Annotated in this window: 110 protein-coding genes and 4 tRNA genes (1 of these 114 cut by a window edge); 72 read left to right on the forward strand and 42 right to left on the reverse strand. The window is 53.0% G+C overall.

The genetic code is table 11. The features are described from left to right. From pmrB to melR, 7 genes are all read right to left on the reverse strand, one after another. Positions 1 to 782 carry the 5' portion of a two-component system sensor histidine kinase PmrB gene (gene pmrB, locus I6L53_RS01850; RefSeq protein ID WP_042321223.1) on the reverse strand. Its footprint begins 301 nt before the window's first position, so the window shows 782 of its 1,083 coding nt (coding positions 1-782); the start codon lies at positions 780 to 782; its stop codon lies beyond the left edge, outside the window. Further along, positions 783 to 1,457, reverse strand: coding sequence for a two-component system response regulator BasR (gene basR, locus I6L53_RS01855; protein ID WP_042321225.1), 675 nt, complete (start codon positions 1,455 to 1,457; stop codon positions 783 to 785). Further along, entirely contained in the window at positions 1,454 to 3,097 is a 1,644-nt protein-coding gene (eptA, locus tag I6L53_RS01860; RefSeq protein ID WP_042321227.1) for a phosphoethanolamine transferase EptA, read from the reverse strand. The genes basR and eptA overlap by 4 nt, the downstream gene beginning before the upstream one ends. 189 nt (positions 3,098 to 3,286) lie before the next feature. Next, complete coding sequence (gene adiC, locus I6L53_RS01865; protein ID WP_042321228.1) at positions 3,287 to 4,624, reverse strand: arginine/agmatine antiporter; 1,338 nt, start codon at positions 4,622 to 4,624, stop codon at positions 3,287 to 3,289. A 128-nt stretch (positions 4,625 to 4,752) separates the two neighbouring features. Beyond that, a complete protein-coding gene (locus I6L53_RS01870; protein ID WP_042321229.1) occupies positions 4,753 to 5,514 on the reverse strand; it encodes an AraC family transcriptional regulator in 762 nt (253 codons plus the stop codon). Between the two features lie 333 nt (positions 5,515 to 5,847). Further along, positions 5,848 to 8,115 (reverse strand): arginine decarboxylase, encoded by a 2,268-nt coding sequence (adiA, locus tag I6L53_RS01875; RefSeq protein ID WP_156970469.1) that lies wholly within the window; start codon positions 8,113 to 8,115, stop codon positions 5,848 to 5,850. Positions 8,116 to 8,314: 199 nt separating this feature from the next. Next, positions 8,315 to 9,247: a transcriptional regulator MelR gene (gene melR, locus I6L53_RS01880; protein ID WP_042321233.1), complete on the reverse strand. Its 933-nt coding sequence runs from the start codon at positions 9,245 to 9,247 to the stop codon at positions 8,315 to 8,317. Between the two features lie 268 nt (positions 9,248 to 9,515). On the opposite strand from melR, the gene melA reads away from it, so the two are divergent. From melA to I6L53_RS01895, 3 genes are all read left to right on the forward strand, one after another. After that, positions 9,516 to 10,871, forward strand: a complete 1,356-nt coding sequence (gene melA, locus I6L53_RS01885) for an alpha-glucosidase/alpha-galactosidase (protein ID WP_084196606.1) — start codon at positions 9,516 to 9,518, stop codon at positions 10,869 to 10,871. A gap of 84 nt (positions 10,872 to 10,955) precedes the next feature. Beyond that, entirely contained in the window at positions 10,956 to 12,386 is a 1,431-nt protein-coding gene (gene melB / locus I6L53_RS01890) for a melibiose:sodium transporter MelB (protein WP_042321237.1), read from the forward strand. Positions 12,387 to 12,388: 2 nt separating this feature from the next. Next, complete coding sequence (locus I6L53_RS01895; RefSeq protein WP_042321239.1) at positions 12,389 to 12,643, forward strand: SemiSWEET transporter; 255 nt, start codon at positions 12,389 to 12,391, stop codon at positions 12,641 to 12,643. Positions 12,644 to 12,669: 26 nt separating this feature from the next. Here the strand turns inward: I6L53_RS01895 and I6L53_RS01900 are convergent, their stop codons facing one another. The 6 genes from I6L53_RS01900 to I6L53_RS01925 all read right to left on the reverse strand — a co-directional run bounded on the left by I6L53_RS01900 (position 12,670) and on the right by I6L53_RS01925 (position 20,561). After that, positions 12,670 to 13,299: a DUF2238 domain-containing protein gene (locus tag I6L53_RS01900; protein WP_042321242.1), complete on the reverse strand. Its 630-nt coding sequence runs from the start codon at positions 13,297 to 13,299 to the stop codon at positions 12,670 to 12,672. A 144-nt stretch (positions 13,300 to 13,443) separates the two neighbouring features. After that, a complete protein-coding gene (gene fumA, locus I6L53_RS01905) occupies positions 13,444 to 15,090 on the reverse strand; it encodes a class I fumarate hydratase FumA (RefSeq protein ID WP_042321244.1) in 1,647 nt (548 codons plus the stop codon). Between the two features lie 76 nt (positions 15,091 to 15,166). Further along, a complete protein-coding gene (dcuB, locus tag I6L53_RS01910; protein WP_042321247.1) occupies positions 15,167 to 16,507 on the reverse strand; it encodes an anaerobic C4-dicarboxylate transporter DcuB in 1,341 nt (446 codons plus the stop codon). 636 nt (positions 16,508 to 17,143) lie between these two features. Further along, positions 17,144 to 17,863, reverse strand: coding sequence for a two-component system response regulator DcuR (dcuR, locus tag I6L53_RS01915; protein ID WP_042321248.1), 720 nt, complete (start codon positions 17,861 to 17,863; stop codon positions 17,144 to 17,146). Next, positions 17,860 to 19,491, reverse strand: coding sequence for a sensor histidine kinase (locus tag I6L53_RS01920; RefSeq protein ID WP_042321250.1), 1,632 nt, complete (start codon positions 19,489 to 19,491; stop codon positions 17,860 to 17,862). The genes dcuR and I6L53_RS01920 overlap by 4 nt, the downstream gene beginning before the upstream one ends. A gap of 119 nt (positions 19,492 to 19,610) precedes the next feature. Continuing rightward, a complete protein-coding gene (locus I6L53_RS01925; RefSeq protein ID WP_042321252.1) occupies positions 19,611 to 20,561 on the reverse strand; it encodes a nickel/cobalt transporter in 951 nt (316 codons plus the stop codon). A gap of 480 nt (positions 20,562 to 21,041) precedes the next feature. On the opposite strand from I6L53_RS01925, the gene I6L53_RS01930 reads away from it, so the two are divergent. From I6L53_RS01930 to I6L53_RS02045, 24 genes are all read left to right on the forward strand, one after another. Continuing rightward, positions 21,042 to 23,474 (forward strand): DMSO/selenate family reductase complex A subunit, encoded by a 2,433-nt coding sequence (locus I6L53_RS01930; protein ID WP_042321255.1) that lies wholly within the window; start codon positions 21,042 to 21,044, stop codon positions 23,472 to 23,474. A gap of 13 nt (positions 23,475 to 23,487) precedes the next feature. Next, on the forward strand, positions 23,488 to 24,114 hold the full coding sequence (locus I6L53_RS01935; RefSeq protein ID WP_042321258.1) for a DMSO/selenate family reductase complex B subunit: 627 nt from the start codon (positions 23,488 to 23,490) through the stop codon (positions 24,112 to 24,114). Continuing rightward, positions 24,107 to 24,880 carry a dimethyl sulfoxide reductase anchor subunit family protein gene (locus I6L53_RS01940; protein ID WP_042321260.1) on the forward strand — a complete coding sequence of 258 codons (774 nt, stop codon included), beginning with the start codon at positions 24,107 to 24,109 and terminating at the stop codon, positions 24,878 to 24,880. Before I6L53_RS01935 ends, I6L53_RS01940 begins: the two co-directional genes overlap by 8 nt. Positions 24,881 to 24,972: 92 nt before the next feature. Further along, positions 24,973 to 25,569, forward strand: a complete 597-nt coding sequence (locus tag I6L53_RS01945; protein ID WP_042321263.1) for a molecular chaperone TorD family protein — start codon at positions 24,973 to 24,975, stop codon at positions 25,567 to 25,569. Then, positions 25,566 to 26,099, forward strand: a complete 534-nt coding sequence (locus I6L53_RS01950) for a 4Fe-4S dicluster domain-containing protein (protein WP_042321266.1) — start codon at positions 25,566 to 25,568, stop codon at positions 26,097 to 26,099. Before I6L53_RS01945 ends, I6L53_RS01950 begins: the two co-directional genes overlap by 4 nt. Positions 26,100 to 26,592: 493 nt before the next feature. Beyond that, positions 26,593 to 27,123 (forward strand): fimbrial protein, encoded by a 531-nt coding sequence (locus I6L53_RS01955; RefSeq protein WP_042321269.1) that lies wholly within the window; start codon positions 26,593 to 26,595, stop codon positions 27,121 to 27,123. 72 nt (positions 27,124 to 27,195) lie between these two features. After that, positions 27,196 to 27,744 carry a fimbrial protein gene (locus tag I6L53_RS01960; protein ID WP_052425391.1) on the forward strand — a complete coding sequence of 183 codons (549 nt, stop codon included), beginning with the start codon at positions 27,196 to 27,198 and terminating at the stop codon, positions 27,742 to 27,744. A gap of 63 nt (positions 27,745 to 27,807) precedes the next feature. Next, positions 27,808 to 30,282, forward strand: coding sequence for a fimbria/pilus outer membrane usher protein (locus tag I6L53_RS01965; protein ID WP_042321485.1), 2,475 nt, complete (start codon positions 27,808 to 27,810; stop codon positions 30,280 to 30,282). A 42-nt stretch (positions 30,283 to 30,324) separates the two neighbouring features. Beyond that, positions 30,325 to 31,068 carry a fimbrial biogenesis chaperone gene (locus I6L53_RS01970; protein WP_042321271.1) on the forward strand — a complete coding sequence of 248 codons (744 nt, stop codon included), beginning with the start codon at positions 30,325 to 30,327 and terminating at the stop codon, positions 31,066 to 31,068. Positions 31,069 to 31,085: 17 nt separating this feature from the next. After that, positions 31,086 to 31,709 (forward strand): fimbrial protein, encoded by a 624-nt coding sequence (locus I6L53_RS01975; protein WP_052425393.1) that lies wholly within the window; start codon positions 31,086 to 31,088, stop codon positions 31,707 to 31,709. Continuing rightward, entirely contained in the window at positions 31,709 to 32,764 is a 1,056-nt protein-coding gene (locus I6L53_RS01980; protein WP_042321273.1) for a fimbrial protein, read from the forward strand. Before I6L53_RS01975 ends, I6L53_RS01980 begins: the two co-directional genes overlap by 1 nt. A gap of 9 nt (positions 32,765 to 32,773) precedes the next feature. Then, a complete protein-coding gene (locus I6L53_RS01985) occupies positions 32,774 to 33,322 on the forward strand; it encodes a fimbrial protein (RefSeq protein WP_217124960.1) in 549 nt (182 codons plus the stop codon). 83 nt (positions 33,323 to 33,405) lie between these two features. After that, on the forward strand, positions 33,406 to 34,005 hold the full coding sequence (locus tag I6L53_RS01990; protein WP_232231086.1) for a DNA-binding response regulator: 600 nt from the start codon (positions 33,406 to 33,408) through the stop codon (positions 34,003 to 34,005). An 89-nt stretch (positions 34,006 to 34,094) separates the two neighbouring features. Next, positions 34,095 to 34,292: a DUF4762 family protein gene (locus tag I6L53_RS01995; protein ID WP_042321282.1), complete on the forward strand. Its 198-nt coding sequence runs from the start codon at positions 34,095 to 34,097 to the stop codon at positions 34,290 to 34,292. 64 nt (positions 34,293 to 34,356) lie between these two features. Beyond that, the gene (locus I6L53_RS02000) at positions 34,357 to 35,028 is read left to right on the forward strand and encodes a DsbA family protein (RefSeq protein ID WP_042321285.1); all 672 of its coding nucleotides are present in this window, start codon (positions 34,357 to 34,359) and stop codon (positions 35,026 to 35,028) included. Between the two features lie 5 nt (positions 35,029 to 35,033). After that, positions 35,034 to 35,984 (forward strand): ABC transporter, encoded by a 951-nt coding sequence (locus tag I6L53_RS02005; protein WP_042321288.1) that lies wholly within the window; start codon positions 35,034 to 35,036, stop codon positions 35,982 to 35,984. A gap of 7 nt (positions 35,985 to 35,991) precedes the next feature. After that, a complete protein-coding gene (locus I6L53_RS02010; protein ID WP_042321290.1) occupies positions 35,992 to 38,100 on the forward strand; it encodes a peptidase domain-containing ABC transporter in 2,109 nt (702 codons plus the stop codon). Continuing rightward, positions 38,097 to 39,248 (forward strand): efflux RND transporter periplasmic adaptor subunit, encoded by a 1,152-nt coding sequence (locus tag I6L53_RS02015; RefSeq protein WP_042321293.1) that lies wholly within the window; start codon positions 38,097 to 38,099, stop codon positions 39,246 to 39,248. The genes I6L53_RS02010 and I6L53_RS02015 overlap by 4 nt, the downstream gene beginning before the upstream one ends. 3 nt (positions 39,249 to 39,251) lie before the next feature. Beyond that, complete coding sequence (locus I6L53_RS02020; protein WP_042321295.1) at positions 39,252 to 41,183, forward strand: MacB family efflux pump subunit; 1,932 nt, start codon at positions 39,252 to 39,254, stop codon at positions 41,181 to 41,183. Then, a complete protein-coding gene (locus I6L53_RS02025; RefSeq protein ID WP_042321297.1) occupies positions 41,180 to 42,559 on the forward strand; it encodes a TolC family protein in 1,380 nt (459 codons plus the stop codon). Before I6L53_RS02020 ends, I6L53_RS02025 begins: the two co-directional genes overlap by 4 nt. Further along, on the forward strand, positions 42,546 to 43,799 hold the full coding sequence (locus I6L53_RS02030) for a beta-ketoacyl-[acyl-carrier-protein] synthase family protein (RefSeq protein ID WP_042321299.1): 1,254 nt from the start codon (positions 42,546 to 42,548) through the stop codon (positions 43,797 to 43,799). Before I6L53_RS02025 ends, I6L53_RS02030 begins: the two co-directional genes overlap by 14 nt. Further along, positions 43,796 to 44,602, forward strand: coding sequence for a hotdog family protein (locus tag I6L53_RS02035; RefSeq protein WP_042321301.1), 807 nt, complete (start codon positions 43,796 to 43,798; stop codon positions 44,600 to 44,602). Before I6L53_RS02030 ends, I6L53_RS02035 begins: the two co-directional genes overlap by 4 nt. Then, positions 44,589 to 44,840 carry an acyl carrier protein gene (locus I6L53_RS02040; protein WP_042321304.1) on the forward strand — a complete coding sequence of 84 codons (252 nt, stop codon included), beginning with the start codon at positions 44,589 to 44,591 and terminating at the stop codon, positions 44,838 to 44,840. The genes I6L53_RS02035 and I6L53_RS02040 overlap by 14 nt, the downstream gene beginning before the upstream one ends. Position 44,841: 1 nt before the next feature. Continuing rightward, positions 44,842 to 45,579 (forward strand): SDR family NAD(P)-dependent oxidoreductase, encoded by a 738-nt coding sequence (locus tag I6L53_RS02045; RefSeq protein ID WP_042321305.1) that lies wholly within the window; start codon positions 44,842 to 44,844, stop codon positions 45,577 to 45,579. Between the two features lie 33 nt (positions 45,580 to 45,612). On the opposite strand, the gene I6L53_RS02050 is transcribed toward I6L53_RS02045, so the two are convergent. From I6L53_RS02050 to I6L53_RS02060, 3 genes are all read right to left on the reverse strand, one after another. Continuing rightward, complete coding sequence (locus I6L53_RS02050; protein WP_232231087.1) at positions 45,613 to 46,746, reverse strand: HD domain-containing protein; 1,134 nt, start codon at positions 46,744 to 46,746, stop codon at positions 45,613 to 45,615. A gap of 102 nt (positions 46,747 to 46,848) precedes the next feature. After that, positions 46,849 to 47,316, reverse strand: a complete 468-nt coding sequence (locus I6L53_RS02055; protein ID WP_042321311.1) for a FidL-like protein — start codon at positions 47,314 to 47,316, stop codon at positions 46,849 to 46,851. After that, positions 47,309 to 48,037: a winged helix-turn-helix domain-containing protein gene (locus I6L53_RS02060; RefSeq protein WP_042321314.1), complete on the reverse strand. Its 729-nt coding sequence runs from the start codon at positions 48,035 to 48,037 to the stop codon at positions 47,309 to 47,311. Before I6L53_RS02060 ends, I6L53_RS02055 begins: the two co-directional genes overlap by 8 nt. Positions 48,038 to 48,205: 168 nt before the next feature. On the opposite strand from I6L53_RS02060, the gene I6L53_RS02065 reads away from it, so the two are divergent. The 12 genes from I6L53_RS02065 (at position 48,206) to I6L53_RS02120 (ending at position 59,364) form a co-directional block, all read left to right on the forward strand. Then, positions 48,206 to 48,571 carry a FaeA/PapI family transcriptional regulator gene (locus I6L53_RS02065; RefSeq protein ID WP_042321317.1) on the forward strand — a complete coding sequence of 122 codons (366 nt, stop codon included), beginning with the start codon at positions 48,206 to 48,208 and terminating at the stop codon, positions 48,569 to 48,571. A gap of 492 nt (positions 48,572 to 49,063) precedes the next feature. Next, complete coding sequence (locus tag I6L53_RS02070; protein WP_139155875.1) at positions 49,064 to 49,270, forward strand: hypothetical protein; 207 nt, start codon at positions 49,064 to 49,066, stop codon at positions 49,268 to 49,270. A 643-nt stretch (positions 49,271 to 49,913) separates the two neighbouring features. After that, positions 49,914 to 50,435, forward strand: a complete 522-nt coding sequence (locus I6L53_RS02075) for a fimbrial protein (RefSeq protein ID WP_232231088.1) — start codon at positions 49,914 to 49,916, stop codon at positions 50,433 to 50,435. A gap of 161 nt (positions 50,436 to 50,596) precedes the next feature. Then, on the forward strand, positions 50,597 to 51,103 hold the full coding sequence (locus tag I6L53_RS02080; protein ID WP_052425394.1) for a fimbrial protein: 507 nt from the start codon (positions 50,597 to 50,599) through the stop codon (positions 51,101 to 51,103). A gap of 9 nt (positions 51,104 to 51,112) precedes the next feature. Further along, complete coding sequence (locus I6L53_RS02085; protein ID WP_084196611.1) at positions 51,113 to 53,635, forward strand: outer membrane usher protein; 2,523 nt, start codon at positions 51,113 to 51,115, stop codon at positions 53,633 to 53,635. Between the two features lie 83 nt (positions 53,636 to 53,718). Then, entirely contained in the window at positions 53,719 to 54,468 is a 750-nt protein-coding gene (locus tag I6L53_RS02090; RefSeq protein WP_042321493.1) for a fimbria/pilus periplasmic chaperone, read from the forward strand. 24 nt (positions 54,469 to 54,492) lie between these two features. Next, a complete protein-coding gene (locus I6L53_RS02095; RefSeq protein WP_052425395.1) occupies positions 54,493 to 55,065 on the forward strand; it encodes a fimbrial protein in 573 nt (190 codons plus the stop codon). Next, positions 55,058 to 55,642, forward strand: coding sequence for a fimbrial protein (locus I6L53_RS02100; RefSeq protein WP_042321326.1), 585 nt, complete (start codon positions 55,058 to 55,060; stop codon positions 55,640 to 55,642). The genes I6L53_RS02095 and I6L53_RS02100 overlap by 8 nt, the downstream gene beginning before the upstream one ends. A gap of 12 nt (positions 55,643 to 55,654) precedes the next feature. Beyond that, the gene (locus I6L53_RS02105) at positions 55,655 to 56,158 is read left to right on the forward strand and encodes a fimbrial protein (protein WP_042321328.1); all 504 of its coding nucleotides are present in this window, start codon (positions 55,655 to 55,657) and stop codon (positions 56,156 to 56,158) included. A 9-nt stretch (positions 56,159 to 56,167) separates the two neighbouring features. After that, positions 56,168 to 56,695 (forward strand): fimbrial protein, encoded by a 528-nt coding sequence (locus tag I6L53_RS02110; RefSeq protein ID WP_232231089.1) that lies wholly within the window; start codon positions 56,168 to 56,170, stop codon positions 56,693 to 56,695. 20 nt (positions 56,696 to 56,715) lie between these two features. Further along, positions 56,716 to 57,687, forward strand: coding sequence for a fimbrial protein (locus I6L53_RS02115; protein ID WP_084196608.1), 972 nt, complete (start codon positions 56,716 to 56,718; stop codon positions 57,685 to 57,687). Next, positions 57,688 to 59,364, forward strand: coding sequence for a PglL family O-oligosaccharyltransferase (locus I6L53_RS02120; protein ID WP_240527974.1), 1,677 nt, complete (start codon positions 57,688 to 57,690; stop codon positions 59,362 to 59,364). 191 nt (positions 59,365 to 59,555) lie between these two features. Here I6L53_RS02120 and I6L53_RS02125 read toward each other — a convergent pair whose 3' ends face one another. The 9 genes from I6L53_RS02125 to aspA all read right to left on the reverse strand — a co-directional run bounded on the left by I6L53_RS02125 (position 59,556) and on the right by aspA (position 67,629). Then, a complete protein-coding gene (locus I6L53_RS02125; RefSeq protein WP_042321331.1) occupies positions 59,556 to 60,023 on the reverse strand; it encodes a helix-turn-helix domain-containing protein in 468 nt (155 codons plus the stop codon). A gap of 351 nt (positions 60,024 to 60,374) precedes the next feature. Further along, positions 60,375 to 60,581, reverse strand: coding sequence for a bacteriocin immunity protein (locus I6L53_RS02130; RefSeq protein WP_042321333.1), 207 nt, complete (start codon positions 60,579 to 60,581; stop codon positions 60,375 to 60,377). A 408-nt stretch (positions 60,582 to 60,989) separates the two neighbouring features. Beyond that, positions 60,990 to 61,430 carry a hypothetical protein gene (locus I6L53_RS02135; protein ID WP_217437565.1) on the reverse strand — a complete coding sequence of 147 codons (441 nt, stop codon included), beginning with the start codon at positions 61,428 to 61,430 and terminating at the stop codon, positions 60,990 to 60,992. Between the two features lie 403 nt (positions 61,431 to 61,833). Continuing rightward, a tRNA-Phe gene (locus I6L53_RS02140) sits at positions 61,834 to 61,909 on the reverse strand. A gap of 107 nt (positions 61,910 to 62,016) precedes the next feature. After that, entirely contained in the window at positions 62,017 to 62,592 is a 576-nt protein-coding gene (locus I6L53_RS02145; protein WP_042321505.1) for a transcriptional regulator, read from the reverse strand. A gap of 35 nt (positions 62,593 to 62,627) precedes the next feature. After that, entirely contained in the window at positions 62,628 to 64,334 is a 1,707-nt protein-coding gene (locus I6L53_RS02150; protein WP_042321340.1) for a protein-disulfide reductase DsbD, read from the reverse strand. Beyond that, entirely contained in the window at positions 64,310 to 64,657 is a 348-nt protein-coding gene (gene cutA / locus I6L53_RS02155; protein WP_042321344.1) for a divalent cation tolerance protein CutA, read from the reverse strand. The genes I6L53_RS02150 and cutA overlap by 25 nt, the downstream gene beginning before the upstream one ends. A gap of 119 nt (positions 64,658 to 64,776) precedes the next feature. Further along, positions 64,777 to 66,078: an anaerobic C4-dicarboxylate transporter DcuA gene (dcuA, locus tag I6L53_RS02160; RefSeq protein WP_042321346.1), complete on the reverse strand. Its 1,302-nt coding sequence runs from the start codon at positions 66,076 to 66,078 to the stop codon at positions 64,777 to 64,779. A gap of 114 nt (positions 66,079 to 66,192) precedes the next feature. Then, positions 66,193 to 67,629: an aspartate ammonia-lyase gene (gene aspA / locus I6L53_RS02165; protein WP_042321348.1), complete on the reverse strand. Its 1,437-nt coding sequence runs from the start codon at positions 67,627 to 67,629 to the stop codon at positions 66,193 to 66,195. 341 nt (positions 67,630 to 67,970) lie between these two features. Between aspA and I6L53_RS02170 the strand changes: the two genes are divergently transcribed. Next, entirely contained in the window at positions 67,971 to 68,447 is a 477-nt protein-coding gene (locus tag I6L53_RS02170; RefSeq protein WP_042321350.1) for an FxsA family protein, read from the forward strand. Between the two features lie 47 nt (positions 68,448 to 68,494). Here the strand turns inward: I6L53_RS02170 and yjeH are convergent, their stop codons facing one another. Next, entirely contained in the window at positions 68,495 to 69,745 is a 1,251-nt protein-coding gene (gene yjeH, locus I6L53_RS02175) for an L-methionine/branched-chain amino acid transporter (RefSeq protein WP_042321353.1), read from the reverse strand. Positions 69,746 to 70,017: 272 nt separating this feature from the next. Between yjeH and I6L53_RS02180 the strand changes: the two genes are divergently transcribed. The 3 genes from I6L53_RS02180 (at position 70,018) to I6L53_RS02190 (ending at position 72,607) form a co-directional block, all read left to right on the forward strand. Further along, entirely contained in the window at positions 70,018 to 70,311 is a 294-nt protein-coding gene (locus I6L53_RS02180) for a co-chaperone GroES (protein WP_000027827.1), read from the forward strand. 43 nt (positions 70,312 to 70,354) lie between these two features. Beyond that, on the forward strand, positions 70,355 to 72,001 hold the full coding sequence (groL, locus tag I6L53_RS02185) for a chaperonin GroEL (RefSeq protein WP_003025464.1): 1,647 nt from the start codon (positions 70,355 to 70,357) through the stop codon (positions 71,999 to 72,001). Positions 72,002 to 72,253: 252 nt separating this feature from the next. Continuing rightward, positions 72,254 to 72,607: a DUF4156 domain-containing protein gene (locus tag I6L53_RS02190; protein ID WP_003025468.1), complete on the forward strand. Its 354-nt coding sequence runs from the start codon at positions 72,254 to 72,256 to the stop codon at positions 72,605 to 72,607. 77 nt (positions 72,608 to 72,684) lie between these two features. On the opposite strand, the gene yjeJ is transcribed toward I6L53_RS02190, so the two are convergent. Continuing rightward, positions 72,685 to 73,551, reverse strand: coding sequence for a YjeJ family protein (gene yjeJ / locus I6L53_RS02195; RefSeq protein ID WP_042321355.1), 867 nt, complete (start codon positions 73,549 to 73,551; stop codon positions 72,685 to 72,687). 161 nt (positions 73,552 to 73,712) lie between these two features. Next, on the reverse strand, positions 73,713 to 74,741 hold the full coding sequence (gene epmB / locus I6L53_RS02200) for an EF-P beta-lysylation protein EpmB (RefSeq protein ID WP_042321358.1): 1,029 nt from the start codon (positions 74,739 to 74,741) through the stop codon (positions 73,713 to 73,715). Between the two features lie 41 nt (positions 74,742 to 74,782). On the opposite strand from epmB, the gene efp reads away from it, so the two are divergent. From efp to ecnB, 3 genes are all read left to right on the forward strand, one after another. Then, positions 74,783 to 75,349: an elongation factor P gene (gene efp, locus I6L53_RS02205; RefSeq protein ID WP_042321361.1), complete on the forward strand. Its 567-nt coding sequence runs from the start codon at positions 74,783 to 74,785 to the stop codon at positions 75,347 to 75,349. 61 nt (positions 75,350 to 75,410) lie between these two features. Then, on the forward strand, positions 75,411 to 75,545 hold the full coding sequence (locus I6L53_RS02210) for an entericidin A/B family lipoprotein (RefSeq protein ID WP_042321364.1): 135 nt from the start codon (positions 75,411 to 75,413) through the stop codon (positions 75,543 to 75,545). Between the two features lie 108 nt (positions 75,546 to 75,653). Next, on the forward strand, positions 75,654 to 75,800 hold the full coding sequence (gene ecnB, locus I6L53_RS02215) for a lipoprotein toxin entericidin B (RefSeq protein WP_042321367.1): 147 nt from the start codon (positions 75,654 to 75,656) through the stop codon (positions 75,798 to 75,800). 33 nt (positions 75,801 to 75,833) lie between these two features. Here the strand turns inward: ecnB and I6L53_RS02220 are convergent, their stop codons facing one another. Then, positions 75,834 to 76,424 carry a helix-turn-helix transcriptional regulator gene (locus tag I6L53_RS02220; protein WP_042321370.1) on the reverse strand — a complete coding sequence of 197 codons (591 nt, stop codon included), beginning with the start codon at positions 76,422 to 76,424 and terminating at the stop codon, positions 75,834 to 75,836. A 255-nt stretch (positions 76,425 to 76,679) separates the two neighbouring features. On the opposite strand from I6L53_RS02220, the gene sugE reads away from it, so the two are divergent. Then, positions 76,680 to 76,997 carry a quaternary ammonium compound efflux SMR transporter SugE gene (gene sugE, locus I6L53_RS02225; RefSeq protein WP_042321373.1) on the forward strand — a complete coding sequence of 106 codons (318 nt, stop codon included), beginning with the start codon at positions 76,680 to 76,682 and terminating at the stop codon, positions 76,995 to 76,997. Here sugE and I6L53_RS02230 read toward each other — a convergent pair. The 5 genes from I6L53_RS02230 to frdA form a co-directional block, all read right to left on the reverse strand. Further along, the gene (locus tag I6L53_RS02230) at positions 76,994 to 77,527 is read right to left on the reverse strand and encodes a lipocalin family protein (protein WP_042321375.1); all 534 of its coding nucleotides are present in this window, start codon (positions 77,525 to 77,527) and stop codon (positions 76,994 to 76,996) included. The two genes, sugE and I6L53_RS02230, sit on opposite strands and share 4 nt — an antisense overlap. A 106-nt stretch (positions 77,528 to 77,633) precedes the next feature. Beyond that, on the reverse strand, positions 77,634 to 77,990 hold the full coding sequence (gene frdD, locus I6L53_RS02235) for a fumarate reductase subunit FrdD (RefSeq protein WP_003025535.1): 357 nt from the start codon (positions 77,988 to 77,990) through the stop codon (positions 77,634 to 77,636). A 10-nt stretch (positions 77,991 to 78,000) separates the two neighbouring features. Then, a complete protein-coding gene (gene frdC / locus I6L53_RS02240) occupies positions 78,001 to 78,396 on the reverse strand; it encodes a fumarate reductase subunit FrdC (RefSeq protein WP_042321376.1) in 396 nt (131 codons plus the stop codon). A 10-nt stretch (positions 78,397 to 78,406) separates the two neighbouring features. After that, entirely contained in the window at positions 78,407 to 79,141 is a 735-nt protein-coding gene (gene frdB / locus I6L53_RS02245; RefSeq protein WP_042321379.1) for a fumarate reductase iron-sulfur protein, read from the reverse strand. Then, the gene (frdA, locus tag I6L53_RS02250) at positions 79,141 to 80,925 is read right to left on the reverse strand and encodes a fumarate reductase (quinol) flavoprotein subunit (RefSeq protein WP_042321384.1); all 1,785 of its coding nucleotides are present in this window, start codon (positions 80,923 to 80,925) and stop codon (positions 79,141 to 79,143) included. The genes frdB and frdA overlap by 1 nt, the downstream gene beginning before the upstream one ends. Before the next feature lie 322 nt (positions 80,926 to 81,247). On the opposite strand from frdA, the gene epmA reads away from it, so the two are divergent. Further along, on the forward strand, positions 81,248 to 82,225 hold the full coding sequence (gene epmA, locus I6L53_RS02255; protein WP_042321386.1) for an elongation factor P--(R)-beta-lysine ligase: 978 nt from the start codon (positions 81,248 to 81,250) through the stop codon (positions 82,223 to 82,225). Between the two features lie 525 nt (positions 82,226 to 82,750). Beyond that, the gene (locus I6L53_RS02260; RefSeq protein WP_042321389.1) at positions 82,751 to 83,065 is read left to right on the forward strand and encodes a YjeO family protein; all 315 of its coding nucleotides are present in this window, start codon (positions 82,751 to 82,753) and stop codon (positions 83,063 to 83,065) included. 41 nt (positions 83,066 to 83,106) lie between these two features. Here I6L53_RS02260 and mscM read toward each other — a convergent pair whose 3' ends face one another. The 3 genes from mscM to rsgA all read right to left on the reverse strand — a co-directional run bounded on the left by mscM (position 83,107) and on the right by rsgA (position 88,617). Beyond that, positions 83,107 to 86,433: a miniconductance mechanosensitive channel MscM gene (mscM, locus tag I6L53_RS02265; RefSeq protein WP_042321392.1), complete on the reverse strand. Its 3,327-nt coding sequence runs from the start codon at positions 86,431 to 86,433 to the stop codon at positions 83,107 to 83,109. Positions 86,434 to 86,500: 67 nt separating this feature from the next. After that, positions 86,501 to 87,469 (reverse strand): archaetidylserine decarboxylase, encoded by a 969-nt coding sequence (gene asd / locus I6L53_RS02270; protein ID WP_042321395.1) that lies wholly within the window; start codon positions 87,467 to 87,469, stop codon positions 86,501 to 86,503. Positions 87,470 to 87,564: 95 nt separating this feature from the next. After that, entirely contained in the window at positions 87,565 to 88,617 is a 1,053-nt protein-coding gene (rsgA, locus tag I6L53_RS02275; RefSeq protein ID WP_174349126.1) for a small ribosomal subunit biogenesis GTPase RsgA, read from the reverse strand. Positions 88,618 to 88,723: 106 nt separating this feature from the next. On the opposite strand from rsgA, the gene orn reads away from it, so the two are divergent. The 4 genes from orn (at position 88,724) to I6L53_RS02295 (ending at position 90,011) form a co-directional block, all read left to right on the forward strand. Next, positions 88,724 to 89,269, forward strand: coding sequence for an oligoribonuclease (gene orn / locus I6L53_RS02280; RefSeq protein ID WP_042321402.1), 546 nt, complete (start codon positions 88,724 to 88,726; stop codon positions 89,267 to 89,269). Positions 89,270 to 89,455: 186 nt separating this feature from the next. Next, a tRNA-Gly gene (locus I6L53_RS02285) sits at positions 89,456 to 89,531 on the forward strand. Between the two features lie 164 nt (positions 89,532 to 89,695). Continuing rightward, positions 89,696 to 89,771: transfer RNA gene (locus I6L53_RS02290), tRNA-Gly, on the forward strand. A gap of 164 nt (positions 89,772 to 89,935) precedes the next feature. Further along, a tRNA-Gly gene (locus I6L53_RS02295) sits at positions 89,936 to 90,011 on the forward strand. 270 nt (positions 90,012 to 90,281) lie between these two features. Here I6L53_RS02295 and queG read toward each other — a convergent pair. Further along, the gene (queG, locus tag I6L53_RS02300; RefSeq protein ID WP_042321506.1) at positions 90,282 to 91,421 is read right to left on the reverse strand and encodes a tRNA epoxyqueuosine(34) reductase QueG; all 1,140 of its coding nucleotides are present in this window, start codon (positions 91,419 to 91,421) and stop codon (positions 90,282 to 90,284) included. Here queG and nnr point away from each other — a divergent pair. From nnr to I6L53_RS02375, 15 genes are all read left to right on the forward strand, one after another. Continuing rightward, a complete protein-coding gene (gene nnr, locus I6L53_RS02305; protein WP_072015725.1) occupies positions 91,420 to 92,967 on the forward strand; it encodes a bifunctional ADP-dependent NAD(P)H-hydrate dehydratase/NAD(P)H-hydrate epimerase in 1,548 nt (515 codons plus the stop codon). The two genes, queG and nnr, sit on opposite strands and share 2 nt — an antisense overlap. Further along, a complete protein-coding gene (gene tsaE, locus I6L53_RS02310; RefSeq protein WP_042321409.1) occupies positions 92,939 to 93,400 on the forward strand; it encodes a tRNA (adenosine(37)-N6)-threonylcarbamoyltransferase complex ATPase subunit type 1 TsaE in 462 nt (153 codons plus the stop codon). The genes nnr and tsaE overlap by 29 nt, the downstream gene beginning before the upstream one ends. Positions 93,401 to 93,416: 16 nt before the next feature. Continuing rightward, on the forward strand, positions 93,417 to 94,748 hold the full coding sequence (gene amiB / locus I6L53_RS02315) for an N-acetylmuramoyl-L-alanine amidase AmiB (RefSeq protein ID WP_042321413.1): 1,332 nt from the start codon (positions 93,417 to 93,419) through the stop codon (positions 94,746 to 94,748). A 9-nt stretch (positions 94,749 to 94,757) separates the two neighbouring features. Then, complete coding sequence (gene mutL / locus I6L53_RS02320; protein ID WP_042321416.1) at positions 94,758 to 96,620, forward strand: DNA mismatch repair endonuclease MutL; 1,863 nt, start codon at positions 94,758 to 94,760, stop codon at positions 96,618 to 96,620. After that, complete coding sequence (gene miaA, locus I6L53_RS02325) at positions 96,613 to 97,563, forward strand: tRNA (adenosine(37)-N6)-dimethylallyltransferase MiaA (RefSeq protein ID WP_042321421.1); 951 nt, start codon at positions 96,613 to 96,615, stop codon at positions 97,561 to 97,563. The genes mutL and miaA overlap by 8 nt, the downstream gene beginning before the upstream one ends. A gap of 83 nt (positions 97,564 to 97,646) precedes the next feature. Then, positions 97,647 to 97,955, forward strand: coding sequence for an RNA chaperone Hfq (hfq, locus tag I6L53_RS02330; RefSeq protein WP_042321423.1), 309 nt, complete (start codon positions 97,647 to 97,649; stop codon positions 97,953 to 97,955). A gap of 74 nt (positions 97,956 to 98,029) precedes the next feature. Continuing rightward, entirely contained in the window at positions 98,030 to 99,310 is a 1,281-nt protein-coding gene (gene hflX / locus I6L53_RS02335; protein WP_042321426.1) for a ribosome rescue GTPase HflX, read from the forward strand. Positions 99,311 to 99,499: 189 nt separating this feature from the next. Beyond that, on the forward strand, positions 99,500 to 100,756 hold the full coding sequence (gene hflK, locus I6L53_RS02340) for an FtsH protease activity modulator HflK (RefSeq protein WP_042321428.1): 1,257 nt from the start codon (positions 99,500 to 99,502) through the stop codon (positions 100,754 to 100,756). Positions 100,757 to 100,758: 2 nt separating this feature from the next. After that, on the forward strand, positions 100,759 to 101,763 hold the full coding sequence (hflC, locus tag I6L53_RS02345) for a protease modulator HflC (RefSeq protein ID WP_042321433.1): 1,005 nt from the start codon (positions 100,759 to 100,761) through the stop codon (positions 101,761 to 101,763). 85 nt (positions 101,764 to 101,848) lie between these two features. Next, a complete protein-coding gene (locus I6L53_RS02350) occupies positions 101,849 to 102,046 on the forward strand; it encodes a DUF2065 domain-containing protein (protein ID WP_042321436.1) in 198 nt (65 codons plus the stop codon). A 103-nt stretch (positions 102,047 to 102,149) separates the two neighbouring features. After that, entirely contained in the window at positions 102,150 to 103,448 is a 1,299-nt protein-coding gene (gene purA, locus I6L53_RS02355) for an adenylosuccinate synthase (RefSeq protein WP_042321439.1), read from the forward strand. Positions 103,449 to 103,668: 220 nt separating this feature from the next. Beyond that, positions 103,669 to 104,094, forward strand: a complete 426-nt coding sequence (gene nsrR / locus I6L53_RS02360) for a nitric oxide-sensing transcriptional repressor NsrR (protein WP_042321442.1) — start codon at positions 103,669 to 103,671, stop codon at positions 104,092 to 104,094. A gap of 38 nt (positions 104,095 to 104,132) precedes the next feature. Beyond that, the gene (gene rnr, locus I6L53_RS02365; protein ID WP_042321445.1) at positions 104,133 to 106,586 is read left to right on the forward strand and encodes a ribonuclease R; all 2,454 of its coding nucleotides are present in this window, start codon (positions 104,133 to 104,135) and stop codon (positions 106,584 to 106,586) included. Positions 106,587 to 106,652: 66 nt separating this feature from the next. Beyond that, on the forward strand, positions 106,653 to 107,384 hold the full coding sequence (gene rlmB, locus I6L53_RS02370) for a 23S rRNA (guanosine(2251)-2'-O)-methyltransferase RlmB (RefSeq protein ID WP_042321448.1): 732 nt from the start codon (positions 106,653 to 106,655) through the stop codon (positions 107,382 to 107,384). Positions 107,385 to 107,497: 113 nt separating this feature from the next. Further along, positions 107,498 to 109,120: an isovaleryl-CoA dehydrogenase gene (locus I6L53_RS02375; protein ID WP_042321450.1), complete on the forward strand. Its 1,623-nt coding sequence runs from the start codon at positions 107,498 to 107,500 to the stop codon at positions 109,118 to 109,120. Between the two features lie 37 nt (positions 109,121 to 109,157). Here the strand turns inward: I6L53_RS02375 and yjfN are convergent, their stop codons facing one another. Beyond that, positions 109,158 to 109,433 (reverse strand): DUF1471 family protease activator YjfN, encoded by a 276-nt coding sequence (gene yjfN, locus I6L53_RS02380; RefSeq protein ID WP_072140690.1) that lies wholly within the window; start codon positions 109,431 to 109,433, stop codon positions 109,158 to 109,160. 147 nt (positions 109,434 to 109,580) lie between these two features. Continuing rightward, the gene (bsmA, locus tag I6L53_RS02385) at positions 109,581 to 109,910 is read right to left on the reverse strand and encodes a biofilm peroxide resistance protein BsmA (protein WP_042321457.1); all 330 of its coding nucleotides are present in this window, start codon (positions 109,908 to 109,910) and stop codon (positions 109,581 to 109,583) included. A 183-nt stretch (positions 109,911 to 110,093) separates the two neighbouring features. Between bsmA and yjfP the strand changes: the two genes are divergently transcribed. After that, entirely contained in the window at positions 110,094 to 110,843 is a 750-nt protein-coding gene (gene yjfP, locus I6L53_RS02390; protein ID WP_042321460.1) for an esterase, read from the forward strand. Here the strand turns inward: yjfP and ulaR are convergent. Both ulaR and ulaG read right to left on the reverse strand, forming a co-directional pair. Then, on the reverse strand, positions 110,840 to 111,595 hold the full coding sequence (gene ulaR / locus I6L53_RS02395) for an HTH-type transcriptional regulator UlaR (RefSeq protein ID WP_042321464.1): 756 nt from the start codon (positions 111,593 to 111,595) through the stop codon (positions 110,840 to 110,842). The genes yjfP and ulaR overlap by 4 nt on opposite strands. 107 nt (positions 111,596 to 111,702) lie before the next feature. After that, positions 111,703 to 112,767: an L-ascorbate 6-phosphate lactonase gene (gene ulaG, locus I6L53_RS02400; protein ID WP_016151424.1), complete on the reverse strand. Its 1,065-nt coding sequence runs from the start codon at positions 112,765 to 112,767 to the stop codon at positions 111,703 to 111,705. 367 nt (positions 112,768 to 113,134) lie between these two features. Between ulaG and ulaA the strand changes: the two genes are divergently transcribed. Genes ulaA through ulaC form a run of 3 tightly spaced genes read left to right on the forward strand, consistent with a single transcriptional unit; the run spans position 113,135 to position 115,332 of the window. Next, positions 113,135 to 114,532 (forward strand): PTS ascorbate transporter subunit IIC, encoded by a 1,398-nt coding sequence (ulaA, locus tag I6L53_RS02405; protein WP_094465763.1) that lies wholly within the window; start codon positions 113,135 to 113,137, stop codon positions 114,530 to 114,532. 15 nt (positions 114,533 to 114,547) lie between these two features. After that, positions 114,548 to 114,853 (forward strand): PTS ascorbate transporter subunit IIB, encoded by a 306-nt coding sequence (gene ulaB, locus I6L53_RS02410; protein ID WP_006686329.1) that lies wholly within the window; start codon positions 114,548 to 114,550, stop codon positions 114,851 to 114,853. 11 nt (positions 114,854 to 114,864) lie between these two features. After that, the gene (ulaC, locus tag I6L53_RS02415) at positions 114,865 to 115,332 is read left to right on the forward strand and encodes a PTS ascorbate transporter subunit IIA (RefSeq protein WP_042321519.1); all 468 of its coding nucleotides are present in this window, start codon (positions 114,865 to 114,867) and stop codon (positions 115,330 to 115,332) included. The last annotated feature ends 11 nt before the right edge of the window (positions 115,333 to 115,343 follow it).

A 115,343-nucleotide genomic window follows, 5' to 3' on the forward strand; every position in this document is an offset into this window, starting at 1 on the left:
AGCATCCGCAGTAGCGTCGCATCGCCCTGCACGATGGCATCGTCCTGACGATCGGGCAGCAGCAACAGCGTCTGTTCGCGCTGTTCCAGCATTGTGCTCAGCTCATCGTAAGATGGCAGGATCACATCTTCCAGCAGCCTGACCTGCTGATAGTTTCCCGATGAAAAAGACTGGCCCACGCGGGCGAGTTGTAAAAGCTGCGAGACGCTGTCCATCATTTGATCAAGACGGCCAAGTAGCGGTGCGACATCCACGTTGTGCGCTTTTGACAGTAGCTCCAGATGCAGACGGACACCCGATAACGGCGTTCGCAGCTCGTGCGCGACGTCGGCGGTAAACAGGCGCTCGTTCTCGATGGTCGTGGTCAGTCGATTCACCAACTGGTTGAGTGCCGAAACAACCGCTTCAATTTCGACCGTTGAGCTGTGAATCTCGATGGGCGAGAGATTATCCGCCGTGCGGGTCTCTAACTCTTGTTGCAGATTGGCGAGTGGACGGGTGATGCGGCGAACGGCCTGATAGCAGATGAACAGCGTTAACCCCACCATAAACACGCTGGGGACGATCAGACTGGCGACCGCCTCGCGGATTTCATGCATGATATGGCGATCGTTATTGCGGTTATCCCGCAGTGCCTGCTCAAACAACTGGATCTGCTCGGTGCTTTCGTGCCAGAGCCAGAAGGTGCTGATAAGCTGGAAAACCAGCAAAATCATACCGATGGTGATCATCAGCCTCCGACGCAGGGTCATTGGCTGGCGCAGAAAACGCTTCAGATTCAATTAGCTTTCCTCAGTCGCGGCCGCCACCAACATGTAGCCAAAGCCGCGAACGGTACGAATACGTGATTTCCCAACTTTATCGCGCAGATTGTGGATATGCACTTCCAGGGTGTTAGTAGACGGTTCGTTATCCCAGTTATAGATGTCGTTATAGAGAATTTCCCGGTGCACCGGACTTCCCGATTTCAACATCAGGCGTGACAGCAGCGCGTACTCTTTGGGCGTGAGAATTAACTCTTCCCCCTCTTTCCACACCTGTCGACGACCCATATTCAGCGTCAGGTTGCCAACAACCAGTTCGCTCTCGCCCTGGTTATTGTGACGACGTAGCAGCGCGCGAATACGGGCGTGCAACTCTTCCAGCGCAAAAGGCTTCACCAGATAATCATCCGCCCCGACGTCCAGCCCGGAAATCTTATCGCCGAGCGTGTCACGTGCGGTAAGGATCAGCACCGGCAGGGTATATTTTTTCTGCCGGATGCGGGTAAGAAAGTGCAGGCCATCTTCGTCAGGCAGACCGAGGTCCAGCACCACCAGACTGTAATGACCGGTCTCCAGGCATTGCTCTGCCGCGCGGGCGGTCGAGACGCCATCGCAGGCGTATCCTTCGGTTTGCGCCGCCAGAATCAGGCCCTGCAAAAGCAGCGTATCGTCTTCAACAATCAGTATTTTCATTGAGTGGTTCTCCTGCAGGGCTGCAGAATATCATCTGCGGCCTGATATTGCGTGGTCTGTACGCCGGTCAGTCCCAGCATGGTCGAGAAAAGATTGTCCTGCGAGTAATCCTGAGCTCGCGCCTGTTTTTGCAGGCAGTTTGCATCAACCTGGTAGCGCTGCTGATAATCCTCTGACAGCCACAGCAGCATCGGCACATGCTTCTGCGCATCTGGCGCAATGGCATACGGCAGGCCGTGCAGATAAACGCCGTTTTCGCCCAGCGACTCGCCGTGGTCGGAAAGATAAACCAGACTGGTGGTGAATTTGTCCTGGTGCGTTTTCAGGAGATTAATTGTTTTATCAACAATATAGTCGACATACAGCACGGTATTATCGTACGTGTTCACTAATTGTTCCTGTGAGCAGGTCTGGATTTCATTGGTATCGCAGGTCGGGGTAAATTTCCTGAACTGCGGCGGGTAGCGGTTGTAATAGGTGGGGCCGTGGCTACCGATGGTATGCAGTACAATCACTCCATCACCCTCCAGGCGGTTGATGTACTCCTCCAGGCCGTGGAACAGCACGTCGTCATAGCATTCGCCGTCGATGCATTCACCTTTCAGGTTTAACGCCGTCATATTTTGATGCGGTACGCGGTCACAGGCGCCTTTACAGCCGCCGTCGTTGTCGTTCCACAGCACCTTAATGCCCGCGCGCTGGATAATATCGAGCATGCCTTCCTGATGCTGCGCCAGTTCTTCGTCGTAGTGCTTGCGCGGCATGTTGGAGAACATGCAGGGCACAGACACCGCCGTGGCGGTACCACACGAGGTGGTGCGTGGGAAGTAGACCACATTATCTTTTGCTAACAGTGGGTTGGTTTCGCGTGAGTATCCGCCGAGCGAGAAGTTTTCGCCACGTGAGGTTTCGCCGACGATCAGGATGGTCAGATTTTGGCGCTTCTCTTGCTGCAGCTGCGGATTACGATGTGCATCTTCGCCGATGCGGACCAGCGGCAGGTGCGCGAGGCGCTGATGGGAGTACCAGGACCAACTGGCGACAATGCCGTTTGACGGGCTAAGGGCTTTGACCAGTTCCTTATTGTTGCGAAACAGTGAGGCGTAATCTTTATAGAAAAAAGCCGCCACCAGTACGATCAATAACACCGACACCAGCACGTTGGCGGCGCGATATAGCACGTTACGTAGGGCTGGCGTGGTCGGTTTGATTTTGATCCAACAGGCGACGATCGCCGCCACAATGCCGCTAAGACCGAGTGTCAGCACCATCTGCGGCGTCATCAACGCGAACGTTTCGGCAGGCGTGGTATCCACCATATTGGCAATCATCGAGCGGTCGATGATGATGCCGTAAGTCATGATGAAGTACTGCGCCGATGCGGCCATCAGAATAAACAGGCAGGCCAGCAGGCGGTTAAGCCACAGGAAAGAAGCCAGCGTCAGGACAATATTGATGACGCTGAACGCCACCACCGGCATCGACAAGAAGACCAGTACATTACGCAGGGAATCCAGCGGCAGGGCCTGCACCACCTGCCTGTAGAAGGCGATGTTCAGGCAAACAGACAAATAGAATGAAACCAGCAGTAACCAGGCCAACAGGCTGAGAATGGGTCTTCTGATAATGCGCTTTAACATGGTGGAGCTTCCGTAGACTAATTGGCGCAGATCCTCGCAGAGTAACGTTAAGCCAACCTTAAGTTCTTAATGTTGACTGAAGGGGGGGCCGGACCGCGACATCAATGCCTTAACTGGCCTACAGACTGAGGGATTAACGTAAGCCCGATAAGCGTGTGCTTATCGGGCGCAATCACGAAGGGTTCGTGGTTAATTGCGGTTTACTGGCGCATCCAGTGGGAAGGGGTTTTTGTGGATCCGGTTGTAGTTCAGGGCGTACAGCGCAGTGATGATCATCAGGGTTACAAACGACCACATCACCTCTTTCGCACCGGAACCGACCACCGCCCAGATACAGTAGATAAAGGCCACAAAGGTCACCACCAGATAGAGTGGACGCGCTTTGCCGAAGTGTCCGTGGCCGAGCAAAAGCAGCGCAGCGCAGGTGTACAGATATGGCACCAGCGTGAAGATGACGGACACCGAGGAGACGAGACCAAACTCTTTCGCGGCGTTTGGCGACATGCTGCTGAACTGGAAGACCGTCATCAGGATCCCGACGATAATCAGCCCGGCAACCGGTGTCCCCGCTTTATTCACGCGGGCAAAAATGGGCGGGAAAAGACCGTCATCGGCAGCGGCTTTTGCAGTCTGTCCGGCCAGTAATGTCCAGCCACCCAGTGAACCTAAACAACCTGCTGCCGCGCAGAAGGAAACAATTGCGCCGGCGGTGTTACCGAGCGCCATGCGTGCCGCGTCACCGAACGGTGAAGCTGAGACGCGCAGCGCGGCGTTGGGGATCATCCCCATGATGGCGGTGGTGGAGAGCACATAGCACACGGCAGCAATCAGCACTCCGCCAATGGTGGCGATCGGCACATTGCGTTTTGGGTTTTTGACCACGCCTGCCGCTACCGAGGCGCTTTCTACCCCAATGAACGACCACAGCGTAACGTTAAGGGTGCTCTGAATCGCCCCGAAGGTGTTCATACCGCTCACGTTCCAGGCGGCCATATAGGTTTCGCCACGGAACCAGAACCAGCCAAACACGGCGATACCGACGATGGGGACCAGTGCCAGCACGGTGGCGACGGCCTGAACGCGGGTGATCATTTTTGGACCGACAATATTGAGCAGAACGAAGATCCACAGTACCACCACGCAGGTGAGCGTCAGCACCAGCGGATCTTTCAGAATCGGGAAGAAGTAGCTCAGGTAACCGACGCCGATAACGACCATCGCGATGTTACCGATCCAGCAGGCGAGCCAGTACAGCACGTTGGTCTGGTAACCGAGGAACGGCCCAAAGCAGCGGCGTGCATAAGCGTAAGAACCGCCGGGACTGGGATCTAAGGACGACATTTTCGCGTAGACCATCGACAGCGCCAGCGCGCCGATGATCGTGACCAGCCATCCGTAGATTGCAATCCCGCCGGTGGCGGCCAGGTTTGCAGGCAGCAGGAAAACCCCTGAACCCATTATATTCCCCGACACCATTAAGGTGACGGGGATTAAGCCCACTTTGTGAGCATCAGCATCCGAGGACATAAATAAACTCCTGAAAGGAACAATAAATGATGTCCCATAATACGCCTTCAGAAGTCGGTTGAATTATGTCCGACGCGGGTTATCGCTAATGCTGATATTATCGTGGCTCATTGTAAAGTGTTCAAAAATCACGCTGCTGCACGATCTTTAAACTGGCTGACATAATGCAATGGGGTCATGCCATAATACTCTTTGAAAACAGAGATAAAGTACGATGTACTGTTATAACCACACAGTTCGGAAACCTGGGATATATTCTTACCATCCATCAGGAGCTGATTAACGGCGTAGCGCATGCGGCAGGTAGTGACAATTTGACTGTAGCTGGTGTTCTCGCTTTTGAGTTTCTTCTTTAGCAAACTCGGGCTAAGGCAGAGACAACGGGCGACCTGGTTCAGATTCCAGGCTTTATGAATATCACTCTCAATAATATGGTAAACGCTGTCGCTAACGCGATTTCGCAGCATATACATGAGCAGAGGCATGAACTTCTTACTGTCGAGAAAACGTGATAACACGGTAAACAGCAGGGCACGCGTACGTTCTTCTTCACCAGGACTATCGGTATGCGCAATGCTGTGCTGCGCAGCTACCCGAAAGACATCGGGAGTCAGGCAATCGGCGGTTAATACCGGGGAGGCGCTCCGTTGCCAGAGGGGAATAGCCGTGAGATCTTTATTTAAGAAACGAAGGTAGTCTTTAATGATATCCCGGCTAATATGTGCAACCAGTGCGTTATTAATTGATGATATATCGACGATGTTATTTTCACAGGCGATGAGTGCCATATGATTCGCTTTTAAATTGATAGCTTCTTTACCATTTACTCGTAGCCAAACGTCTTTTTCGGTTAACACTACAATGCAAGGATTATTGCTGAAAATTCTCATACCCCACCTCCCGAAATATGAACATAAAATACCCGTTCTCGCCAAAGTGGAGAGATAAAGCAGATATTTTGATTTGTATGACGAATGAAGTCCACAATAAAATAATAGTTTTGATTGAAATTACAATAGGCGTCAGATAATTGCTATGTACAGAAATTTTTACGCGGTGGAAACCAGGCAAGTGGATAAAAAAAAGCGCGGGGGGACCCGCGCAAAAAGGTATGACAATGTTAGTTTTTTTCAGCAATACTCAGGAAACGCTCGTCATCACCTTGTGGCCAAAACCAGGCTGCATCAGGATGGCCATTTCATGACACAGTCGTCGGAATAGACTTACGCTTTTACGCACATCACGTGATAGATACCATCAATGATTTCAGTACCTTCGGTTTCATGCTCGAAGCCGGGGAAGTGATGATCCCAGGATTGCAGGGCGCGGAGATAAGCTACCTGCGGACTGTTTTCATCACCAAAGTTCTCGCCAGAGAGCAGCATTGGAATTCCCGGCGGATAAGGGATAACGGAGTTCGCCGCAATGCGTCCCGGTAGTTGCTCAATGGCGACCATTTCGATGTTGTCGTTTACGATGGCGTTATAAGCCTCACGCGGCGTAATCTCGGCAACTGGCAGGCCGGAATAAGCGGCGTTCAGTTGTGCGCCAGGGTTATTCTCACGCAGCCAGGCAAACATCTGGTCACCCAGATCGTGGATCCCCATATTGGCATAGGTTTGGGGATGTTCTTCCACCAGTTCCGGCATGACCTGCGCCAGCGGAGTGTTGGCATCGTAATGATGTTTGAAGGAGCACAGGGTGTTAATCAGCGTCCCCCATTTCCCACGGGTGATACCCATCGAGAACAGGAACATAATCTGAAAATCGGTGGTGCGGGTCGGCACAATACCATGACGCCCAAGCCAGGCGGTGACCAGCGCGGCAGGCACACCGGTCTCTTCCAGTTCACCATCGTCGCCCATACCCGGTGCGAGAATACTGACCTTAATCGGGTCGAGCATACTCCAGTTATCGGGTAAGTCCTTAAAGCCGTGCCAGGATTCGCCAGGACGCATTACCCAGCAGTTCTGGTCAGTGGCCAGCAGTTTCGCCGGAGCATCAGCAAAATCGAAGGTTTTACCGGTCTGTGGATCGGTGACCACCTCTTTGTTCCACGGCTTGAAGAACCAGTCGCCGTCGGCGCTGAACTCTTTATACAGACGTGCCATGGCCTGGCGGAAGTCGATGGCTTCGTCGATCACTTCCTGAGTCAGCGACAGGCCGCTGTTGCCGTCCATCATTGACACCGCCACGTCGTTGGATGCACAGATGGCATACAGCGGCGAGGTGGTGGCATGCATCATGTACGCCTGGTTGAAACGGGAGAAATTCACCGCGCCACGACCTTCCCGCACATGAATGTAAGAGGCCTGAGAAAGTGCGTTCAGCAGTTTGTGCGTGGAGTGGGTGGCAAAAACGGTAGGACCGCTGTGATCGCCCGGTTCGCCGCGCATCGCATAGTGATCGGCGTAAATCGGATTGAAGCGGGCATAACCGTACCAGGCTTCATCGAAGTGGATGCGATCGGTGGTTTGCGCCAGTAACGCCTGCGCGGATTTCGCGTTATAGCAGACACCGTCATAAGTGCAGTTGGTTACGACGCTGTAAGAAGGCTTTTGCCCCACTTTATCTTTGGTCAGTGGGCTTTCGCTGATTTTTTTCTCCAGGGTTTCCGGCTGCATTTCCTGCGGGTAGATAGGGCCGATGATGCCGTAGCGGTTACGACTCGGCACCATATACACCGGTTTCGCCCCGGTCAGGATCAACCCCTGTTCGATTGATTTATGGCAGTTACGGTCCAGTACCACCACATCGTTATCGGTCATGCAGGCCTGCATGATGGTGCGGTTAGAACCGGAGGTTCCGACCACCACGGACCAGGAACGGTCCGCGCCAAACACCCGTGCGGCGTACTTTTCACTTTCGCCAAAGGCACCGGTGTGATCGAGCAGTGAGCCCAGCGAAGCACGCTCAATCCCCATGTCGCTGCGGAACAGGTTTTCGCCGTAATAGTCATGATAGAAGCGACCCGCAGGCGTTTTGGTAAAACCGACGCCGCCCTGGTGGCCCGGCGCGGCCCAGGAGTACTCGTGAATATCGCTGTATTTCATCAGCGCATTGAACAGCGGCGGCAACAGTTGTTGACGATAACGGGTCATCGCCGCAATGGCGCGGCCTGCGATAAAGTCAGCGGTGTCTTCAAGGATCCAGGCGAACTCATCGACAAGCTCCAGCATATCGCGGTCCAGCGAGGCGGTGGCTTTCTCTCTGTCACCTAACAGAAAAACCGGCACATTTTGCTGGCGCTCATGAAGCTTACCGATCAGTTCTCTGACGTTTTGATGTTCATCAGGATGTTCCATTTGATAGCTGAACATCAGGCAATCAATGGCTTCGTTTGCCGACAGGATGGCGTAGCCGTCGTCGAAAGACGTGGACATAATGACGGTAATATTTTGCCGACTTAAGGCGTCTGCCAGACGTTCCACGGCCTTGCCGACCCAGGTGTCCTGATGCAGAAATTCACTTTCAACAATTAATACTTTCATCATCTTTTACCCGGTTGTGGAGGAATCTGTGATGCGGGCAAGTATTATCCTGACAAAAAAAGGTGTAAAGAGGGCGAGAAATAACGGTTTTTTGAAATTAATTGTTTTTAAACAATGGGTTAAATTGGTTTTTCTGGTGTTTTTGGCGGCAGTTTATCGACAGCTGAACTATTTTTTGAGCTGATAGTGATATCAGGCATTACCCCGCCATGAGTTGCCGACGCTGCTGGCTCAACTTACGGTATTGTTGCGGAGACATGCCGACATATTTGCTGAAGGTACTGTAAAAACGACTGCTGGAGCGGAAGCCTGCTGTCAGCGCTACGTCGAGAATGGTTTTATCCGTATCGCTGAGCAGGGCGCGAACGTGATTAATTCGCATGGCGGTGATGTATTGCTTCAGGGTCAGTTGCATCACGCGTTGAAATATCCCCATCGCATAGTTGGCATTGAGTTTCACATGGTCCGCGACGTCATTAATGGTGAGTGCCTGATCGTAATTATCAGCAATAAATCCCAACATCTGGCTGACATAAAACTGCGCGTGGCGTGAAACGCTATTCTTATGTGTGCGTGAGGTTTTGTTGAGCAAAATTGGCTGCCAGCCGGAAAGGCTAAAGCGCTTAAGCATCAGGCCGATTTCATCGATCGCCAGTTGACGAACTTGTTCGTTCGGACTGTTTGTCTCCTGCTGCCAGCGCAGAACTTCAAAGGTACTGAGTTGCTGGGTGGCAAGGGACTTTATCACCATACCGTGTGTGACATGATTGATAAGCTCCCGATCCAACGGCCAGGAGAGAAACAGGTGCATCGGCAAACTGAAGATCGCCATCTGGCGGCAGTTGCCGGGACGGGTAAGCTGATGCGGCGTACAGGCCCAGAACATTGTAATATGTCCTTGTTTTATCTGCACAACCTCATTGTTGATCAAATACTCCACGTCACCATCAAAGGGGACATTCACCTCGACCTGACCATGCCAGTGGCTGGCGGCCATCGCATGCGGCGCGCGTAGCTCAATATCCAGCCGTTGATATTCGGAATAGAGCGACAGCGGGCTGCGCGTCTGTTTTTCGTCACCATTGCACATATGTGGGTCGGGTGGGAGAAAGGGGATTGATTGCGTGCTCATCGTCACTCCGTTTCCTGAATTGTCAGAATCATGCCAGCTTTACGGGTTCAGAACCGGGAATTCGGACACAAAATCGACGGTCATGATTGATAGTAGACCTTATAACGGCCCGGATACTCTGCTTTTCCGTCTATTTTGTCCCAAAAACTCAGATCGCTGTGCGGCCAGCAGAGGATCTGAGTTTCCGGGAATGCTCATCGCGGAAGTCGGAGGTTTTCGCTCAGTTCGCGTGCCACCATGATTCTGTTCACTACTGTTCTGGAGAGTCATGATGACAGCCCCAAAAATTACCTTTATCGGCGCCGGTTCAACGATTTTCGTGAAAAATATCCTCGGTGATGTCTTTCACCGCGAGGCGCTGAAGTCGGCGCATATTGCCCTGATGGATATTGATGAGACGCGCCTTGAAGAGTCGCACGTCGTTGTGCGTAAGCTAATGGATTCTGCCGGTGCGTCCGGACACATTACCTGTCATACGGAGCAAAAAGCGGCGCTACAGGATGCCGATTTTGTCGTTGTCGCCTTTCAGATTGGCGGCTATGAACCCTGCACGGTGACCGATTTCGAGGTCTGTAAACGTCACGGTCTGGAGCAAACGATCGCCGATACGCTCGGCCCAGGCGGCATTATGCGCGCGCTGCGCACTATCCCGCACTTGTGGCAGATCTGTGAAGATATGACGCAGGTCTGCCCGGACGCCACCCTGCTGAATTACGTCAACCCGATGGCAATGAATACCTGGGCAATGTATGCCCGCTATCCCCACATTAAACAGGTGGGGCTTTGCCACTCCGTGCAGGGAACGGCGGAAGAACTGGCACGCGATCTGAACATTGATCCTGCTTCATTACGCTATCGCTGTGCCGGGATCAACCATATGGCGTTTTATCTCGAACTGGAACGTAAAACCGCCGATGGCACGTATGTGAATCTCTATCCGGAACTGCTGGCAGCCTATGACGCCGGGCTGGCGCCGAAACCCAACATTCACGGCAACGATCGCTGCCAGAATATTGTGCGTTATGAGATGTTCAAAAAACTGGGGTATTTCGTCACCGAATCCTCGGAACACTTTGCCGAATACACGCCGTGGTTTATTAAACCTGGCCGCGATGATCTGATCGAACGTTACAAGATCCCACTGGATGAGTACCCGAAACGCTGTGTGGAGCAACTGGCGAACTGGCATAAAGAGCTGGAGGAGTACAAAACCGCGGAGCGTATCGATATTCAACCGTCACGGGAATATGCCAGCACCATTATGAACGCCATCTGGACGGGTGAGCCGAGCGTGATTTATGGCAACGTGCGTAACGATGCGCTGATCGACAACCTGCCGCAGGGCAGCTGCGTGGAAGTGGCCTGTCTGGTGGATGCGAATGGTATTCAGCCAACCAAAGTGGGGGCGATACCGTCGCATCTGGCGGCGATGATGCAGACCAATATCAACGTACAGACGCTATTAACCGAAGCCATCCTGACGGAAAACCGCGATCGCGTTTACCACGCGGCTATGATGGACCCGCACACCGCCGCTGTGCTGGGTATTGAGGAAATCTATGCGCTGGTGGATGACCTGATCGCCTCTCATGGCGACTGGCTACCGGCCTGGCTACACCGTTGATAGTCAACGTCGCCGGGCGAAGACCCGGCGTTTACCCTCTCTAATAACAGAAGGCGGGCGCTGGTAACAGCGACCCGGTACCCTATGAGCATCTCTCTGACAACAAAATTAAGTTACGGATTCGGTGCGTTTGGTAAGGATTTCGCTATCGGCATCGTCTACATGTACCTGATGTATTACTACACCGATGTGGTGGGCTTATCGGTGGGTGTCGTTGGTACGCTGTTTCTGGTGGCAAAGATCTGGAATGCGTTCAACGATCCGGTAATGGGCTGGATTGTGAACGCCACCCGGTCGCGGTGGGGAAAATTTAAACCGTGGATCCTGCTCGGCACACTGGCGAATTCGCTGGTACTGTTTCTGCTGTTTAGCGCTCATCTGTTTGAAGGCACGGCACAGGTGGTTTTTGTCTGCGTGACCTACATTTTGTGGGGCATGACTTACACCATTATGGATATTCCCTTCTGGTCGCTGGTGCCGACCATCACGCTTGATAAACGTGAGCGCGAGCAGTTGGTACCGTTTCCGCGCTTCTTTGCCAGTCTGGCGGGATTTGTCACGGCCGGGGTGACGTTGCCGTTTGTGAGTTATGTTGGAGGTGAGGATCGCGGGTTCGGTTTCCAGATGTTCACGCTGGTACTGATTGCGTTCTTTATTGCCTCCACCATCGTGACCTTGCGCAATGTGCATGAAGTGTATTCATCAGACAGCGAGGCTACCGCGGACAGTACCCGGCTGACGTTGAAGTCGATTCTCGCGTTGATCTACAAAAACGATCAGCTCTCCTGTCTGCTGGGCATGGCGCTGGCTTACAATGTGGCCGCCAATATTATTACCGGTTTCGCGATTTATTATTTCACCTATGTGATTGGCGATGCAGACCTTTTCCCGTATTACCTGTCCTATGCCGGTGTGGCGAATTTATTGACGCTGATCTTCTTTCCTCGCCTGGCGAAGGCGCTTTCCCGGCGGATTCTATGGGCAGGCGCGTCGGTGATGCCGGTTCTCAGCGGCGGGGTATTGTTAATCATGGCGCTGGCGGGATACCACAATGTGTTCCTTATCTGCCTGGCCGGTGTCTTTCTGAACATAGGTACCGCGCTGTTCTGGGTACTCCAGGTGATCATGGTGGCGGATACCGTCGATTACGGTGAGTATAAGTTTAACGTGCGCTGCGAGAGCATTGCCTATGCTGTGCAAACGATGGTGGTAAAGGGCGGTTCCGCGTTTTCGGCTTTCTTTATCGCCGTGGTGTTGGGGATCATTGGCTATGTGCCCAATGCGGTTCAGTCTGCCGAAACTATTCTGGGCATGCAGTTCATCATGATTGCATTACCGACGCTGTTTTTTATCGTGACCCTGATCCTCTACTTCCGCTACTACCGTCTCAATGGCGATACATTGCGTAAGATCCAGATTCATTTGCTGGATAAGTATCGCAAAGCGCCGCAGCCTGCCTTGCAACGGGAGAAACCCGCGATACCGGTTAGCGCGTCTGACGAGGTGAAGGCGTAATCATGGAATGGATTTCGCTGATAGGCTATCTGGCGGCAAGCCTGACCACACTCTCTTTTCTGCCACAGGCGATAAAAGTCATCGCGACCCGTAATACGCAGGGGATTTCCGGCCTGATGTACGTCATGTTTGTCTGCGGGTTAGTGATGTGGTTGATCTACGGATTGCTCATTGAGGACACGGCGGTCAGCATGGCGAACTTTCTGACGCTGGTGTTCGCCTTGCCGATTCTGGTGATCAAATACCGCAGGGGGTAGCGCAAATTGCCGGAGGGTGTTGTGGCTTATCCGGCAACTAACCGATAGCGCTTCAACTGTCGGCAATGAATGCGCGCCAGCAAAATCACCGAGGTTAACGCGCCCAACAGCGCGCAGAACATGTCTGACTGGGTATCCCAGGGGTCACCCTGAGTACCAAGAAAATCATCCGCGCCTTGCCCCATCGCCAGTGCCGCCCACCATTCAATCAGCTCGTAAGTGGCGCTGATCGCCAGCGCCACGCAGCAAACCAGAAATGCCAGCATCTTATTTCCACGAACAATCTTGCCGCGTAGCAGAATTTCACGCGCGACCAGTGCTGGCACCAACCCCTGAAAGAAATGACCCAGTTTGTCGTATGGATTGCGGCTTAAGCCCAGCCAATCCTGCACGTCAAAACCGATGGGCACTTTGGCGTAGGTGTACATCCCGCCCACCATCAGGATGATGGCATGGAAGAAAATCAGCGTATAAAGCAGCGGCGTAAGCGGGTAGCGCTTTGCGGTTGCCAGCAGCAGCGGTACTACAACAATCACCGGCGTCACTTCCATAAGCCAGGTGATTTTCTCACCCGCCGAGAGGCCGGTGTAGATCAGGATAAGCGTCAGTATCAGGGCAGCAACAGTGAGCAGGCCAGGATGCAATGTGCGGATCATCGTGATTCTCTAAGTAAGGGAAAAGATGACTATTCACCGATGCCGATAAAAATTCAACGCTGCAGTGGGGGATAATAGGTGGCCCGGGGGGATCACCGGACTGCACTCAAACGTTGAGAACAGTCCGGTGCCGGGCCGAAGAGGTTATTTCGCGCAGTTAGCGCACTGCTTACTGACAATCTGCTGGAAGAAATCGTTGCCTTTGTCATCCACCAGGATGAACGCCGGGAAATCTTCCACTTCAATTTTCCAGATCGCTTCCATACCCAGTTCCGGATACTCCACGCATTCCAGATGCTTGATACTCTGCTGTGCCAGCACTGCTGCCGGGCCGCCAATACTGCCCAGATAGAAGCCGCCGTGTTTCTGGCAGGCATCGGTCACCTGCTGACTGCGGTTACCTTTCGCCAGCATGATCATACTGCCGCCGTGCGATTGCAGCAGATCGACGTAGGAATCCATACGGCCCGCGGTGGTCGGGCCTAATGAACCTGACGGATAACCCGCCGGTGTTTTCGCCGGTCCTGCGTAGTAGATCGGGTGATCTTTAATGTACTGCGGCAATCCTTCGCCAGATTCGATACGCTCTTTTAGCTTCGCATGCGCGATATCGCGACCCACGATAATGGTTCCGGTCAGCGACAGGCGGGTTGAAACCGGATACTGAGAAAGCTGAGCCAGAATCTCTTTCATCGGGCGATTGAGGTCAACTTTTACCACTTCGCCTTCACCGGCCTGACGCAGGGCTTCCGGGATGTACTGGCCTGGGTTGTGCTCCAGTTTTTCGATCCAGATCCCTTCGCGGTTGATTTTGGCCTTGATGTTACGGTCTGCCGAGCAGGAGACGCCCATACCGACCGGGCAGGAGGCGCCGTGGCGCGGCAGGCGGATCACGCGGATATCGTGGGCGAAATATTTGCCGCCAAACTGCGCGCCGAGACCGAGTTTTTGCGCCTCTTCCAGCAGTTCCTGTTCCAGCTGTGTGTCGCGGAACGCCTGACCGTGCTCGTTACCGGTGTCAGGCAGTGCGTCGTAGTAGTGCGTGCTGGCGAGCTTCACGGTTTTCAGTGTGCTTTCTGCAGACGTGCCACCAATCACAAAAGCGATATGGTACGGTGGGCAGGCTGCGGTACCGAGCGTACGCATTTTCTCAACGAGGAAATTTTTCAGCTTACCCGGAGTGAGCAGCGCTTTGGTTTCCTGATACAGATAGGTTTTGTTGGCAGAACCGCCGCCTTTTGCTACGCAGAGGAACTTATATTCATCGCCATCAACGGTGTAGAGATCGATCTGTGCCGGCAGGTTGGTACCGGTGTTGACCTCTTTGTACATATCCAGCGCGGCGTTCTGTGAATAGCGCAGATTGTCTTCGATATAGGTGTTGTACACCCCTTTTGACAGCGCCGCTTCATCACCTCCCCCTGTCCAGACACGCTGGCCTTTTTTCCCCATGATAATGGCCGTGCCGGTATCCTGACAGGTCGGCAGAATGCCTTTGGCGGCGATTTCGGAGTTTCTCAGGAATTGCAGCGCGACATATTTATCGTTTTCGCTGGCGTCGGGGTCATGAAGAATGGAGGCGACTTGTTGCTGATGTTCGGGGCGGAGCAAGAAGGAGGCATCGTGGAAAGCTTGTTGCGCCAGCAGCGTCAGGGCTTGCGGCTCAACTTTCAGTATGGACTCTCCTTCAAACTCACTCACGCTGACATAATCGGAAGTGAGCAGGTAGTACTCTGTTTCGTCTTTCCCCATCGGGAAAGGTGCCTGATAGAAGAACGCTTTATTTGACATGTGCTTCCAGCCTATTGATTTCTTTTAATATCATAAGTGACGTGCCACCCGGTGAAGGGCGGCACGCGGGAGACCTTTACAGGAATCCGTACATGGCAGCAAAGATCCAGCCAAAGACGCAGGAGACGCTCACACCAATCAAACCCGGCAGAATAAAGCTGTGGTTGATGACGAAGCGACCAATGCGGGTGGTACCAGAACGGTCAAACTGAATCGCAGCCAGATCGCTTGGGTAGGTCGGCAGAATGTAGTAGCCGTAACACGCCGGGGCAGATGCCACGATGTAGGCCGGGTCAACGCCGATCGCCAGTGCGACCGGAACGATAGCCGCCAGCGCCGCTGCCTGAGAGTTAACGAATTTAGAAACCAGCAGCAGAACAATCGCATAGGCCCACGGATACTCTTTCACCATGTTGCCCAGCACACCTTCGATTTCTGTCATGTGCGCGCCGAACATGGTTTCCGCCATCCAGGCGATACCATACACCGCCACAATGGCGATCATACCTGAACGGAAGACTTCGTTTTTAGAGATTGAAGCGGGATTGGTTTTGGTCAGGATAATAATCAGCGCGCCGGTCAGCAGCATGAACATCTGGATAACCAGCACCATGGACAGCGCTTTGCCACCGAATGAAGGGCGCAGTTCAGAGAAGGCACCCAGGATAGCGACGACAGCAATCGCGGCAAGGAAGATCCACATCGCCAGCCAGTTGCTTTTCGGCAGCTTTTTGTCCAGCAGCGTGGCGGTGTCGCCATACACGTAATGATGGTTTTCCGGTACGGAGATGAATTTCTGGAAGTCTTCGTCTTTATCCAGATCTTTACCGCGGAACCAGCTGAAAATACCGATTGCCAGGATACCCAACAGCGTGGACGGGATGGTGATCGCCAGCAGGTCGAGGAATTCCAGGTGCTTGCCTTCAAAGGTCACATTACCCAGCATCGCAACCAGAGAAACCACCGCGACCGATACCGGACTTGCGATAATCCCCATTTGCGCGCCGATGGAGCTGGCGGCCATTGGACGTTCCGGACGAATGTTGTTTTTAATCGCAACGTCGTAAATGATTGGCAGGATCGTGTAGACCACGTGGCCAGTACCGCAGAGGATGGTCAGAGTACAGGTCACGAACGGCGCAACGATTGAGACATATTTTGGGTTGCGGCGCAGCAGTTTCTCTGCAATCTGCAACATAACATCCAGACCCCCGGAGGCCTGTAGAGTTGCCGAGGCCGCGACCACGGCGATGATCACCAGCATGACGTCAACCGGTGGTTTACCCGGCTGGAGGTGGAAAACGAAGACCAGAATGACCAGGCCGATACCGCCTAACAAACCCAGCGCGATACCGCCCTTTCTGGCACCATAAAACAAACATATTAATATAATGAGAAGTTGTATACTAAATAGCATTGATTTACCCTCGCGATAAAACCAGTCAATTTTGATAAATGGATCACAGCCATGTTCTGTTTTTTGTGTTGTAGGCGCAGAGCCTGGCTAATATTCGTTTCGTCTGAAAGTGTGATTAGTTTCTAAACATTGAATAAAAGTTTTTCATAAGCAACATGGAAACTCTTATCGTTTTTTCAGGCTTTTTTCAGAGAGCAAGACTCTCCGGCGATGGGCAGTGTTGAAAAAGGAGAGCAGAAGCAGGCTCGGGATCTTTTTTGTATCTTTATGAAAAACATGAACATGTCATCTGCTCACAGAGTGTGCTTATCCCTAAGATGTAGCATGAACTCCGTTGCTACCGTTTATCGTTTTTGTTAATCCGTCTGGTTATTTCCAGACTACTCCTTTGTGATTAAAAATACACACTCTATGAGGTGGATAATACTTTATTAACTTTTGTTAGCGTTTTTGAAATTAAAAACAACGCTATGTCGGATAATAATAAAGCATTGATAAATGTGAGATGATGCAATTATATTTGATCTGGCACAATTTCTGAATTTTCAGGCAGTAACCTTAACCTTTTTATTTTTTCATTATTGTAATAATTGTTACCAATATATAACGAAATAACGCAAGGTTAAGATTGTTCTTCTACTGACAATATTGCTTAAGTAAAGAATAATGTTCTGCCTGAATACGGTAGCGGTAAACCGGTCTGCCCGTGACGCCATAATGAATGCTGGTGACCAGAATATGGCAGTTAACCAGCCAGATGAGGTATTTGCGGCAGGAGACGCGGGAGATATTCACCGCATTCGCCAGCTCATCGGTGGAAAACTCATAATCCTGATGCGCATCGATCCATTGACACAGCGTACGCAGCGTTTGCGGCGTTAATCCTTTCGGCAGGCGGCGGGTGTCCTGTTCATTGGACGCACTACCGTGAATCAGTTGGTCCAGCTCCGACTGCTCATAATACTGGTGCTTGTCCATGTCCCTTTTCTTTTGCAGCCAGCTGGTGAGGGCTTCCTCAAAACGTGAGGCCTGAAACGGCTTGATCAAGTAATCAACGACGCCGTAGTGCAGCGAGTCCTTAATCGTCATGGCATCAGCAGCCGAAGAGATGACAATGACATCGATTTTGCAGCCAGCGGCATGCAGAAGGGGAAGCAGATCCAGCCCGTTCTCTTTCTGCATGTAAATATCCAGCAAAATCAGGTCGATATGAACGTCGCTGTGAAAAATAACCTCTTTGGCTTTCTCCAGCGTTGAGGCGGTTCCGCAGCACTGAAAACCGGGGATCTGTGCGACATAGCGGCGGTTTAACTCCGCTACCATTGCGTCGTCATCGATAATAAAGACATTGATCATGTGCTGGCCCTCTGCCCATCCCAGGGTATTTGTACAAAAAATTGTGTGAAAACACCAGGTTCGGATTCCACAAAAATATTGCCGCCAAGACTTTCAACTTGTTGTTTAACAAGTGCTAAACCGACGCCGCGTTCAGTTCCTTTAGACGAGACGCCTTTCTCAAAGATAGCGTCAAGACGGTGCGGTTCGATGCCGGGACCATCGTCACTGACTTCACAATGCAACCAGCCATTGCGATAGTATAAGGAGACGTTGATTTCACCTCCTGACTGCTGTGCTAACGCGTCGATCGCATTTTCAATCAGATTTCCGAGCGCGGTGATCAATACCGCAATTTGATCTTCATTGCCGCTGTCCGGTAATTGGCTGTCATGGCTAATCACCAGTTTATGCCCTGAATCGGATGTGCGATTAATCTTACTGAGTAAAAAGCCCGCAATGACCGGCGATCTAATTTTACCTAGTAGTGAACCGATCTCTTCCTGATAGTTGTTAGCCGTCCTGATAATATAGTCTTCAAGTTGCTTATAACTCTTCAGATGTAACAATCCCAGAATCACATGTAATTTATTCATGAATTCGTGGGATCGTTCACGGAGTGAGTCGGCATAGTTCACCATACCATCAAGTCGCTGCATCAACTTGCGAACTTCCGTTTTGTCCCTGAAGGTGGAGATTGCGCCAATAATCTTGCCGTCGCTGCGGACCGGGACGGTATTGATAAGTAGCAGCCGATCTTTGATGTTGATCTCTTCATCGCGGTGCGGCGTACCGTCGCGCAAAACTTCGCTGAGATCCACCACTTGTGACCAGGCGTGGCTGAGTGTGGATAATTGGGGGTCGTCCTGGGACTTGCGGTAGTTCAGTAATTCCTGGGCGGCATCGTTGATCAACGTCACTTCGCCTTTTTCGTCAACGGCGATCACCCCTTCCTTGATCGACTGCAACATCGCCTGGCGCTGTTCAAACAGGGTGGAAATCTCATAGGGCTCCAGGCCAAACAGAATGCGCTTAAGCACTTTCACCAGCACCCAGGTGCCCAGCAGACCAACCAACACGCCAAAAAGTATGGACCAGATAATACTGCCACGACTGTTGTTAATCTGTTCGGTGACCCGACTCAGCTCCAGACCGATCGCCACCACCCCTATTTGATGGTGATTGTTGTCATAAATGGGGGTGAAAACGCGGAGCGCCTGGGCGAGAAAACCCCGGTTGATAGCGATATTCTCCTGGCCATCCAGCGCCAGCAATATGTCGTCGCCTTTAAACGGCTGCCCGATGCGCTGAGCTTCCGGGTGGGAATAACGCAGGCTTTTCATGTCGGTGACGACAATAAACAGCATATCGTTGCGCTTGCGCACCGCTTCGGCAATCGCCTGAATACCGCTATCCTCAGGTTTTTTCATCAACCCCTCACGGATCTCCGGCGAATCTGCCAGCGTTCGGGCAACGGCCAGCGCTTTGTTGGCCAGCGCATCACGCGTCATATGGCTGATTTGTGAGAAGTAGAACAGGTGGACTACCAGCAAGACAGAAAACAACACGGCGCTGACCATCAAAATCACCGTCGTACCGAGTTTCATCGGCCGTGTACGTAGCGTGCGGCAAGGCAGAGAGTATCTCATTGTGATCCCGGGTTCACTGTTTGTGCGGGTATTATCCCTATTGGGACGCGTAATTCAAAGGTGGCAGGGAAATTCACCTGAACAGGTGCGCCATTATCGGATAATTATTGCGCATACCGTTAGCAACCTGCGGCAATATAATCGCCATTGGCGCTAATCGGGATCACCGTTAAGAACAGGATCGTGGCAAAAAGAATCAGCACCACGCCACCGGCAATTCTGGCTGCAGGCGCAAGCCATTTCAGGGCCGGATGCCCTGCGCCAAACCATGAGAGCGTCTGATTTCGGGCATAGCGTACCGCCAGAGACAGTCCCATGATTGACAGCGCAGTACCAAAGGACATGGTCATCACCGCCGCAATGCCCCAGGTGACGATGCCGAGCGCGTTGGAAAATAACAGGATCATGATCGCCCCACTGCATGGTCGGGCGCCGATGGCGAGAATCACCCCCAGGCGGGTTTTCCAGTTGCCGTCCACCAGCGTCTGTCCGACGCCGTGATGCCCGCAGCCGCACTTCGCATCATGGTTATGCAGGGGAGTAAACCGGGTGAAGGTAACGGGACGCAGGGATTTTAAAGCATGGTAGATCATAAAAGCGCCAAATCCGGCGATCAGCACCGCGCTGATTTTCTCGACATACCACCGGCTGGTGCTCAAATCACCGGATGCCAGGTTAAAGCCAATCGCGAGGATAAACACAAATCCAATGGCGCTGACGCCTTGCATCAGGCTGCCAACAAAAGGCACAACCCGCGCAGCCAGCAGACTCTCTTTATTGGTGCTCAGATAAGTGGTCACGATGAACTTCCCATGCCCCGGCCCGATAGCATGCAATACGCCGTACAGAAAGGCTCCCGTCAATAACCAGAAACCGCCGCTGTACTGATGATTATTCAACTGCAGCAGGTACATCACCAGATAACGATGCAGGGTGATTTGCGTCGCCAGGCACCATTGAATAAACGCCCCCCAGTGCAGATGCAGGGTATAGCCGATCCCGAACAGTATCAGAGTCAGGAGTCCTGCCAGCGGCAGGCGCAGAGAGGGGGGGCGTCCGGATGCGATCATGATTCAGTCTGGCAATGGGTATGATGAAACAGTATAGCCTGATTAAGGAGAGAACCCAGTCCACTGTGCAGACTTCCCTTTGTTTCATCATTAATAATTATAATATTGATTGTATATCATGAAATATTTATATGATTCCACCCTCCAGGAATATTACTGTCGTCCAGGAATAATCTTTTTGCACACACCACGAGAATAAGAATTTTATTACACTTGTCCGACAGGATATTGATGCGTAATATATCGTAATGCATATCGAATATGCCGCTATTGTTCTATTTTTATCTCTTGTTTGTATCTTAAAATGTCATCTTCAGTTAAATCGTTGCTTTTTATGAGATAAAAAGTGATAAGAAGGTCATGGTTTTCCCACTTTATTTCTCCATAAAAATTCGTTTGATCATAATCAACCATCAGCGGTGTTTCGCCCTTTATGATGACTTATTAATAATAACTATGGATGAAATGTGAGAAATAAAGATGGAAATAAAAAAGTGGCTAAACACAACATTGTCCCGACGGGATGCGGTGACAGGCACCGCAAAAATAGGTGCCGCCGTTGCGCTCAGTAATGCGATTACATTGCCTTTTTCTGCCAGCGCGCAGGCCGAAAAAAACGCTGCGCCAACGCAGGGTGGCAATGGTGAAACCGTTCGCCACAGCGCCTGTCTGGTTAACTGCGGCAGCCGTTGCCCGCTGAAAGTGATCGTTAAAGATGACCGCATTGTGCGTATTGAAGCGGAAGACGCAAAAGACGATGCGATATTTGGCGAACACCAAATTCGTCCGTGTTTGCGCGGCCGCTCCAGTCGCTGGCGGGTATATAGTCCGGACCGGATTAAATATCCGATGAAACGCGTAGGTAAACGCGGCGAAGGGAAATTCAAACGTATTTCCTGGGATGAGGCGACAGCATTTATCGCGGCAGAATTAAAGCGCGTGACGGAAAAATATGGCCGTGAGGCTATTTATTATAATTATCAATCAGGCGCTTATTACCATACTCAGGGTACGCCGGCCTGGAAACGTCTGTTGAATCTCACGGGTGGCTATTTAAATTATCATAACACCTATTCCACAGCGCAAATTGCCACCGCAACGCCATATACCCACGGCGTGTATGTCGGGAGCCACTTTACCCAGGTTGCCCATTCCGATCTGGTCGTGCTGTTTGGCCTGAATTTGTCTGAAACGCGCATGTCCGGTGGTGGACAGGTGGAAGAGTTACGCCGCGCGCTGGAAGCCTCAAAGGCACGGGTGATTATTATCGATCCGCGTTATACCGACTCGGTGGTGACCGAGCATGCCGAGTGGCTGCCGATTCGTCCAACGACCGATGCCGCGCTGGTGGCCGGTATCGCGCACACGCTGATTACCGAACAGTTGATTAATGAAGCTGAGGTGAATAAGTACTGCGTGGGCTATGACAGCAGTACCCTGCCCGAAGGCGCTGCGCCGAATGCCAGCTATAAAGACTACGTGACCGGTAAAGGCGATGATGGCATCGCTAAAACGCCGGAGTGGGCGGCGGAGATCACCGGTATTCCGGCGACGCGCATTCGCCAACTGGCGCGTGAAATCGCGTCGGCCCGTGCCTGTTACATTTGTCAGGGGTGGGGACCACAGCGTCACGCCAACGGCGAGCAAACCGTGCGTGCCATTCAGACGCTACCTGCACTGACGGGCCACTTTGGCCTGCCGGGAACCAACAACGGAAACTGGCCTTATGGCACTCCATACGGTGTACCGTTGTTACCGATTTTGACCAACCCGATTAAAACCTCCATTCCGTGTTATCTCTGGACGGATGCGATTCAACGTCCGGAAATCATGACGGCTACTACTATGGGCGTGAAGGGGGCGGACAAACTGAAAACCGGCATCAAGCTGTTCTTCAACCAGGCCGGTAACACGCTGTTGAACCAGCACGGTGAAACCAACCGTACACGCAAAATTCTCGCCGACGAAAGTTTGTGCGAAACCATTATCGTCATTGAAAACCACATGACGCCGAGCGCGAAGTACGCCGATCTCCTGCTGCCGGAAACCAGCTATCTCGAAGCGGAAGATCTGGTGGACAGCTCCTATGCGGCGGGTTCTCACAACTACATGATCGCCCTGGAGAAAACGGTCACGCCGATGTGGGAAGTGCGTAGCACCTACGATATCTGTGCCGATATCGCTGGTCATCTCGGTTTGCGTGAGCAGTACACCGAAGGGCGGACGCAGGCGCAGTGGGCAGAAATGCACTATCAGCAGATCCGCGAAAAACGTCCGTACCTGCCGGAATGGCCGGTAGCGAAAGCGATGGGGGTTATCGACCAGCGTATCGCGACGGACAAACAGAGTCTGGCGTTTGCTGATTTTCGCGCCGATGCCGTGGCGAATCCATTGACTACGCCATCCGGCAAGATTGAGATTTACTCGCAGGCGCTGGCCGATCTCGCGAAAGCGTGGACGCTGCCGGAAGGCGATCGCATCCCGGCGGTGCCGGAGTTCTGCGAAGTGAAAGAATCACACCTGAACAAAGCATTAACCGTGAAGTATCCGCTGCAGTTGAGCGGTTTTCACACCAAAGGTCATACCCACTCAACCTATACCAACGTGCTGATGTTGCATGAAGCGGTACCGGATGAAGTGTGGATCAACCCGATAGATGCCAGTGCGCGTCAACTGAATTCAGGCGATCTGGTGCATGTGTTCAACGATCGCGGCGTGGTGGCGATCCCCTGTAAGGTGACCCAGCGTATTCTCCCGGGCGTGGTGGCGATGCCGCAGGGGGCGTGGACTCGTCTGGACAGCAACGGTGTGGACGTTGGCGGGTGTATTAACACCCTGACCAGCCATCTGCCGTCACCGCTGGCGAAAGGGAACCCACAGCATACCAACCTGGTTGAAATCAAACGCGCTTAAGGAGTGATCCGCAATGAAACAGTATGGCTTTTATGTTGACTCCTCGCGCTGCTCAGGCTGCAAAACCTGCCAGGTCAGCTGTAAGGATAATAAAGATCTGGATGTCGGGCCGAAATTCCGCCGGGTCTATGAATATGGCGGCGGAAGCTGGGTGAAAGAAGGGGAAAGCTGGCACAACGACACCTTTACCTACTATCTCTCCATCGCCTGTAACCACTGTGATGAACCGGTTTGTGTGTCCGGTTGTCCGACCGGGGCCATGCACAAACGTGAAGAGGACGGTCTGGTGCTGGTCGATGACAGTATCTGTGTCGGTTGCCGCTATTGCGAAATGCGCTGCCCGTATGGCGCGCCGCAGTTTGATGCTAAGGCCAAAGTCATGCGCAAATGCGACGGCTGCCTCGACCGACTGGAGCAGAATCTGCGTCCAATCTGTGTGGACTCCTGTCCGCAGCGGGCGCTGGATTTCGGTCCCATTGACGAGCTACGGGCAAAATACGGCACCGGGAACGAGATTGCGCCACTGCCTGCCGCGTCATTTACCCATCCTAACCTCATTATTAAGCCGCACCCGAAGGCCAAACCTACGGGCGACAAGGAAGGGGCCATTATGAACATGGGGGAGGTACGCCATGCTTGAGTTACCGCTGGTCTTTTTTACCGTCTTTACCCAAAGCGCGGTCGGCGCGTTTATTCTGCTGCTGATTGGCGGCACCCTGGGGCAGATTGACGCGCGACGGATGGCCATTGGCCTGTTCTCTGCCATGTGCCTGTTTGGTGTTGGGGTATTGCTGGGGATCATCCACGTCGGGCAACCGCTGCGCGCGTTGAACATGCTGCTGCGCGTGGGTCATTCGCCGATGAGCAACGAAATTGTGCTGTCGGCGGTGTTTGTCACGCTCGGCGGGCTGGGTTCACTCGGTCTGCTGCTCAATCGTGGGGCGACCGCACTGTGTAAAGTGCTGGTGTGGCTGGCGGCGGCGGTGGGCGTGGCCTTTATTCTGGCGATCCCGCAAATCTACCAGTTGCCGACAGTGGTGACCTGGCGCACCTCTTATACTACGGTGATGATGGTGCTGACGCCGCTGATTGGCGGTGGCATTCTGGCCGGACTGTTTGGGCTGCGACTGGGACTGTTGGTCAGCGTGTTGGCGATCCTGGCCAGTTTCTGTCTGCGTCCGGGGTATATGTCGACGCTGATGAGTGCGGACGGCGCATTAACGGCGGCGCAAACCAGCTGGTTTACCGCGCAGGCGGCGCTGCTGGCCGTGGGGATTGTTGGCGTGGTGACCTGGGCGCGACTGAAGTCCAGTGTCACCGTTCTGGCGATGACCGCACTGATTGTCATTGTGGCGGAGTTAGTGGGCAGGATTGCGTTCTACAATCTGTGGACGCTGCCGATGTAACCTGTGAGCGGCCTCGGCCGCTCTTTTTCCGTTGTCGTCGTAGGCCTGATAAGGCGTCAGCCGCCATCAGGCACGTTCAGGAGTATTTAGAGATGTCGTCTCTTGCCGTATTACCCCGTATCCTCGGTGCCCTGTTTTACTACTCTCCCGGGCGACCGGAAGTGAAAGCGCTGTTCGATTGTCTGCCTGCGTTGCCGGAGCTTTACCCATGGCGCGATCTCGCCCAGGTAACGCAATTGTGCGAATCATGGCCGTTGCCGGATGAAGAATCGCTCATCTGGCAATTTTCCGTGTTGTTTGAGGGGCAGGGGGATATGCCCGCGCCGCCCTGGGGTTCCGTCTGGCTGGAACGCGATAATCTGCTGATGGGTGATACCACCGCGGAGTACCGTGCGTTTTTACAGTCTCAGGGAATGGCGTTTGACGCGCGTCAGAGTGAGCCCGAAGATCAGTTTGGCCTGATGCTGTTAGCCAGCAGCGCGTTACTGGAGGCTGGCAAAGACGCGGCGGTTAATCAGCTATTCGAGGCGCATCTGCTGCCGTGGGGATATCGCTATCTGGAACGGTTGCAGGACTGCCCGGTAAGCCCGTTCTATGCCCGCCTTGCCGCCGTAACCACGTGTTATCTGCGGGATATGGAGCAGCAGCGGGCGCTGCAACCGGTAGTGAAACGGTTGTACTTCGGATGAACAGGTCAGAGAAATATTATCAGGCGCTGATGACGCATCGGCATGTCAGTCGACGTGGGTTGTTTCGTGCATTTGTCAGCGCGGCAAAACACACTGCGCCGGAGATGCCGGTGTCCCAACTGGCGCATCCGCTGCCGCCGGGCGCCGTACCTGATGCGCAGTTCATCGCGCAATGTACCCGCTGTAACCAGTGCATTAATGCCTGCCCGATGGGGATTCTGAGCCGGCATGAAGACGGCTACCCGCAGTTGGCGATTGAGTATGCCAGTTGCGATGGCTGTGGTTTGTGCATCGCCGCATGTCAGAGCGACGCGCTGTGCGTACAGGCTCGCTTTGATACCGGCCTGCGCCCGGCGTTCAGTGCTGCTTGCGTTAATCCGTTACGCCCGTGCAATCAGTGTATTGAGGCATGCCCTGAACGGGCCTGTACCATCGGCGCGACGGGGCTGCCTGTGCTGGACAGCGAGCGTTGTACTGGCTGTGGCGAATGCCGGGTGCAGTGTAACGCTGATGCCGTCAGCCTGAGATAATCCTCCAGCCCGGGCTTGCGAGGCGGCGTCTGTTTTAATGTTACGGGCAACGTTAAACGATGTGCGGGCAAATCTTTAAGCTTAACCATAGCGTTAAATATACAATTATTTCCTTAAGTATTATTTTATTTTCGCTATTATTGCGAATTATCCTAATCTCCTTTCTATTTTTATATCCTGTATCCACTAAAAATCCATCGCGTATTTAGGATTAATCACACAGCCTCGCGAGATATAAAACCATTTTTCTTTTCCCTGCGAGTTAACAATGCGTATCTATTCCACAGCAAATGTAGTGCTTTGTATGGAAATTTTGATTTGGTAGCATTTTCATCAGTTCAAAGGAGTGGTGATAATTAATATTATTGCACATTTAATTATTGCCGGAACATTTCCAGAACAAAACCAAGAGTTGATTACAGCAGAACGAAATAACGATTGCGACGTGATGACTCTTTATTTCTTAGGATATTGGTACAAACAGGATATTGTTATGAAAATGAATAAAGTTGCTATGGCTGTTGCTTTCACCGCTGCTCTGGGTTCCATGTCTGTTTTAGCTGACACGACGAACGGTGTGATTGAATTCCAGGGTGAACTGGTGAATACCGCCTGTGGTCTGGCGCCTGGTTCAAGCCCGGTGACCGTTGATTTTGGTCAGATTCCTGTTTCTGCGCTGGCTAACGGTGCGCGTGCCGGGAACGTACACCAGAATATCGAACTGCAGCATTGCGACATCACCGTGGCGCAAACGGCAGAAGTGACCTACTCCCCGACCAGCGTAAACCCAACGGATGCTTCTCTGGCCGCTTTCACCTCTGGTACCGCGTCTGGAGCGGGTATCGGCCTGCGTGACAGCGCCAGCCAGGATGTCACCTGGGGTACGGCAACAACGCCTGTACAACTGGTTAACGGTACCAACACCATTCCGTTTGTTGCCTATGTGAAAGCAGAAAGCGCAAGCGCAACCGTGACCGCGGGTTCTTTCCAGTCAACGGTTAACTTCGAGATTGCTTACCAGTAATCCACCCGACGTTCTGAGTGCGGGAGTTATCCCGCACTTTTCACATCAGGGATCGTACCAGGGAGGGACAAAATGAAAATAAGCAATATGTTCATATTATCGCTTTATTTGTGTGCTCTGATGGGGTCGGTTTCTGTTTTGGGATCCACCGTCACGCCGGGTAAATTAGCGATGAGCGGTGAACTGATTGAGGCGGGATGCAGTCTTGATCCGAACAGTCGGGATATTGAGGTTGAGTTTGGCGATGTTTCTGCCAGCCTGATTAATCGCAATGATGAGGGCAATATTACGCGCCCCGTACTGGTGCGTCTGACCGGTTGTTCCGTAGTGAAACGGGGCAACGATGGTTCACTTTATCCTTATGCCTCGGTCACCTTTATAGGTAATGCGGCAGCATCCGATCCCACCACGTTATTAGTCAGTGGTAAAGCCGATGGCTTTGGCATTCGCCTACGTGATAGTCAGGGTGAAATATTAACGCTGGGTCAACCCTCTCCGGGATATGAACTGAGCGAGACTGATAACGTTTTAAAATTTACCGCATCGCTGGTACCTGTTCAAAAATATATAAAAGCGGGCGAGTTTACTGCCGTTGCGCAGTTTTTTATGGATTACCACTAACAGCATAACAATAACGTCGCGGGACGCAGAACGTATTTAATGGATTTATTTGGGACGAATATCATGTCGGTAAAATTAAAAACCCATATAACGATGATTGCTCTTCTGGTGATGAATAGCTGCTATACGGCAACGGCCAGTGCCGAGGAGAGCGTTGAGTTTAATACCGATGTCCTGGATGCTGCGGATCGTACCCAGATTGATTTGTCGCGTTTTGCGACCGACAACTATGTCACCCCTGGCGATTATTTGCTGGATATCCGTATTAACGGTCAACCGGTCGGCCAGGAGAAAATTCGTTACATCGATGCTCCAGAAGGTAAGCGTACGCTGCCGTGCATCAGCGGCGACCTGCTGGACAAGCTGGCGCTGAAAGATGAGGCCCGCGCGCAGGTCACTCAACTCTATGAGAATTGCTACTCACTGCAAAGCCTGCCGGGGTCAAAATTAAGCAACTATGCCGGCGTGCTTGAAATTACCGTGCCGCAGGCGTGGATGAAGTACAACGATCCTGACTGGACGCCGCCTGAACGCTGGGATGAAGGGATCGCGGGCCTCCTGTTCGACTACAGCCTCAACGGGCAACTCACTCGCCAGTTCAACAATCAGGAAAACTACAGTGCGATTTCCGGCTATGGTCAGGCGGGCGCGAACATCGGCGGCTGGCGTCTGCGCGGTGAGTATCAGACCAGCTACTACAGCCAGAACCACCAATTCGATTTCGACTGGAACCAGATTTACGCTTACCGACCGCTGCCCATGATGGCGGCGAAACTGACGTTGGGCGAGATCTATCTGAACTCACAGGTTTTCGATACCGTGCGCTTTACCGGGATCAACCTCGCCAGCGATGAGCGGATGCTACCGCCGGCGTTACAGGGCTACGCCCCCGAAATTCACGGTATTGCCCGTACCAACGCCAAGGTGACCGTCAGCCAGAGCGGGCGCGTCATTTATGAAACCACCGTACCCGCCGGACCGTTCAACATTCAGGATTTGCGCAGTTCGGTACGCGGTACGCTCGATGTGCGCGTCGAAGAGCAGGATGGCTCGGTCTCCACCTTCCAGGTGAACACCGCCAACATTCCGTATCTCACGCGTCCGGGCTACGTTCGTTACAACATCTCTGGCGGTACGCCGTCTCGCTATAACCATAAACTGCAAGGGCCCACCTTTCTCTCCGGCGATTTCTCCTGGGGCGTCAGTAATGCGTGGTCGCTGTACGGCGGCTTACAGTCTTCGGGTGAAGAATATACTGCGGCCTCGCTGGGTATTGGTCGCGATCTCAACGCGCTGGGGGCCATTTCCGTTGATGCTACCGAATCCTGGAGCCGTAAGCCTGACGGTGAACGCCTGAAGGGGACGTCTTACAAGTTGAGTTACGCCAAAACCTTCGATGAATACAACAGTTCCATTACCTTCGCGGGATACCGTTTCTCGCAGGAAGATTTCCGCTCGATGGCGCAATACCTCGATGAGCGCTATCAGGGATATGACCATATCGGGCGCGAAAAAGAGCTCTACACCATCACCGGTAATAAAACGTTCTGGGCAGGCGAGGCGGGGAAAGCGACGACCGTCTTTCTCACCTGGACACACCAGAATTACTGGGATAAACGCAGTCAGGATCGCTACGGCATGTCGGTAGGGCGCTCTTTCCGCATCGGCGATATCAGCGGTATCACCGCCAATCTTTCCGCTTACCGTACCGATTATAAAGGGCGCAAAGACGACTCAATCTCCTTCTCGCTGTCGGTGCCGATTGGCGACAACAAATGGGCGGGGCTGGATATTCAGGCCAACAACGGCAAAACCAGTCCGATGGCGTCTTACACCGACAACAGCGATTACAACAATTTATGGCGTATTCGTGCCGGTGCCAGCCAGAGCGGTAACGCCAGCGTTGACGGCTATTACCAGCATCGTTCGCAACTGGCGGAAATCAATACCAACGCCAGCTACCAGCAGAATGAGTACATGGCGTTGAGCACCACTCTGCGCGGTGGCTTCACGGCAACCCGCCACGGCGCGGCGATGCATAACAGCGGCGCAACGATCAATACGGCGCGCGTCATGGTGGATACCAATGGCATTGGCGGCGTTCCGCTTAACGGCGAGAAGTCGCGGACTAACCGCTTCGGCATCGCCGTGGTGCCGGATGTGGTGAGCTACAACAGCTTCGATACTCGTGTAGATGTCGATGCGATGGACAGCGATATCGAGCCGTCAAAAGCTATCAGTACGACGACCCTGACGGAAGGCGCTATTGGCTATCAGGCCTTTGGCATGGCGAAGGGGATGAAGATGATGGGGACGTTGCGCCTCGCGGATGGCAGCGTACCGCCATTCGGCGCGGAAATTTACAACCCCGATGGGGTAAGTGTCGCGATGGTGCTGGAAGACGGGCAAGCCTGGCTTGCGGGGGTCAATGCGAACGAAACGTTGAACGTGATGTGGGGCGGTAAGCAGCAATGCCAGGTAACGATCCCGCCAGCTATAAACGACGGGCGGGCGAACGGACTTCTGCCGTGTCGTTAACCTCGACGCAACGAGTTATCTCACTGTAATAAAAGGCCAAAAATGAGCAAGAAAAGACATAACGGATATCTGATGGCGGCGTGGGCGCTGAGCATGATTGGCGGCTACGCGCAGGCAGGGGTCTCTCTGGATCGGACCCGCGTCATTATTACGGAGAAAGAGGCCTCGTCGAGTGCCAATCTGTCCAATACCAGCCCGGATATTCCCTTCCTCGCCCAGTCGTGGGTCGAGGATGAAAAAGGCAACAAGATAACGTCGCCGCTGATTGTGTTACCGCCGCTACAGCGGATTAACGGGGGACAGAAAGGGATCGCGCGCGTCACCAAAACCGCCGGGATCGAAAAACTGCCGCAGGACAGGGAGAGCCTGTTCTACCTCAACGTCCGGGAGATCCCGCCGAAACCGGATAAACCGAACACGCTGCAACTGGCCATGCAGTCGCGCATCAAGCTGTTTTACCGCCCGGCGGCGGTGATCCCGAAGACCCGGAGTGAGGTCTGGCAGGACCAGGTGGTGTTCCATAAAAACGGCGGCCAGATGACGGCACAGAACCCAACGCCTTACTACGTCACGATCCTTGGGTTGTCCAAAGGGGCCGGACAAAAGATCACCCAATTCCCGGGGATCATGATCGCGCCCAAATCGAGCCTGCAGTTTGCGGTGACGGACGGGAATGTCAGCCAGTTTTCCATGATGTACGTGAACGATTATGGCGGACACCCGGAGCTGAAGTTTCGTTGCGATGGCAACACCTGCAAAGCACTTCCACCCGCGCAGCAGGGCTAACCAGGAGGAACCTGACAATGCAAAATCCTTTATCCACTGTGGCCCTCCTCGCGATGGGCGTGGCGTTTCAGTGCGGGGCGGATGTACCGGCGCAGCCACAACATAACGCCCAGGAACATGTCAGCGAAGATAGCGGCATTGTCCGGTTTCACGGTTCTGTGTTTGCTTCCCCTTGCGTACTGATGACACAAGGGCGCATTCAGGACGTCGAGTTGGGTGAGATCAGCGCGCAGCATTTTCGTCAGGCGGGCGATCGCAGCGAGCCGGTGCGTTTCAAATTGCATCTGAAGGACTGCCTGAAAGGGGCGTCGCAGTCGCGAGGGAGTCTGGCTTCCAGGACCACCGGGAATGACTGGCGTGCTTACAGCACCGGGGAACAGGCGGTACAACTGACGTTTGTGGGAGAGTCCGATCTTAATAACGGGCAGCTATTACGCACCACGGGTACGACTCAGGGCGCGGGTGTGCGCCTGCTCGATAAAAGCGGGAATGCGCTGGATGTCGGCCAGACCCATGCTCCCTGGCTGGTCAATTCCGGTGACAGTGAGCTGAATTTTATGGCGGCGCTGGAATCCACCGGCTTACATGTGAGCGCCGGGGATTTTAGCAGCCTGGTTCGCCTGAAAATGGAGTACTTGTAATGAAACTGCCTGGCCTGTTCCGCCGCAAATTGCCGGTCTTACTGGCGCTCAGCACGCTTGGCTTGCCGGGGGCGGCGTGGTCCGTGGTGGACGGGGAAATTGAACCGGTAAACGGTACCTACGATTATCTGATTAATATTAATAATCATGACATTACCAACAACCAGGTGGGCGCGACCGTTACTGATGAATTCAACCTGGCCGGGATGTTTCAGGGGCGCGCTTACTGCTCACAGCCGATGAGTAATCAGCCGGTATTTTTCATGGCGCAAGCGACGTTAACGCAGTCCGGCATGACGGCGGGTTACCTCAAGCTCAATGACTATATGGACGTCAAAATTGAGATCTACATCGGCGGGGAGCTGCAACAGTATAAAACCGTACCGTTCGATAATGTCTCCAATGGTGCCGATCAGAACTTCTGCAACGTTCCCAGCACCATTCTGCAAAACCAATTCGCTTCCGGCGCGAAGGGGCGGGTGACCTTTATGATCACCAAACCGATTATCAACGGAGTGAACCTGCAAGGCTCTGAAATCGCCAAACTCTTTGGTCGCCTGGGGCCGGGCGCAATGGGGCAAACACCGCTGTCGCGCATCACCATCGCTTCCGGGGTCATTACCGTACCGGACAAATGTACCGTTAATCAGGGGACGCCGATCGTTGTCGACTTCGGCAACATCCCGGGGATCGGTAGCCGACTAAATGGTACCAACTACAGCCAGAACGTGCCGATTCATGTGAAGTGCGAGGGGGGCAGCTTTGCCCAGGGGGCACTGAATATCAAGCTGGGGATCCAGCAGGCCAATCCGGCATTTGATGACGGTAAATACCTGAGTACGCAGGGAACAACGGATCGTTCCGAGCTGGGTATTGCGCTGCGTGACCGTCAGGGTAATCCGGTGGCACCCAACACCTTCTATAACGTGCCGGGGTTTGCCAATAACGAAGGTGACTGGAACCTGACTGCTGCACCGGTGGCGAAATATGTCACCTCAGTCATTCCGGAAGGCGAGTTCCATGCTTCCGCAACGGTTGTGGCTGAATTCCAGTAAGGAGGGAATATGCATCGCATAACAACGATCTTTGCCTGTTTGTTGACAACGCTCGCTCCGGCTCCGGTGTGGGCGCTGGGGGAGTTGCTGGGCGGCGATCTCAGTTTCACCGGTGTGGTGATGGTTTATCCGTGCAGTATTGCGCCAGAGTCAGAGCGGGTGCCGGTCAACTTTGGGGAGGTATCGACAAAGTCATTGTATATAAATGGAAAAACGACGCCGATTCCGTTCACGATTAAGTTACAGGACTGTACCCCGAACGTTTTTAACACCGTAACGGTAACGTTTAGCGGCGATCCCAACGGCAATCTGGCGGACCGACTGGCGATCAGCGCCACGTCGCCGGGCAATGCGGGCGGCGTCGGGATTGGCCTGCTGGAGGAGGATGATACGCCCGTGCGCCTGAATGTCGCGACCCGGCCGGCCGCGATCGCCGACACCATTTTGCGGCTTAACTTCCAGGCGTTTGTTGAAGCCGAGCCGGATGCCTTAGCCAATGGCACCCTGAGCACTGGACCCTTTACCGCCACGGCAAATTACACATTGAACTATCAGTAACGTCATCAACAGGGAATTGGGGCATGGAGTATCAGTGTTTTCTTTACAATAAAGATCTCTTTTTTTCGCAAGGAATAAAAACGGTGATTGCCAGTTTGCTCGCGGAGCAGACGGACGTTTTATATTCCTTAACGGATGACTACGCGCAACTGATCGAGCAGTTGCAGACTCGCGTTAATGATGACTGTTGCCTGTGGATCCTCTGCGATCTGGACAGCCTGCCGCGGGAGCGGATTCGTGCGTTGCAGCTTATGAATGATTTCTATCAGCGAGAAAATAAGAACCTGATCATTTTATTAAGCGAACACAATATGCCGCTATTTTTCACGCTTTATTCGCTCTTGCCAAACGCCCACTGGTTATTGAAAAGCGAGAATCTCGCCAATACCACCCCTTTTTTTCAGGATTTATTGGATCAACAACGTCAGGGATGCTGCTTTAGCCATTCATTGGTGAATTACACGCGCAGAAAACTGCACCGTCGGGAAGTGAACTATACGATTTCCGGTAATGAATGGTGGCTGATGGAGGAGATATTCAAAGGAAAATCGCTGTCGCAGATTTCCTGCGAGGTAAATATCGACATCCGACGCCTGAGCTATATCAAGCGGCACTTAATGAAGCGACTGAATATCAGAAACAACATTGCGTTATTTACGGTGTTCAAGGGAATTATGCCGTGACCCGTGATAAGTCTTTTCGGCAGTAGCATTCGCCGAACTATCGGTGCAAATGATTGCACCAAATTAAACCCTAAGTAAGGAAAACAGAGATGAAAAAATTGACTGCAATTGACGTGGCTAACGTTGTGGGCGGAACGTGCAAAACCTGCGAAACAACGTATCAGAACGTTACCATTGGTGGTGTGACCTCCTGTAAGGAACTGACGACCTGCACGGATAAGCACGGTAGTACCACATCAATGAAAGATGCAAATGCCAGCAAGTGTGGTGGTATTCCGAACCGCTAATCATTGGCTATAGCCTGGAGGTACCCGCGCCTCCAGGTTTATTTTTTCCGCTGCGAGAATAACTATGGCGACTCAATTTAAACCCATCACCATTATTAGCTATTCACTGTTTCTGATCGTTATCTCTTCGCTGATAACGGTGCTTTGCTATCACATTTTTGTCTTTAATACGTTTGCCACAGATGACTCGCAAACGCAGGCTTTTCGTGAAGTCAGCGCGGCGCAAATTGCGGATAGTCCGATCAAAGAAGCGCGCAGTATTATTGAAGTGATGTCTTACGGTTGCCATTATTGTGCGGCAAACGAAGAGAATCTGGCGGAATTTTCCCGCACGCTGCCGCCGGGGAGTTCGTTTACCTCGATTCATATTACCAGTGAGAACAGCGGCCTTGCCGCTTACGCGCCGATTTTTGCCACGCTGGAAGAGATGGGAATTGAAAAGAAGGTTCGTGACAGCGCCTATAACGCCGTTATTACGCGCAATGTCGATCTCGCCGATGAGAAGGCACTGAATGCCTGGCTGGGGAAAAATAATATTGATGCGGATAAATTTAAAACCCTGCGCCAGAGTGACGCGGTAAAAAACCGTCTCAGCACGATGGCGGCGATTACCGCACACTATGACATTAACGCGACGCCGATGTTTATTATCAATAAACGCTATGTGGTGGCCCAGGACAGCGAATTTCCTCAATTTGCGCAGCGCATGCTGCAATTGCTGAAAGAGGATAAATAACCCCGGTGGTCAGATTTTTTATTCTCTGGAGCGTGTTTAGTTTTAAAAACAGCACGGGATGGCTGTATGACGCGAGACGTCATTTTTCTCAGGAAAGGCTACTTCTCCTGCGAAAAATGGTGCGTTATCTGCCGCTGCCTGTGTTGCTGACCGTGGCGAAAGGACTCTGTGCGCTGCGGTTGGTGGGGCGCTCATTCCGTTTACGTGATGCCGTGGCAAACGAAAACACCCGCTGCCTGACCGGGCAAAAAGGCCGGGTGAACGCGGCCTGGCTCGCAGTGCGTCGCCGCCTGCTGGAAGAAGCCGCGACCTGGGGACAAAACCCGAAGCTGTTACAGCAGATCCGCGCCTGCGCGGATGAACTCGATGCGGTTGTCGCGCCACTGCATCAGCAGAAGACACCGTACATTCTGGCACCGTTACATACGGTGTCGGACGTACTGGCGGCGATGGTCGGTGCCTGCGTTACGCCAGGCAAAGCCAGCGTGGTGGTCTCTTCCAGCGCTGAACTCTATAACGCGCAGACCCGCGCACTTGGCGGTATCGACCTTTCCTACTGTTCCATCCATCAGCAGAATAAAACGCTGGCTGGCAGCCTGATGGGGCTCATTACCGATGTCGCCGCCGGGCAGCAGAACATGATTATTTTTCCCGATATTTCGCCGGACTACACCTTGCAGGCCGAAGGGGCGCTGGCAGCGAAATTGCCGTGTCGTTTATTCGGTCGTAGCGCGAAGTTACACAATGGCGTGGTCCGCCTCTCCGGGGTGATTGCGGCGCAGGTGGTGTTTTATCACCTCAGTTATGACAACGGCCTGCGCATCCACATTCATCCACCGGTGAGCTGTCAGAACGTCGCCCATGCGCTACCTGACGTTATTGAATCCACTCTGCGTGAACATCCGCAGGAGTGGCTCCTTTGGCACAGCCACTCTCTCTTCTTTATTAATCATTAATGAAAAAATGACAACTACGATCCCGAATCTGATCTTTCAGGAAGAGACCAACGAGTGCGGACTGGCGTGTGTGGCGATGCTGGCACAGACGCAGGGGCAGCCCGTTTCGCTGGCAACATTGCGCGAGTGGTTTCCGGCTTCCGATCACGGTACTTCGCTGGATACGCTGATGAGCATCCTGGCGCGACTGGGCATTGCGACGACGCCGGTGCTGTTTGAGCATGATGAGTTGAGCTCCCTGCCGCTGCCCGCCATTTTGCATTACGGCGCGAGCCACTATGTCCTGCTGGCCTGGCGCAAGGGCAATCACGTATGCGTGATGAACCCGGCGATTGGCGAGCAGTGGCTGCCGTTTGCCGCGCTTAAGCAGGAGATCAGCGGCTACGCCCTGATTGTCGAACCTGAGCAGGCATCAGCCGCCGACCCTGATTTACCGTTGCCGACAACAGCGCAGAGTGTTCCGCGGGCGATGAGTATGCAGGAAACCGCAGCGGTGCCGGGGATCTATCGGCTGATGCTGTTGACCTTTCTGGTCTCATTAACGTTATTTCTGATGCCGACGATGGTGAGCAACGCCATCAACCAGGCCTTTTCCAGCGTGGAGAGCAGCAACTTCCCCTACGGCTGGTTTATCCTGGCGTTTGTCGCCTCTTCACTGATGGCGCTGGGTGTGCGGGTGGTTAGCGAACGCTTTATCAAACGCTTTGTGCTGATCCACAGCGGCGTGGGATTTTCCCGTCTGCTCCGTAACCCGCTGCGTTTTTTCGAAAAACGGGCGCCGGGAGAGATCTTCAGCCGCTTTACGGCCTGGCAGATTGGCCTGCTGCAAAAAATTGAACTGGACAACGGCCTGCGCTCCGACTGGGTGATCTGCACGATCGCGCTGGCTGTCATGTTCTGGATTGCGCCCGTGCTGGCGGCGATCTCTGCCGTCGGTGTCACGGTGATGGGGATCATTAGCGTCTGGGCGGTGATCCGCGATCGCTGGTTCACCCAGCAACTGCAGTTGAAAAGCGCCACCCTGAACGATTTTTTTATGGAAACCATTCAGGGCATTTTGACCGTCAAAACCGCCGGACTGGAAGGTCAGCGCCAGGGGCAGTTTGCCAACTTCAGTCGCGATCTGTTTTCGTGTCTGCAACGCCAGAAGATCTACCAGCAGGTGAAAGAGGGGTTGTATCAGCTCACCGGAAGCCTGGAGATGGTGGTGTTTATGCTGGTGGTTCTGCCAATGGTGCACAGCAAACTGATCTCACTGGGCGATTTTTTTGCCTATAGCTTCCTGCGGCAAATATTCACTTCCTACGTTACGCGGATTTTCTACGCCATTATTCAGAAATCCCAATTGAATGTGATCGACACCCGCGCCCATGCGCTGTTTGCGCCACGGGACGAGGAGGCGACCGCATCGCTGGCGGCACAACCTCCCGCCGATACCGTGCCGGACCTGACGTTTGAGTCGCTGTGTTACGGCTACGATCCCGCAAGGCCGGTGCTGTCATCGGTTTCGCTGTCGCTGCGCGCGGGTGAACAGATTGCAATTGTCGGTGAATCCGGCGCGGGTAAGAGCACCTTACTGCGGTTGATTGCCGGACTGTTTTCTCCTCAGGCGGGGGGCTGTTATGTCGCCGACACGGCGCTCCCGGCACAACAACTGGCACAGTTTGTCTGCCTGCAAAGTCAGGAGGACATTCTGTTTAATGCCTCGGTTCGTGAAAATATCACCCTGTTCGATGCGCACTACCGTGAGCGCGACCGTGGGCGGATAGAGGCGCTGCTGGAATCTCTTGCGCTGGGCGGGGTGGTGCGTGGATTGCCGGGCGGTATTGACGCTCTGATCCGTGAAAGCCATGCGGCGCTTTCGCTCGGCCAGCGTCAACGGTTATTGCTGGCGCGGGCGCTGTACAGTTCGCGTCCGGTGTTGTTGCTCGACGAACCGACCGCCAATCTTGATGACGACACGGCGGCCATTGTGATGGAGACGATTCACGCCCATTGCCAGAAAGCCGGAAAGTCACTGATTGTGGTTACCCACAGTGACGCGATTTTGTCGCGGTTCCAGCGGGTGTATCAACTCACCGAAGGTAAGCTCAGTCCGCTGGAGGTCAACGTATGACGCTGAAATCACGTTGGTTGCCGATCGGCTGTGGTCTGGCGCTGGTTGTCGCGGTCGCCGGTACGTGGGTATCGATGGCCTCGACCCCGACGCAGGAGAATTTACCGCTGGAGACCATTGGCACTGGCGATATCGAAAAGGTGGTGCTGGTAACGGGGGTTCTGAAACCGGCTGTGCAGGTTAACGTCGGCGCGCAGGTCAACGGACAACTGCGCAAGCTGTACGTGCGCCAGGGCGAGAAGGTACAGAAAGGACAACTGCTGGCGGAAATTGACCCCACGTTGCAGGAGTCAGATCTCAACAACACGCGCGCACAACTGGCCAGCGCCAAAGCGCAAAAGCTGTCGGCACAGGCGACGCTGTTACGTTATCGCCAGGAGTTGAACCGCCAGAGCATGATGCTGCGCGATGGTTCCGGCGTGCGCAGTGAATATGAGCAGGCCAGGGCGCAATACGATGCGCAGGTGCAGCAGATTGATGTCAGCGACGCGCAGATCGTGCAGGCGGAGATGGCGGTAAAAACGGCGCAGGCCAACCTCAGCTATACCCGCATTGTGGCGCCTATCGATGGCGAAGTGCTGGGCATTGTTACCCGTGAAGGGCAAACCATCGTCTCCTCGCAAACGGCACCGACTATTCTGGTGCTGGCGGATCTCGATACCATGCAGGTACAGACGCGCATCTCTGAAGCTGACGTGCAAAAAATCCGTCCCGGTCAGCCGCTGCGTTTCTACGTCATCGCCAACCCGGATAAACGCTACACCAGTACGATGGGCTTCGTGCAGCCTGCGCCACAGGAAGCGCTGGAAGCGCCCGGCGACGGCAGAATGGGCGGTAATCAACAGGCGATGGCGGTGTACTACACCGGCACCTTTGAAGTGCCTAACGCCGGGCGCGAGCTCAAAACGTCGATGACGGCACAGGTATTTATTCAAATCGCCGAAGCAAAAAACGTATTGCGCGTGCCGGTCGCGGCGCTCGGGCAGGCGCTGGACACTGAGCGATACACCATCACCACCGTTGAAGACGGGCAAACGCGCACCCGCACGATCCGCATCGGGATCAACGACCGACAGTACGCCGAAGTGCTGGAGGGATTGCAGGCCGGCGATCGCGTGGTGCTGGCACAGGACACGGTGCGAGGGTAGCGGATGGAGCCGATTATCGTCTTACGCCAGGTTTGCCGGACATTCAGCGCGGGGAGCGAAACGCTTGCGGTGCTGAGCGATATTTCACTGACCATCCACAGCGGTGAGATGGTGGCGATTGTGGGTGCCTCGGGGTCGGGGAAGTCCACGTTGATGAACATCATCGGCTGTCTGGACAAGCCTACTTCCGGCGAGGTGTTGATCAACGGTACGCCGGTACATGACGCTGACAGTCTGCACCTGGCCGATCTGCGCAGCCGCTATCTGGGGTTTATCTTCCAGCGCTATCATCTGATGCCGTATCTGACGGCGGAAGAGAACATCGCCATTCCCGCGCTGTACACCGCGATGTCGGAAGCCGAGCGGAAAGCGCGCACCCAGCGGCTTGCGTGCCAGCTTGGCCTGGAAAACCGGCTTCAGCATCGCCCCGCCCAGCTTTCGGGCGGGCAACAGCAGCGCGTGAGCATCTGTCGGGCGCTGATCAACGGTGCGCATATCATTCTGGCGGATGAACCCACCGGCGCGCTCGACAGCGTCAGCGGCAAAGCGCTGATGGACGTGCTGCACCAGCTACATGCGGCGGGGCACACGGTCATCATCGTCACCCACGATCGCGACGTCGCCCGACAGGCGCAGCGGATTATTGAGATCAGCGACGGACGGATGATTAGCGATGTTCAGCGCGCCGCTGTCCGCCAACCGATTGCCCTGCCAGAGCAGGACAACGGACGCGCCTCGCTGGGTCGCCGTCTTCGTGAGTCAGTTCGCATGGCCTGGCGTTCGCTGCTCGGACACCGGATGCGCGCGTTTCTCTCCATGCTGGGGATCATCATTGGCATTGCGTCGGTGGTGTCGTCGATGGCGGTAGGCGAAGGCGCACGACAGGCGATCATGAGCGAGATTGGCAAACTGGGAAGTACCACGCTGGAGATCCATCCCGGAACGGGGTGGGGCAGCAAGCGCCCGGATATGGAGCGCGCGCTGTCGATGGACGATGTGCGCAGTTTGCAGGCGCTGCCGTGGATCATGGGGGTCTCGCCGGTGGTCAGCAGCACAACGCTCGCGGTACGCAAGGGCCTCGACTCCTCCATGATGCTCTCTGGCGTTTCTCAGGACTTTTTTGCCCTGCAAGGACTGCGTTTTGTGCAGGGAAATGGCTTCACCGCGCGCGACGTCGCCGAAGGCGAACCGGTGTTGATCCTCGATGAAACCGGGCGCGATACGCTGTTCCCCGGTGGTGAAAATCCGCTTGATGAGATCGTCCAGATCGGCGGCGCGCCGTGGCGGGTGATCGGCATAGCAACGCGACCCGGCCCGAAAGTGGTGGGCGGATTTATGACTGCCTGGGTCCCGCATACGTCATTACAGCAGCGGCTCACCGGCGAAAAGCCGCTGGAATCGGTGATTCTGCGTTTTCAACCGCCGCTGGAACCGCATGAGGCGGCGCAACGGGCGGAGCGTCATCTGCTGCGGGAACATGGCCGGAAAGATTTCTTTATCCAGACCGACGATCAGCTGGCGAACGCGCTGCAAAAAACCTCTGACTCAATGTCGCTGTTGATCACCGCTATTGCGGCAATCTCCCTGCTGGTAGGCGGCGTCGGGGTGATGAACATCATGCTGGTGTCGGTGACCGAACGGACCCATGAAATTGGCATCCGCTTATCCGTTGGTGCCCGTCCCTCGGACATCATGAACCAGTTTCTGATTGAGGCGGTGATGATCTGCGCCCTCGGCGGCCTGCTGGGCGTGTTCGGATCGTGGGTCGCAGGGCATCTGTTCGCCCTGGCGACCGATGCGTTCTCAATGGTATTCACTGCGTTCCCGGTGCTGATGGCCTGTGGGTTTTCTGCCCTGATCGGTCTGACGTTTGGCTATTTTCCGGCGCGCAGAGCGGCTCGCCTCAATCCTACCGAGGCGCTGGCTCGCGAATGAAAAGATTCCTTTTGTTACCCGTACTGTTACTGCTGGCAGGTTGTAGCTCGCTGACCCGCAGCGACTACCAGCGTCCGCTGTTGTCATTGCCCACCCAATGGCAACCGGCTACCGACACGGTGTCGGAGTACGGCTGGCAGCGTTTTGGCGATCCCCGCCTCGCGCGGGTGATTGAACAGGTGCTGGAAAGCAATAACGATCTCGCGGCGGCGGCCATCACCGTGCAACAGGCTCGTGTGGCGGCGGGGTTAACGGACACCAATATGACCCCCGACGTGGCGGTTAGCGGTTCCGTCAGTAACAGCAAAAACGTGCGTCGGGGAACATCGTCGCAGGAAAGCTACAGCAGCGGTATCACTATTGCCTGGGAACTGGATCTGTGGGGAAAACTGGCGCGAGCCCGTGAGCAAAGCGCATGGGAGGCGGTGGCGAGCGAGCAGGATTACCACGCGACGGTACTCACCACGATGGGCACCACCGCCCAACTCTACTGGCGTATCGCATTGTATAACCAGCAGATCCGCAATCAGCGTGACGGTCTGGCGATCTCGCGCCAGACCGTGCAGCAGGTGCAATCATGGTTTAACGCCGGGAAGGTTGGTCAGCTTGATGTGTTGCAGTCGCAGCAGGCCCTGCTGGAACGAGAGAATCAGTGGCGAACGCTGATTCAGCAGCGTCAGAACACGCGGAACGCGCTGGCACTGTTGCTCAACAGACCGGCGGAGCAGCATGCCGATGAAGCGCCCGCGCTGGATGTCAATCAGCAGGTGCCGATCGCGCAAAAAACGCCGCTGCGGGTGATCGCTAAGCGGCCAGATATTCAGGCCGCTGAGTCGCGTCTGCGTGCGGCCCTTGCGGGTTACGATGCCTCGCGGCTGCAGTTTTATCCTGCGCTTTCTCTTGATGCCTCGCTGAATGCCGGTAGCCAGATTTTCAGTCAATGGTTCAGCGATCCGATCCGCTCGATCGGCGGCGCGCTGACGCTGCCGTTTATCCAGTGGAATACCCAACAGCTCACCGTGAAGCAGGCGGATCTCGCGGTAAAACAGGCGGCGATAACCTTTCGCTCGACGGCCTATGACGCGCTCGCGGAAGTGGATGAGGCGATGGAAAACCGCCTGAGCGCTGATGAACAGCGTGCCCGACTTCACCAGTCGCTGGCCCTCAGCCAGCGGCGTTTAACCCTGACGGAAAGCCGCTATCGCGCGGGCGCCGTGGATTTTCAAACGTTGTTGGACGCGCAGGACGATCTGTTGACGTTGGAGAACTCCCTCGCACAAACCCAATACGACTACCTCTACGCCACGTTGCAGCTCTGGCTGGCGCAAGGGGGTGGCGAAACGCAATACAGGATGATGCAACATGAAGCGGAATAATGAATTTAAGCGGGTCGTCGTTACCGGGTATGGCGCCGTGACCCCACTTGGCGCGACGGCTGATGAAAGCTGGCAGGCGATAATGGATAACCGTCTGGGGTATCGCTATGTCGATAAAACGGCGCTGAATATCAAAACCCATTTTCTTGGGCTGGTGGATAACGAACCGAGCCTGGCGGGTATTCCTGCGGTTATTCGTCGTCGGCTGCCGCGCTTTGCCCGGCTGACCGTCGGCGCGGCGCGTCAGGCGATGACGATGGCTTTTGGCGTCAGGCCGCCGCAGGAGTACTACAGCACGCTCGACTGCGGCGTGATCATGGGGACCGGCTGGGCGGGGCTGGATGAAAGTTACGATGCGCAAAGTGAGTTTGCGACGACGGGCGTCGCCTCGCCGTTTAACTGCTTCTATTCGATGCCCAGCGTCACCACCGCGGCCTGCAGCCAGTTCTGGGGACTCAATGGCTATCAGAACACGGTGATCGCCGCCTGTGCGACGGGGACGATCGCCATTGGCGATGCTTACGAGGTGATCCGTAGCGGCAGGGCGAAGATGATGCTGGCCGGTGCCGGAGAGTCTCTCACCAGCCACTGCGCGGTGTGGAACATTGACGTGCTGGGCGCACTGAGTAAGGAAGCGTCGGATCCGCAGCGCGCCAGCTGTCCGTTTAGTGCGCATCGAAGCGGCTTCGTGTTGTCGGAAGGCGCGGCGGTGTTGTGCCTGGAAGAGCGCGAAGGGGCGCTGGCACGCGGGGCGACGATCCTCGGCGAGATTACGGGCTACGCCAATTTCTCTGACGCCTGGGATTTCACTTCGCCGGCGGAAGACTGTCTTGCCCGCGTGCAAACCATTACCCATGCGCTGCAACAGGCGGAGCTGGAGCCAGAGCAACTCGACTACATCAACGCCCACGGCACCTCGACGCCGCTGAACGATATCAATGAAACGCAGTCGCTGAAAATGGCGTTGGGGGACGCCGTGTGGTCCATTCCGGTCTCCAGTACGAAATCATACTCCGGACACTTAATATCCGCGGCGGGCACGTTCGAGAGCATCGTCTGCCTGCAGGCTATCGCCAACGGCATCATCCCCGCGACGGCCAATTTCCAGCAGGCGGATGAATGTTGCGATCTGGACTATGTCGTCGAAGGCCATCGTGCAGGCAATATCCGCCGCACGCTGAACCTGAGCTTCGGTTTTGGTGGCGCGAATGCGGCGTTGATTCTGGAGAAGCACGTATGATGCCCCTTCACTATGGCCAACAGGATGCCCGACGCTGGGCCGCGTTTTCGGGCGATTACAATCCGGTACATTTTGACGAGGCGTGGGTGAAAGCGCGGGGCGGAAGTGGGCTCAGCGTGCATGGTATGCGCGCCTTGCTGGACGTAAAGCGGTTTATCAGCCCACCGGTTGACGACGCCCCGTTTCTGAAATGTACCGTGCGTCTGCGCCGACCGTTGTGGCGGGATACCGCCTATCGCCTGACGCGCGATGCGAATAAGCGTGTTGCGGCATCGGTGCGTGAGTTTTCTGCCGAAGAGGCCTGCCTTTCCTGCCAGCTTACCCCGGAAAAGCACCTGCCGTTAGCCGATGGCGAAAGCCAGCGGGTGCTGGAGTCAACGGCGTTGGCCGCGCTGCATCAGTCGTTCAAATCGCTGCTTCCCGACGCTCAACAGTGGCATTTCCTCGATGCCCTGCTGTTTCGTCATCTTCTTCAGGATACCGCGCTGTTACGCCAGCAGGCCATTGCCGCCATGCTGCCGACGTGTCAGACGCTGGATGAATTGTTTTCTCAGTTTCCCGTTGTACAGACCCATCAGGAAGTCGTTTTCGACAGCCATCTGCTGGCCCCCTGGCAAGCCGAGTCGCTGCCGGAAAACCTTGAGATTGAAACGTTGCCCGCCCTGGTGGTTGGCGATCTTGCGAGCGGCGCGGTGGTGGTGAGAATCGCCGCGCGAACCTGTTATCAACATCACTACATTAGCAATGCCGTGACGCTTAAAGTCGGCGCGCTGACAAAAGGAAAATCGAATGAGCCAGCATGAAATGATCTACAACAAAATTAGTGAAATGATCTGCGACGCAAAAGACCTCGCGCCGGAGGCGCTGACGCCGGAAACGACGCTGCCTGAGCTGGAACTGGACAGTCTCGACTACGTTGAGCTGATGGTGCTGGCGAAGCGTGAATTTAACGTCACGATCAACCCCGAAATGTTTATGAAAAATCCAACTATGACGCTTCGCGAACTCAGCCAGCGCATTGCGCAGGAAATGGCAGGTTGATATGGCAAAGAAATGGATGCTCATCACCGGCGGCAGTCGGGGAATTGGTCAGGCACTGGTGAGTCACCTGTTGCCCGAGTGGAACATTGTCTTTACCGGTCGCAACGAGGTCGGTATCGCCCGCACGCTGGACATCGCGCAAAGCCAGAGTACATCGACCTGGGTAAAAGGATTTTGCTGTGATGGCAGCGATGAAGCCAGCGTTGAGCAGTTAGCCACGTCGCTGGTAGAAGCGTATGGCGCACCCGCCGCCATTATTCATAACGCCGGCATGACTAATGATGCGCTGCACATCCACCAGAACGCGCGCGACTGGCAGGAGGTACTGGGAAACAATCTGGTCGCGGTGGTGAACTGGAATCGTATCCTGCTGCCCGCCATGATGACCCAGGGCTCGGGGTCGATTGTGTTTATGTCGTCCGTGACGGCTGTTAAAGGCAATAGCGGACAGACGGCCTATGCGGCCAGCAAGGCGGCGATGATTGGTTTGACGCATTCTCTGGCGCGAGAAGTGGGGCGTTTTGGCATTCGGGTAAACTGTCTGGCACCGGGATTGATTGAAGGCGAAATGGTTCAGGCTATACCGGAAGCCCGATTGAAAGCGATGCGGCAGAATATTCCTCTGCGCCGTCTCGGGCGCACGCAGGATGTCGCCCACGCGGTCGCATTTCTGGCCGGGGAAGGGAGTCGCTATCTCACGGGGCAAACGCTGGTGCTGGACGGCGGTTTGTCTGCCTGATAAGAAGAAACCGCGAGAACGATGTCTCGCGGTTCAGGACAGGCTGAGTTGGTTTATTCTCTGGACCAGGGCGAGCCGTTCTTTGACGGACTCCTGAAAGATCTGCAATAACGCGCCACTATTTTGCCGCACAATGTCCGCCAGTTCGGGGGCGATTTCCGCTGTTTCCCCAACGCGAGCTTTAAATTCTGATGACAGCGTGACGCCCTGCAACAGTGATGCCAGCCAGATGCTGGCTTTCAGAATCCTCACTTCCGGAGGATGCACGGCTTTTACCATCATCGTTTTTTGAATCTGCTTTTGAATCTGGCACCAGCAGGCAATATCCCGAATCGCTTCAATAGGATAGAGCTCATCCCAGACGGCATTTACTTCCCCGGTATGTGCTGGCGCAGCGCACAGCGCCAGCGACGTCAGGTTATGCAGTAAGCCGCCAATTTCGATTTTCAGGCACTGGATCGGGGTGAGCCCCAATTCTCTGGCCAGAAATCCGGATATACGGCCGACGACCAGGGAGTGCTGGACGCCGTTCTGGCTGAATCCATCAATAATAAACGCCAGCATGGTGGCGATATCGCGAAAGTTATGCAAAGAGATGGAGTCGTTATGGATGCGGGGGATGTCCTGGATGTAATCATCGAATTCTGTGGATTTAATTTTTAGCCAGAAGTGTTCGCATTTTGCTATTTTTCTGAATGCGTTGATAAACTCGGGGTTATACAGGATATGTTCGCCGTCGACAATTATATTAATAATCTCATCTTTTACCGATATTATATCGCTGGAGCGATAATGGGCGATTAAAACATCCAGGCGATCCGCCAGATAAACGACATGGCTCTCTTTGGGCACTTTTTCACCGTTAACGCGGTCACCTTTCCCATTATCCCAGTGGGTGTGGTGATAGCGAACAATGGGACTTAATGGGTTCAGTAAAGGAACGCTAGCCAGTAATTCTGCGCCGACAGCGGCGTGATTATTGAGTTCATTGTCGTAATAGCTGAGGGGTTGAAGGCGCGACTCTTCGTTCAACCCTCCAATATCGTGAAGCAGAGCGGCCAGCAGGGTTTTCCTGCATTGTGCAGGCGTGAACCGGGATTCCCGGGCCAGGTGCCAGGCGATAAATGCCGTTCTGACATGATGCAGGTTAAGCCTGGGGTTAATCATGTCTATTATTTTTGAGATGCAAGCAAGTGATTCTATTAATTTTATATTCATATAATGAGAAACTTAACTTTCGCTGTGCTTCATGAAAGAAAACCACGCTAATTAATTTCGTTTGCAACCATATTGCGGGAATGCGTGGTTACCAAATAGTATGACATTCTTATTGATTTTTTTTAGGAAAATTATTTTATCGTTCGGACCTTTGCCAAACAACAAACTATTAGCAATCTCATCATCAACATTGTCAGTGTTATCATGTATCGTTTTGACACTCATTATCTTATAAAGATGCGCATCAGCATTGTATGTTTCATATTTCATTTTAAGCGTCCGCGAGATTAAGTACTTTTTTTCATTATGTGTGAGAAGACCATCAATATTGACAAAAAGTTGTTCGTCTGTCATGTGGACAAAAATTAATCCCTCGGCCCGAATGTTGTCGCTATTGATACTCTGGATGACAGAAAACTGCGACTCGCAAGAGAAAACCGGAGGGCGGGTTAAACAGTAAATTGCACCGGACAATAAGAGACCAACACAGATCAAACGCAAAATGGTTTGCTTAGGCATTATTTTTTTCTCTGTAATAAAAGCTCATGCAACTGTTTTTATCACATTTCATCAGGAGCACTTGCACAGTATCACCCAGGGCACCTTTTACCTGCTGCTTGTAAACGTATAACTCATTTTTCTGTGAGCAATCGAACGGTTGCGGGACAAAATCAAAACTTCTTGTCACCTCCTGAAGCGAAAGCGAGGAGGGGATAAAAATGACGCACTGTCCCTTAACCATTTTTTGTATATCGGTGTCGGCCCTGAATGACTCGGGATTTATTATGAGAAGGAGAAAGGCTGTCGCCAGAGCAATAATGCGAGTAAACCGATTAATACAAGGTTTCTGCGGTTCAGCGGGGGGGAGCTCCGGCTCCTTTTCTTCGAGGAATGGCGTTCGATACTCACGATCGTTATTGATAATGGCATCTTCCGCTATTTTGAAACCAATACGGGGAACCGTGACAATGATTTCTTTTTCTACGCCCAGATCGCACAGGTTTCTGCGCAATGTTGAGATATATTGATTTAGATTACTATTTGACGCTCTGGCACCATATTTATCAAAAACGGCCTGAAAGATTTCATTTCTGGAAAGGATATCGCCGCGATGGTTGAGCAATTCAGCTAACAGGCGCGTTGAGGTTTGGGATAATTCAACACAATCCCCGGTCAACAGGTTAACGAGAGACGCATCCTCCGTATCAAAAGTGATAAATCCCTCAATGTCGAACCTCATGTTCTTCTCCACCCTAACCCTTGCCTTTCTCTAACATACAGTTTTCTTTTAATAAAAAGGTGTGAATATTAGATAAAAATCCTGTTTTTACATTCATTTCAAGCTAATGTTGCTGGCCGAATCCAGAGAACGCATACTGCTAACACCTTCAAAATCCAGGAGTCTGCAATGAAACTCTCGCTGTGTTCATATAACCCGGGTACAGTACATCCAGGCTACAACGTACCCCATGACAATCTGCAGATGTTAGCGGCGGAAATGGGAATAAGTGACCTGGCGATGATCAGGGGTCCGGAACAAGTTTTTATTCTCAATCTTTTAAAAGATCACAGTACTCAAGGTCTCTCGACCAGAGAGCTTGCCGATCTGTGTGGCGTTTCAATTTATAAAGTTAGACACTTACTTCTTCCGCTGGAGAAATATGGTCAGGTTATAAGAGATAAAATGCAAAAACACCATCAGTGGTTTTTGTCAAAGGACCCTGCAGATATTGATTGGCATTCTAACAAGGGGTATTTTTATTTGCAACAATGACCGGGAAGTCAATTAGATAACGCTGGAGATATGAAAAATACTGCTTATTATCTCGCGAGATTCTAGGAAAAATCTCAATAAAATTTTAATATTCTCGCGTTAACACTATTGCCTTGTGTCCATTTTGATTATGCATTGCGCATAGGGCGCGTGTGATCCCTATTTTACCGGTAAGAACCAGAGTAACGCTTAACACTTTTTAACGGTGTATTACATTCCTGGATGGTTCGCTTATCAGATGCCCGTGGAACATAGTTTCAACGGGCAATTACTTTTTCATTAATTTTCTTTATATCCAGACGGCGGTTTTTTCATCTGTTTGACATACGCCATGTGACGGCGCTGATATCCTGGCTTCGTGCTGGCGAGTTTATACGCCACTGCGAGGTAAAAAAAGACGATGACAAGCATAACAGGGTAGGAAGCTGTCCGAACAGGATGTCTGAAACCATGTACCAATTCCTGCGAACAAAAAGCCCCGCGGTTTTTGCTATGACGAGCCCGGCGACAAAGCCCTGTCATGAAGACGCTATCAGCACCATGCCGAAACCAGACTCCCTGGCGGCAGCGGTGGATCTGGTACAGGCACCCCGCCATTACCATGAGTATCACCTCTATAGCGTGCAGGGATATCGCTCTCCACAGGCGTTTATACTCAGGACGTTATCGCAATCGCAACAGAGGACAATGTCTGGATAAATAGACTGGCACAGTCTAAAGGTTCAGCGGTCAATGGCGATAAGTAAAGGTAGCTGCAATTGAATAAGATATCGAGAATCTGCAACCAATAATATCCTTCCCTGTTTAAGCGTCTTAAATCCCATTTCGCGTTAATACAGTTCGTATTAGCTTATAGATAATTAAAAAATTAAATTTTAACTTCACAATAATTAACAATTAAAAAACAAAAATACAATAGTATTATTATATTCATCATGAATGACATGTGTGTAAGAAACTCAGCACTGATTTGGTTTTTATATTAAAAACAAAGTTAAATCAATGTGTTATCTGTTTTTGCATGTATGTACAGATGTATCAATGAAGGGATGCGATTCATAAAACTGATATGAATGATGTGCGGATAGATAATAATAATTTGAAAGTCCAAAACTGGATCGTGTTTTTTTGACTCAATTTAATATTTTCATTAATCTCCCGTTCAAGCCATTTAATATTAATTAATGTTAAATGTCTGCGAATATACCAGGTCAGGGAATACCACTGATAGACTGGCTAGTGAAAGCTGTTCATCAATTATTAAGCTATTGATTAGATTTCAGATATCTAATCAGAAGAATTGATCACAGCATCTATCTATTATTAAGAAATGGGCGTAATCATGAATAAATTGTTTTTAGTTGTCGCGATGGCTTCCGGGTTAGCGTTAGGTACTGCCAATGCCGCAGATAGCGGACACGGCACCATTACCTTTACGGGTTCCATCATCGATGCTCCGTGCTCTATTACTTCCGAAACCGCGAATCAAACCGTGGATCTGAATGAAGTTTCCAATGTTGCGTTAAAAAATGGCGGAACCTCTAACCCTAAGTCGTTCGTTATCAAACTGGAACAGTGTGACATCACCACCCTGAAAACGGTTAAAACCACCTTCTCTGGCGCAGCCTCTGCGGGTAACCCAGATTTGTTAGGGATTACCGGCACAGCAAAAGGCGCATCCATCGCGATTACTGATGGTTCAGGTACGGTGATTAAATTAGGACAAGCTTCTAAAGCTCAGACGCTTATGGAAGGTAACAACACCCTGTCGTTTTCTGCTTACCTGCAGGGTGACGGCGGTTCAGCTGCCATCGTCCCGGGGTCATTCCAGTCTGTTGCTGACTTCCGTCTGGATTATCAGTAATCCATTCGTGACGAATACCAGCAGGTATTTGTCAGCGTAAATTAGCGCCTGCTGCTGCGGTGGTAACCCATGCAGCAACAGGCACTTATCTCCAGTGAATATTTATAATGGGTTCGGATATGTCACAAATCTGCCGTTTCAGGGCCGGAATGCTGCCCTGCATGCTGATGTTATGTACCGGGAGTCTGCTGGCTGGCGTTGCTTCGGCAAATCAGCCTGACCCGTTATATGGTCACGTCAACATGCAGGGCAGTATTATCGATACCCCTTGCGCCATCGAGACGACCGATCTTGAGCAGACCGTTGATATGGTCATCACCACGACGGGCGAGATAGTTGATGATGGCAAGGGAAAGCCACAGCCTTTTTCACTGACACTCATCAATTGCATATTTAACACCTCAAAAACAGACGGCCAGCGTTTTATGACGACATTTGATGGCCCGACTGATAATGGTCTTTTCAGTATTCATGGTGCAGAAGGTGTTGGTCTGCAAATAGCTGACATTGAAGGTAACATCGCCATCCCCGGCAAGGCATTACCGGCGGGCTCGCTGGCATCGGGCACTCAGCGTCTGGATTACACACTGCGTTTAGTCAGAAACCATACCCTTCTGAAACCGGGCGTATATCAGGCATCACTGCGTTTTAAAGTTGATTATTTCTGAGATATGAAAATGGACAGTATTATCTCATTTACTGGTGGTCGAATTCCGCTAAAAATATTCCAGGGAGCATTGCGCCCGGTAGCCGCAGGTATACTGATTGCCATTATCGCTATGCACGGCGCGCAGGCTGAAGATATTGTTGAATTCAACACCGATGTTCTGGATGTAAAAGAACGCGGTAATATTGATTTAGGGCGTTTTTCCCAGGTTGGCTATTTGATGCCCGGAAAATATCAGTTTGTTGTCATTATCAATAAAGCTGAGCTTCCGGAGCAACCTGTAGAATATCTGGTACCTGCTGATGACCCCAAAGCGAGTAAAGCCTGTCTGACCGCAGAGTTGGTTAAACAATTTGGCCTCAAAGAAGCAACACTCAAAAAAGTATCCTGGTGGCACAACGGGCAATGCCTCGATATCGCTTCACTGGAGGGAATGACGGTCACCCCCAACAGTGGAAACGGGACGTTATCCATCAGCATCCCACAGGCTTATCTGGAATATACCGCAGACAACTGGGATCCTTCCTCACGCTGGGATGAGGGTATCCCAGGTTTGCTGTTTGATTATAACGTCAATGCGATGAGCTCCCACGCGCATTCCAGCGGAGACGATAACAGCATCAGCGGCAATGGCGTGACTGGCGCAAATTTCGGCCCGTGGCGTCTGCGTGCAGACTGGCAGTCCCGGTATGAGCGCGCTGACGATCAGGGTACCCAAAAAAGCTGGGACTGGAGTCGTTACTACCTTTACCGGGCAATTACGTCGTTGCGGGCCAAAATGGTGCTCGGCGAAAACTCACTGGACTCTTCCATATTTGACAGTTTCCGCTTCAGCGGCGTCAGTCTGATAACAGATGATAATCAGTTGCCGCCAAACCTGCGCGGCTACGCGCCGGAAGTAGCCGGTGTGGCAAAAACAAACGCCAAAGTCACCATCAGCCAGCAGGGGCGCGTGATTTATGAAACCACCGTCGCCGCGGGGCCATTTCGTATTCAGGATATTAACTCTGCGGTTTCCGGTAAGCTGGATGTCAAAGTGGAGGAACAGGATGGTTCCACCCGAATCTTTCAGGTTGATACCGCCAGTATTCCTTACCTGACCCGTCCTGGTCTCGTGCGTTACAAGTTTTCCGCCGGGAAACCTTCCGATAGCAATCACCATATGCAGGGGCCGGAGTTCGGCACGGGCGAATTTTCCTGGGGCATAAATAACGGCTGGTCGCTGTACGGTGGTGCCTTGCTTGCGGGTGACTACAACGCGCTGTCACTCGGTATTGGTCGCGATCTCCTGGCGTTCGGGGCTGTCTCGGCAGATATCACCACGACGCGGGCGAAGTTACCCGGTGAAGGGACAACAAGTGGCAATTCCTACCGTCTTAGCTATTCAAAGCGCTTCGATGAATACGATTCTCAGGTGACATTTGCCGGTTATCGCTTTTCAGAGCGCAACTTTATGAATATGTCTGAGTATCTGGATCGGCGCTATGGCGAAAATGATAGCAGTGGAAGCGATAAAGAACTTTATACCATCACGCTCAATAAACAGTTTCCGTCAGTCAACCTCAGCGCCTATCTGAATTTCAGCCATCAGACTTACTGGGATCAGAGATCCAGCGATAGCTGGAACTTATCCCTCTCACAGTTTTTTGACATCGGGCGCTTCAAAAATGTCAGCGTCAGCCTGACGGCATATCGCACAAAATACGATGACTCCAGTGACGACGGGATCTACGTGGGTGTGACGCTACCCTGGGGCGACAGCGGCACGCTGAATTATAACGGGCAGTTTAGTGACCAGAACAGCAACATGGTGGGTTACTACGACCGTATTAATAGCAATACCGACTATCGCATCAATGCCGGCAGCGCCTCTGGCGATCACGCCACCGGAAACGGCTATATCACCCATGACGGTGATATAGCCACTATGACCGCAAACGCCAGTTATACCGATGGTGAATACAACGCCGTGGGCATGTCGCTGCAGGGCGGGATGACGATGACCGGGAAAGGGACCGCCTTACATCGTACCAACATTCCGGGTGGGACCCGAATGCTGGTAGACACGGAAGGCGTAGGGGGCGTTCCCATTCAGGGCGGCAGTGGCGTGGTTCATACCAATGCCTTTGGCAAAGCCATTGTCAGCGACATCAGCAGCTATTACCGCAGCAGTATAAATGTCGATCTTAACGCGCTGCCGGAAAATGTCGATGCCACACGCTCCGTGGTGCAGGGCACGCTGACAGAAGGCGCGATTGGCTATCGCCGGTTTGGCATCCTCGCCGGTGAGAAAGCCATGGCCGTGGTGAAACTGACCGATGGAACATCCCCGCCGTTTGGTGCAGAAGTTCGCAACCAGGAAGGTACCCAGACAGGGATTATCGGTGATGGTGGTCAGGTCTGGCTGGCAGGAATTCAGCCTGGAGAACAAATGAATGTGATTTGGGATGACGGCGTGCAGTGCAGAATCCTCCTGCCATCAGCACCGCCGTCGCCGGGTAAAGGACTATTGCTGCCCTGTAATAAGGCATAACGCTTTCCGCAACACGCTTGCTTCAGTATTCAGCCTGCGCGGAATCCTTAATTATCAACTTCTTATTTAGTGAACGACACATGATGACTTTACACTCCACGCTAAAAACGGCCCTCGGTGCCCTGGCGCTTATCCTGCTGGCGCAACAGGCGCAGGCCGCGATCGCACTCGATCGTACCCGGGTGGTCTTTAACGGCAGCCAGCGTTCAACAACGCTCACCATAAGCAATCAGAACACTACGCTCCCTTATCTTGCTCAGGCATGGATTGAAGATGCGAAGGGGACAAAAGTGGAGTCGCCACTGAGCACGCTTCCGCCGGTGCAGCGTGTTGAACCCGGTGCTAAAGGGCAGATTAAAGTTCAGCCAACGGGCAACCTGTCTTCGCTGCCGCAGGATCGCGAAACCCTCTTTTATTTCAACGTTCGTGAAATTCCGCCCAAAAGCGACAAACCTAACACGCTGCAACTGGCTCTCCAGACGCGGATAAAAATGTTTTACCGTCCGCAGGCCATTGAGCTGCACAGAGGCGAAGAAAGCGAGGCGCAGAAAAAAATAACGCTGACCCGCCAGGGCGACGGTTATCAGCTGAATAACCCGACACCGTATTACGTGACGATTGTCACCGCCGCCGCATCGCAAAAAGGCGCAGAGATCGCCAGTTTCAAACCCGTAATGGTTGAACCCAAAGGCAGCATATCACTGGGTATCAGCGCATCCGCACTGGGGAGCCAGCCCGTTCTGGCCTTTATCAACGATTTTGGTGGCCGCCCGAAACTCGTTTTTAGCTGCAGCAACAGCACCTGCTCGGTAAGTAGCGTGATCGCAGGCTGATAAAACAGCGCCTGGGGGACTGTGATGAACAAATCGAAATATCCTGCTCAAACGGCAATAAAAAACGCTGTTCTGCTGGCGGGGATCCTGCTGAGCTTCGGCAGCTATGCCGCCAGTGACGAAAGTGCGGGTGGAATGCAGGGCACGCTCAACGTCAACGGTTTTCTGCTCGAATCTCCCTGTGGGCTGGATATGCGTTCGGAATTTCAGGTCATCGAAATAAAAGACCCGGGTATCACCACGCTGAGTAAACCCGGCGATACCGGCACGCCTCTGGAGCTCATTTTCCGCCTGCCCGGTTGCAGAGCCGCCCATATGAAGAGCACCACTGGCAGCATTAAGTCCATGGTGAGATTCATGTCGCAGGCGGATCCGGATGAACCTTCGCTGTTCCGGCTGAACGGCGCGACAGGCGTCGCACTGAGAATAATGGACAGCCGCGGACGACAGGTGCTGCCGGGAGAGAGAAAAAATCCCGCCTTTAAGAACTCTGCGGGCAATCTCCTGGTTTATACCGTTATCCCCGTGCGAACGAAGGCGAAGTTAACCACCGGGAATTTCGAAGCCACCATTGATTTTGGGATGCTCTATGAATGATAACCCCTGCGGTAAGAAAACCGGGTTACAGCGTTTATTACCTGCGTTTTTCCGGATTGTCGGTGTACTGGCATTTTTATGCCTAACGGAGAATGCGGCAGGCAATACAGGCAACCAGTATACGCTGAATATTAATATCGACGGCACCATCGTTGCCAACGGCTCCTGCTCATTTAACCAGGGTAGCTCAGTGACGGTCGATTTCGGTGAGGTAAAACTCAAAAGCACCGGAAGCAATACGGTAGCGCTTGATGGTGATTATCAGCGCCCGCTCGCCAGCACATTTACCTGCACGGGCGATACGGCAGGCCTGCTGCAAATGAAGTTCACCTCCTCATCCGGGAGCTATGTGACTTATAACGGCACTCAGGTTCTGGGAACCGATAAAGGCATTGTTGGTATTGAACTGTTAGTCAACGGTACTCCGCAAAATATGGGGGTATGGTTTAACGTCGCTCCCGATGCCCAGCCAACCCTGCAGGCGCAACTGGTCCAGGTGAGCACCACGAACAGCAGCAATGTCGTAAGCGGCGATACCTTTACCGCCTCCGGCACGCTGATGCTGGCTTTTAACTGAGGTTATCCGGCTATGAACGTAAAGAACATCGCCTTTGTTGTCGCCCTGCTCGTGAGTTTCCCCACGATAACGCAGGCAACACAAAGCGGAGATACCATGGACGTTACTTTTCAGGGCCATTTTCTGCTCTCTGCCCCATGTACGATCAGCTCGGATGATGTTATTGAAATCAAGTTCGGCAATGTTGATGTCAATAAAGTGGATGGCGTTAATTATGTGCAACCCATTCGCTGGACGATTGACTGTCACGGCGCGCCAGCCGACGCCGCCCTGAAGCTGAAAATCAGCGGTACAGTGACTCCGTTTGAAAACACCGCGCTTACCACGTCGGTGACGGGTTTAGGGATCCAGATTCTGGCAAACGGGCAGGGGATGAAGATCAACGAGCCGCTGGAGACAACCCTGTCAGAAGCACAATCCATCGCGCTGACTGCGGTACCGGTAAAAGATCCCCTCACAACGCTGACCACACAGGCATTCAGTGCCGTGGCCACCCTGACGGCGGAGTATCAGTAAGTGAATCCGATGATGAAACGATATCTCCCCATCGCAGGCCTTCTTTTTAGCGTATTGCTGCCCGTGCAGTGCGCGAAGGCGACAGAGAACAACTTACAATTCAGCGGCAACCTGGTGAGCGAACCCTGCAAACCAGACCCACTGACTAATGACCTCACGGTGTATTTTGGTTCAGTAATAGAGAAATCTCTGTATCTGGATACGCGTACGAGTGACGAAACGTTCACCATAAATCTGACGGAATGCGATACGTCAATCAGTCGTTCTGTCGTCATGACTTTTAAAGGGTTAGAAAGCGATGCGCTGCCGGGTGACCTGGCGGTGACCGGCGTCACCGGTATCGCCATTGGTCTGAAAAACCCTGACGGCACACCCTTACCGATCAATCAGCCTGCGCCGCAGTTAGCCCTGTCAGACGGTGCTAACAGTTTTACGTTCAAAGCGTACGTGACGGGTGAACCGACGGCTATTCAGGAACAATCAATTACGCCTGGAGATTTCACCGCAACGGCAACCTTTGAAATGGCCTATCCATAAGGCAACAGGATACCTATTCTATGAGTACCACTTTTATTCAGTATGGTAAGAGAATTAACCGCAGGGGGATATTATTCACTCTGATGCTATTATCGCTTATCTGGTCATGCCTGCCCGTTTCTGCATTAGCGGATGCGGTGATACACCACGGAAATGGCTATGCGCGCAATGCGGATTTCGTTAACTACCCCAACTGTCCATCCGGTGGCGACTGGGAACCGGCAGCCCCTGGGGCGGCAATTGTAGGTAATAGTTGTAATGTTCTGTTTGGCGATGTTTATGTGCCAAAAGCTGGAATGTACTTTATCCGGTTTTATGTGGGGTTACAGGATAACCACTCGGTCCGTGACTATGCGGATAGTACAAAATTCTATCTTGATACAACGAAACCGATATCCTCTCAAGCAGATAGCATATCAATAACAACATATACTAAAAAACTAGGCTCACAGTTTATTTACCAGGATGTCGCATTTTGTGATGTGCTGGTTGATGCGCAAGGGGAGGAATATGAGCTAATTCCGGGGGGGCCTTGCGCGTCTTCAACGCCACTCCCGCCCGATCCGCCGCCGCCAGAGACGTCCTGCAGCATCAATAGCGGCAGCGGCCTGAGCGTTCATTTTGATTCGATTGATCGTGCTGATTTATCCACCGAACCTGGCGTCGGCAATACGGCAATAAAAAGCCTTCAGATCCCGGTTAATTGCACGGGCGGCGTTGATGTATCCGTTAAGATGCAGCTGACGCAATATACCCCTCTTAAAATTAATAGCACGGAGGTTATAAAAACCACCACCAACGGGCTGGGCGTGGCTGCGCTTTATAACGGCCAGACGCTGACCACCGCAACCAGCATTCCCGTTACGCTAAAAAGCGGTTCGAATACGCTGAATCTGGATTTTCAGGCGGTGCGAAACCCAGCGGTTGCTGTAGGCGATGTTCCTCCCGGGTATTTTACCGCAAATGCTGTTCTGGTGATGACGCAACAATAAATGGAGATGACATTCGCAGTGAATTATCGCCAGAACAGACGTGCCGATGCGGGTGTGACGCTAATTTCAGGTATCTGGTTTTGCGGCCTTCTGAATTATATTTTGCCTAATCATGGCGGTGCCGGGCTGAATTTGCCGCAAAATCTGTTGGCATGGTCCGTTATGGCGCTCATTGGGCTGTGGTGCCTGTATCGCCTGCCAGAAAAGCGTGAAGTGGCGCTGCCTTCCGGTACTCTGCTGGTGATGGCAGGCATCCTGCTCTGGTCATTACCTCTGCTCTGGACGCCCAGAGCAGACTGGCGTCTTAATGCGCTGCCCAGGGTGCTGGCCCTGTGGGGTATGGCTGGTTTCTGGCTTCTGCTGTTATATGCAACGTCAGGCATACGGTTACGCGCCCGCTGGCTGCTTATTCTGGTCACCGCAGCCCTGATGCAGGCCGGCTGGGCGGTGTGGCAATTTTTTCAACCCGATGTATTAGCGGGCGGTCGTCCCTACGGCAGTTTTCAGCAGGTTAACGTTCTGGCGTCGTTTATTGCGACCGGGGTGGTTTGCGCGCTATGGCTCTTTTTACATAACCGGCGATACCGCTGGGTATCCGCCGTCGCCGTGCTTATTTTACCCGCCGTGCTGGTTATTTTACAAAGCCGCGCCGGTAGCCTGGGGGCTGCATCCGGCGTTATTCTTCTCTCTCTGTCGAAATGGCCGCAGCAAAAACGCAGAATAACGAATGCCTGTTTATTAATCACCGCAGGTATTGGTATCGGTCTGGCCGGACTGCATCTTATCAATGTCATTTACCCGGATTTTAGCGTTATTGTCGATAAAGAAAACTCAACGTCAGCACGAATATATATGTTAAAGCTGACCTGGCAGCTCATTCTGACGCACCCCATTATGGGATGCGGCTACGGCAGTTTTGAATCATTATTTGGCCAACTGGCACAAATAACCCCGCCCGGTCTTGAAGCAGACACCATGCAATATCCACATAATGAACTGCTTTATGCCTGGGTTGAAGGCGGGATTGTCGCGGTCATCGGTATTCTGTTAATCGTTGTCGGTATTCTTAAACGGTTATGGGGAAAAGGCGGGACGAAATATGCTGGCGTGGCATTATTATTGCCTCTTGCAATACACACCAATCTGGAATACCCCCTTTATCAATCGGCAACACACTGTCTGACACTCATTATGCTGCTGGTTATTTCTGGCCGTCAAATTGTGACGACACATGAAGACGAAATAAAACAGCCGTACCGGGTATGGCGTATTCCGGCAGGGATTCTCACCGTCGCAATTCTCCTGTTTATGATAACCGGGCTACAAACTCAGGCGCGGATCACAAAGATCGAGCAACAAGGATTAATGCCGTTAGCGGTAAATGAACAGGCCGAATTAAAAGCGTTGCTCAATCCTTATAGCCAGTATGAGCGGCTGGAGTTCGACAGACATGTAGCGATGCTATTAAAATTTAATTTAACCAGAGATCCCGCACTGCTGGAGCAATTTCGCCACTGGGCGGAAGCTTACCTGGAGTTACACAATGATCCGTCGGTGTATGCCAGTTTGTTGATGATCGCCCGGGCGTACCATCAACCCAATGCGGAAAACATTTGCCAGCAGGCAAAAGGACGCTGGTTATCCGATCCCCGATTTGTTTGCGCAGAGAAAAAATAGTTTGAAGGGGGGCGCGCTGCCGATGCTGAAAGTGCCCTTGCCAGGCTGGTGGACATGCGAAAGAAGACGTTAACGGGCTCCGTATTCAGCCGCCTCCTCGCGGCGATTCTCGAGTAATGACCCGCTGGCAGTGTTATAACTCTGCCAGCCTCCTCGCTTTTAACATAAGCGTTCTGTTGCAATAACAACGGTTACCGGCGCAGTATCTGCTGCAGCCGCTTCTGCTGCCAGCGGCTGATCAGCCCGCGAAAAACAAACGTCCTCATGCCACGAATAAACAGCAGTGCAAACCAGATCCCCGCTAACCACAATGACCATGCGCTGGTCGGGGCCGTAAAGTGGTTAAGAATAAGCAGCAGCGCACAGACAACGATAGCCGTAATAACTGACCGGTAAAAACGGCCTTCCTCAGCGAGGTAGCTCTTTGCCTCGGCAATTCTCTGGTCGAGCGCGTCATCGACAGGCGCGTCAGGGCCGGAAAGATCCGCCACACTCACCTCAAATACAGCTGCCAGGGCGCTCAATGTTTCCAGGCTGGGTTGATCGCCATTCTCAATGCGCTGCACCGTGCGCACACTCAGCCCGGACAGTTCGGCAAGCTGCTCTTGGGACCAGGCCCGCGCAAGACGCAGCGACCTGAATTTGTTGGTATTACTCATTTTATGTCTCCGAATGGAAGGTGGTCAGCACACAGTGTTGCCCGGACAATCCTGCACGACCACGATCATAACCCGACAGTAACGTGACAACGGTCTGACACGCGCTTTGAGGTTTTTGAAGTCCTGACTTCAGGAGCATAAACGGTCGGATTTAACATACAAGTTCTTATGCAACTTCTGCTTCTGGTACGCGGCGGAAAAATAATGGTCCGCTGTGAGCGAGGAGCGGAAGTTCTCATTTTTTATCATAACGAAGGAAAGCATGGCTAGCATACACAATGTATTAATGAACGGGTGCGGGTCGCGTTAATATTTAACTTAAGATGATTACGAACAAAAGTCATTGAGCAATTATTCAGGTTTAAAGCCTGGTCTGCCGTTAGCTGAACGCCAGTTTTTTATCTCATTGATAATTCCTTGTGTTGAATTATCTGCATTCGGTTCAGGATGATATATAAGATCCCAACCATCGGGATGCTCTGTCAATTGACTAAATTTATAAATGGCTTCGTCATGAGCTGATTCTGATAGGAAATCAGCCGTTCTGATTTTTGTAATGAAGTCATAGAACCCTTTCTCTGTATAACTGGATAATTTTTTTCAGCCATGTTACTTATCCTTGTGAATATCAATATGCCGTTTAGGTGTTATGACCTGCTCCTTGCAAACTAACATACCATGAAGAAAGTAACATCCGCTTCAGGCACGAAGCGGAGAAGTTAACTAAGCTGAAGGCCCGTAGTGAGCGAGGAGCGGAAGTTCGCAATCAAGTCGGCACGGGGATTATTAGCATTGGCGTGTATTAATCAAAGGGGAGCATGTCACAGATTTTGGAACTAAGGTCAGCCCCTGGCACACAGGAAACGGCAGGTTCAGCAGACGAGGAGACAGAACCAGCCTGATCTTGACGTGTCGTCAATAAAGTAAATGATGGATATTTGAAGAAAACGCATGTTACCGCATTTCTCAGATGAATTGTTTTTCGTACCTATTTAAATGATGTTTAAAAAATTTTTCATAATCTTCTGCGGCACTAACTAATATGGTGACTGTTATAGCAGGTTCACCTAGCTCTTGTGACAAATCTTCGATAGCGATAAAACCACAGATTATTTCTTCATCAGTTTCGCTAATGAATAGTTTACATCCCGTTGTATCGGCATTTGGAACGTAAAACTGAGTTGGTATTAAATCCCCATGAACGATTCCCATTGGGGGATCACCAAATTCTAATTCAGAGACACCAATAGTTTTGCCTTCTTTTCTAATCTCAAATATCACTTCATTCCCCTTGAGCCATTGATGTTTTTGGCGATAACCTCGTTGATAACTAATGTAACAATGCCTCGGAAAATGAGAAATTACTTTATCAGTAATGTCCGATTCTGGCACATAAGCGACCTTCATCGTTTTTTCAGTTCAGGAAATACGTCAATGCACTTTCAGAAGGGTTATCTGGGGCTTTCCAAATAAAGCTTAGGTCGATGCAGAACAAGAGTGGCCGAATGCCTTTATTACCCTTACCAGAAGGGAATCAATGAAACCTGATTCCTAAGTGCGGACAAAGACCAGATGCAGCCTGGTGGTAAAGAATCCACTCGCCATGACACATGATGGAAAGCGTGTTTATGGGCAATTTGAAGTGTGGCAGGCAACGTCACCGCGACCGGAAGAGTAGGGCACTGCTCGAGAGAAATACTCAGGCTGGATGGCAGAACACAGGAATGATATCAGCAGTCAAGTTGCCCCGATCTCTGGCGGAATCCCCAAAAGCAAAAAACCAGCCCGTAGGCTGGTTTCTTTAAATTAGTGGTGCCCGGACTCGGAATCGAACCAAGGACACGGGGATTTTCAATCCCCTGCTCTACCGACTGAGCTATCCGGGCAACGGGGCGCATTAAACCGTAATCACGCACGTCAGTCAACCTAATTTCCGGAAAAGCTGTTCAACTGCTTAACTTTGCGGCAATTCCGCATAAGCAAGCCGGTTCTGTCAGGTTAGCGCGCCACCCTGACGGCACTGGGCAAAGCGCAGAATATCTTCTGCCAGGCGATGCGCCGTCTCTACATCCGCATGGCTGCGATTGACCAGCATACGGCTCAGACAGCCCTCCAGCACCAGTTCCATCTGTTTAGCCACCATTGACGGATCGTCAATCTCCAGCGTGGTTAACAGCTCGTGGGTAAAATCGTGCGCCGCGCTTTTTTGCTGATCCGCCAGTTGATGAATGGGGTGCGATGGATCGGGATAAAACGTACAGGCGGCGATAAACAGGCAGCCCGGGTAGCGATTATTACTCACGCATTCTGCCAGCGCGCTGTAGCGGGCCAGCAGCTTTTGTTCAGCACTCAGCGAGTCATCCAGCAACAGTTGGCGACGCCAGATATCCACCTGCTGGCTGAGATAGCGCAGCGCATCATACAGAATGGCCTCTTTGTCCGGCCAGAAACGCTGCATTTCGTCGAGCGGATAATCAACACGCTCAGCTACCATCTCCAGCGTAGTATTCGCAATCCCATGGATCTCGAGTAATTTTAGGGCTTCTCCCAGGACATCTTCACGTTGCACGGTCATTCCTCCGTCTTTACCTCTGAAAGTGTCGCTCACGGTTGGCGATCGCGCAAATGCGCACTAAACGTCGCCGCATCCATAAAGCCCGTTACCCGTGTTTGCGGGTGCTCCTGACCTTGTGCATCAAAGAACAGAATGGTTGGTAGTCCTAACACCTGTAAATGTTTCAGCAGCGCCACGTCCTGCGCGTTATTGGCGGTGACGTTTGCCTGCAACAGCACCGTCTCACCCAGCGCCTGCTTTACCTGTGGATGACTGAAGGTGTACTTTTCAAACTCTTTACAGGCTACACACCAGTCGGCGTACAGATCCAGCATAACCGGTTTGCCTTTTGCCTCGGCCAGCGCCTGATTGAGCTCCTCAACGCTTGCCACCGGTTTGAAGTCCAGATGCGCCTGCGCCTGAGTTACCGTCGTGCCAAACGCCCAGTCCTGAAGCGGACGCACACTGACCAGCGCAGCCGCCAACAGGATTATCTGTACGAGGCGCATCCAGCTACGTGTCGCTTGCAGACTGGTGATAAACGCCCAGCCAAAGAAGGCCACGCCCAGCAGTGACCACAGGCGTAAACCCCACGTATCGCCGACGATTCGCTCCAGCAAAAAGACCGGCAGTGCGAGGATAACAAAACCAAATGCCGTTTTGACCTGCGCCATCCACGGTCCGCTTTTCGGCAGCAGACGGTTGCCAAAGACGGTGACCAGCATCAGCGGCAGCCCCATCCCCAGCGCGTAAAGGTACAGCGTACCGCCGCCGAGCCACAGGTTCCCGCTCTGGGCGATGTACAGCAAGATGGCGCTCAGCGGCGCGGTTGTACACGGCGAACAAATCAGCCCGGCAATCGCGCCCATCACAAAAACGCCACCCGCAGAACCCCCCTGCTGACGATTACTCATCAGCGTGAGGCGCGTTTGCAGCGACGATGGCAGTTGCAGGGTGAACAGGCCGAACATCGACAGGGCAAGCAGGGTAAAGACCACCGCCAGGCCGATTAAAACATACGGATGCTGAAGGGCTGCCTGGAATTGCAATCCGGCGGCGGCCACCACCAGACCCAGTGCGGTATAGGTCAGCGCCATCCCTTGTACGTAGATGAATGTCAGCAGCAGCGCACGTCCAGTGGAAAGACGCTGTTTACCGCCAAGTACGATGCCGGAAATCAGCGGATACATCGGCAGTACGCAAGGGGTAAAGGCGATGCCAATGCCGATCAGCAGCGCCCACAGGGCAGAGAAGGGGAGCTGTGCAGGCGCGTGTTCCGGTTGTGGTGGTTGTGTGACTGCTGGCGTCGCCGGTTTTGGCTCCGCGCTGGCGACCACTTCGCTCAACGGCACGGTTTTGCTTTCCGGCGGATAGCAAAAACCCGCGTCGGCACAACCCTGATAGGTTACCGTCAGCGTTGCGCCTGACTGCGCCTGGTTGATGGTCACCGGGATCGTGAGCGTATTACGGTAGATTTCACTTTTACCGTAGAATTCATCTTCATGCCAGACGCCCGCCGGTAGCGTGACTCCCGCGATCTCTGCCTGAGCTGGGGTAATGCTGATCTGCTTGCGATACAGGTAATACCCGTCTTTCACCTGCCAGGTGAGATTCAGATCGTGTTGGTTTTGCTGAAAGTCAAAGGCAAAAGCCTGGTCCGCAGGGACAAAATTCGAGCGACCCGGCGCGTCGAAAAGTCCGGCAAAAGTCGATGTGCTGCAAAGAAGCAGGATCAGCGTAAAGATGCGTTGAGCCATGAGAGGTAATCACTGTCTCCATGAGTAACGGGTAAAACCAAAAGTTCGGGCGTCTGATAGGGGTGATGAGACTTCAGGCATTCGAGTAAGGCGTCCTGATATACCACCGACGTTTTTAAGATCATCTGAACTTCGTATTCCTGCTCCAGTTTTCCTTCCCAGTAATACAGCGAGGTCGCACCGGGAATAATCGTGGCACAGGCCGCCAGTTTTTCTGCCAGCACTTTGGCCGCCAGATCCTGGGCTGTGGCTTCATCCGGCGCGGTGCAGAGCACAACAACGGCATCGGGGAGGGAGATATCCTGACGACTAACATCATGCATAAACACCTCGAATGAACAGAATGACCCACAAAAGAGTGGTCACTATACAACGGACGAGGAAAGGATGTTAGACAAAGGGAAGGGAAATGCGGGGCGTGAACACGCCCCGCAGGTAACACTTACAGCATGAAACTGCCCAGCAGGAAGCCGAAGCAGACCGCCAGTAAGACACCCAGCGTACCTGGGATGAAGAACGGGTGGTTAAAGACGAATTTACCGATACGTGTTGTCCCGGTGTCATCCATCTGTACCGCTGCAACCAGCGTTGGGTAAGTTGGCAGAATGAACAGACCAGAAACCGCCGCGAAAGAGGCAACCGCAGTCAGTGGAGAAACGTTCAGCGCCAGCGCCATCGGCATCAGTGCTTTAGCGGTTGCTGCCTGAGAGTACAGCAGTGCAGAAGCAAAGAAGAAGATCACCGCCAGCAGCCACGGATGGCCCTGAATCACTTCACCTGCAGTGTCTTTGATCCAGTCAATGTTGTGAGAGACGAAAGTATCACCCAGCCATGCAACGCCCAGGATACAAATACAGGCGCTCATACCGGCTTTGAAGGTGCTGGAGTTGAGGATAGCGTCAGTTTCCACTTTACACAGAATAGTGGTCAGCGTCGCGACGCTCAGCATGATGATAAGGATAGCGTTAGTGGTGTTCATCAGCGGTTTCTCAACCAGACCGAGGCTCGGGCTGTTGACGATCGCATAAACAACAACGCACACCACGCCCAGCAGGAACAGCCAGACGGAGTTTTTCGCCATCGGTTTGATTTCGATCTGCTTCTCACCGCGCAGCTCGATCAAACCCTCTTCCAGACGCTTGCGGTACACCGGATCGTCAGAGAGTTTGGAGTTGAACAGCATGGTCACCAGGAAAGACATCACCAACACCGCCAGCAGCGTGGACGGAATGACCACGGACAGCAGGTGGATGTAGCTAATGCCATGACCTTCCATCACTGAAGACATGTAAACGACCGCTGCGGAGATTGGCGATGCGGTGATCGCAATCTGAGCGGATACCACGGCGGTGGAGAGCGGACGGCAAGGCTTGATGCCTTGTTCCTTCGCCACTTCTGCGATAACCGGCAGTGTCGCCAGGGAGATGTTCCCTGTACCTGCAAAGATAGTCAGGAAATAGGTCACGATCGGTGCAAGGATCGTGATGTATTTCGGGTTACGACGCAGCAGTTTTTCCGTCTGGTTAACCAGATAGTCCAGACCGCCCGCAACCTGCATCGCGGAGATAGCAGCGATAACTGCCATGATGATGGAAATCACATCGAACGGGATGTTACCCGGTTTCACGCCGATAGCGGCAAGAACCAGAACACCCAGTCCACCTGCAAATCCAATCCCGATGCCCCCAAGTCTGGCACCCAAAAAGATTGCCAGCAAAACAATGATAAGTTCGACAACTATCATATTAGCCTTCCTTGTTGTTTAACAAGTTGATATTAAATTGTTGTTATTTAGTAACTTCTTATAAGAAAAAAGGCACGTCGTCTGACGTGCCCTCCTTGGTACTACCCTGTACGATTACTGTTCGCTTTCATCAGTATAACGTTTTGCTTTGTAAGCCGGGTGCATCAGGTTCTGTGCGGAGAAAATATCGTCCAGCTCAGCTTCAGTCAACAGACCGCGCTCCAGCACCACTTCACGTACGCTCTTACCGGTTTCGGCGCAAATCTTACCAACGATGTCGCCGTTGTGGTGGCCGATGAACGGGTTGAGGTAGGTGACGATACCGATAGAGTTGTAGACATACCCTTCGCACACTTCTTTGTTAGCGGTGATACCGTTAACACATTTCTCCAGCAGGTTGTAGCAGGCGTTGCTGAGGATGTGAATGGATTCAAACATCGCCTGACCAATCACGGGCTCCATCACGTTCAACTGCAGCTGACCAGCTTCAGATGCCATGGTGACAGTGATGTCGTTACCGATGACTTTGAAGCATACCTGGTTGACGACTTCTGGTACGACCGGGTTAACTTTCGCTGGCATGATAGAAGAGCCCGCCTGCAGTTCCGGCAGGTTGATCTCGTTCAGACCGGCACGTGGGCCAGAGGAGAGCAAACGCAGGTCGTTACAGATTTTGGACATCTTCACAGCCAGACGCTTCAGGGCACCGTGTACCATAACGTAAGCGCCGCAGTCAGAGGTCGCTTCAATCAGGTCTTCAGCCGGAACGCAGGCAAAGCCGGTGACTTCCGCCAGTTTCTGTACTGCCAGCGGAGAGTACTCTTTTGGCGTATTCAGACCGGTACCGATAGCCGTTGCACCGAGGTTAACTTCCAGCAGCAGTTCAGCTGTACGTTCGATGTTTTTCACTTCTTCTTTCAGCAGTACGCTGAAAGCGCGGAATTCCTGACCCAGGGTCATCGGAACCGCATCCTGCAACTGGGTACGACCCATTTTCAGGATGTCCTGGAACTCGACAGCTTTACGCTCGAATCCTTCACGCAGTTGGTTGATAGCGTCGACCAGTTTAACGATAGAAGCGTAAACGGCGATGCGGAAACCGGTTGGGTAGGCGTCGTTAGTAGACTGACATTTGTTCACGTGGTCGTTCGGGTTCAGGTACTGATATTCACCTTTCTGGTGACCCATCAGTTCCAGCCCGATATTGGCCAGCACTTCGTTGGTATTCATGTTGACGGAGGTGCCTGCACCGCCCTGGTAAACGTCTACCGGGAACTGGTCCATGCATTTGCCGTTATTCAGGACTTCATCACATGCGGCAATGATAGCATTCGCTACACTCTTAGGGATGGTCTGCAGCTCTTTGTTCGCCAGCGCTGCTGCCTTCTTAACCATTACCATGCCGCGCACAAATTCAGGGATGTCACTGATTTTGTTATTGCTGATGTAGAAGTTTTCAATCGCTCTCAGAGTGTGAACACCATAGTAGGCTTCGGCTGGAACTTCCCTGGTACCCAACAGATCTTCTTCGATACGAATGTTGTTTAACATGTGAACCTTCTTTATTTAAAGCTGCCAATGAATGCACTAAACACACAGAATATATGTGGTTTCGATTGTTTCTTGACCGACGATTATCCCCTACATCGGTCTGGTCAACGAGATCATATTCTGCTCCAGAAATTGTGCCGTAATCTGGATCACTTTAAGTGTGGTAAATTACTCCTTAATTATTATTTTGTGAAATAGGTCACCGCTTTAGGATTAACTCTAAAAATATGTGTACAAACAGCTTGAAATTTTGCGAACTACCCCTATATCGCAACTAATGCGAATCGCAACTATTTTCGGGCCGACGTGCGCATCACGGCGGTCGTTTGAGGAGAAACCTTTTGCGCTGGATACCGTTACTTGCCGTCTTTCTCTATGTTTATATTGAGATTTCTATCTTCATCCAGGTCGCCCATGTGATGGGTGTACTGATGACGCTCATCCTGGTGATCTTTACCTCAGTCATCGGGATGTCGCTGGTACGTAATCAGGGATTTAAGAACTTTTTGTTGATGCAGCAGAAAATGGCGGCAGGAGAGAGCCCTGCTGAAGAGATGATTAAGAGTGTTTCGCTGATCATCGCGGGTCTGTTGCTGTTGCTGCCAGGCTTTTTCACCGACTTCCTCGGTCTGCTTCTTCTATTACCACCCGTGCAGAAGCACCTGACGATGAAGCTGCTGCCGCATTTGCGTTTTTCCCGGATGCCAGGCGGCGGCTTTAGCGCCGGAACGGGCGGGGGTGACACCTTTGACGGTGAGTTCCAGCGCAAAGACGACGAGCGTGACCGTATTGAACATAAAGACGATCGTCGCGACTGATTCCCGCAGGCCCGGTAAGCGTCACCGGGCATTTTCACCGAACCGGCCTACATGTGATTTTCAGCCCTCTTCCGTTTCGGTAAAAACAGCCACAGTATTGCCAGCATAATCAGCGCATACAGACTCTTCCAGCCGACCATCGCCAGTAAAAGAAGGCATAATAATCCGCCCACCATCGCCAGCGCGCGATACCGACCTTTCAATAAGCGACAACCTGCCAGCATGCACAACAGATAGATCATGATAAAAATGCCGTTCGCGTAGACGATGAGCGCATCGAGATTGATATCTAACGCATAGATGCACAGCGTACTGATCACGCAGCAGCCCAGTACGGCATTGAGCGCGTTGCGTGGAATATGACGAGAAGAGAGGCGGGCAAGGTAATGGTCCGGATTGTACTGCGCCTGTGACCACACCAGACGGGCAAAACTCTGTATATAAATGTTGAGACTGGCAAAGCAGGCCAGATAGCCGATCACACAGGCCACCCACAGTGCCTCAACACCAAACAGTTGCACCACAATTTTCGGCAGCGAGGCCGCCGCCGCCATTGTTTCGCTATAGGCGTCAAAATGCAGAACGACAACGGTGCAGGCCCAGTAAACCGAACCGGCCAGCAGCAGGCCAATCATCAGCGCACGCGGGAAATCCCGTTCCGGATCCTTGAATTCAGAGGCCAGATGAGCGAACGCTTCCAGGCCGACGAAACACCAGAACATCACCGACAGCGCGGAAAACAGCCCCGACATCTCAATATCGCCTGGCGCAGGGAAAGGAATTTCTGTCGGCTTGAGGTCGCCAGCCCACCAGATAGCGACAATCAGTGCCACAATCAGGCCCGCAATCACCGTTTGCAGGTTTGCACTGGAGCTGGCGCCGCGTGAACCGATGAACCACACCAGCGCCAGGGTGCCGAGTTCAGCCAGCAACAGCTGCCAGCCGTGCCAGCCGAACATCGCCTGACCAAACCCGGCAGCAATATGCAGCGCAGCAGGAAGTCCCACGGGGATGACAGACAGAAACAGCCAGCCGGTGACCCGTTCAAGATGCGGGCCAAATGCCATGCCGACGAAATGGGCGACGCCGCCTGCGCTGGGGTAATGGCGGCCTAGCAGGGCAAAAACAATCGCAACGGGAAACACCAGAACAATCAAAACGGGCCAGGCCCACAGGCTGTTATTACCTGCCACCAGCGCTGCCAGCGCCGGGACGGCAAATACGCCTGTTCCCAGTAATGATGTTGACAACAGGCCAATGCCTTGAGCCAGTCCAAGCTCTTGTTTCAGTCCACTCATGAGTTGTTATCCGTTTTCGCCTGGATTCCAGGCAACTGCGCAGGTTTTCGATGTTATCACAATCAGATTTGCTTATGACGTCAGCGATTAAATTGGCGAGAAATGTGAGGTAAGTAGTGTTTTTACAGGATTTTTCGCTGAAGAGAATTTTTTTTCGCATTGCCCCTTGAAGGGGCAAAACCCCATCCCCATCTCTCTGGACACTAGCCGGGAACCTTAGCGGACCGGCGTCACCCATGACTGATAAAGACTTTCTCAAAGGAGAGCTATCAATGAGTATTCGTCCGTTACATGATCGCGTGATCGTTAAACGTAAAGAAGTTGAGTCCAAATCTGCTGGCGGCATCGTTCTGACCGGTTCTGCAGCGGGTAAATCAACTCGTGGCGAAATCATCGCTGTCGGTAAGGGTCGCATCCTGGATAACGGTACCGTACAACCGCTGGACGTGAAAGTCGGCGACATCGTGATTTTCAACGATGGTTACGGTGTGAAATCTGAGAAGATCGACAATGAAGAAGTGTTGATCATGTCTGAAAGCGACATTCTGGCAATTGTTGAAGCGTAATCCGCGAACGACACTGAACATACGAATTTAAGGGAAAGAGAAAATGGCAGCTAAAGACGTAAAATTCGGTAACGACGCTCGTGTGAAAATGCTGCGCGGCGTAAACGTACTGGCAGACGCAGTGAAAGTCACCCTCGGTCCGAAAGGCCGCAACGTGGTTCTGGACAAATCCTTCGGCGCACCGACCATCACCAAAGATGGTGTTTCTGTTGCACGTGAAATCGAACTGGAAGACAAATTCGAAAACATGGGCGCGCAGATGGTGAAAGAAGTCGCCTCTAAAGCGAACGACGCTGCGGGCGACGGTACCACTACCGCGACCGTACTGGCTCAGTCCATCATCACTGAAGGTCTGAAAGCCGTGGCTGCGGGTATGAACCCGATGGATCTGAAACGTGGTATCGATAAAGCGGTTGCCGCTGCGGTAGAAGAACTGAAAGCGCTGTCCGTGCCGTGCTCCGACTCTAAAGCGATTGCTCAGGTGGGTACCATCTCCGCTAACTCCGACGAAACCGTAGGTAAACTGATCGCTGAAGCGATGGATAAAGTCGGTAAAGAAGGCGTGATCACCGTTGAAGACGGTACCGGTCTGCAGGACGAACTGGACGTGGTTGAAGGTATGCAGTTTGACCGTGGCTACCTGTCCCCGTACTTCATCAACAAGCCGGAAACTGGCGCAGTAGAACTGGAAAGCCCGTTCATCCTGCTGGCTGATAAGAAAATCTCCAACATCCGCGAAATGTTGCCCGTTCTGGAAGCCGTTGCGAAAGCAGGCAAACCTCTGCTGATCATTGCTGAAGATGTGGAAGGTGAAGCACTGGCGACCCTGGTGGTTAACACCATGCGCGGCATCGTGAAAGTGGCTGCGGTTAAAGCACCTGGCTTCGGCGATCGTCGTAAAGCGATGCTGCAGGATATCGCTACTCTGACCGGCGGTACCGTTATCTCTGAAGAGATCGGTATGGAGCTGGAAAAAGCGACTCTGGAAGATCTGGGCCAGGCAAAACGCGTTGTGATCAACAAAGACACCACCACCATCATCGATGGCGTGGGTGACGAAGCGGCAATCCAGGGTCGTGTGACTCAGATTCGTCAGCAGATCGAAGAAGCAACGTCCGACTACGACCGTGAAAAACTGCAGGAGCGCGTAGCGAAACTGGCAGGCGGCGTGGCAGTTATCAAAGTCGGTGCTGCTACCGAAGTTGAAATGAAAGAGAAGAAAGCCCGCGTTGAAGATGCCCTGCACGCGACCCGTGCTGCGGTAGAAGAAGGTGTGGTTGCTGGTGGTGGCGTAGCGCTGATTCGCGTAGCCTCCAAAATCGCTGGCCTGAAAGGTCAGAACGAAGATCAGAACGTCGGTATCAAAGTTGCGCTGCGCGCAATGGAATCCCCGCTGCGTCAGATCGTTCTGAACTGCGGTGAAGAACCGTCTGTTGTGGCTAACACCGTGAAAGCGGGTGACGGTAACTACGGTTACAACGCCGCGACCGAAGAATACGGCAACATGATCGACATGGGTATCCTGGATCCGACCAAAGTGACCCGTTCTGCTCTGCAGTACGCGGCATCTGTGGCTGGCCTGATGATCACCACCGAGTGCATGGTGACCGACCTGCCGAAAGGCGACGCGCCTGACTTAGGTGCTGCTGGTGGTATGGGTGGCATGGGTGGTATGGGCGGCATGATGTAATTTAATCTTCATACTTCAAGCCGCAGGTGCGTTGGCTGCGTTTATTCACCCCGGTCACTTACTCATGTAAGCTCCCGGGGAGTCATAAACTTGCCGCCTGCCTGCAACCTGAATTATTCGATTAAATCAGCATCTCGCGAAAAATGAGAAACCCCCGGGCAGAAATGTTCGGGGGTTTTTCTTTTGGTCATCTTTTTAGTATAAGATTCAGTGACGGACAAAACGTCCAGCGCATTGATTATGGGGAATAACATGCACGTGAAATATTTAGCAGGGATTGTCGGTGCCGCGCTACTGATGGCGGGTTGTAGCTCCAGCAACGAACTGAGTTCCGCAGGACAAAGCGTTCGCTTTGTTGAAGATAAGCCAGGTGCTGAATGTCAGTTGATTGGTACGGCGACCGGGAAGCAGAGCAACTGGCTTTCAGGTCAGCACGGTGAAGAAGGCGGTTCTATGCGTGGTGCGGCAAATGACCTGCGCAACCAGGCGGCAGCCATGGGCGGCAACGTGATTTATGGCGTCAGCAGCCCAAGCCAGGGCATGTTATCCAGCTTTGTCCCCACCGCCAGTGAGATGATTGGTCAGGTTTATAAGTGCCCTAACTAACAGGCTTTGTGGTTGCAGGATATTCCTCTTATCAGGCCGGTGCTCATGTACCTCCAGGCCTGATAAGCGTAGCGCCATCAGGCGTGTTGGGTTGCGGTATTAACGGACTGAACCCGTAAATGATGCAGCGCGCGTAGGCATTGTTCCTGGGTCAGCGTTTGTGTTTTATCCGCCGTCAGCGTTCTGACAAAGGCCTGACACGGTTTACCCGCCAGCTTTTTCAGCCTCGGGCTAAAATCGAGTAAACGCCGGGAAATGGCTTCCGCCTCTTTGCTGTCAGACGGGACGCGGGTTTTCACGACGGTGCCGCTGAAGTGCTCCTTTCCTGCGTCATCCGTAAAACGGTAAAGCACTGCAAGATAATGTGTGAAAAGCGAGTGCTTCCATTCTGGCTGTGTATAGGCGTCGTATTCCAGTCGTTCATGGTCCAGACAGTCCGCATCATACAGCGGCAAAAAGTCCAGCAGCGAAGAGATCCGCAGCGCCAGTTCCCGCATGCCAGCGTTCTCTATCGCCCGAAAAATGGCATACACCAGAACGTCAATTTGCAATTCGTTCACCCGCAGGATGTGGGTATTGCCATCGTGAAGCGTGAAGGTCAGTGTTAAGTGATCGCCACTTTCGTCGGTTAAGGCGACGGCGGTAACGCGACGATGAATATCGGCATGTCGAAGTTCGTCTTCCACCATCGCAGGTATGTTTTCCTGCATTTTCTTACTGATATTATCGCGCGTTTTTTCGTAGTGCTGACGTTCGGCGGCATTCAGTTGCTGCTTTTGATGCAGACGACTCTCCACGGCGATCAGCAGGTCGCGTAATTCCAGTGCTGACAGGAAAAACAGCGACTCCTTGTTCCTCGGCTCTTTAATTTTTAGCGCCAGGGCTATGAATTCGTTAGCTTTACGGATAACACCTGTATTAATCCCTTTGATACTGATAGCCATAAAGGTTCTCCCTCACCAATGATAAATTCAGCGATTAGTTGTGGCCTATAGATATGATTTTGAAATGTATAGTTCGCAAGGCGTCGCTAAAATAGCATACAGAAAGGAGGTGTCGGGAGATTTGGTAGCAGGTGTCCGAAAACGGACACCTGCTGGAGGGGTTACTGCTGACGCAGTTGTAAATCCAGCGGTGTTTTACTGGGTTCGCCGCCAATTTCCCGCGCCAGTTTGGGCACCATATAACCCGATACCAGAGTAAGCAGTTCGCGCACGATCTGGCGTGCTTCATCGTCCGTCACCATGAAATGCGCCGCACCCTGAACTTTATCCAGCACATGCAGGTAATAGGGCATGACGCCCGCGTCAAACAGTGCATTACTGAGGTTCGCCAGCGTCTGCGCGTTATCATTGACGCCGCGTAGCAAGACGCTCTGATTGAGCAGCGTAACGCCTGCGGTGCGCAGTTTCGCCATCGCTTGTCGAAACGCGTCATCCACCTCGTTTGCATGGTTGATGTGATTTACCAGCAGGATTTGCAGCGAAGAACGGGTGAAGCGGGCAACCAGCTCCCCGGTAATTCGCGCAGGGATGACGATGGGCAGACGGCTGTGAATACGCAGGCGTTTGATATGGGGAATGGCTTCCAGTTGCGTGAGCAGCCACTCCAGCTCATGATCTTTAGCCATCAGCGGATCGCCGCCGGAGAAAATGATCTCATCCAGCTCGGTATGCGCGCTAATGTAGTCCAGCGCGGCCTGCCAGTTTCGCTTATTTCCCTGATTTTCTGCATACGGGAAGTGGCGACGGAAGCAATATCGACAATTTACCGCACAGCCACCTTTTACCAGCAGCAACGCCCGGTTGTGATATTTATGCAGCAAACCTGGCACGACGCTGTGTTGTTCCTCAAGCGGATCGGTGGAGAAACCCGGCGCGGCGATAAACTCATCCGCGGAGGTAAGTACCTGACGTAGAAGTGGATCGTCTGGATTACCTTTTTCCATTCGCGCGATAAATGCACGCGGCACGCGCAGGGCGAACAGACGTTTGGCGTCACGCCCGGCCAACAGTTTTTCATCTGCGTCTATATTCAAAAGACGCAGGAGTTCATCGGGATTGGTCACAACATCGGCAAGTTGCGATAACCAATCTTCTCTGGATGGGGTATTTAGGGTTACAATATGCGCCATTTTGTGGCTTAGCTACCAGTTAACAATTTTCAGAGGGCCTTATGGCAACGTACTATAGCAACGATTTTCGTGCTGGTCTTAAAATCATGTTGGACGGCGAACCTTATGCGGTTGAAGCCAGCGAATTCGTTAAACCAGGTAAAGGTCAGGCTTTTGCGCGCGTTAAACTGCGTCGCCTGCTGACCGGTACTCGCGTTGAGAAAACCTTCAAGTCTACTGACTCTGCTGAAGGCGCTGACGTTGTGGATATGAACCTGACTTACTTGTACAACGACGGTGAGTTCTGGCATTTCATGAACAACGAAACCTTCGAGCAACTGTCTGCAGATGCTAAAGCCATTGGCGACAGCGAAAAATGGCTGCTGGATCAGGCTGAGTGCATCGTGACCCTGTGGAACGGTCAGCCTATCTCCGTGACGCCGCCGAACTTTGTTGAACTGGAAATCGTTGATACCGATCCGGGTCTGAAAGGCGATACCGCAGGTACGGGTGGTAAGCCGGCAACGCTGTCTACTGGTGCAGTGGTGAAAGTGCCTCTGTTCGTTCAGATTGGCGAAGTGATTAAAGTGGATACGCGTTCAGGCGAATACGTCTCCCGCGTGAAATAAGCCGCGCTTCAGCTCATTATGGTGCAGCGTTTTGCTGCGCCATTATTTCTCCAGGGCAGGAATGATGAAACGTCTTCTCGGTCTTGTAACACTGGCTCTTCTCGCCGCCTCGTTGCTGGCAGGCTGCAATACCGCACGTGGCTTTGGTGAGGATATTAAGCACCTCGGCAATTCCATTTCTCACGCGGCCAGCTAATTTTCTTCTCGTCGTCCTAAAAAGCGTCTATCTCCCGCCATTGTTCGGGATCTTGTCTATGATTAAGTGGCACTACATAAACAACATAGGCTAGAAAAGGAAGACGTTATGGTTAAAAAGACAATTGCAGCGATCTTATCTGTGTTGGTACTCTCCTCCGTGTTAACTGCCTGTAATACCACGCGCGGTGTGGGTGAGGATATTTCCGACGGCGGCAACGCCATTTCGGGTGCAGCAACCAAAGCTCAGCAGTAGCCGTGTAAACGGTACGGCGAGTTTGTCGTGCCGTTAATTTTTCAGCTCAGACGGCGCAAGAAACGGCGAAAAGCGATTATCCATGTGTAATTTCACGCGGATATTACGTTTATAGGTGTACACCGTTTTGCCATGAATGCTGAGCGCACAAGCAATCGCGTTATTGCTTGCCCCTTCCATCCACATCGTCAGCACTTTCTCTTCCTGTGGAGTAAGCAGCGTCGAAGCATTGCCGGGCGCTTCGGATACCGAACCTGTCAGCAGGGCGCTGTGGATATTTTCAGCCAATTCCGCCAAAGAGATCTGCTTGGTTAATGACGCACAGACCGGATAGTGCAGGGTCTCAGCTACCACGCCACCAGACTCCAGTAATATCAACGGACTGCCACCGCAGGCGAGAAAAAACGGGGCAATATACTGGGCCGGCGAAGTGTCATTGAGAAAACCGTATAAGTCCGCGATGACCAGGTGAGGCTTCCATTGCTGGATGTGCTCTTTCACCAGTAAGAGATTATTGAGTCCAGAGACCAGAAACGATGTATTAAAGCGTTCGGAATGATTAAGCCATGCCTCGATCCCTGTACGGGTGAAGTGGCAACGGTCAATCACTAATATTTTTAACATAGCGTTTTCGCATTCAGAAGTAAGGCCAATGGCTTCCTGACTTCAGAAAGCGTCCCATCATAGAGAAGTCGGATGAGTGCTGAATGCGCAAAATGCGCTGCGAAATGCGCCTAATTCAACCTTTTAGGCGTGGAAAGATAAAAATGTTGTAATTCACCGCCGCTCGGGCAAAATGTTTTATCTACCTTCAGCATTGCAGGACGACCTGCGAACGCTTCTTTCACCGGGGACGGCCCCATTTCTCTGGAGCCTGATATGTCCTGGATAATCTTACTCATCGCCGGTCTGCTTGAAGTCGTTTGGGCCGTAGGTCTGAAATATACCCACGGTTTTAGTCGCCTGACGCCGAGTATCATCACTATTGCTGCGATGATCGTCAGTATGGCGCTCCTTGCATGGGCGATGAAAACGCTTCCCGTAGGCACCGCTTATGCCGTGTGGACGGGGATTGGCGCGGTTGGTGCCGCCATCACCGGCATTCTGTTGCTGGGTGAATCGGCTAATCCTATGCGTCTGGCAAGTCTGGCGTTAATTGTCGTCGGTATTATTGGTCTGAAATTAAGCACCCACTAAGCACCGGGCTGCTTCACCCAGATTAGCTTACTGACATCAAACCCTTCCCGGGTCGCGACGGCCAGCATCTGCTGCTTCATTTCGTCAGAAAGCGTCGGCGTGCGAGAGAGTATCCACAGGTAGTCGCGATCCGGGCCGCAGACCAACGCATGCTGGTACTCTCTGTCGAGCGCGATAACGTTATAGCCACCGTAGAATGGGCCGAAGAAAGAGACTTTCAGCGCGGCGCGACTGGTGTCGCCGGTGAAATACGCTTTCCCCTCGCTTTTCTGCCACATCGCTCTGTCCGGGTTCCAGCCTTTATTGATCACGTTGAGGCCGCCGTCATCACGCAGACTGTAGGTCGCCGTGACCTTTTCCAGTCCCCGCTCAAAGCGATGATCAAAACGGGCAATTTCGTACCAGGTCCCGAGATAACGTTTGGCATCGAAGTTATTCACCACGGTGACGCCCTGTGGCGGGGTGGGAGTACTACAGGAGACAACCAGAAACGCAGCCGTCACAGCGGCAACGATAGGGAGCAGGCGCATAGGTTTATCCTTAGGGTGTTTTTCCTAAGTGTAGAACCTGATGGGGAAAATAGCGGCAAAGAAGAAAAAAACGCCCTCTTATCAGCCGACAAGAGGGCGGATTACTTTAGATGGTCAGAATACCAATCGCCGTTACGACGGTCAGGATTGCCGCCAGACCGTAGAACACCCATTTGCCCGCTGGCACATGGATTTTCAGGTCATGCATCGCGTGATGCATACGGTGTAAGCCACACCACAGCGGCAGGACAATCATCAGGAACAGGAAAGCACGGCCAATAAAGCTTTGAGCAAAGGCCAGTACGCGTTCATAGCTGAAGGCATCAGGAACAAAGCCCAGCGGCAGCATAATGCCTACCAGCAGGATCATCACCGGCGCAATGATTGCGCTCCACATACCGCCTGCACCAAACAGGCCCCAGAATACGGGTTCGTCAGAACGTTTTGGATTTGGATTAATCATCCTGGACTCCTTACCAGAACAGGGCAACAAACAGTATGACTACGGTCGCTACCACAGTAACCGCCCAGAGACCTTTGATGATCGGCTCTGGCCCCATTTTTTCGTCTTTTACAATAATGTTGGCGGCTTTCGGCGCCAGCTCAAACCAGGTTTTGGTGTGCAGCAGTGCTGCCGCCAGGGCGATCACGTTGAGGATCACCACTACCGGGTTTTGCAGAAAACCGACGAAGCCAGCCCAGGATTCCACACCGTGCTTCAGTGCGAACAGGCCGAAAATCAGCTCAATGCTGAACCAGACTGCCGGAACGGCTGTGCCTTCGCGCAGCATGTAAAAGCGATAAAACGGCAATTTTTTCCACCAGGTGGACGTCATCGGCCGCACATAGGGTTTGCGTTTAGTCGTCATGTTGCACTCCTTAGCGTGGTTTCAGGGTAGCGATAAGAAAGTCTTTCGAACTTTCCACTTTACCCTGCTGAATGGCAGCCGCCGGATCGACGTGCTTCGGACAAACTTCGGAGCAGTAGCCCACGAAAGTACAGGTCCATACGCCGTTCGGGCTGTTCAACTGCGCCATACGCTCCTTCTTACCGTGGTCGCGGCTGTCTTCGTTGTAACGATGCGCCAGGGTAATCGCAGCCGGTCCAATGAACTCAGGGTTCAGGCCGAACTGCGGGCATGCGGCATAGCACAGACCACAGTTGATGCAACCAGAGAACTGGTGATACTTCGCCATCTGCGCCGGGGTCTGGGTGTTTGGACCCTGATCCGGCGTGCGCGGATTACCGATGATGTACGGCTTAATCGCTTCCAGACTTTCGATAAAATGTGTCATATCGACGACCAGATCGCGCTCAATCGGGAAGTTACCCAGCGCTTCAACCTTAATACCGTTGGTGTAATCACGCAGGAAGGTTTTGCACGCCAGTTTCGGTACGTTATTGACCATCATGCCGCAGGAGCCGCAGATCGCCATACGGCAGGACCAGCGATAGCTCAGGTCCGGTGCCAGGTTATCTTTGATATAGCCCAACGCGTCCAGCAGTGACGTTGTTTCATCATAAGGCACTTCATAGAAAGCACTGTGCGGCGCGGTGTCGGTTTCAGGGTTATAGCGCACCACCTCAACTTTCAGGTTTTTCATCTCAGCCATTACGCCTTCTCCTTCTTATCGGCTGCTTCCGCTTCCGCACCGTAAACACGTTTTGCAGGCGGCAGCGTGGTGATTTTCACGTCGCTATAGTCGAGGCGAGTCGTGCCATCAGCATCGCGGAAGGCGAGAGTATGTTTGAGGAAGTTGACGTCGTCACGCTCGGTGCAACCTTCGTCCAGACGTTGGTGTGCGCCACGTGATTCCTTACGAGCCAGCGCGGAATGCGCCATACATTCAGCAACGTTCAGGCCATGACCCAACTCAATGGTGTACAGCAGGTCGGTGTTGAATACGCTGGAAGTATCGGTGATGCGAACGCGCTTGAAGCGCTCCTGCAATTCGGCCAGTTTATCAACCGTTTTCTGCATGAGTTCCGGCGTACGGTAGATACCGCAACCTTCTTCCATAGAGAGACCCATTTCGTCGCGAATCTTCGACCAGTTCTCATTACCTTCCTGGTTAACCAGGTCTTTCAGACGTTGTTCAACGCCCGCAACCTGTGCGTCGAGAGCGGCGTCGTTAGCGGTGCCCGCTGTCGATGCGCGCTCCATCGCCTGCTCACCCGCCAGACGGCCAAAGACCACCAGTTCAGCCAGGGAGTTGGAACCCAGACGGTTCGCACCGTGCAGACCCACAGAAGAACATTCGCCGACGGCAAACAGACCTTTGATGCGGGTTTCGCAATTCTGATCGGTTTCGATACCGCCCATGGTGTAGTGCGCGGTCGGACGAACCGGAATCGGCTCTTTCACCGGATCGACGCCCACGTAAGCTTTCGCCAGTTCGCAGATGAACGGCAGACGTTCCAGCAGTTTCTTCTCGCCCAGATGACGCAGGTCGAGGTAAACCACATCGCCACGCGGTGTGGAAATGGTGTTGCCTTTACGCCATTCATGCCAGAAGGCCTGAGAAACTTTGTCGCGCGGACCCAGTTCCATGTATTTGTTTTTCGGCTCACCCAGCGGAGTTTCCGGACCCATGCCGTAATCCTGCAGATAACGGTAGCCGTTTTTGTTGACCAGGATACCGCCTTCACCACGACACCCTTCGGTCATCAGGATACCGGAACCCGGCAGACCGGTTGGGTGATACTGAACAAATTCCATATCACGCAGCGGAACGCCGTGGCTCAGCGCCATGCCCATGCCGTCACCGGTAACGATGCCGCCGTTGGTGTTATAGCGATACACACGGCCTGCGCCGCCTGTTGCCATTACCACCGCGTTAGCACGGATCTGCATCAGCGTGCCTTCCATCATGTTCATCGCCACCAGGCCGCGAGCATGACCATCATCGACCAGGATATCCAGTACAAAGTGTTCGTCAAAGCGTTGGATCTGTGGGAACTGCAGAGAGGTCTGGAACAGAGTATGTAGCATATGGAAGCCGGTCTTATCCGCGGCAAACCAGGTACGCTCAATTTTCATCCCACCGAAGCGACGAACGTTGACGCTACCGTCTTCGCGGCGACTCCACGGGCAACCCCATTGTTCCAGTTGGGTCATCTCGGTTGGACAATGGTGGACAAAATAATCCACGACATCTTGTTCACACAGCCAGTCTCCGCCCGCTACCGTATCGTGAAAATGGTAGTCGAAGCTGTCATGATCCTGGGCGACAGCGGCTGAGCCCCCTTCGGCAGCAACGGTGTGGCTGCGCATTGGGTACACTTTTGAGATCAGTGCGATTTTCGCATTAGGATTTGCCTGCGCTGCGGCAATCGCAGCACGTAATCCCGCGCCACCGGCGCCTATAATGGCAAGATCGGCTTGAAAGGTTTGCACGACATTCCTCCAGATTATTGTAATTTCGCCACCACATATCTCGTAAAAGAGCCTGAAAAAGGTGGGTAGCGAACGTGTTTCCACTGCTCCTTTATAGGTACAACAGTATAGTCGCTGCCATGTGCAGGAAATTTGACGTGTTCGATTTTTTTGGCGTGTCAGAGGGGCGAATTATCATTGATTTTGATTAATTTAATTACTAAACCATCCTCCGACAGTTTTTTAACTCGTTAGCCGCGCTTGAGTATTCCTGAGCAAAATTTGTTTCATTGTCGCGTTACGAGTAGACTTCGTGCCCTTGTCTTAAACTGGAGAAAGAACCATGAGCGAAACGGCAACCTGGCAGCCGAGCGCGTCCATACCTAACCTGTTAAAACGCGCGGCAATTATGACGGAAATTCGTCGTTTCTTTGCCGATCGCGGAGTGCTGGAGGTTGAGACGCCCTGCATGAGTCAGGCGACGGTCACAGACATTCATCTGTTCCCGTTCGAAACGCGTTTCGTCGGCCCCGGCCATTCGCAGGGGATGAACCTCTATTTAATGACCAGCCCGGAATACCACATGAAACGTCTGCTGGTGGCAGGGTGTGGTCCGGTCTTTCAGCTGTGCCGTAGTTTCCGTAATGAAGAGATGGGGCGCCATCACAACCCTGAGTTCACGATGCTCGAGTGGTATCGTCCGCATTACGACATGTACCGGTTGATGAACGAAGTGGACGATCTGCTGCAGCAGGTGCTGGAATGCCCGGCGGCGGAGAGCCTCTCTTATCAGCAGGCGTTCCAGCGTCATCTGGAAATCGATCCACTGTCTGCGGATAAAACGCAACTGCGCGAAGTCGCCGCGAAGCTGGACTTAAGCAACATTGCTGATACCGAAGAAGATCGCGATACCTTACTGCAACTGCTGTTTGCGATGGGCGTTGAGCCGCATATTGGTAAGGATAAGCCGACGTTTGTTTATCATTTCCCGGCAAGTCAGGCATCACTGGCGCAGATCAGTACTGAAGATCACCGCGTGGCGGAACGTTTCGAGGTCTACTTCAAAGGTATTGAGCTGGCGAATGGTTTCCATGAACTGACGGATGCGCGTGAACAGCAGCAACGTTTTGAACAGGATAACCGCAAGCGCGCCGCGCGCGGATTGCCCCAGCAGCCTATCGATAACAATCTGATCGAGGCATTGAAGGTCGGCATGCCGGATTGCTCGGGTGTTGCGCTTGGCGTCGATCGTCTGGTGATGCTGGCGCTGGGTGCAGAAAGCCTTGCGGAAGTGATTGCTTTTACGGTGGACAGAGCCTGATTAGCCGGGTTCTTTAATGTCGTGTTACCGATTTTATATCCATATCATTTATAGATTATCGTTGTTCTATAAATGATATGGCTGATGATTTTCCGATATTATCTTCTTTGAGAGAAAGATCTCATTTGGGAAGAAATGTAAGATAGTATTTTTGTTTGTTTTATTAAATAAACGGAATGCTGTTATGGATAACTAATTTTTTGTAAGATTGATGAGTATGGCTTCCCGCATTGGGATGGTTTCGATGCTTTTCGTTAGTTTGTATCGCCTACGGGTTGGGACTTTATAAATAACCGGCGATGCATATCTCTGGGGGGACGTGATTTAATTCTCTATGATAATCCCGGCACCAATACGGCTCGTCTTACTGACGAGCAAGTTATACTAGCTGCATCTCGTTATAATAGAGGGGTTCAACGAAGCTCCTGGGATATAATAAATTCAACCCATGACCCGGTAGGCGCTAAAACGATGGGCGTCATCTTCATCAAAAAAACTATTTTGAAGATATTGGAGGGAAGGTAAATGAACTGGAAGGTGTTCACTTTAGGATTTATTTGGTTTTGCTTGTCTATTTTTTGGATTATGTTTTGTTCAGTTCAGGATAAAGAATGGTGGATAGGTGATGGTGACATAAAAAACATTTGTGATCTGATGAATTATATTGAAAATGATGATGCGCGAGATGTTGGATACTTCTTTTCTCTCCCTGTTTTTTTCCCTGCAATCTATGCCATTCTGATTAAAAAAAAGCGCTACTGGTTTATTTATGTCGTGACATTGGCTGTCACTGGATACTGGCTATGGCAATTTGTTATCCGCTATCACTGGTGTTTTTAAATCAGAAGCCTCCCTCTACAAGTGAAGGCTTCTGATCCGCCTTACAAACTCCCCGCCGGGCGACTTCTTCTGCCGGCAGAACTGAGCGTTTTCCCTGTCTGTCTGCCGTTGAGGCTTTCAAGACGCATCTGGAACGGTGGGAACGGCATATCGATACCGTGCTCGCGGAAGCCCGCCAGAATCAGCTGGTGGATTTCGTGGCGCAGCGGCATACGGTGACCCATTTCGGCGGCGTAGATACGCAGTTCAAAGATCTGGATCCCCTGTTGCAGATCCACCAGGAAGACTTCCGGTGCCGGGTTGTCGATCACCAGTGAGCAGCGGTGCGCGGCGGTGAGCAGGATCTGCGTCACCTCCTCACTGTTCACATCGGACGGCGCCGGAATGGTCAGCACCACGCGCGTCACGGAATCGGACAGCGACCAGTTGATGAACTGCTCGGTGATAAACGCTTTGTTCGGTACGATGATCTCTTTGCGATCCCAGTCGCTGATCGTGGTCGCGCGGGTATTGATCTTCGTTACGCTGCCGGTCAGATCGCGAATAGTCACCGTATCGCCAATACGAATCGGTTTTTCAAACAGGATGATCAGGCCGGAGATAAAGTTGGCGAAGATTTCCTGCAAGCCAAAGCCAAGGCCCACACCGAGTGCCGCCACCAGCCATTGCAGTTTTGCCCACTCAATCCCAATCATTGAGAAGCCCACCAGACCACCAATCAGCATCAGCAGGTACTTGGTGATGGTGGTAATGGCGTAGCCCGTACCCGGCGTGAGGTCGAGGTGTTGCAGCAACGCCAGTTCGAGAAGCGCAGGCAGATTACGCACCAGTTGGGTGGTGATGATAAACACCAGAATGGCAATCAGCACCGCACCCAGCGTAATGGGTTCTAAACTTTCGACCCCCTGTACCGTGGAGGTAACGTCCCACAGCGAGATGTTCTCGAGGAAGCCGAAGGCGGAATGAATTTCCGACCACAGCACAATAACCGACAGCAGGGCGATGAGCATCAGGATGGAGCGTACCAGACGGAGCGACTGGGCGCTGATGGCGTCAAGGTCGACTTCGCTCTCGTCAACGTCGATGGTCCCTTCGAGGCTGGTTGAATGGGCCGGTTCTTCTTCGCCACGAGCACGCTGAGCCAGCATTTCCGCGCGGCGGTGCTTGGCGCGGTCAAAGGCCAGTCTGCGGCGCTGAATGAGCATCCAGCGGCGAATGACGTGGTAAATCACCAGCAGCAGGAACCAGATGGCGACGGAGGTTTCCAGGCGCGCCAGCAGGGCCTGCGACGTCGCCAGATAACCTACGGCAGCCGCCAGTATTGCCACCACCGGCGCGCCGATCATCAGGTTCCACAGCATGCTGTTAACAATGTTGTCGCCGCTGCCCTCTTTATCGAGATAGAGCGGTATACCGGCCTTTTTCAGGCTCAGAGTGACCAGCGCCAGCGCGCCGCAAATCAGAATAAAGCACAGGCGGCCGAGCGAGCCGGAGAACTCCCGATCGTTCAGGTTATCGAACATAATGAGCGCCATGATCAGCGGCACAATCAGCCCAATACTCATCAGGTAATAACGCATCGCACGCGACACGCGTTCGCGCGGCCAGCCGAAGTGAGCGATAAACAGGCCATTTGGCCGGGCAAACGCCGCGCAAATCATCACCACCCACAGCAGCGGCACCGTCGCCGTGACGCCATCGCCTATCGCAACGGCAAGAGGATAAGGCCAGGCCTCGCGCAATCCATATCCCAGCGTCATCCAGAGTACCGGCAGCGGCGAGGCCACCAGTATCGACCAGAACACGGTACGCAGCGTGAGCCAGAAGTGGTCCTGCGTCACTTTGCCCACTCTGGCGGCAGAACGTTCCAGAAAACGGGTGAAGTGGCGACGTGAGTAAATGCTAAAACCGACCAGAATCAACGCGCCAAACAGAGGCAACAAGGTATCCCTGCTGGTCAGCATCATCACGCTAGCCTGGCCTAACTGGCTGAAGGTGTCGAGTGAGATCAAACGACGGAGATCCTGAACGATATCTATCGGCCAGGAGAAAGACATCGGGCGAACGTCAGAGGTCCAGAACAGATAGCGGTGAGTTGCTTCATTCACCTCTTTCAGCGCATCTTCAAGCTGGCTATTGGACACTTTCAGTTTGGTCAGCTCGAGGATCAGCGTATCGCCACCCTGTAACAGCGAATTCAGCAGTTCCCGTTGGGTGCGCAGCTGCGCCTCAAGAATACGGTTTTGTTCCGCAGTGAGTGGTTGCCCGTCCGCCTGATGGAGCTGACGCAACTGAGGCTGTTTGTTGAGCTGATCTTCATAGCGCAGACGCTGGACGCGCAGTTGCGCCATTTCAGTATCCAACTGCTGGGGTTTGGGCATTTCCGGCAGACGCGCGACCTGAGCACGTAATGCTTCGCCCAACAGGTTTGACGAGCCTAACCACTGCGACTGTTCACGCAGTGTCGTTAATGCCTGACGTACCTGTTGAGTCTGGCTGGTGGCCTGACGTTGCTGAGAGGCAACGAGATCCATGCGCTGCGCCTGTTGATTCAGCGCGGCTGACAGTTCCCGGTTCACTTTAAACTGGGCAACAATATCCGGCGGTAAATCGGCGCTGTTCTCAGCCAGGAGCTCGGTGCTTTCCAGTGCCCGCTCGGCTTCACGCTGGCGCTGGCTGTTGAGCTGATTGCGCAGGGCCTGTAAATACGCATCCAGTTGCTGGCTCTGTTTTTCCGCCAGTTCGGAGCGCAGACGCGCCAGTTCCTGACGATTGTTGGCCGAAAGCTGCGCCAGCTCCAGTTCATCAACCTGCGCTTTCAGGCGGGCGGATTCTGCCTGCATGCTGAAATTTTGCGCCTGATTGAGCGGGGTGTTTCCGGTGGCGCTGCCAATGCGGCGTTCGATTTCGTTGAGCTGCCGGCGGGCGTCGGTTTGCTGCTGAGGAAGCTGGCTCAGCGAGTCGGCAATCTCACGGGCGCGCTCTTGCTCCTGCTGGGCCTGACGGCTTTTTTCCAGCAATTGACTGCTAACCTGAAGAATTTCCTGATTCAGCGCATCGGTCGTCATGCCTGGCGAAACGCTGCGGGGTTCATCGCGCAGGTTGGTTAACTGCGCGCGCAGGCTGGCGGACATTTTCGGGAAATTATCGATAACCTGCTGATATTGCTGAGTGCGCTCGAGTGAACCTTTACGTTCATCAAGCGCGTTCAACGCAGACTGAAGGGCTTCGACGACATCGGGCTGGGCAGGCTTTGCGGATTTTGCCTGCTCCAGTTCCTGGGTGATTTGTTTGGCGTCGGGGGCGGTTGCAGCATACGCCCCCAGGCTGAGGCACCAGGCCATCAGAAACGTTATAATCAGGCGCACAGCAGCTTCCCTCTACACGTCATCATTTAAGCGGCCTTGATGCTTCTTACATGATGCTATGTATGTATTAAGTTTCGTCTTTCTTATCGTCAACCAGCGGACTGGCGTCGTGCTCGGCGTTAATCTCTTCTTCCGGTAACGGCGCCGGTTTAGCATCTGGCATCACAAACGTTTCGGTAGATACCGCCAACGGCTGACCAATTTTGGTCACGGAGAGACTTTCAAGCTGCTCGACCAGATTCACTTTGCCCGGTGCAAACAGGTTGATAACGGTGGAACCCAGCTTGAAGCGGCCCATTTCCTGACCTTTCAGCAGGGCAACCGAGCCTTCGCTGTCGCCCGCAGGCCAGGTCCAGCGTTTGATCACGCCCTCGCGCGGCGGCGTGATGGTCCCCGCCCAGACCGTTTCGATACTGCCAACAATCGTAGCACCGACCAGAATTTGCGCCATTGGGCCAAACTCCGTATCGAACAGGCAGATAACTCGCTCATTCCGGGCAAACAGGTTCGGGACGTTCTGGGCGGTCAGATGGTTGACCGAGAACAGATCGCCCGGAACATAGATCATCTCACGCAGAATACCGTTGCACGGCATATGTACGCGGTGGTAGTCGCGCGGTGACAGATAGGTGGTCACAAACGAACCGTTGCGGAAAAGATCCGCCATCAGGTAGTTGCCTGCCAGCAGGGCTTCCAGACTGTAGTTGTGGCCTTTGGCCTGCAGGATCTTATCTTCTTCGATAGCGCCTAGCTGGCTGATCACGCCGTCAGCCGGCATGACGAGTACGTTTGGATCGGTATTTAGCGGGCGAACGTCGTCACGCAGTGGGCGGACAAAGAAATCATTGAATGAGCGGTAGCTGGCGGTATCCGGCTTCTGCGCTTCTTTCATATCGACCTTGTAGTACTTCACGAACAGATCGATAACCAGTTTAGTCAGCCATCCCGCTCGTTTGCTCGCGCCCCAGCCCGCCAGGCGAGTGAGCCATAGTTTCGGCAGAATGTATTGTAGCGAAAGTTTAAATGAGTTTAACAAGGTAGCCTCCAGGCCATTGTTTTATCGTTCCTGATCCGGCGTTCGCAACGGATCCTGAAAAAAGGGGACGATTCTAGCGATGCTTAGCTTAGTTGTCAGTCATCGGTATCAGAAAAGTTTTTACGCGTTTTTACCTGCGACATACTTTCAAGGATACGGTGATAATTTTCGAAACGGGTTTCCGCAATTTTCCCGTCCTCTACGGCGGCGCGGATGGCGCAGCCAGGGTCAGCGTCGTGCTTACAGTCACGATATTTACACCGTCCCAGATAGTCATGAAATTCGACAAAGCCGTGGGTGATTTGTTCCGGCTCGAGGTGCCACAGACCGAACTCACGTACGCCTGGGGAATCAATGACGTCGCCGCCATGCGGGAAGTGATAGAGACGGGCTGCGGTAGTGGTGTGCTGTCCCAGACCGGAGTTGTCGGAAACATCGTTGGTCAAAATGGCTTCTTGCAGCCCCAGCAGCGCGTTGAGCAGGCTGGATTTACCGACGCCGGACTGGCCGGCAAAGATGCTGATACGCCCGGTTAAAGCGTCTTCCAACGGTTTAAGGCCATCCTGAGTATGGCTGGAGACCATCAGCACGCGATAGCCAATATGACGATAGATATCCATCTGTTCATTCACAAAAGCCATGCTTTCGTCATCCAGCAGATCGATTTTGTTGAGTACGATGATCGGCTCAACCTGCAATGTCTCACAGGCCACCAGATACCTGTCGATAATATTGAGTGACAGCTCCGGTAAGATCGCGGAGACAATAACAATCTGGTCGATGTTGGCGGCAATGGGTTTTACGCCATCATAAAAGTCCGGGCGCGTCAGTACCGAGGTACGTTCATGCACCGCCTCGACGATTCCTTTGACGTTGACCCCTTCCGCCGCCGTTTTGCCGGGACGCCAGACCACGCGGTCACCGGTCACCAGTGAGCGGATTGTCCGACGAATGTTGCAGCGATGAATTTCACCGTCGGCAGATTCGACGTCGGCATGCATGCCAAAACGGCTAATGACGATACCTTCAGCGGTCTCGCCAAACAGGTTGTCATCGTAGTCTGGCTTCTCCTTAGACGTTTTAAGACGACGCTGGTGATTAGCGTTCACGCGGCGCTGTTGGCCTTTGGAGAGTTTATTTTTACTCAATCGTACTGGCTCCTGGTCGCCCATGTTGGGCAAAACATCTATGATACACACAATTCTGGATGAGAGTAGTCACACTGAATGTGACGCATGAGGGGTGGAAAATAGCATGAGTGCCAATGAAAACAACCTGATTTGGATTGATCTTGAAATGACCGGTCTGGATCCCGAGCGCGATCGCATAATTGAAATCGCTACGCTGGTCACCGATGCCAACCTGAATATTCTGGCAGAAGGGCCCACCATCGCTGTTCATCAGTCCGATGAACAACTGGCGTTGATGGATGACTGGAACGTGCGTACCCATACCGGCAGTGGGCTGGTGGAACGTGTGAAGGCGAGCACGATGGGCGATCGCGAAGCGGAACTGGCGACACTTGAATTTCTGAAAGAGTGGGTGCCGGTGGGTAAGTCACCGATCTGCGGGAACAGTATTGGGCAGGATCGCCGCTTTTTGTTTAAGTACATGCCGGAACTGGAAGCGTATTTCCATTACCGCTATCTGGATGTGAGCACGTTGAAAGAGCTGGCGCGTCGCTGGAAACCCGAAATTCTGGACGGTTTGAGCAAGGAGGGAACACACAAGGCGATGGACGATATCCGTGAGTCGGTGGCGGAACTGGCTTATTACCGTGAGAACTTTATAAAGTTGTAAGTTTGCTACCCGACAGGCTTGCACTGTCGGGTTTTTGTCGCTAAATTGTGCAGCCTGCTGCTTAATTAATCACTTGAACCTGATTTCATAAAAATCGCTTTTAGAGGGGTTGCAGGCGGGAAGATTTCTCGTATAATGCGCCTCCCGTAACGACAGAGAATTACACGTTACGGCAGCAAGAAATTTGCGGGAATAGCTCAGTTGGTAGAGCACGACCTTGCCAAGGTCGGGGTCGCGAGTTCGAGTCTCGTTTCCCGCTCCAAAATTTGAAAGTGCTTATGTTTGTTAAGCACAGACACACCCAATCGCAGGATTTCGAATGGCGACAAGGTGGCAAGAGATTGCATCCCCGGGAGCTTACAAAAGTAAGTGACTACGATGCTTGAAAGCCACCAGCGTAGTAGCGGTTCGAAAGACAAAGATTAAGCGGGAATAGCTCAGTTGGTAGAGCACGACCTTGCCAAGGTCGGGGTCGCGAGTTCGAGTCTCGTTTCCCGCTCCAAAATTTGAAAGTGCTTATGCTTGTTAAGCACAGACACACCCAATCGCAGGATTTCGAATGGCGACAAGGCGGTAAGAGAATGCATCCCCGGGAGCTTACAAAAGTAAGTGACTACGATGCTTGAAAGCCACCAGCGCAGTAGCGGTTCGAAAGACAAAGATTAAGCGGGAATAGCTCAGTTGGTAGAGCACGACCTTGCCAAGGTCGGGGTCGCGAGTTCGAGTCTCGTTTCCCGCTCCAAATTCTTATCTCCAGAAAATCAACCACAGTACATTTCTGTATTGGGGATGTTTTTGTTTTTCCTTTGTCATACTCTTGTGAACAGAGTTATCCACAGCTTGAGATTTTTCTACGAAATATTCAGATACTTCGCCAGGTGAATAGTTTCTCTATAACTATCTGAAATAAAAGCTAAAATTAAGATTTCAAATTGTTAATACGATCACTTGACGATTTTCTCGTTCTTGAATAGCAATGTGTTTTTATTTTTATTCACAGCCTGTGGAAGATTCAGGCGTCCCTCGGAAGTCCCTTCTCGATCGCGTTGACCAGTCGTCTTTGTTTTGGCGATTGCACGTCAACCACGCAGGCGTTTCGTTTCGCGATTTGCTGCGCGACAGCCCATTCAATATGCTCATCAAGAAGTGGGTGCTCACCCCGGCGACTTTCCAGCGCGGAAAGGACGGCGTCACTCCAGGGGGCATTGCCGAGGGCTACCGCAATATTACGCAGCCAGCGCAGATGACCAATACGACGAATAGCCGATCCTTCCGTAATTTTTAAAAACGTTGCTTCATTCCAGGCGAACAGTTCAAGCAACTCGGGGGCGTGAAGTGCCTTGCGCGGGCTGAAGTCGTCTTCGCTTGTCAGCTGTGAATAACGGTTCCACGGACAGATCAACTGGCAGTCATCGCAACCGTAGATCCGATTGCCCATGAGTGGCCGCAGGGCTTCAGGGATCGCGCCTTCCAGTTCGATGGTGAGGTAGGAGATGCAGCGACGCGCATCCACTGTGTAAGGGGCGACAATCGCACCGGTCGGGCAGGTGGTGATGCAGGCGACGCATTTCCCGCATCCTTCTGCCACGGGAGCGTCAACCGGCAGGGGTAAATCAATCAGTAATTCACCGAGAAAGAAAAACGATCCGGCTTCGCGGTTCAGGATGAGTGAGTGCTTACCTGTCCATCCAAGACCGGCTTTTTCCGCCAGCGGGCGCTCAAGTATGGGCGCAGAGTCGACAAAAGGTCTAAAATTCAGCGAGACACAATGCTGCTGAATCATCTCGCCCAGCTTTTTAAGGCGGTTACGTAAAAGCTTATGGTAGTCGCGGCCCAGGGCATAGCGACTGATGTAACCCTGTGTGGGGTTTTTCAGCGTACTGGCAAACGCGGCGTGGGCGGGAAGATAGTTCATGCGCACGCTGATGACGCGAAGTGTGCCGGGCAACAGTTCATGGGGACGCGCGCGCATCATGCCATGGCGCGCCATCCAGTCCATTTCGCCGTGGTATTGTTTGTCCAGCCATGCCTGCAGTTTGGGTTCGGACTCGCTCAGGTCTGTATCGGTAATACCGACCTGCTGAAAGCCCAGTTCCAGCCCCCACTGCTTAATTTTTTGCGCTAACTGATTGAGATCGAGGGGCTCAGACATGACGGACCATACAATGAAGAAAAACCCCATCAGTATACCACACTCCATCTGGCCCGCCGATGACATCAAACGGCTGGAGCGAGAAGCCGCCGACGCCCTGGGGCTCACGCTGTTCGAACTGATGCTGCGGGCGGGTGAAGCGGTGTTTGACGTGGCGCGTGAATCCCGGCCTTACGCCCGGCGCTGGCTGGTGCTCTGCGGTCACGGTAATAACGGTGGCGATGGTTATGTGGTCGCGAGGCTGGCGAAGGCGGCGGGGATTCTGGTCACTTTGATCGCACAGGAGAGCGACAAACCGCTTCCCGAGGAAGCCGCACAGGCGCGAGAGGCCTGGCTGAATGCGGGAGGCGTTATTCATTCCCCGGCGATCGCCTGGCCGGACAATATCGATTTGATCATTGATGCGCTGTTGGGGACCGGGCTAACTCAGGCTCCGCGCGAACCGCTGTCTACGTTAATCGAACGGGCAAACGCCCACCCTGCGCCTGTTGTCTCGATAGACATTCCTTCCGGGCTGCTGGCACAAACGGGCGCGACCCCTGGTGCTGTCATCAGGGCCGAACGTACGGTCACCTTTATCGTACTGAAACCGGGCCTGCTGACGGGAAAAGCCCGTGATGTCACCGGGCGCATCCATTTTAATTCGCTGGGACTCGACGACTGGCTGGCAGGTCAGGATGCGCCGATTCAGCGCTTCGACGCCTCGCAACTTGCGCACTGGCTTTCTCCGCGCCGCGCAACGTCACATAAAGGCGATCACGGCCGGGTGGTGGTGATCGGCGGCGATCACGGTACGGCGGGAGCGATTCGGTTGGCCGGCGAAGCGGCGCTGCGGGCTGGGGCAGGGCTGGTGCGCGTACTGACGCGCAGCGAGAACATTGCCCCACTATTGACCGCCCGTCCTGAGCTGATGGTGCATGAACTGACGTCGCAGTCCCTTGATGAAGGCCTTGAATGGGCGGATGTCATCATCATTGGTCCGGGGCTTGGGCAGACGGAATGGGGCAAAAAAGCGCTGCAAAAAGTCGAGAATTTCCGTAAACCGATGGTCTGGGATGCGGATGCGTTGAACCTGCTGGCAATCAACCCCGATAAACGTCACAATCGCGTCATCACACCGCATCCGGGAGAAGCCGCGCGGTTACTGGGGTGTTCTGTCGCAGAAATTGAAAGCGATCGCTTACATTCTGCACAGCGTCTGGTAAAACGTTACGGAGGCGTTGCGGTGTTGAAAGGGGCGGGAACGGTGGTTGCCGCACAACCGGAGGCATTGGGAATTGTCGATGTCGGGAACGCGGGTATGGCCAGCGGCGGCATGGGCGATGTGCTCTCCGGTATTATTGGCGCATTGCTTGGACAGAAGTTTACCCCGTATGATGCAGCCTGTGCTGGCTGCGTGGCCCACGGTGCGGCGGCAGATGTTCTGGCGGCAAGTGCAGGTATGCGCGGCATGTTGGCAACCGACCTTTTTTCCACGCTACAGCGTATTGTTAACCCTGATGTGATTGACGTTTATCATGATGAATCGAGTAATTCCGCTACCTGACGAACAGGCAACATTAGACCTGGGACAACGGGTAGCCAATGCCTGCAATGGCGCGACCGTGATCTATCTCTACGGTGATTTAGGTGCGGGTAAAACCACCTTCAGTCGGGGATTCCTACAGGCGTTAGGCCATTCCGGTAATGTAAAAAGTCCAACTTATACGCTGGTCGAACCCTATTCTCTCGATAACCTGATGGTCTATCACTTTGATCTTTATCGTCTTGCCGATCCCGAGGAGCTCGAATTTATGGGGATCCGCGATTATTTTGCCAACGATGCCATTTGCCTGGTGGAATGGCCACAACAGGGTAAAGGTGTACTCCCGGACCCGGATGTCGAAATACACATAGATTACCAGGCGCAAGGTCGTGAGGCGCGCATCAGTGCTGTCTCCTCCTCAGGTGATTCGTTGCTGGCGCGTTTAGCCGGTTAACCTTAAAGGTGGCGGGATGATTTATCGCATCAGAAATGGGTTGGTGGCCATGCTGGTTCTGCTGTGCGCGCAGGCCGGGGCAGCCAGCCTCTCCGATATACAGGTCTCCAACGGCGATCGGCAGGCGCGCATTACGCTCAGCTTTATTGGCGATCCCGATTATGCCTTTTCCCATGAAGGGAAACGGACCGTTGCGTTGGATATTAAGCAAACGGGTGTCATTCAGGGGCTTCCGCTGATGTTTAGCGGTAACAACCTGGTGAAGACGATTCGTTCCGGTACGGCGAAAGATCCGCAGTCGCTACGCCTGATGGTGGATTTAACCGAAAACGGGAAAACCGAGGCGGTAAAACGGCAGAATGGCGGAAATTACACGGTGGTCTTTACCATTAACGCCGATACGCCACCGCCACCCCCTCCTGCACCTGTGGTTGCTAAACGCGTGGAGACGCCTGTGGTGACGCCGCGTCCAACTGAGCCTGCGCGCAATCCGTTCAAAACCAATAACGATCGAACCACCGCCGTGACCAGTAGCAATACGGTGACGCGTCCTGCCGCCAGGGCGACATCCAGCAGTGGTGATAAAGTGGTGATCGCCATTGATGCCGGACACGGTGGACAGGATCCCGGTGCGATCGGCCCCGGTGGCACGCGAGAGAAAAATGTCACCATCGCGGTGGCGCGTAAACTGCGTACGTTACTCAATGACGATCCCATGTTTAAAGGCGTATTAACCCGTGACGGGGATTATTTTATCTCCGTGATGGGGCGCTCCGACGTGGCGCGTAAGCAAAACGCCAACTTCCTGGTGTCGATCCACGCCGATGCCGCGCCTAACCGTAGCGCCACCGGCGCCTCCGTATGGGTGCTGTCGAACCGGCGTGCCAACAGCGAAATGGCGAACTGGCTGGAAGAACATGAAAAACAGTCAGAGCTGCTGGGCGGTGCGGGTGATGTGCTGGCAAACAGCCAGTCCGATCCTTACTTAAGTCAGGCGGTGCTGGATTTGCAGTTCGGTCATTCCCAACGCGTGGGGTATGATGTGGCAACCAATATGTTAGGCCAGCTCGAACGGATTGGCTCACTGCACAAACGGCGTCCTGAGCATGCCAGCCTGGGCGTTCTGCGCTCGCCGGATATTCCGTCAGTGCTGGTGGAGACCGGCTTTATCAGTAATCACAGTGAAGAACGTCTGTTGGCGAGCGATGAGTATCAGCAGCAGCTGGCCGACGCGATTTATAAAGGACTGCGTAACTACTTCCAGGCGCATCCGATGCAGTCGGCCCCGCAGGGAAGTGCGGCGCAAACCGCGAGCGCCGCGACGCCGGGTGAGTCGTTGATCAACTAAGGAATTTGCATGCCGATTCAGGTGTTACCGCCACAACTGGCGAACCAGATTGCCGCAGGTGAGGTGGTTGAACGACCTGCATCGGTGGTCAAAGAGCTGGTGGAAAACAGCCTTGATGCCGGGGCGACGCGGATCGATATTGATATCGAGCGCGGCGGCGCGAAGCTGATCCGCATCCGTGATAATGGCTGTGGGATCAAAAAAGACGAGCTGGCGCTGGCGCTGGCGCGTCACGCCACCAGTAAAATTGCGTCGCTTGACGATCTGGAAGCCATCATCAGCCTCGGTTTTCGCGGCGAAGCGCTGGCGAGTATCAGTTCGGTGTCTCGCCTGACGCTCACGTCGCGCACTGAAGACCAACAGGAAGCCTGGCAAGCCTACGCGGAAGGTCGCGATATGGATGTGACGGTCAAACCGGCCGCGCATCCGGTGGGGACAACGCTGGAAGTGCTCGATCTGTTCTATAACACCCCCGCCCGGCGCAAGTTTATGCGCACCGAGAAAACCGAATTCAACCATATTGACGAGATCATTCGACGCATTGCGCTGGCGCGTTTTGATGTGACGATCAATTTATCGCACAACGGCAAAATGGTACGCCAGTACCGTGCGGTGGCGAAAGATGGGCCGCAAGAGCGTCGGCTGGGTGCCATTTGCGGGACGCCGTTTCTTGAGCAGGCGTTGGCGATTGAGTGGCAGCATGGCGATCTGACCTTACGCGGCTGGGTCGCCGATCCCAATCACACTACGACGACGCTGGCGGAAATTCAGTACTGCTACGTTAACGGACGTATGATGCGTGACAGGCTGATCAACCACGCGATTCGTCAGGCGTGTGAAGATAAGTTGGGGGCCGATCAGCAGCCCGCGTTTGTGCTGTACCTCGAGATTGATCCGCATCAGGTGGATGTCAACGTGCATCCGGCCAAGCACGAAGTGCGTTTTCATCAGTCGCGCCTGGTACATGACTTTATCTACCAGGGGGTGCTGAGCGTACTGCAACAGCAGCTTGAATCGCCATTACCGCTGGAAGCAGAAGGGGAACCCGCGCCCCGACACGTTCCAGAAAACCGTGTGGCCGCGGGGCGTAACCATTTTGCTGAGCCGGCGCAGGCGCGCGAACCGACGGCACCGCGCTATGCTTCCGCACCGTCAGCGGGCAGTAGCGCTCCGCGCCCGACCGCGGCAAGCTGGCCGCATGCTCAACCGGGCTACCAGAAACAGCAGGGCGAGGTGTATCGTCAGCTCCTGCAAACGCCGACACCTGCGACAAAGTCGCCAGCGGCGGAACCGGCGGTATCAGCGCTGGCGGGACACAGTCAAAGCTTTGGTCGCGTGCTCACCATTGTGGGCAACGACTGCGCGCTGTTGGAACGAGAGGGGAATATTTATCTGCTGGCGCTGTCCGTTGCAGAACGCTGGCTGCGTCAGGCTCAGCTCACCCCTGGAGAGGGACAGGCCTGCGCTCAGCCATTGTTGATCCCGCTGCGGCTAAAGGTTTCTGCGGATGAAAAGGCCTCGCTGGAAAAGGCGCAGTCCGCGCTGGTGGAATTGGGGATTGAATTTCAGGCAGATGCCCAGCATGTGACCATTCGGGCGGTGCCTTTACCCTTACGCCAACAAAATTTACAAATCTTGATTCCTGAACTGATAGGCTACCTGACGCAGCAGTCAGCGCTTGAACCTGGCAATCTGGCGCAGTGGATTGCGCGTAACCTGATGAGTGAGCATGCGCAGTGGACAATGGCTCAGGCCATTACTCTGTTGGCTGATGTGGAGCGGCTTTGCCCGCAGCTCGTGAAGGCGCCGCCGGGTGGTCTGTTACAACCTGTTGATTTACATACGGCGATGAATGCCCTGAAACATGAGTGATATCAGTAAGGCGAGCCTGCCAAAGGCAATTTTTTTGATGGGGCCAACGGCCTCGGGCAAAACGGCGCTAGCGATTGAATTGCGTAAAGTTTTGCCAGTAGAGTTGATAAGCGTCGATTCCGCCCTTATTTACAAAGGGATGGATATCGGGACGGCGAAGCCGGACGCTGAAGAGTTAAAGGCGGCGCCGCACCGATTGCTGGATATTCGCGATCCGTCGCAAGCGTATTCTGCCGCGGATTTCCGCCGTGATGCGCTGGAGGAGATGCGCGAGATCACTGCAGCGGGGCGTATTCCGCTGTTGGTGGGTGGTACGATGTTGTATTTCAAGGCGTTGCTGGAAGGTCTTTCGCCGTTACCGTCGGCAGATCCCCAGGTCAGGGCCAGAATTGAGCATCAGGCGGCTGAGCTTGGGTGGGATGCATTGCATCAGCAGTTGCAGACAATCGATCCGGTTGCTGCTGCGCGTATTCATCCAAATGATCCGCAAAGACTTTCCCGGGCACTGGAAGTTTTTTTCATTTCGGGTAAAACTTTAACGGAACTGACGCAAACGTCAGGTGATGCTTTACCGTACCAGGTGCATCAGTTTGCTATCGCCCCAGCGAGCCGTGAGCTGTTGCATCAACGCATCGAGCAGCGTTTTCATCAGATGTTGGCTTCAGGATTTGAAGCAGAAGTTCGGGCGCTTTTTGCCCGTGGAGATTTGCATACGGATTTGCCTTCCATTCGTTGTGTGGGATACCGCCAGATGTGGTCATACCTTGAAGGCGAAATATCATACGAGGAAATGGTTTATAGAGGTGTTTGCGCCACGAGGCAGTTGGCAAAGCGGCAGGTAACCTGGTTGCGCGGTTGGGAAGGGGTGCACTGGCTTGACAGTGAGAAACCTGAACAGGCGCGGAACGAAGTATTACAGGTTGTTGGTGCTATCGCGAACTGAATGTGTACAATTAAGGCGTATCGTGCGCAATTTTCAGAATCGAAAGATTCAAAGTACAAATAAGCATATAAGGAAAAGAGAGAATGGCTAAGGGGCAATCTTTACAAGATCCGTTCCTGAACGCACTGCGTCGGGAACGTGTTCCAGTTTCTATTTATTTGGTGAATGGTATTAAGCTGCAAGGTCAAATCGAGTCTTTTGATCAGTTTGTGATCCTGTTGAAAAACACGGTCAGCCAGATGGTTTATAAGCACGCGATTTCTACTGTTGTCCCGTCTCGCCCGGTTTCTCATCATAGTAACAATGCCGGTGGCGGTACCAGCAGTAACTATCATCACGGTAGCAGCGCGCAGGGTTCTGCAGCGCAACAGGACAGCGAAGAAACCGAATAAGGTTTTTGGCTGTTTTACACACGGGGAGCCAGAATTTCTGCGTTCCCCGCTGATCTATATCGAGGGGTTGACGCTTGTTTGACCGTTATGACGCCGGTGAGCAGGCGGTACTGGTACACATCTATTTTTCGCAAGACAAAGATATGGAAGATCTCCAGGAGTTTGAGTCTCTGGTCTCTTCCGCCGGTGTCGAAGCAATGCAGGTGATTACCGGTAGCCGTAAAGCACCGCACCCGAAGTACTTTGTTGGTGAAGGTAAAGCCGTTGAAATTGCGGAAGCCGTAAAAGCGACAGGCGCTGCCGTCGTATTATTTGATCATGCATTGAGCCCGGCCCAGGAGCGTAACCTGGAGCGCCTGTGTGAGTGTCGTGTTATCGATCGCACCGGCCTTATTTTAGATATTTTTGCGCAGCGTGCACGTACCCATGAGGGTAAATTGCAGGTTGAACTGGCGCAGTTGCGCCATCTGGCTACGCGTCTTGTCCGTGGCTGGACCCACCTCGAAAGACAGAAAGGCGGGATTGGTTTGCGCGGTCCGGGTGAAACCCAACTCGAAACCGACCGTCGTTTATTGCGAAACCGTATATTGCAGATCCAGTCGCGCCTGGAAAAAGTTGAAAAGCAACGTGAGCAGGGGCGACAGTCGCGCATTAAGGCGGATGTCCCAACCGTCTCGCTGGTGGGATATACCAACGCCGGAAAATCTACCCTTTTCAACCAGATAACCGAAGCCAGGGTCTATGCGGCAGATCAACTGTTTGCGACCCTGGATCCGACGCTACGGCGTATTGACGTGGCGGATGTTGGGGAAACCGTGCTGGCGGATACCGTAGGGTTTATCCGTCATCTTCCGCACGATCTGGTGGCGGCGTTTAAAGCGACCCTCCAGGAAACGCGTCAGGCGACGCTGTTGCTGCATGTTGTTGATGCGGCGGATGTGCGCGTGCAGGAAAACATCGACGCAGTGGATACGGTTCTCGAAGAGATCGATGCTCACGAGATCCCGTCCCTGATGGTGATGAACAAGATCGATATGCTGGATGACTTTGAACCGCGTATCGACCGGGATGAAGAGAACAAACCGATCCGTGTCTGGCTTTCCGCACAGACAGGGGTTGGGATACCACAGCTTTTTCAGGCTTTGACGGAACGACTTTCTGGCGAGGTGGCGCAGCATACGTTGCGCTTGCCACCGCAGGAAGGGCGTCTGAGAAGCCGTTTTTATCAGCTTCAGGCAATAGAAAAAGAGTGGATGGAGGATGACGGTAGCGTAAGTCTGCAAGTTCGCCTGCCGATCGTTGACTGGCGTCGCCTCTGTAAACAAGAACCGGCATTGGAAGACTATGTTGTCTGACCTGACGGATATGGCCTGAAGATTTTTTCGCCTCTGTACCATGTGGATATCGTGCGGCAGGAGGGCGGCAAATCCCGAAAGCCTCAAGAGCATAGTTAACTATGCGACTGGAGTTGAGGGACGTAGCCAACGTACCTACAGCGCAAAAGACACCGGTATAGCATCGCATAACAAATATGGAGCACAAACATGGCGTGGAATCAGCCCGGTAATAACGGACAAGACCGCGACCCGTGGGGAAGCAGCAAACCAGGCGGCAACTCTGAGGGAAATGGAAACAAAGGTGGTCGCGAGCAGGGGCCACCTGATCTCGATGACATCTTTCGCAAACTGAGTAAAAAACTCGGTGGCCTTGGCGGCGGTAAAGGTACCGGCTCTGGCGGCGGGAGCTCATCGCAAGGCCCGCGCCCGCATCTGGGCGGACGTGTCGTCACCATCGCGGCGGCAGCTATCGTCATTATTTGGGCGGCAAGCGGTTTCTACACCATCAAAGAAGCAGAACGCGGCGTGGTGACACGCTTCGGTAAGTTTAGCCATCTGGTTGAACCGGGCCTGAACTGGAAGCCGACGTTTATCGACGAGGTCACGCCGGTGAACGTGGAAGCCGTCCGCGAACTGGCCGCTTCCGGTGTGATGTTGACCTCGGATGAGAACGTCGTGCGCGTTGAGATGAACGTGCAGTACCGTATCACCGATCCACAGAAATATCTGTTTAGCGTGACCAGCGCGGATGACAGCCTGCGTCAGGCGACCGATAGCGCCCTGCGTGGTGTGATCGGTAAATACACCATGGACCGTATCCTGACCGAAGGGCGTACCGTTATTCGTAGCGATACCCAGCGTGAACTGGAAGAGACCATTCGTCCGTACAACATGGGTATTACCCTGCTGGACGTCAACTTCCAGGCTGCGCGTCCGCCGGAAGAGGTGAAAGCCGCGTTTGACGATGCGATTGCTGCACGTGAGAACGAACAGCAGTACATCCGTGAAGCAGAAGCGTATACCAACGAAGTTCAGCCGCGTGCGAACGGTCAGGCACAGCGTATCCTTGAAGAGGCGCGAGCTTACAGAACGCAAACCATCCTGGAAGCTCAGGGTGAAGTAGCGCGCTTTGCTAAAATCCTGCCGGAATATAAAGCCGCACCGGAGATTACTCGCGAGCGTCTGTATATCGAGACAATGGAAAAAGTGTTGAGCCATACCCGTAAAGTACTGGTGAACGATAAAGGCGGTAATCTGATGGTTCTGCCATTGGATCAAATGCTGAAAGGCGCGAATGCTCCAGCGGCAAAGAGCGATAGCGGTTCAAACCTGCTGCGTCTGCCTTCCACGTCTTCATCCAGCAGCAGCGGAGCAAGCAACACCTCGTCCACCAGTCAGGGCGATATTATGGACCAACGCCGCGCCAACGCGCAGCGTAACGACTACCAGCGTCAGGGGGAATAACGATGCGTAAGTCAGTTATTGCGATTATCATCATCGTGCTGGTAGTGCTGTACACCTCAATCTTCGTGGTGAAAGAAGGTGAGCGCGGAATTAAGTTCCAGTTCAGCAGTGTCGTGCGTGATGCTGACAAAAAACCGTTGATTTATGAGCCAGGTCTGCACTTTAAGGTTCCGTTTATTCAGTCGGTGAAAATGCTCGATGCCCGTATCCAGACGATGGATAACCAGGCCGATCGCTTTGTCACCAAAGAGAAGAAAGACCTGATTGTCGACTCTTACATTAAGTGGCGCATCAGCGATTTCAGCCGTTACTTCCTGGCGACAGGCGGCGGCGATATTTCTCAGGCCGAAGTCCTGTTGAAACGTAAGTTCTCTGACCGTTTGCGTTCTGAGATTGGTCGTCTGGATGTGAAAGACATCGTGACCGACTCTCGCGGTCGTCTGACTCTGGAAGTACGTGACGCACTGAACTCTGGCTCTGCCGGAACGGAAGACGAAGTGGCGACACCGGCGGCGGATAACGCGATTGCCGAAGCGGCTGAACGTGTTCAGGCTGAAACCAACGGCAATGTGCCGGTGATCAACCCGAACAGTATGGCAGCATTGGGTATCGAAGTGGTCGATGTGCGGATCAAGCAGATCAACCTGCCGACTGAAGTCTCTGAAGCGATCTACAACCGTATGCGCGCTGAGCGTGAAGCGGTAGCGCGTCGTCACCGTTCACAAGGTCAGGAAGAAGCGGAAAAACTTCGCGCGACGGCCGACTATGAAGTGACCAAAACGCTGGCGGAAGCTGAGCGTCAGGGACGTATCATGCGCGGTGAAGGGGATGCCGAAGCGGCAAAACTGTTTGCCGATGCGTTCAGCCAGGATCCTGACTTCTACGCCTTTATTCGTAGCCTGCGTGCTTACGAGAAAAGCTTCGAAGGCAATCAGGATGTCATGGTCATGAGCCCGGACAGCGATTTCTTCCGCTACATGAAGACACCGAATACCGCAACGCGATAATATCGCCCCAACGGTTTTAGGTAAGACGTATAAAACCACCGGCATCTTCAGGGATGCGGTGGTTTTCTTTTTATAAGGACAATAGATGAACTCAACAATCTGGCTGGCGCTTGCTCTGGTGTTAGTGCTTGAAGGTTTAGGTCCGATGCTTTACCCACGCGCCTGGAAGAAGATGATTTCTGCCATGACGCAGTTGCCTGAAAATACGTTACGTCGTTTTGGCGGTGGACTTGTGGTCGCGGGCATTGTGGTCTACTACATGTTGAGGAAAACGATTGGCTGATCAAAAAACGTGCGAATTTAGCTGATTTTTGCATGCAAAAAGTGCTGTATATCTGAAAAAGCGATGGTAGAATCCATTTTTAAGCAAACGGTGATTTTGAAAAATGGGTAACAACGTCGTCGTACTGGGCACCCAATGGGGTGACGAAGGTAAAGGAAAGATCGTCGATCTTCTGACTGAACGGGCTAAATATGTTGTACGCTACCAGGGCGGTCACAACGCAGGCCATACTCTCGTAATCAACGGTGAAAAAACCGTCCTCCATCTTATTCCATCAGGTATTCTCCGCGAGAACGTCATCAGCATCATCGGTAACGGTGTTGTGCTTTCTCCGGCTGCGCTGATGAAAGAGATGAAAGGACTGGAAGATCGTGGTGTTCCTGTCCGCGAGCGTCTGCTGCTGTCTGAAGCATGCCCGCTGATTCTGGACTACCACGTTGCGCTGGATAACGCGCGTGAGAAAGCACGTGGCGCGAAAGCGATCGGCACTACCGGTCGTGGTATCGGGCCGGCTTACGAAGACAAAGTCGCACGTCGCGGTCTGCGCGTTGGCGATCTGTTCGACAAAGCCACGTTCGCTGAAAAACTGAAAGAAGTGATGGAATATCACAACTTCCAGCTGGTCAACTTCTATAAAGTTGATGCGGTTGACTACCAGAAAGTGCTGGATGATGTGATGGCGATTGCCGACATCCTGACTTCGATGGTGGTGGATGTTTCCGATCTGCTGGACCAGGCGCGTAAGCGTGGCGATTTCGTCATGTTTGAAGGTGCGCAGGGTACGCTGCTGGATATCGACCACGGTACCTATCCGTACGTAACCTCCTCTAACACCACCGCAGGTGGCGTGGCGACCGGTTCTGGCCTGGGTCCGCGTTATGTAGATTACGTTCTGGGTATCATCAAAGCTTACTCCACTCGTGTGGGTGCGGGTCCGTTCCCGACTGAGCTGTTTGACGACATCGGTGAGTTCCTGTGCAAGCAGGGTAACGAGTACGGTGCCACTACTGGTCGCCGTCGTCGTACCGGCTGGCTGGACTCCGTGGCTGTGCGCCGTGCGGTACAGATCAACTCCCTCTCGGGCTTCTGCCTGACCAAACTGGACGTACTGGACGGTTTGAAAGAGGTGAAAATCTGTGTCGCTTATCGTATGCCGGATGGCCGTGAAGTGACCACGACACCGCTGGCGGCTGACGATTGGGAAGGTATCGAGCCGATTTACGAAACCATGCCTGGCTGGTCTGAATCCACCTTCGGCGTGAAAGAGCGTAGCGGTTTGCCGCAGGCAGCGCTGAACTACATTAAGCGTATCGAAGAACTGACCGGTGTGCCGATTGATATTATTTCTACTGGCCCGGATCGTACTGAGACCATGATTCTGCGTGACCCGTTCGACGCATAATTAAGGTATAATGCCCGGAAGCATCATGCTGACCGGGCAACAGATAGTAGTAGGCAGTTGTAAGCCGGATAAGGCGTTTTTCGCCGCCATCCGGCTTGATACAGAGTAAGTTCCTCGCTTTTTTCCTTCCCGAGTGAAATAAATTGGCAGTCAGACAGATGGCTGGTTTATCATCAATATATAAGATGTATCCCGTTCTCCCCTTTTCCCTGAGGTTGATGTGCAGTTAACGAGTTTCACCGATTACGGACTACGAGCGCTAATCTATATGGCATCACTCCCGGAGGGTCGCATGACCAGTATTTCGGAGGTGACGGATGTCTACGGCGTTTCCCGTAATCATATGGTCAAAATAATCAATCAACTTAGCCGGGCGGGCTTTGTGACTGCCATCCGGGGGAAAAATGGGGGGATCCGCCTGGGCAAAGCCGCGAACACCATTCGGATCGGTGATGTCGTGCGCGAGCTCGAACCGCTGTCGCTGGTGAACTGTAGTAGCGAGTTTTGCCATATTACCCCTGCCTGTCGACTCAAACAGGCGCTTTCTAAGGCCGTGCAAAGTTTTCTAACGGAGCTGGATAACTACACGCTTGCCGATTTGGTTGAAGAGAATCAACCGCTTTATAAATTATTGCTGGTGGAATGAAGAAAAATTCCGCCGGAGATGACAACGGAGGAACCTCGATGTCACAAGATCCTTTCCAGGAACGCGAAGCTGAAAAGTACGAAAATCCTATCCCAAGCCGGGAATTTATCCTCGAACATTTAACAAAACGTGAAAAACCGGCCAGCCGTGATGAGCTGGCTGTGGAACTGAACATAGAAGGCGAAGAGCAGCAGGAAGCCCTGCGTCGTCGTCTGCGCGCAATGGAGCGTGACGGACAACTGGTCTTCACCCGTCGTCAGTGCTATGCGCTGCCGGAACGTCTCGATCTGCTGAAAGGTACCGTTATTGGCCACCGTGATGGCTACGGCTTTCTGCGCGTCGAAGGACGTAAAGACGATTTATATCTTTCCAGCGAGCAGATGAAAACCTGCATCCATGGCGATCAGGTGCTGGCGCAACCGTTAGGTGCAGACCGTAAAGGTCGCCGCGAAGCACGTATCGTGCGCGTGCTGGTGCCGAAAACCAGCCAGATTGTCGGTCGTTATTTCACTGAGGCAGGCGTGGGCTTTGTCGTTCCGGATGACAGTCGTCTGAGCTTCGATATCCTGATCCCGCCGGAAGAGGTGATGGGCGCCCGCATGGGCTTTGTGGTGGTGGTTGAACTTACCCAGCGTCCGACGCGCCGCACTAAAGCGGTAGGTAAAATCGTTGAAGTGCTGGGCGATAATATGGGCACCGGTATGGCCGTTGATATGGCGCTACGGACCCATGAAATCCCGTATATCTGGCCTGCTTCCGTTGAAAAACAGGTTGCCGGTCTGAAAGAAGAGGTGCCTGAAGAGGCAAAAGTCGGTCGTGTAGATTTACGCGATTTACCGTTGGTCACCATCGACGGCGAAGATGCCCGCGATTTTGACGATGCGGTCTATTGCGAGAAGAAACGCGGTGGCGGCTGGCGTTTATGGGTGGCGATTGCCGACGTGAGCTATTACGTGCGTCCGCCGACGCCGCTCGACCAGGAGGCGCGTAATCGCGGGACGTCCGTGTACTTCCCGTCGCAGGTAGTACCGATGCTGCCGGAAGTGCTCTCCAACGGCCTGTGCTCACTGAACCCGCAGGTTGACCGTCTGTGCATGGTCTGCGAAATGACCGTGTCCACCAAAGGCCGTCTGACAGGGTATAAATTCTACGAAGCGGTAATGAGCTCGCACGCGCGTCTGACCTATACCAAGGTCTGGCATATCTTGCAGGGCGATCAGGAACTGCGCGAGCAGTATGCGCCGCTGGTTAAACACATCGAAGAGCTGCACAACCTCTATAAAGTGCTGGATAAAGCCCGTGAAGAGCGTGGCGGCATCTCATTTGAAAGCGAAGAAGCGAAGTTCATTTTCAACGCGGAACGTCGTATTGAGCGGATTGAACAAACCCAGCGTAATGATGCGCACAAACTGATTGAAGAGTGCATGATTCTGGCGAATATCTCGGCGGCGCGTTTCGTTGAGAAGGCCCAGGAGCCTGCGCTGTTCCGTATTCACGATAAGCCGACCACCGAGGCGATCACCTCCTTCCGTTCCGTTCTGGCGGAACTGGGGCTGGAGCTGCCGGGCGGCAACAAACCGGAACCGCGTGACTACGCGGAACTGCTGGAATCAGTTGCCGATCGTCCAGATGCCGAAATGCTGCAAACTATGCTGCTGCGCTCGATGAAGCAGGCGATTTACGATCCGGAAAACCGCGGCCACTTTGGCCTGGCGTTGCAGTCATATGCGCACTTTACTTCGCCAATCCGTCGTTATCCGGATCTCTCGCTGCACCGTGCGATTAAGTATCTGCTGGCGAAAGAGCAGGGTCATAAGGGCAACACCACCGAGACGGGCGGTTACCACTATTCGATGGAAGAGATGCTGCAACTGGGCCAGCACTGTTCGATGGCTGAACGACGTGCGGATGAAGCAACCCGTGACGTCGCTGACTGGCTGAAGTGCGACTTCATGCTGGATCAGGTCGGCAACGTCTTTAAAGGCGTGATTGCCAGCGTCACCGGTTTTGGCTTCTTTGTGCGTCTGGACGAGCTGTTTATCGACGGACTGGTGCATGTCTCTTCACTGGATAACGACTACTACCGTTTTGACCAGGTCGGGCAGCGTCTGACCGGCGAATCCAGTGGCCAGACTTACCGTCTTGGCGATCGCGTGGAAGTGCGCGTGGAAGCGGTCAACATGGATGAGCGCAAGATCGATTTCAGCCTGATCTCCAGCGAGCGTGCGCCGCGTAACGAAGGTAAAACGGCGCGTGAAAGAGCGAAAAAAGGCGATACGGGCAAAAAAACCGGGCGTCGTCGTCAGGTCGGCAAAAAAGTGAACTTTGAGCCTGATAGCGCTTTCCGCGGCGAGAAGAAAGGCAAGGCCGGGGCTAAACCTGCGGCTGAGAAAAAAGGCGATAAAAAAGCGAAAAAGCCATCGACAAAAACGCTTAAAATCGCAGCAGCCACGAAAGCAAAACGCGCGGCGAAAAAGAAAAACGCGCAGTAAGCCACACAGTGTAAGCCGGGGACGCGTGGCGTCACCCGGCATGATTAACCATTAACGAGTAATTTCATGAGTGAAATGATTTACGGCATCCATGCGGTGCAGGCCCTGCTGGAGCGCGCTCCTGAACGTTTTCAGGATGTCTTTATTCTCAAAGGCCGTGAAGATAAGCGCCTGCTGCCGCTGATCCACGCCCTCGAAGCGCAGGGTGTGGTCATCCAACTGGCGAACCGTCAGTTTCTGGATGAGAAAAGCGAAGGGGCCGTACATCAGGGCATCATCGCCCGCGTGAAGCCGGGCCGTCAGTATCAGGAAAACGATCTGCCTGATCTGATCGCCTCACTGGATCAACCTTTCCTGCTGATCCTCGATGGCGTGACCGATCCACATAACCTCGGTGCCTGTTTGCGTAGCGCCGATGCCGCTGGCGTCAATGCCGTGATCGTGCCGAAAGATCGTTCCGCCCAACTGAACGCAACGGCGAAAAAAGTTGCCTGCGGAGCGGCGGAAAGCGTTCCGTTAATCCGGGTGACTAACCTGGCGCGTACCATGCGTATGTTGCAGGAAGAGAATATCTGGATTGTCGGCACGGCGGGTGAAGCTGACCATACCCTCTATCAGAGCAAAATGACCGGTCGTATGGCGCTGGTGATGGGGGCAGAAGGTGAGGGGATGCGTCGCCTGACGCGTGAACATTGTGACGAACTGATCAGCATTCCAATGGCTGGAAGCGTTTCTTCGCTCAACGTTTCTGTCGCGACAGGCATCTGTTTATTCGAGGCCGTTCGCCAGCGCAGCTAATTTCGTCTCCCCAAAGCCATCCAGCAGGATGGCTTTTTTGTGACCCCCTTTCCAGGCATTCTCCGCTCAGACTGACCATACTTACTGAGATGCCATTGAAGGAGGGAAACATAATGCATTGGCAAACTCACACCGTTTTTAATCAGCCGTTACCCCTGAATAACAGTAACCTGTTCCTGTCTGATGGCGCGCTCTGCGAGGCGGTGGCGCGCGAGGGGGCGGGGTGGGACAGCGAACTTCTCGCCAGTATCGGTCAACAACTCGGCACCGCAGAATCGCTTGAGCTGGGACGCCTGGCAAACGCCTGGCCGCCGGAACTGCTGCGTTACGATCCTCGGGGGCAGCGACTGGACGAGGTTCGCTTCCATCCCGCATGGCATTTGCTTATGCAGGGGTTGTGCACCAACCGTGTGCATAATCTACCCTGGGAAGAGACAGCGCGCGCCGGATCGTTTGTTGCCCGGGCCGCGCGCTTTATCTTGCATGCGCAGGTGGAGTCCGGAACGCTCTGCCCCATCACCATGACCTTCGCCGCTACGCCGCTGCTGCAGCAGATGTTGCCCGCTACATTTGCCGACTGGCAAACGCCTCTGCAAAGCGATCGCTATGATTCGCACCTCGCACCAGGTGGGCAAAAGCGTGGTCTGCTGATTGGTATGGGAATGACGGAAAAGCAGGGGGGGTCTGATGTGATGAGCAACACCACCCGTGCCGAGCGTCTGGAGGATGGATCGTACCGATTGGTGGGGCATAAATGGTTCTTTTCCGTTCCGCAAAGCGATGCCCATTTGGTACTGGCGCAGGCAAAAGGCGGCCTCTCTTGCTTCTTCGTCCCGCGTTTTTTACCTGACGGGCAGCGTAATGCGATCCGTCTCGAACGGTTGAAAGACAAGCTGGGGAATCGCTCCAATGCCAGTGCGGAAGTCGAATTTCAGGATGCCATCGGCTGGTTGCTGGGAGATGAGGGCGAAGGCGTTCGTCATATTCTGAAGATGGGCGGCCTGACGCGTTTTGATTGCGCGCTCGGCAGCCACGGACTGATGCGTCGCGCGTTCTCGATTGCTATCTACCACGCGCACCAGCGTATGGTATCTGGTAAGCCGCTGATCGAGCAGCCCATGATGCGCCAGGTGCTTAGCCGTATGGCGTTACAACTGGAAGGGCAAACCGCGTTATTGTTTCGTCTGGCCCACGCCTGGGATCGGCGTAGCCATGCCAAAGAACGACTCTGGGCGCGACTGTTCACCCCCGCCGCGAAATTTGTCGTCTGTCAAAGCGGCATCCCGTTTGTGGCGGAAGCGATGGAGGTGCTTGGCGGGATAGGGTATTGCGAAGAGAGCGAACTCCCACGACTGTACCGGGAAATGCCGGTCAACAGCATCTGGGAAGGCTCCGGCAATGTCATGTGTCTCGATGTTCTGCGGGTCATCAGTAAACAAACCGGTGTCGATGAGATGCTGAGCGACGTGTTCTCTGACGTCAGGGGCCAGGACAGACACTTTGATCGCGCGGTTCGTCAGCTTTTGCAGCGGTTGCGCAAGCCTTCCGAAGAACTGGGTCGCGATATCACTCAGCAGATTTTCCTGTTGGGATGCGGAACGGAAATGTTACGGCATGCGTCACCACCTATTGCACAAGCCTGGTGCCAGATGATGCTGGATACGCGTGGTGGAATGTTGCTATCAGAACGGGTGCAGGACGCGCTGTTGCTGCGGGCAACGGGGGGATTACGCTGATACTTTGCCGGATGTGCCTGCGCCATCCGGCAGTCTGTTACGCATAGAGAATAGCCTGTACGCGCCAGTTATCGGGTTGTTGCTCTTCGTACATCTGAATAATGCGATACCATGACGCGCCTTGTTCATCGGCTTTTAACGCCACAATACGTTCCACATCCTGTGGATTTCCGGAAATATTACTGACAGAGATCAGGCCAATTTCATTGAGGCCAGTCACGCAATCCGCGCTCGCGAATTCAGCAGACTGCGCCGTCGTACTCACCAGCCCGGCAGTTAACAGCAGTGAGGATAAGGCAAGAGATTGTTTCATCGTCAGCTCCATTTTACGTTTCCCCGCAATGCGCAGGGCATTCCATCGCCGAAATAAACGTCCAGCCTCCTGCTGTCGGTTTATTGTGCACAGGTAAACGTATAGAGGCGTAAAGCTACGTGAAATTGCCTTAAATTCCCTCAATGACTATTTACGATATAAGATGGCCTGCGAATACCACTGACCCGTCACGATGGTTTCATCAACCATGACAATAACGTAATAATCGGCTTTCGCTGCGGCGGCTTTCGCTTTGACTTCATCGACGGCATCATCCGGAGAACCTCTGACCAGAGAGGTCACTGTTCCCATCCGTTGCAATCCTTGTGTTTGATCGCGACGAATTTCCTGCGGATGATCGGCGACGGGTGGTGCTGGCTGCGGCGTTCCCTGAAGAATGCTACAGCCACTTAACAGCATCACCAACATCAAAAAAATAAACCGACGCATCACTCTATCTCGTTTCCTGATAGCCATAGTGTAGTGCCTTCTTAATTTCCCTTTGGGGGGAATGTTCCCAAAATGTTACCTCCCGCGCGATTTTCGAATGAAAATGTCGCGAAAGCGTAATCCAGTTCTCAACATTATGAATCGTTGTTGAACACGTCACCTTGTTTAATAATGTGACTCGTGGCATACCAGAGCCAAAAGGGGGCGCAAATGATTGAAATTGAAACACGTCAGGTGGCGGAACATCACCTGCTTCACGCCTTTCCTTCGGGGCAACGCGATACACCTTTGCCGTGTATTGTTTTCTACCACGGTTTTACCTCTTCCAGCCTGGTCTACAGCTATTTTGCCGTTGCGCTGGCGCAGGCCGGATTTAGAGTCATTATGCCAGACGCGCCGGAGCATGGGGCGCGTTTCAACGGTGACGAACAGGCGAGAATGGGCCATTTCTGGCAGATTTTGCAACAAAGCATGCAGGAATTTACGGCGTTGCGTGAGGCCCTGCGCGCAGAAAACTGGCTGCTGGATAACCGCCTTGCGGTCGGTGGCGCATCGATGGGGGCAATGACTGCGCTGGGGATTATGACTCAGCATCCGGAGATTAACTGTGTTGCCAGCCTGATGGGGTCGGGCTATTTCACCCGTCTGGCGCGAACGCTGTTTCCCCCTTTCGCCCAGGACACGCCCGCCCGGCAGGCGGCGTTCGCCCGTATCATTGCGCCGTTGGCGAAGTGGGACGTGTCGCAGCAGCTTGCCCGACTGGCCGACAGACCGCTGCTGTTATGGCATGGTCAGGACGACGATGTGGTGCCGGCGGCGGAAAGTTTCCGTTTGCAGCAGGCGATGATTCAGGCCGGGCTGGACCAGAATCTGACCTGTCAGTGGCAAGCAGGCGTGCGCCATCGGATCACGCCCGAAGCCCTTAGCGCAACGGTGTCGTTTTTCCGTCAGCATCTTTAGACGCGAAGAATGTTAACGCCCTGAGCTTCAAGCTGCTTCAGGATTTCAGGGTTAGCATTTTTGCCGGTGATGAGCATATCGATCTGATCCGCGCGGCTGAACAACATCCCTGCCCGCTCGCCGACTTTACTGCTGTCGACCAGTACCACCAGTTTACCGACTACACTCAGCATTTTCTGCTCAGCCATGGCGGTCAGCATATCGGTTTTATACAGTCCGTCCGCGGTTAACCCTTTACCGCTGGTAAACATCCAGTGTCCGGCATACAGGCTATTTTCACTGCCTTGCGGGCTAAGCGTGATGGACTGGCTTTTGTTGTATTGCCCTCCCATGATGATCACGCTGTCATGCTCCTGGTCGATCAGATAGTTTGCCAGAGGCAGATAATTGGTGATGATTTGCACCGGCTTGCCGCACATTTCACGACCCAGCAGAAAGGCGGTCGATCCGCAGTTGATCACCACGCTTTCACCCGCATTCACAAGCTGGGATGCCGCCTTGGCAATACGAACTTTTTCATCGTGGTTCTGCGCCTGGTGCAGATTCATAGGCGTCCAGCGCGGACGCTGCTGGGTAATGGCTTCTGCGCCGTTGCGGACTTTCTTGAGTTTGCCGCTTTCGTCGAGTTTGTTGATGTCCCGGCGTGCTGTGGCGGGTGAAATCCCCAGACGCTCAATGACGTTCTCAACGGTAACAAAGCCCAACTGCGCTAACATATCGAGTAAAATTTGATGCCTTTGTGCTTCAGTCATGAGCTATTCCGATACAAAATGATTTGAAAAGATGATATTTGAAATAGCCTGGAAATACTAAAGTAAATGGGAAAAAAATGCCGGGATAGCCCGGCATTTTGTGTGGATCACAAGAAGGATTTAAACGGTAAATCCGGTTCAATCGTGAAGCAGTCATCAAAGCCACGCGGATAGTGATATTCAAAGTTATCTTTGTCCAGCGGCCAGGTAAACTTGCCGCCGACCTGCCAGATAAACGGCTTAAAGCCATACTTCAGCCGATCTTTTTTCATCTCCCACAGTACGCGGATCTCCTGAGGATCGGCCTGGAAGTTTGACCAGATGTCATGGTGGAAAGGGATCACCACTTTTGTATTCAGCGCTTCCGCCATGCGTAGCATGTCGGAGCTGGTCATTTTGTCCGTAATCCCACGCGGATTCTCACCGTAGGAGCCGAGCGCAACGTCGATCTGGTGCTCGTTGCCATGCTTTGCATAGTAGTTGGAGTAGTGCGAGTCTCCGCTGTGGTACAGCGTACCGCCCGGCGTTTTGAAGAGGTAGTTTACCGCGCGAGCATCCATACCATCCGGCAGCACGCCTGCCGCTTTTTGATCGGCTGGGAGTGTGATCAATGCCGTACGATCAAACGCGTCAAGCGCATGAATTTCAATATCTTTCACTTTCACCACATCGCCTGGTTTTACCACGATACAGCGTTCTTTCGGCACTCCCCAACCGATCCACAGATCCACACAGGTTTGCGGCCCGATAAATGGCACGTCATCGGCGCAGTTCTGCATGACGGCGGCCGCGACATTCACATCAATGTGATCGTTATGATCGTGTGTCGCCAGCACCGCATCGATCTGTCGAATTGCAAATGGATCAAGAACAAACGGCGTAGTGCGCAGGTTAGGCTGCAGTTTCTTCACCCCGGCCATACGTTGCATCTGGTGACCGGTTTTCATCAACGGGTTACCGTGGCTTTGTTTACCCGTACCGCACCAGAAGTCGACGCAGATGTTAGTCCCACCTTCCGACTTAAGCCAGATGCCGGTACAGCCAAGCCACCACATAGCGAATGTGCCAGGTGCGACCTGTTCCTGTTCGATCTCTTCATTCAGCCAGCTTCCCCACTCTGGGAAAGTGCTCAGGATCCATGATTCACGCGTGATGCTTTTTACTTTACTCATCGCATTTACCTTCACTTTCGTTCAATTTAAATCAATTTATGATTTGTTTTGATTGATACTGACATCATTTTATCAAGAAGGCAATGCGTTGATTTTTGGTATTGAATAGAAAAGGGTGAAAAAATTACAACGTGGCAGGATGATTTACATGAAGTGAATTTTTGTATTTCATTGTTTTAAATGAATATATTTTAATAATAATGAATTGGGAATAAATCCATTCTGCAAGTAAGAGAATTATTTGCGCACTGCATCACATTTAATCAAATTCAATCTTGTTGTGATTACTTTTGAAAACTAGAGTGGGGGTACAACATCCTGGGCATCTGTAATGAATGTTCAGCAACTTCGTCTACTGGAGATCGTTATGGAGATTCTCTACAACATCTTTACCGTCTTTTTTAATCAGGTTATGACCAACGCACCATTGCTGTTGGGTATTGTGACCTGTCTTGGTTACATCCTGCTGCGTAAAAGCGTCAGCGTTATTATTAAAGGCACGATCAAAACGATTATCGGTTTTATGTTGTTGCAGGCGGGATCTGGCATTTTGACCAGCACGTTTAAACCGGTGGTGGCGAAGATGTCCGAGGTTTACGGTATCAATGGTGCGATCTCCGATACCTATGCCTCTATGATGGCAACCATCGAACGAATGGGGGATGCCTACAGTTGGGTAGGGTACGCCGTACTGTTGGCGCTGGCGTTGAACATTTGTTACGTATTGCTACGGCGTATTACCGGTATTCGCACCATCATGCTGACCGGGCACATTATGTTCCAGCAGGCGGGCCTGATTGCCGTCTCTCTCTACATCTTTGGTTATTCCATGTGGACCACCATCATCTGCACAGCAGTGCTGGTGTCGCTCTATTGGGGCATTACCTCCAATATGATGTACAAACCGACGCAGGAAGTGACTGACGGCTGCGGTTTCTCCATCGGTCACCAGCAACAGTTCGCTTCATGGATTGCTTACAAGGTCGCGCCGTATCTGGGCAAGAAAGAGGAGAGCGTGGAAGATCTCAAACTGCCCGGCTGGCTGAATATCTTCCACGACAACATCGTTTCTACCGCGATTGTCATGACGGTATTTTTTGGTGCCATTCTGCTCTCTTTCGGCATTGATACTGTGCAGGCAATGGCGGGTAAAGTGCACTGGACGATTTACATCCTGCAAACCGGCTTTGCTTTTGCGGTGGCGATTTTCATTATCACCCAGGGCGTACGTATGTTCGTTGCTGAACTTTCAGAAGCATTCAACGGTATCTCGCAACGCCTGATTCCTGGAGCCGTACTGGCGATTGACTGCGCGGCGATTTATAGCTTCGCGCCCAATGCGGTGGTCTGGGGCTTTATGTGGGGCACCATCGGCCAGTTGATTGCGGTGGGTATCCTGGTGGGCTGCGGCTCTTCCATCCTGATTATTCCTGGCTTTATTCCAATGTTCTTTTCGAACGCCACGATCGGCGTGTTTGCTAATCACTTTGGCGGCTGGCGCGCGGCGCTCAAGATTTGCCTGGTGATGGGGATGATCGAAATCTTCGGTTGCGTCTGGGCGGTGAAGCTCACCGGTATGAGCGCCTGGATGGGCATGGCTGACTGGTCAATTCTGGCACCACCGATGATGCAGGGCTTTGCCTCCATCGGCATCGTGTTTATGGCCGTCATCATTCTGATTGCACTGGTTTATATGTTTTTCGCAGGACGCACCTTGCGCGCTGAGGAAGACGCAGAAAAACAACTGGCAGAACACTCTGCTTAATAAGGAGTTCCGATTATGACCGTACGTATTCTGGCTGTGTGTGGCAATGGGCAAGGCAGTTCCATGATCATGAAGATGAAGGTGGATCAATTTTTAACCCAGTCAAATATTGACCATACGGTGAACAGTTGCGCAGTAGGTGAGTACAAAAGTGAACTGAACGGTGCGGATATCATCATCGCCTCTACCCATATCGCCGGTGAGATTACGGTATCTGGCAATAAATATGTTGTTGGCGTACGCAACATGCTGTCTCCCGCCGATTTTGGACCGAAACTGCTGGAAGTGATCAAAGCGCATTTTCCACAGGACGTGAAGTAAGGAGGTGGAAAATGAAATTACGTGATTCGCTGGCAGACAATAATTCCATCCTTTTACAGGCCGAGGCCAGTACCTGGCAGGAAGCGGTAAAGCTTGGCGTGGAGCTGCTGGTTAAGGCTGATGTGGTTGAACCACGCTACTACCAGGCCATTCTTGATGGCGTCGAACAGTTTGGTCCGTACTTTGTGATTGCGCCCGGTCTGGCGATGCCGCATGGCCGTCCGGAGGAAGGGGTCAAGAAAACCGGTTTTGCGCTGGTGACGCTGAAAACACCGCTGGTGTTTAACCATGAAGATAACGACCCGGTCGACATACTGATAACAATGGCGGCAGTAGACGCCAACACGCATCAGGAAGTGGGCATCATGCAGATCGTGAATCTTTTTGACGACGAAGCCAATTTCGACCGTTTACGCGCCTGCCGCACCGCGCAGGAAGTGCTGGATTTAATTGATAACGCCACTGCGGCGGCTGTTTAAAAGGATACCAA

The organism is Citrobacter farmeri (assembly GCF_019048065.1).
Classification (GTDB): Bacteria; Pseudomonadota; Gammaproteobacteria; order Enterobacterales; family Enterobacteriaceae; genus Citrobacter_A; species Citrobacter_A farmeri.

Coding starts and splice junctions, on each gene's coding strand:
- I6L53_RS02100 (WP_042321326.1), top strand. CDS start 55,058: ATGAATGATAACCCCTGCGGTAAGAAAACCGGGTTACAGCGTTTATTA.
- yjeJ (WP_042321355.1), bottom strand. CDS start 73,551: ATGGCTATCAGTATCAAAGGGATTAATACAGGTGTTATCCGTAAAGCT.
- frdC (WP_042321376.1), bottom strand. CDS start 78,396: ATGACGACTAAACGCAAACCCTATGTGCGGCCGATGACGTCCACCTGG.
- I6L53_RS01940 (WP_042321260.1), top strand. CDS start 24,107: ATGCTTGAGTTACCGCTGGTCTTTTTTACCGTCTTTACCCAAAGCGCG.
- groL (WP_003025464.1), top strand. CDS start 70,355: ATGGCAGCTAAAGACGTAAAATTCGGTAACGACGCTCGTGTGAAAATG.
- dcuA (WP_042321346.1), bottom strand. CDS start 66,078: ATGATAGTTGTCGAACTTATCATTGTTTTGCTGGCAATCTTTTTGGGT.
- I6L53_RS02040 (WP_042321304.1), top strand. CDS start 44,589: ATGAGCCAGCATGAAATGATCTACAACAAAATTAGTGAAATGATCTGC.
- sugE (WP_042321373.1), top strand. CDS start 76,680: ATGTCCTGGATAATCTTACTCATCGCCGGTCTGCTTGAAGTCGTTTGG.
- fumA (WP_042321244.1), bottom strand. CDS start 15,090: ATGTCAAATAAAGCGTTCTTCTATCAGGCACCTTTCCCGATGGGGAAA.
- I6L53_RS01925 (WP_042321252.1), bottom strand. CDS start 20,561: ATGATCGCATCCGGACGCCCCCCCTCTCTGCGCCTGCCGCTGGCAGGA.
- I6L53_RS02220 (WP_042321370.1), bottom strand. CDS start 76,424: ATGTTAAAAATATTAGTGATTGACCGTTGCCACTTCACCCGTACAGGG.
- nnr (WP_072015725.1), top strand. CDS start 91,420: ATGACGGACCATACAATGAAGAAAAACCCCATCAGTATACCACACTCC.
- I6L53_RS02350 (WP_042321436.1), top strand. CDS start 101,849: ATGAACTCAACAATCTGGCTGGCGCTTGCTCTGGTGTTAGTGCTTGAA.
- I6L53_RS02150 (WP_042321340.1), bottom strand. CDS start 64,334: ATGGCTCAACGCATCTTTACGCTGATCCTGCTTCTTTGCAGCACATCG.
- I6L53_RS01930 (WP_042321255.1), top strand. CDS start 21,042: ATGGAAATAAAAAAGTGGCTAAACACAACATTGTCCCGACGGGATGCG.
- ecnB (WP_042321367.1), top strand. CDS start 75,654: ATGGTTAAAAAGACAATTGCAGCGATCTTATCTGTGTTGGTACTCTCC.
- frdB (WP_042321379.1), bottom strand. CDS start 79,141: ATGGCTGAGATGAAAAACCTGAAAGTTGAGGTGGTGCGCTATAACCCT.
- I6L53_RS02190 (WP_003025468.1), top strand. CDS start 72,254: ATGCACGTGAAATATTTAGCAGGGATTGTCGGTGCCGCGCTACTGATG.
- frdD (WP_003025535.1), bottom strand. CDS start 77,990: ATGATTAATCCAAATCCAAAACGTTCTGACGAACCCGTATTCTGGGGC.
- I6L53_RS01935 (WP_042321258.1), top strand. CDS start 23,488: ATGAAACAGTATGGCTTTTATGTTGACTCCTCGCGCTGCTCAGGCTGC.
- ulaB (WP_006686329.1), top strand. CDS start 114,548: ATGACCGTACGTATTCTGGCTGTGTGTGGCAATGGGCAAGGCAGTTCC.
- efp (WP_042321361.1), top strand. CDS start 74,783: ATGGCAACGTACTATAGCAACGATTTTCGTGCTGGTCTTAAAATCATG.
- I6L53_RS02050 (WP_232231087.1), bottom strand. CDS start 46,746: ATGATTAACCCCAGGCTTAACCTGCATCATGTCAGAACGGCATTTATC.
- I6L53_RS02080 (WP_052425394.1), top strand. CDS start 50,597: ATGCTGATGTTATGTACCGGGAGTCTGCTGGCTGGCGTTGCTTCGGCA.
- I6L53_RS01975 (WP_052425393.1), top strand. CDS start 31,086: ATGCAAAATCCTTTATCCACTGTGGCCCTCCTCGCGATGGGCGTGGCG.
- ulaR (WP_042321464.1), bottom strand. CDS start 111,595: ATGACTGAAGCACAAAGGCATCAAATTTTACTCGATATGTTAGCGCAG.
- miaA (WP_042321421.1), top strand. CDS start 96,613: ATGAGTGATATCAGTAAGGCGAGCCTGCCAAAGGCAATTTTTTTGATG.
- bsmA (WP_042321457.1), bottom strand. CDS start 109,910: ATGGCTATCAGGAAACGAGATAGAGTGATGCGTCGGTTTATTTTTTTG.
- I6L53_RS02230 (WP_042321375.1), bottom strand. CDS start 77,527: ATGCGCCTGCTCCCTATCGTTGCCGCTGTGACGGCTGCGTTTCTGGTT.
- ulaG (WP_016151424.1), bottom strand. CDS start 112,767: ATGAGTAAAGTAAAAAGCATCACGCGTGAATCATGGATCCTGAGCACT.
- I6L53_RS02010 (WP_042321290.1), top strand. CDS start 35,992: ATGACAACTACGATCCCGAATCTGATCTTTCAGGAAGAGACCAACGAG.
- basR (WP_042321225.1), bottom strand. CDS start 1,457: ATGAAAATACTGATTGTTGAAGACGATACGCTGCTTTTGCAGGGCCTG.
- mutL (WP_042321416.1), top strand. CDS start 94,758: ATGCCGATTCAGGTGTTACCGCCACAACTGGCGAACCAGATTGCCGCA.
- I6L53_RS01995 (WP_042321282.1), top strand. CDS start 34,095: ATGAAAAAATTGACTGCAATTGACGTGGCTAACGTTGTGGGCGGAACG.
- epmA (WP_042321386.1), top strand. CDS start 81,248: ATGAGCGAAACGGCAACCTGGCAGCCGAGCGCGTCCATACCTAACCTG.
- epmB (WP_042321358.1), bottom strand. CDS start 74,741: ATGGCGCATATTGTAACCCTAAATACCCCATCCAGAGAAGATTGGTTA.
- I6L53_RS02125 (WP_042321331.1), bottom strand. CDS start 60,023: ATGAGTAATACCAACAAATTCAGGTCGCTGCGTCTTGCGCGGGCCTGG.
- I6L53_RS02375 (WP_042321450.1), top strand. CDS start 107,498: ATGCATTGGCAAACTCACACCGTTTTTAATCAGCCGTTACCCCTGAAT.
- I6L53_RS02105 (WP_042321328.1), top strand. CDS start 55,655: ATGAACGTAAAGAACATCGCCTTTGTTGTCGCCCTGCTCGTGAGTTTC.
- I6L53_RS01985 (WP_217124960.1), top strand. CDS start 32,774: ATGCATCGCATAACAACGATCTTTGCCTGTTTGTTGACAACGCTCGCT.
- I6L53_RS02030 (WP_042321299.1), top strand. CDS start 42,546: ATGAAGCGGAATAATGAATTTAAGCGGGTCGTCGTTACCGGGTATGGC.
- I6L53_RS02210 (WP_042321364.1), top strand. CDS start 75,411: ATGATGAAACGTCTTCTCGGTCTTGTAACACTGGCTCTTCTCGCCGCC.
- adiC (WP_042321228.1), bottom strand. CDS start 4,624: ATGTCCTCGGATGCTGATGCTCACAAAGTGGGCTTAATCCCCGTCACC.
- I6L53_RS01945 (WP_042321263.1), top strand. CDS start 24,973: ATGTCGTCTCTTGCCGTATTACCCCGTATCCTCGGTGCCCTGTTTTAC.
- I6L53_RS02060 (WP_042321314.1), bottom strand. CDS start 48,037: ATGAGGTTCGACATTGAGGGATTTATCACTTTTGATACGGAGGATGCG.
- melB (WP_042321237.1), top strand. CDS start 10,956: ATGAGCATCTCTCTGACAACAAAATTAAGTTACGGATTCGGTGCGTTT.
- I6L53_RS02095 (WP_052425395.1), top strand. CDS start 54,493: ATGAACAAATCGAAATATCCTGCTCAAACGGCAATAAAAAACGCTGTT.
- I6L53_RS02015 (WP_042321293.1), top strand. CDS start 38,097: ATGACGCTGAAATCACGTTGGTTGCCGATCGGCTGTGGTCTGGCGCTG.
- queG (WP_042321506.1), bottom strand. CDS start 91,421: ATGTCTGAGCCCCTCGATCTCAATCAGTTAGCGCAAAAAATTAAGCAG.
- eptA (WP_042321227.1), bottom strand. CDS start 3,097: ATGTTAAAGCGCATTATCAGAAGACCCATTCTCAGCCTGTTGGCCTGG.
- yjfP (WP_042321460.1), top strand. CDS start 110,094: ATGATTGAAATTGAAACACGTCAGGTGGCGGAACATCACCTGCTTCAC.
- I6L53_RS02070 (WP_139155875.1), top strand. CDS start 49,064: ATGACGAGCCCGGCGACAAAGCCCTGTCATGAAGACGCTATCAGCACC.
- ulaC (WP_042321519.1), top strand. CDS start 114,865: ATGAAATTACGTGATTCGCTGGCAGACAATAATTCCATCCTTTTACAG.
- I6L53_RS02115 (WP_084196608.1), top strand. CDS start 56,716: ATGAGTACCACTTTTATTCAGTATGGTAAGAGAATTAACCGCAGGGGG.
- I6L53_RS02020 (WP_042321295.1), top strand. CDS start 39,252: ATGGAGCCGATTATCGTCTTACGCCAGGTTTGCCGGACATTCAGCGCG.
- purA (WP_042321439.1), top strand. CDS start 102,150: ATGGGTAACAACGTCGTCGTACTGGGCACCCAATGGGGTGACGAAGGT.
- I6L53_RS01965 (WP_042321485.1), top strand. CDS start 27,808: ATGTCGGTAAAATTAAAAACCCATATAACGATGATTGCTCTTCTGGTG.
- ulaA (WP_094465763.1), top strand. CDS start 113,135: ATGGAGATTCTCTACAACATCTTTACCGTCTTTTTTAATCAGGTTATG.
- rnr (WP_042321445.1), top strand. CDS start 104,133: ATGTCACAAGATCCTTTCCAGGAACGCGAAGCTGAAAAGTACGAAAAT.
- I6L53_RS02135 (WP_217437565.1), bottom strand. CDS start 61,430: ATGAAGGTCGCTTATGTGCCAGAATCGGACATTACTGATAAAGTAATT.
- hfq (WP_042321423.1), top strand. CDS start 97,647: ATGGCTAAGGGGCAATCTTTACAAGATCCGTTCCTGAACGCACTGCGT.
- adiA (WP_156970469.1), bottom strand. CDS start 8,115: ATGAAAGTATTAATTGTTGAAAGTGAATTTCTGCATCAGGACACCTGG.
- yjfN (WP_072140690.1), bottom strand. CDS start 109,433: ATGAAACAATCTCTTGCCTTATCCTCACTGCTGTTAACTGCCGGGCTG.
- I6L53_RS02025 (WP_042321297.1), top strand. CDS start 41,180: ATGAAAAGATTCCTTTTGTTACCCGTACTGTTACTGCTGGCAGGTTGT.
- I6L53_RS02120 (WP_240527974.1), top strand. CDS start 57,688: ATGGAGATGACATTCGCAGTGAATTATCGCCAGAACAGACGTGCCGAT.
- I6L53_RS01870 (WP_042321229.1), bottom strand. CDS start 5,514: ATGAGAATTTTCAGCAATAATCCTTGCATTGTAGTGTTAACCGAAAAA.
- I6L53_RS01895 (WP_042321239.1), top strand. CDS start 12,389: ATGGAATGGATTTCGCTGATAGGCTATCTGGCGGCAAGCCTGACCACA.
- cutA (WP_042321344.1), bottom strand. CDS start 64,657: ATGCATGATGTTAGTCGTCAGGATATCTCCCTCCCCGATGCCGTTGTT.
- hflK (WP_042321428.1), top strand. CDS start 99,500: ATGGCGTGGAATCAGCCCGGTAATAACGGACAAGACCGCGACCCGTGG.
- I6L53_RS02065 (WP_042321317.1), top strand. CDS start 48,206: ATGAAACTCTCGCTGTGTTCATATAACCCGGGTACAGTACATCCAGGC.
- I6L53_RS01920 (WP_042321250.1), bottom strand. CDS start 19,491: ATGAGATACTCTCTGCCTTGCCGCACGCTACGTACACGGCCGATGAAA.
- dcuR (WP_042321248.1), bottom strand. CDS start 17,863: ATGATCAATGTCTTTATTATCGATGACGACGCAATGGTAGCGGAGTTA.
- I6L53_RS02180 (WP_000027827.1), top strand. CDS start 70,018: ATGAGTATTCGTCCGTTACATGATCGCGTGATCGTTAAACGTAAAGAA.
- hflC (WP_042321433.1), top strand. CDS start 100,759: ATGCGTAAGTCAGTTATTGCGATTATCATCATCGTGCTGGTAGTGCTG.
- tsaE (WP_042321409.1), top strand. CDS start 92,939: ATGATGAATCGAGTAATTCCGCTACCTGACGAACAGGCAACATTAGAC.
- I6L53_RS01980 (WP_042321273.1), top strand. CDS start 31,709: ATGAAACTGCCTGGCCTGTTCCGCCGCAAATTGCCGGTCTTACTGGCG.
- melA (WP_084196606.1), top strand. CDS start 9,516: ATGATGACAGCCCCAAAAATTACCTTTATCGGCGCCGGTTCAACGATT.
- I6L53_RS02035 (WP_042321301.1), top strand. CDS start 43,796: ATGATGCCCCTTCACTATGGCCAACAGGATGCCCGACGCTGGGCCGCG.
- rlmB (WP_042321448.1), top strand. CDS start 106,653: ATGAGTGAAATGATTTACGGCATCCATGCGGTGCAGGCCCTGCTGGAG.
- orn (WP_042321402.1), top strand. CDS start 88,724: ATGAGTGCCAATGAAAACAACCTGATTTGGATTGATCTTGAAATGACC.
- I6L53_RS01970 (WP_042321271.1), top strand. CDS start 30,325: ATGAGCAAGAAAAGACATAACGGATATCTGATGGCGGCGTGGGCGCTG.
- I6L53_RS02000 (WP_042321285.1), top strand. CDS start 34,357: ATGGCGACTCAATTTAAACCCATCACCATTATTAGCTATTCACTGTTT.
- I6L53_RS01900 (WP_042321242.1), bottom strand. CDS start 13,299: ATGATCCGCACATTGCATCCTGGCCTGCTCACTGTTGCTGCCCTGATA.
- I6L53_RS02110 (WP_232231089.1), top strand. CDS start 56,168: ATGATGAAACGATATCTCCCCATCGCAGGCCTTCTTTTTAGCGTATTG.
- I6L53_RS02085 (WP_084196611.1), top strand. CDS start 51,113: ATGGACAGTATTATCTCATTTACTGGTGGTCGAATTCCGCTAAAAATA.
- I6L53_RS01950 (WP_042321266.1), top strand. CDS start 25,566: ATGAACAGGTCAGAGAAATATTATCAGGCGCTGATGACGCATCGGCAT.
- I6L53_RS02090 (WP_042321493.1), top strand. CDS start 53,719: ATGACTTTACACTCCACGCTAAAAACGGCCCTCGGTGCCCTGGCGCTT.
- melR (WP_042321233.1), bottom strand. CDS start 9,247: ATGAGCACGCAATCAATCCCCTTTCTCCCACCCGACCCACATATGTGC.
- yjeH (WP_042321353.1), bottom strand. CDS start 69,745: ATGAGTGGACTGAAACAAGAGCTTGGACTGGCTCAAGGCATTGGCCTG.
- I6L53_RS02045 (WP_042321305.1), top strand. CDS start 44,842: ATGGCAAAGAAATGGATGCTCATCACCGGCGGCAGTCGGGGAATTGGT.
- I6L53_RS02075 (WP_232231088.1), top strand. CDS start 49,914: ATGAATAAATTGTTTTTAGTTGTCGCGATGGCTTCCGGGTTAGCGTTA.
- I6L53_RS02055 (WP_042321311.1), bottom strand. CDS start 47,316: ATGCCTAAGCAAACCATTTTGCGTTTGATCTGTGTTGGTCTCTTATTG.
- I6L53_RS01955 (WP_042321269.1), top strand. CDS start 26,593: ATGAAAATGAATAAAGTTGCTATGGCTGTTGCTTTCACCGCTGCTCTG.
- amiB (WP_042321413.1), top strand. CDS start 93,417: ATGATTTATCGCATCAGAAATGGGTTGGTGGCCATGCTGGTTCTGCTG.
- dcuB (WP_042321247.1), bottom strand. CDS start 16,507: ATGCTATTTAGTATACAACTTCTCATTATATTAATATGTTTGTTTTAT.
- I6L53_RS01960 (WP_052425391.1), top strand. CDS start 27,196: ATGAAAATAAGCAATATGTTCATATTATCGCTTTATTTGTGTGCTCTG.
- I6L53_RS02260 (WP_042321389.1), top strand. CDS start 82,751: ATGAACTGGAAGGTGTTCACTTTAGGATTTATTTGGTTTTGCTTGTCT.
- aspA (WP_042321348.1), bottom strand. CDS start 67,629: ATGTTAAACAACATTCGTATCGAAGAAGATCTGTTGGGTACCAGGGAA.